Consider the following 113,838-nt stretch of genomic DNA (forward strand, 5'->3'; position numbering starts at 1 on the left):
CTCAGAAGTGAAACCGCTTAGCGCCGATGGTAGTGTGGGGTCTCCCCATGTGAGAGTAGGTCATCGTCAGGCACCTACACCGAACCCCCGGCTCATGCCGGGGGTTCATTCGTTTAGGGGTCTCTCCCTGAAGAGTAGCGGAGCGCCGCCCGGGTCCTAGTCAGGCACCTATACCGAACCCCAGTCTCGTCAGAGACTGGGGTTCACTCGTTTCTGGGTGTTGATATCTTCAGCATTTATCTCCCTTCGCCTGTCTCAGGCGCTTTGACTTATCCCCATCCCCTTTATCGAGCTCCAGGGATGACCGCCTGTGGATAGTTGGCCGATGCTGGCCGAGTCGCAGTTATAGAGGGCTCATCGGCCTCGCAACTGACGCCATTTGCCGACAGTGATCTGCATCTTCTGGCTTATCGCGGAGAAAATGGGGAAGGCGTGCACGAACGCTGGCTGAGGCAAATCTTACCGACTATGTTATGAGGGTCATACACGGAGTCGTATCCAAAGGAGTGTCGATATGCGTTCTGATCTACTGAAGAAGATGGCCATGGCGATGATGCTGGGCATGATGGCGTTCGGCGTCGTAGCCTGCGACAACGACGATGGCCCGGCCGAGAAAGCAGGTGAATCAGTGGACAATGCGGTGGATGATGCTGGGCAGGCCATGGAAAACGCCGGCGACAACATCCAGGACAAGGCGGAAGACGCCAAGAATTGACGCCAGCCTTCAGCGCTGAACGGACAAGCAAGCGAACAACCCGGCTTGTCACGAAGCGCTGATACAGTGGTGAGCAAAAAAGCGGTAAATAAAAAAACCGGGCCCCACACAGGGCCCGGTTTTTTATGTGTGCAGAATTTATCGTGCAAAAAGCGAGTTAGTTGGCGGCGTTCTGCTCGATCCCCTGAACGTACCAGGGGGCGCCGTCGCGTAATGCGCGCTTGAGGTGCCAGGTCTCGTTGAACTCGGTCTCTTCGCCGTTCTCTTCCAGCACGCCATGGAACAGCACTGTGGCTTCGGCTTCGCCCTGGAGCTCCTGCACGCTGCCTAGCTCGACGAACAGGCGCACGATCTCGGTACGGTTGTTGGCCGGCTGCGCCATGCGCTCTGCCTTGAGCAGGTTGTAGAGCTCGGGGGTCACGTACTCCTGAATACGTTCCAGGTCGTTGTTGTCCCAGGCCCGCTGCAGGGTCATGAAGTGCTCCTTGGCGCCGGCCAGGAAGCGCTCGCGGTCGAACCATTCCGGCTCGCTGGCGATACTCGCACCGCCGACCGCACCACCGGTGGAGAACGGCATCGGCTGCGCGGCATGTTCCTCGCGCTGGGCAGCGTGACCGTCACCGGCATTGGCATGGGCGTGCCGTCGCCGTGCCGCCAGGAAGCGGAAGGCGATGAACAGCACCACGGCGATCAATAGCAGGTCGAGCATGCGAATGCCGTCGAAGGCGCCGCCGAAGAACAGCGAGGCGAGCAGGCCGCCGGCGAGCAGGCCGGCCAGCGGGCCTGCGAAGCGCGATAGACCCGGGCTCGGCTGGCGTGGCGGCGTCGTAGCGCTACCGCGGGCGGGCGCCGTGGCCGGCTGCTGAGCCGAGCGCGAATAGGAGCCGAAGCTCTTGGCGCCGCCGAAGCGCTTGGCCTCGGCGTGCTCCACGGCGGCTGTCATGCCGAGCATGCCGACCAGCAGCATGACGAAGAGGTTGCGCATGGCATATCTCCTGAAGGGAAATCGGGTGTCGTCGAAACCGAAGGCGAGAGGCCCGGTCACTGCCCCCATTGTCTCAACATTGCATGAATGGGAGCTGAACGGGGCCTGGGCTCGGCGTAGAGCATCGACTCAATCGCGATCGCGCTCATGACGCAGGAAGACCGGCTGGCCCGGCTTGGATTCCCCGGCCGCGTAGCGATAGCCGGCGACGTCGAAGTCGGTGAGTGCCGCGGGTGACTCGACGCGTTCGCGGATCAGCCAGGCGGCCATCAGACCACGCGCCTTCTTGGCGTAGAAGCTGATGATCTTGAACTGACCGTTCTTCTCGTCCTTGAACACAGGCGAGACGACATCGGCCTTCAGGCGCTTGAGATCGACCGCCTTGCTGTACTCATTGGAGGCGAGATTGACCAGAGTGTTGCTGCCGCTCTCGGCGATCGCCGCGTCGAGATCTCGGGTCAGCCGTTCACGCCAGTAGGCGTAGAGATCCTTGCCGGCTGGGTTCTCGAGCCGGATGCCCATTTCCAGACGATAGGGCTGGATCAGGTCGAGCGGTCGCAGCAGCCCATAGAGCCCGGAGAGGATGCGCAGGTGCGACTGGGCGAAGGCGTTGTCGGCGGCGCTGAAGCTGGTCGCTTCCAGACCCACGTAGACATCGCCCTGGAACGCCTGAGCGGCGGGCTTGGCGTTGTCGGTAGTGAACGGCGTCTGCCATTCGGCGTAGCGTGCCGCGTTGAGCCCGGCCAGCTTGTCGCTGATGCCCATCAGCTCGGAGAGCTGCTGGGGCGAGTAGCCGCGGAGGATCTCGATGAGCTCGCGGCTCTGCTCGAGATAGTCGGGGCGTGTGACCTCGCGGGTGGTCGCCGGGGTCTCGAAATCCAGCGTCTTGGCCGGAGAGATGATGCTGAGCATGGCGTAGGTTCCTTATCGAGCGGCAGGGCTGCGCGGCGATGACGGGGTGACGCGGGCCGCCATGAACGGCATCACCGACCGAGGACGGCCCGCGTCAGCGCCCCGGGGCGTTCAGGGGCAGGGGTTGGAGATGCGACGGTGCACCGCTTCGATCTCCTCCATGACCTCGGCGGAGAGCGTCAACTGATCACTGGCGAGGTTGGACTCCAGCTGGGTCAGCGTGGTGGCGCCGATGATATTGCTGGTGACGAACGGTTGCGCGGTGACGAAGGCCAGCGCCATCTGCGCCGGATCGAGGTCGTGGCGGCGGGCGATCTCGACGTAGGCCCGGGTCGCCTCCTGGGCGATGTCCGAGGTGTAGCGCGAGAAGCGCTCGAACAGCGTCAGGCGGCCATCGGCCGGACGCTGGCCATCCAGGTACTTGCCCGAGAGCACGCCGAAGGCCAGCGGTGAATAGGCCAGCAGGCCGACCGCTTCGCGATGCGCGATTTCGGACAGGCCGACTTCGAAGCTGCGGTTGAGCAGATTGTAGGGGTTCTGCACGCTGGCCACGCGCGGCAGCCCCAGGGTGTCGGCGAGGTGCAGGCAGCGCATCACGCCCCAGGGGGTGTCGTTGGAGAGCCCCACGGCACGAATCTTGCCGGCGTCCAGGGCCTCCTTGAGCGCTCCCAGGGTCTCCTCGAGCGGGGTGGCCTCGCTGTCGTCACCCGGTAGATAGCCGAGCTCTCCGAAGCAGTTGACGTGGCGATCGGGCCAGTGCAACTGATAGAGGTCGAGATAGTCGGTCTGCAGACGTTGCAGGCTGGCATCGAGTGCCTGATGGATCTGCTCGCGGGTGTGGCGCGGGCCGCCGCGCAGATGGGTCATGCCGCGGCCGGCACCGGCGGCCTTGCTGGCGATGATCAGATCGTCGCGACGACCACGCTGCTGGAGCCAGCTGCCGATATAGGCTTCGGTGCGTCCCTGGGTCTCGGCCTTGGGCGGCACCGGATACATCTCTGCGGTATCGATGAAGTTGATTCCGGCGTCGACGGCACGATCGAGCTGCTGGTGGGCCTCCTGCTCGCTGTTCTGCTCGCCGAAGGTCATGGTGCCGAGACACAGGCGCGAGACCTGCATCCCGGTCTTGCCGAGTGGGCGTCGTTGCATGTTGCGCTCCCATCAGGGCCCTCGGGCGAGGGCCGAAAAGACGACTGAAAATCGTATGTTACTGGGGCCTTCCGGGGGCGGCAAATAGCGCCCCTCCGGCGGGGGTTGAGTCGGCCATCGGGGAGGCGTATGCTTGCGGCCTTTCGCCGCCCGGCAGCCCCGGGCGAGCCTGCAGCAAGTCGATTCCGATGCCGTTAACAACCGTGTTGTCGTAGAACAAAGATGCGTCCAGATCGACAGGGTTTCTCGGACCGCCAGCGGTCTTCGTCCTCAAGGTCACTGTCAGTTATGCCACAGACGTTCTCTTTCCTGACGCGCTTCGAGTTTCGTCTCGCCTCCGGACTGTGCCACACGCGCTGGATGACTCGCTCGCCCAGCAAGCAGCGGCTGATGCTCAAGTGGTTCAAGCGCTGTGCCGACGCCGGCCATCTGCCGGCGCGTTCGCTCTACGGCCGCGTACTGCTGGCACGCGGTGTCTCGCATCAGGACAAGTCCACTGGTGCCCGCTACGTGCTCCAGGCCGCACAGGAAGGCGACAGCCACGCCCAGTTCCAGGCCGGCTGTCTCTATGAGCACGGCTGCAACCAGTACCAGCCCAACGAGCACCACGCGGTGACCTGGTATGCCCGGGCCGGCGAGAACGGTCATCGCCAGGCCGCCGAGCGGCTGGCACAGGCCTATCTCGGTGGTGAGCTGGGGCTTGCGCAGGATTCGGCGCGGGCCGAGGCCTGGGCGCAGTATGCCGACCATCTCGCTGGCCAGACCCTGCTCGAAGCGCCGCAGGCCGCACCGCTGACACATTGACCCTCGGCGGTGCCGGCCGGTGCCGCGTGCGGTCGGGGTGAACTCCCGCGCCAACACTGTCATGATGACGCCACACCGGCGTCGCCAGATGCGACGGCATCATGAAGAGGGAGTCCACCCCGTGTCGCTGCCTGTCCTTTTAGACATCGAAGCTTCGGGCTTTGGCCGTGGCAGCTATCCCATCGAGGTTGGCCTGGCCCGGGCCGACGGCACGCGCTGTGCTTTCCTGATCCAACCCGCCGATACCTGGACCCACTGGGACGCCAAGGCCGAACTGCTGCACGGCATCTCGCGGGCGCGGCTGATCCGTGAGGGCTATCCCGCAGTCGAGGTGGCGCGCTGGCTCAATGATGAGCTGGCCGAGATCGGCGTCGCCTACAGTGATAGCTGGGGCTACGACAACACCTGGCTCGCGCTGCTCTTCGATCAGGCCGGCATGCTGCCGCGGTTTCGCCTGGAAGCGCTGCGTCGGCTGCTCTCCGAGGCGCAGGTGACACTGTGGCGCGAGACCAAGGAGCGGGTGGTGCAGGATCATGACATCCGCCGCCATCGCGCCGGAGACGATGCCAGACTGCTGCAGTTGACCTACAGCGAGACCCGCCGGCTCGCCGCCGAGTGAGCCCCGGCGGCGCGGTCACTCAAGCGCTGACCCGCAGCAGCACCTTGCCGATATTGGCATTGTCGTCGAGATGCTGAAGGGCACTCTCCGCTTCCTGGATCGGCCAGGTCTCGGCGATCAGCGGTTTGATCTCTCCGCTCGCTAGCTTGGGCCACACCTGGGCGTGCAGCGCATCCAGAATCGCCCCCTTGGCCTTGGCCGAGCGTGAGCGCAGGGTCGAGCCGATCACGCGCTGGCGCTTCATCAGCATGCGCCCGAGATCGAGCTTGGCTTCCATGCCGCCCATCAGCCCGATCAGCACCAGCCGGCCATCGGCGTTCAGCACCGCCAGATCCTGCTCCACGTAGTCACCGCCGACCGGGTCTAGGATCATGTCGGCGCCGCCCCACGCCTTGACGGCGTCGACGAAGCTACCGTCGTGGCGATTCCAGCCGGCATCGGCACCCAGGCGGGTGCAGGCGTCGAGCTTCTCCTGACTCCCCGCGGTGACGAAACAGGGGTTGCCGAAGGCGCGGCAGAGCTGGATCGCGGCGGTACCGACGCCGCTCGCCGCGGCGTGCAGCAAGATGCGCTGGCCGCTCTGAGCGGCGCCCTCCATGTAGAGATTGAGCCAGGCGGTGGCAAATACCTCGGGCAGTGCCGCTGCCTCGCGCAGACCAAGATTGGCGGGGATCGGCAGCACCTGGGCCTCGTCCACCACCACCTGCTCGGCGTAGCCGCCGCCGGCCAGCAGCGCGCAGACCGCGTCGCCGCGACGGAAGCGCTCGACCCGCTGCCCCACTTCGGCAATGGTACCGCTGACCTCCAGCCCGGGAATGTCCGGCGCGCCCGGCGGCGGCGGGTACTTGCCGGCGCGCTGCATCAGATCGGCGCGATTGACCCCGGCCCAGGCCACCTCGATACGCACCTCCGTGGCCCCTACCGGGCCGGGTGCCTCATGTTCGCGCCACACCAGGCGCTGCGACTCGATGGCGATCGCGTGCATCGATGTACTCTCCTCGCTAAGGGCATCCCCTCACTCTAGCAGCCCGACGATGGCCACGCCGTTGTCATATGTCAGCGCCATGCTGGCAGCTTCCCAAGTGAGAAAGGGGATGGCCCATGATCGATACCGGCGCGCTGCTCGAACGACACCTCGGCGGCTTTCGTCGCCTGCCTGGCTGGCTGCGGCACTGCACCACGGCGCTGATGCGACGCCTGATCCACGAGCGCGAGATCAACGACTTCCTGGCGCGCCACCGCGAGACCCGGGGGCTGGCCTTCGTCGAACAGGTGCTCGACTACTTCCGCCTCGGCTATGCGGTCTCCTCACGGGAGCGGGAGAACATCCCGGTATTCGGACGCGTGCTGATCGTCGCCAACCATCCGCTGGGTGCCCTCGATGGCCTGGCACTGCTGCGCCTGGTGGCCGATGTGCGCAGCGACGTGCGCATCGTGGCGAGCTCGATACTGGCTCAGATCGAGCCGCTCGAGCCCTGCCTGCTGCCGCTGGACAACCTGAACCGGCGCGGCTATCGCCGCAGCCTGGCCGCGATCGAGGCGGCGCTGGACCGTGAGGAGGCGGTGATCGTGTTCCCCGCCGGTGAGGTCTCCCGGGCCGGGCCGCGCGGCATTCGCGATCGTCGCTGGCAGGCGGGTGTGCTGCATCTGGCGCGGCGTACCAATGCGCCGCTGCTGCCGCTGCACGTGGGCGGGCGCAATTCCTGGCTGTTCTACGCCCTGGCGGCGCTGCGTGATGAGATCGGTACGCTGCTGCTGCCGCACGAGATGTTCCGCCAGCGCGATCGCCAGCTACGCGTGCGCATAGGCGATCTGCTGCCACTGGAGCGACTGGCGCGTGGCGGCCTGCGCTCGGAGGCGACGCTCAAGTTGCTGCGCAAGCACGTCTACCGGCTGGGGCAGGGGCGCAAGGGGCTGTTCCGCGGTGAAGCGGCGATCGCCCACCCGGAGAGCCGGCAGGCACTGCGTGAAGCGCTGCGCGAGGCGCGGCGGCTGGGCGAGACCAAGGACGGCAAGCAGATTCTATTGGTCGAGGGGCCGCCCCACGGGGTGGTACTGCGCGAGATCGGCCGGCTGCGCGAGATCGCTTTCCGCCGGGTCGGTGAAGGCACCGGCCGGCGGCGCGATCTCGACACCTTCGACGACTACTACCGCCATCTGCTGGTGTGGGACGACCGTGATCTGGAGATCGCCGGGGCCTACCGCCTGGGCGAAGCGGGGGCGGTCCTCGACGCCCACGGCCCCGATGGCTTCTATGCCGCGACCCTCTTTCATCTCGACACGGCGCCCTGGGATCAGCTGCGCCACGGGCTCGAGCTGGGTCGCAGCTTCGTTCAGCCGCGCTACTGGGGGCGGCGCAGCCTGGACTATCTGTGGCAGGGGCTGGGTGCCTATCTGCGCCATCATCCGCAGGTGCGCTGGCTGTTCGGCCCGGTGTCGCTCTCGGCGGCGCTGCCGCTGCGCGCCCGTGAACTGGTGGTCAGCTACTACCGTCACTACTACGGCGACCCCGAGGAGGGCGTGCGCCCGCGGGCCCCGTTCGTGCTCTCCGATGCCGGGCGACTGGAGGCGGAGCGGCTGTTCGACGGTAGCGATCGCGACGAGGACTTTCGTCGCCTGCGCGAGCAGCTGGAGGCGATGGGGGTGAGCGTACCGGTGCTCTACAAGCAGTACTGCGAAGTCGCCGAACCCGGAGCGGTACGCTTTCTGGGGTTCGGCGTGGACACCGACTTCGGCTTCTGCGTGGATGGCCTGGTGGTGGTCGATGTCACCCGGCTCAAGCCCGACAAGCGCCGCCGCTATGTCGGCGCCGACACGCTGGCGCCGGCGCTGAGTACGGAATGAGCCGGGCGTCAGGCGGCCGGGTCGCGATCCGCCGCCAGCCGGTCCAGCAAGCGTTCGATATCGGTGTCGGCGATCAGCTCGCGGCGGGTGCTGGCATCCAGGAATCCGTGCTCCACGGTGGTATCGAGGAAATTCAGCAGCCCGCTGTAGAAGCCGCCCACATCGAGCACCCCCACCGGTTTGTGGTGCAACTGCAGATAGCGCCAGGTCCAGATCTCGAACAGCTCCTCCAGCGTACCGATGCCGCCGGGCAGGGCGACGAAGGCATCGGCGTGGGCGGCCATGGTCGCCTTGCGCTCGTGCATGTTGGCGACGCGAATCAGCCGCGTCAGGCCCTGGTGCGACACCTCGCGCTGGACCAGATGCTCGGGCATCACCCCGATCACCTCACCGCCGGCGTTGAGGCAGGCGTTAGCCAGGCGCCCCATTAGGCCGTTGCGCGCGCCGCCGTAGACCAGCCCCCAGCCGCGCGCGGCGATGGCCTGGCCGAGCGCCTCGGTGGCGGCGGCGAACTGCGGGTGCTTGCCCTCGCGGGAACCCAGGTAGACACAAATATGCACGTTGTCGCTCCTTCAGCGATCGGATGAGACGGCCGTCAGGGGATGCTGGCGGCGACGTCGTAGGTCTCGTCGAGCCAGCGTCCGATGGCATTGTCGCCGCACAGGTGATGGGCGTACTGGGTATGCAGGCAGCGCACCTGGTCCCAGTTGGTGATCCCGCCAACGCCACGTTCGCGCATCAGCGGCGCGAAGCCGCGGCGCTCGATTTCCGCACGCTGAGCATCGCTCATGTAGGACCAGCGCTGGGCGACATAGTCTTCATGGCTGGCGTGGTAGCTGGCAAGCCACGTCGGCTCCTGCTGCAGGCGTGCTTCCAGCTCCTTGATCACGCCGCTCGCCTCGAGCCGCGAGAGCACGACCTTGAGGCGTTCGCAGGAGAGCCAGTAGAGCGTGGGAAAGGGGGCATCGTCGACGATCGGCGCCATGCGCAGGACCAGCGGGCGACCCTGACTATCGGTGGCGGCGACCGCTTCGAGCCCGCGCGGCGGGCGGCCGAGCTGCTCGGCGATGATCGCCAGCTGGGCCTCGGTCGGTGTCTGATCGGTGCGAATCACCATGCTGGATATTCCGTATGAGCGTGTGGCAACGGTGGCGGCGCGTTATCGCCGGGGCGAGTGCTGGGGTCGCGCATCGCCGCCGGGAGCGCGCATGACCGCCGGGAGGGCGCATGACCGCCGGGAGGGCGCATGATAGTCGTCCCGGATAGGGCCGGGCAATCGGCCGACCCGCGCGGCTGTCTCTCTCAGCGCCGCGCCAGTGCCACCGGCGTCGCCGCCAGCAGCGTGATCAGGTCGCCAGGGGCCAGCGACAGTTCCAGCCCGCGCTTGCCGGCGCTGACGTGGATCTCGTCGAGGGCGAGCGCGCTGTCGTCGATGAAGCTCGCCAGCCGGCGCTTCTGCCCCAGCGGGCTGATGCCGCCGACCAGATAGCCAGTGGCGCGCTCGGCCTCGGCCGGGGTGGCCATCTGCGCCTTGCGCGCGCCGGCGGCCTTGGCCAGCGCCTTGAGGTCGAGTGTGGCGTCGACGGGCACCATGGCGACCACCAGGCTTCCCGTGTCGGTGCGTGCCAGCAGCGTCTTGAAGATCGTCGCCGGCGGCAGCGCCAGGGCGCGGGCGGCGTCCAGGCCGTAGCTCTCGGACGCAGCATCGAGCGAGTAGGCGGTGACGCGGTGGTCGACGCCGCGGGATTCGAGCAGACGCACGGCCGGTGTCATGTCAGCACTCCTTGTCAGAATGGGTACGGCGCGGCGCTCCAGTCTACATGACCGGGACAGGCCAGCGCGCCGCTGGCGCGCCCTGATTGGCGACGCTAGGCTGAAATGACGCCCGCCGGATGCGAGCCGTCGTCTCAAAGACCGCCTTGAAGAGTCGCTTGAACGCCAACCGATGAGCCATGACCGCTGTGGGCTGTGCGGGCGCCGAGCGCCGCTGACCCGCCACCACCTGATTCCCCGCGCGCTGCACCGCAAGCCGCGCTACCGCAAGCGCTACGGGCGCGAGCAGATGCAGACCCGCGTGCTGTGGATCTGTCGCCCTTGCCACTCGCATCTCCATCGCATGCTCAGCGAGCGCGAGCTGGCGGACCACTATGCCAGCCGCGAGGCGCTGATGGCGCATCCCGATATCCGCGCTTTCGTCACCTGGCTGGCGGACAAGCCGGATGGCTTCGTGCCCAAGCGCTGAGTAGCGCGATGGCGGCCACCACGCTCAGATCAGACGCTGGCCGTGGTGATCGTGCCAGGCGTCCTCCAGCACCGCGTGCAGCGGGGTGTGAAGATGCGCCGGCAGCGCCTCGCGGGCCGCCTCCAGCGAGGGGAACTCGCGGTTGCGCAGCCAGCAGTAAGCCCAGGCGCAGGCCTCGTCGGCGTCTCGCGGCGTGGGCCGGGCGGGCATCTGCACCAGCAGGAACAGCGCCGTGCGCGCGGCCCAGCGCGGCGGCGTGGCGTCGCCGCTCCAGGCGGTCAGGGTGGCGCCGTCCGGGGTGCCGTCGGGGTCGCCGAGTTTGGCCAGGCGCGCGGTATCGGCCAGAATCATCGCCAGGCGGTCGGGGTCGGCCTGCCCCAGCAGCAGCCAGTGGCCGACCAGTGCCGAGCTGCCCGCGACCACGCGGCTGTAGAACGGACGTGCGGCACGACCGCGGCAGAGAGTCTCTGTCATTGGCGCTCCTCCACTGCCGGTCGGCGTCTTCCTGGAAAGGCGCCGGCCGGCCGACAATCATCAACCGGATGAGAACGTTACCGTGAGTTTCGATTTTGCCACGTCGATCGATCGACGGCAGTATCCGACCAAGAAATGGCAGCAGTACGCCGAGGACGTGTTGCCACTGTGGGTCGCCGATATGGATTTTCGCTCGCCGCCCGCGGTGATCGAGGCGTTGTACCGGCGCGTCGACCACGGCGTGTTCGGCTATGCCGATGCCACCCCGGCGCTGCGCGACACCCTCTGCCGCTGGAGCGAGCGCCATTACGGCTGGTCCATCGACCCCGCCTGGCAGTGCTGGGTGCCGGGTGTGGTCCCGGCGCTGCACCTGGCGGCGCTGGCGTTCAGCGAACCCGGCGAGGGCGTGCTCACGGCGACCCCGATCTATCCGCCGTTCTTGAGTGTGGCGCGTCACACCGGGCGCGAGGCGCAGACCTTCGAACTGGCACCGCCGACCACCCCCGGCGGCGACTGGCGGCTCGATCTGGAGGCGCTAGAGGCGGCCATCCGGCCCTCTACCCGGGTGCTCCTGTGGTGTCATCCGCACAACCCCACCGGGCGGGTATGGGATGTCGACGAGCTGCGCGGCTTGGCCGAGCTGGCGCAGCGCCATGGGCTGATCGTGGTCTCCGACGAGCTGCACTGCGATCTGATCCTCGACCCAGAACGGCCGCACCAGCCGCTGGGCCTGCTCTGTCCTGAACTCGCCGAGCGCCTGATCACCCTCTGGGCGCCCTCCAAGACGTTCAATATCGCCGGGCTCTCGGCGGCCTGCGCGGTGATCGCCGACGCCGACCTGCGGCAGCGCTTCCAGCGTGCCGCGACGGGGCTGCTGCCGGGCGTCAACGTGCTTGGGCTGCACGCCGCCGAGGCCGCTTACGCCGAGGGAGAAGCCTGGCGCCTGGCGCTGCTCGAGGTGCTGCGCGACAACCTGGCGCGCCTCGAGCGGCATGTCGCCGGCTGGCCTGGGGTGATACTGTCACCGCCGCAGTCGACCTATCTGGCGTGGCTGGATCTGCGCGGAAGCGCCTTCGCCGAGTCACCCCAGCAGCGCCTGCTCGAGGAGGCCCGGGTGGCGCTCTCCGACGGCGCCGACTTCGGCTGGCCGGGATTCGTGCGGCTCAACTTCGGCACTCCGAGTGAGACACTGGAAGCGGCCTTGGGCCGGCTGGATCGTGTTCTGAGCTGACCCGTGTCAGCTCCCAGACGCGCGACACCCGGCCTGGGCCGGGTGTCGCTGGATACAGCATGGGGAGCGCGAGCAGGTTGCCGTGCCAGCGCGGTGGCCCAGCTGGAAGTGGACCAGTTATGAGTGGGCCGGTTACGAGTGACCCACTGGAAATGGCTCAGTAGAGCATGGCGAACAGCCGGCGGCGGTAGGTCACCGTCAGCGGGTGTTCTGCGCCGAGGGCATCGAAGACCCGCAGCAGGGTCTTGCGGGCGGCGTCGTCGGCGTAGGCGCGGTCAGCCTTCATCAGCGCCAGCAGTCCCTCCAGGCCGCGTTCGTAGTCACCGTCGGCGACTGCACGCAGCGCGCGCTGGAACCGCGCCTCGCTATCCTCGCGCTCGCCCAGGGCCTCGATCTCGGCGGCGCTCGGCGCCTCTTCACCGAATTCGATCCGCGCCCGCACGCCACGCGCCTTGGGCGAGTCACGGTGCTCGGGCGGCAGATTGTCGAGGATCTGCTTGGCATCCGCAGTCTGGCCGGCAGCCACCAGCACGCCGGCGAGGTCGACCTGATAGTCGTGGTAATCCGGGTACTGCTGGATCAGCTCCTGGTAGATCGCCTGGGCGGTCTGGGTGTCGCCGCTGGCGAGCGCCGCCTGGGCCATCTCCTCGGGGCTCTCGGCGGCGTCGGCCGGCGCTTCGATATACTTGCCCAGCCACTCGCGTACCTGCTTCTCCGGCAGCGCGCCCTGGAACTGATCGTAGAGCTGGCCCTGGGCGATCAGCTTGACGTCGGGCACCGAGCGCACCCCCAGCTGCGAGGCGATCTGCGGATAGGCCTCGATATCGAGCTTGGCGAGCACGAAGGCGCCGGCGTATTCGCGTGCCAGCTTTTCCAGGATCGGTTTGAGGTTCTTGCACGGCTCGCACCAGTCGGCCCAGCTCTGCAGCAGCACCGGGCGCTGCATCGAGCCTTCCAGTACCACCTGCTGGAAGTTGTCCAGGGTGACGTCGACGATGACGTCCTCCGCCGGGGCTTGCGCTGCGGCGTTGCTGTCCTGGCCGTCGGGGCTGGTGAGCGGTTGGCCTGTGCGGGGATCGACGATTGCCATGAAGAAGTGCCCTTGATGTGCGGTACGGGATTGGCGAGTGTTATGCGGGTCAGCGGCCGGTGATTCAACCCCCGGCGGCCCATTTCGAACGGGGGAGTGTCGCATGTCGAGAGCCATCTGCAGCCTGCGCGTGATCCTCAAACTGCTCGGCGGTGGTCTGCTGCTGCTCCTGTGTCTGCTGCTCGGGCCGGCCTGGCTGCTGCTGTCGCAGCAGGTCGACTGGCGCGGCGACTGGCAGCACGCCTCGCGCAGCGTCAGCGGGTTGGCACCAGATCCCGCGACCACGCCGGCGGCGCTGGTGCAGGTCTATGCCGCGCGCGCCTTCGCCTGGCGCGGGGCCTTCGGCGTGCATACCTGGATCGCGACCAAGGCCGAGAACGCCACGCACTACCGCGTCTATCAGGTAGTGAGCTGGCGTCGCCCCACGGTGCAGGTCACCGTGGCGCAGCCGGACCGGGCCTGGTACGGCAATCCTCCCGAGCTGCTGGCACAGCTGCGCGGGGCGCCGGCGGCGCGGGCCATCGCCACCATCGAGCAGGTGGTGCCGACCTATCCCCAGGCCGGGCGCTATCGCATCTGGCCGGGGCCCAACAGCAACACCTTCGTCGCCTGGTTGGTGCGCCGGGTGCCGGAGCTGACGGTGGATTTTCCGGCCAACGCCATCGGCAAGGATTATCTACTCGACGGCCCGCTGGCCCGGGCGCCGTCGCATACCGGCTATCAGCTCTCGCTGGGCGGGCTTGTGGGCGTGACCGCGGCGTGGGAGGAGGGCATCGAGTTCAACCTGCTGGGGCTCGGCGTCGGTGTCGATGTCGACCCGCCGGCCCTGCGGCTACCCGGCATCGGGCGCCTGGGGATGGCCCAGCCGCCGCGGCGCGATGAGTGAGATGCCGCAAGCGGTTGTCGGCCTCGTGCCGGGCCTGAGCTGAGGGTGTCGCTCAGAGAGGGCGGTTGGAGAATCGGGCCGGGAAGAGGGCGCCGCCGCATAGCCTCGAACTGCATAGTCTTGAACTGCATAGTCTTGAACTGCATAGCCTTGAACTGCATAGCCTTGAACTGCATAGCCCCGGCCTGGGACACGGTCGAGCCGGGGCGCGGAAATAGCACTGGGGCGCAAAACTGTGGCGCAAAAAAAGAGAAGACAAAAAAAGACCGGTGCCTCGAAAGGCACCGGTCTAATAATTTGGTAGCGGGGACCGGATTTGAACCGATGACCTTCGGGTTATGAGCCCGACGAGCTACCAGACTGCTCCACCCCGCATCAACTTGGGGCGAATTATACGTAAGTATTAGCGCGTGTCAACACCTTCGTGACTCGCGCCGCTGAGCCTATCCAGCAGGGCGTCGAACGAGGAGGCGTAGCGTGTCCATAGCTCGGCTTCCAGCGGGGTAATGGTGAACAGTCGCAGCAGCGTCTGCTCGAGCTCCTCCGGCGGCGTCGGCGGGCGCCCCAGGGCATCGTTGAGGCGCGCCACCTGAACCTCCAGGCGTAGCGGCTCCAGCGCCTCGGGGATCGGCTCACCGGCGAGCAGGCTCAGCTGCACCAGGCAGCGTTGCAGTGCCTCTTCGGCGTCGTCCGCGCTGAGCGGCGTCTGCTTTTGCCGCTGCTGCAGGCGCTGGCGCAGCGCGGCGGGCGGCTCGGGATCGAGCGCGGTGCCGGCGATCGTCTGTTCGAGCCAGCGGCGATAGTCGGGCCAGGCACGCGCCTGGGCGACCAGTTCGAGCCGTTCCAGGGTCACTTCGCGGGCGTGCACGATGCCCTGCCAGCGCCGCTCCATGCCCTCACTACGACGGCTGTGCGGCAGCGGCGACAGGCGCTGGGCCTCTTCCAGGGCGGCGTCCAGTACGTCACGCTCGCCGGCGTGGGTCGGCTGCCAGGCATCGAGCTTGTCGATCAGTGCCTGCATGGCGTCGAAGCGCTGCTGCTGGCGCGCCTGCTGCTCGCCGCGCAGGGCATCACGGGCGGCGAAGATGGTGTCGCAGTGGCTGCGAAACTGCCGCCATAGGGGCTGCTCGACGCCCTTGGGCGCGCGTCCCAGTTCGCGCCAGCGCTGCTGCAGCTGCTTGGCCTGATCGGCGCGCTGCTGCGCCGGCCCCTCTTGCTCGGCCAGACGCTGGGCCTCGGCCACCAGTTCGCGCTTGTGGCTGGCGATATCCCCGGCGCGGGCGTCGATCAGCGTCTGCAGGCGCTGGCGCAGCCGGGCGAAGCGCCGGCCCAGGGCAGCAGCGCGGCGCTTGGGCACCGGCCAGTGCTGGTCCCACTGCTCCTGGGCGGCGTCGCGGATACGTCGCAGGGCGTCGGGGTCGGCATCCTCGGCGGGATTGTCGAGCAGCGTCTCCAACTGTTCGCAGAGCGCTTCGCGGCGTTCGAGATTGTCACGCTCGCGGTTGGCGAGTTCGCTCTCCCACGCCGCCAATTGGGTATGCAGGGCGTCGGAGGCGGTGCGAAAGCGCTGCGCCAGCTCGCGGCTGGCGGCGGCATCGCCGAGTTGACGCCACTCGCGGATCAGTTGCTGATGTCGGCGGTGACGCTCGGCATCGCTCTGCTCGCGCGCCTCGGCGAGTGTTTCGATCGCCGTGAGTAGCTCCTCTCGCTTGGGGGCGGCGACGAAGCCGCGCCAGTCGCGCAGCTCGGCGAGCCTGGCGATGAGCTGCTTCCAGCGCTGCTCGAGCGCCGCGGGCAGAGCGGCCGGAGTGGCGTCGAGCTGCTGGCGCAGTTGGCGCTGAATCTGTGCCGCAGGGCGGTAGCGGCCACCGTCGAGCTCGGCTTCGAGCTGGTCGAGCTGGGTGCCGAGCGCCTGGTCGTCCCACACCGGCGCGTCGCTGTCGCGTGCTGCTCGAGTCTCACCGGCCACCGCCGCCTGACGGCGCGCCGCGGCGACCAGTGCGGTCGGCGGGAGCGCCTGCGGCCAGTCGAGGCGGGCCAGAAGCGGTGCGGTGTCGTCACCCTGCTCCAGCGCCTGGCGCAGTTCGGGGTCCAGCTGGGCCAGACGCTCCCACGCCTGCCACAGCGTCTGTACCCGGCGTTCGAGCTCGGCATGGCGCGCGGCGTAGGCGTCACTGACGCCGTAATCATCGGAGACCGACTGCCAGCGCTCGCTCTGCAGTTGCCAGCGTGAGGCCAGCGCGTCCATCGCGTCGGCGGTCAGTGGCTCATTCTCGCTGACCGTATTGAGCGCCTGCTCCAGGGCCTCGAGAATACCCTCGCGGGTGGCTTTGGCAGTGGCCTTCTCGCGCTGGACCCGCTCCAGCTCGCGATGGTGGTGCTCGTGTTCGGCGATGCGCTGGCGGCAGCGCGCGACGGCGATATCGAAACGCTGGTGCTGGGGCTGATCGGCACCGTCGGCGAGAGGTTCCAAGGCCTTGATCCAGTGTTTCAGGCGCGCCTCGTAGAGCGGCTCCCAGGCGCGATGCGCGTGCGCTTCGAGGGCTTCCAGCAGACGCTCGCGCTCGGCGCTGGCGGCGGCCTGCTGCTCGGCGTCGGCGCGCTGGCGCGCCAGGCGCTCGCGGGCCAGCCGCGCCACCTGCTTGTCGCGCTTGGCCTGCTTGACTAGCGTGCTCAGTCCGCCCGGGCTGGAGACACGCTCGGCCGCCGCCAGGCGCACCGCGGCAATCCCGTTGTCGCTGGCGTGATGCACCAGCCGCGCTTCGTCATCGATTCTGGCCAGGGCGGTCAGCCGTAGCGTCTGGTTGTCGCCCTGCTCGACCAGCGCATCGAGCAGTGCCTGATCGCTCAGTTGCTCTACCAGCGCAAGACGCCGGGAGAGGTCGAGCGCGGGCTGCTCGCGGCCGCCGATCACATCGATCAGGCGCGCCAGCGATTCGGGCGAGGCGGCTTCTTGGTGCCACGCGAGCAGCGTGTCGGGATCGCTCAGGCGCGACAGCGCGGCTTGGCGTACGCCGGCATCGCTGTCTCGGGATAGCGTCTCGAGCGCGGCATGGTCGCCGGCATCGAGCTGCAGCGCGGCCTGGGCGCGCACGCTGGGGTCCTGGTGGTCCCAACGCGGGCGCCGCCGACGGGGAGACAGTAGGCGTTGAAAGAGTCCTGGCATGGCAGGTTTGGCATCCTGAAAACGACGGGCTGGCGGTGGCCGATGCGGCGGGCGGCGTGGCATCGGCGGCAGCCGCCTATCTAACCATTTGACGGCCCGCGGTAAAAGAGTGAAGGGCCTCGGGCGTCGGCCCTCGGCGACACCTGACAAAAGGTCTAGCTGGCCTTATGATCGGTTGCAGCGGCAGACGCCCTCGCATAGCGTAACCCCTATTTCCCCGCTGCGGAGTTCGGTCATGAGTCTCAACAGGGATCGGGCAGAGACTGCCTTCACGTTCAAAGGTGGCATGCTGCCCATGACGGTCATGGAGTTGACCAGTGGCGACCCTGAGCGTGTGCGCGCCCAGCTGGCCGGCAAGGTCAGCCAGGCCCCGGCCTTCTTCCAGCACACGCCGGTGGTGCTCAGCGTCGAGCGGCTCGACGAGCCGCATCTGGCGCTGGAGCGTATCTGCGCCGTGTGCCGCGCGCACAAGCTGCTGCCGGTGGCGGTGCGCGGCGGCCCCGACCCCGTCAAGCAGTCCGCCTGGGCCCTGGGCCTGGGCTGGTTCCCGCCGCAGGAGAGTCGCCCCAAGGCGGTCGAAGCCACCCCGGCCGAGCCGGTGGTGGAGGTCGAGACCGAGCTACCGCTGGCCGCCACCGACGGGGCCCATGCCGGCGGGCGCATCCATCGCGGCACGGTGCGCTCGGGCCAGCAGGTGTCGGCGCCGGAGGGCGATCTGGTGGTGATCGGCGCGGTCAATCCCGGTGCCGAAGTGCTCGCCGCCGGCAGCGTACACGTCTACGGGCCACTGCGCGGGCGTGCCCTGGCAGGTATCCATGGTGATCGCGAGGCGGGCATCTTCTGCCATGACCTGCATGCGGAACTGCTCTCGGTGGCGGGTACCTACAAGCGTCTCGAGGACATCGACCCGCGTATGCTGGGGGCGAGCGTCCAGGTGCAGCTCAGGGAAGATCAGCTGCGCATCTCGGCTTTGACCTGAACCGGCAGAGCCGAGCGGCGCCGAGGACGATAAGGTGTCGCCCCGCTGCGGGCGGGTGTGATCAACAATCTATCGGGTAACAGGAAGTTCATCTTGGCCAAGATCATCGTTGTAACCTCCGGTAAGGGTGGCGTCGGCAAGACGACCAGCGCAGCGGCCATTGCCACGGGACTGGCCTTGCGTGGCAACAAGACCGTGGTCATCGACTTCGACGTGGGTCTGCGTAATCTCGATCTGATCATGGGGTGCGAGCGGCGCGTGGTGTATGACCTGGTCAACGTCATCCAGGGCGAGGCGGGGCTCAACCAGGCGTTGATCCGCGACAAGCGCACCGAGAACCTGCATATCCTTCCGGCCTCCCAGACCCGCGACAAGGATGCGCTGACGCTCGAGGGCGTCGAGAAGGTGCTCAACGATCTTTCCGAAGATTTCGACTACATCATCTGCGACTCCCCTGCGGGGATCGAGCGCGGCGCCCAGCTGGCGATGTACTTCGCCGACGAGGCGGTGGTGGTGACCAACCCCGAGGTCTCCTCGGTGCGCGACTCCGACCGTATTCTCGGGCTGCTGTCGTCGAAATCGCGGCGCGCCGAGCAGAACCGCGACCCGGTCAAGGAGCACCTGCTGATCACCCGTTACAACGCCAACCGCGTTGATGACGGCGACATGCTCAATCTGGAAGATATCCGCGAGATCCTGGCGATCGAGCTGATCGGCCTGATCCCCGAGTCGGAGGCGGTGCTGCGCGCCTCCAACCAGGGCGTGCCGGTGGTTCACGACGACAAGAGCGATGCCGGCCAGGCCTATCTGGACACGGTCGCCCGGCTGATGGGTGAGGAAGTGCCGCTGCGTTTCCACGCGGTGCAGAAACGTGGCCTCATCTCGCGCATGTTCGGAGGAGGGGGCCGCCGGTGAGACTACTCGACTTTCTCAAGGGTGAACGCAAGAAGTCCGCATCGGTCGCCAAGGAGCGCTTGCAGATCATCGTCGCGCACCAGCGCGGCCAGCGCGGCCAGCCCGACTACATGCCGATGCTGGAGCAGGAGCTGCTGGAGGTGATCCGGCGCTATGTCCAGGTCGATCAGGATGCGATCAGCATCAGTCTCGACAGCGACAACGACTGCTCGGTGCTCGAACTCAACGTGACCCTGCCCAACCGCGACTGAGCCGCCATCGAATCGCACCCCGGGGGCATGAGTCGCGCCCGGGCGTATGCTAGGCTTGCGCTTTTGCGCAGGCGGAGAGCGGTATGGCCAAGGCCAAGGCGGCACTGACTTTTCTGTGGCACGACTACGAGACCTTCGGCGCCGACCCCCGGCGCCACCGCGCCTCGCAGTTCGCGGCCATTCGCACCGACGCCGACTTCAATCCGATCGGCGAGCCGCTGACCCTCTATGCGCGCCCCGCGGATGACGACCTGCCCCACCCCCAGGCCTGCCTGATCACCGGTATCACGCCCCAGGCGGCGCTGCGCCGCGGCCTGCCCGAGGCGGAGTTCGCCGCGCGCATCCTGGCCGAGATGAGCGTGCCGGGCACCTGCTCGCTGGGCTACAACAGCCTGCGCTTCGACGACGAGGTGAGTCGTCATCTGTTCTACCGCAATCTCTTCGACCCCTATGCTCGCGAGTGGCAGAACGGCAACTCGCGCTGGGACCTGATCGATGCGGTGCGCGCCTTCTACGCGCTGCGCCCGGACGGCATCGAGTGGCCACAGCGCGAGGATGGCGCGCCCAGCTTCAAGCTCGAGCACCTCACCGCCGCCAACGGGATCGAGCACGCCGGGGCCCACGATGCGCTGGCCGACGTGCGCGCGACCATCGCCCTGGCGCGACGGCTGCGTGACGCCAACCCCAAGTTCTTCGAGCATCTGCTGTCGCTGCGCGACAAGCGCCGGGTCGCGGCGCTGCTCGATGTCGAGGCGCGCAAGCCGATGCTGCACGTGTCGCGGCGCTATCCCGCGAGCCGCGGCTGCAGCGCGCTGGTAGTGCCGCTGGCCAAGCATCCCAGCAATCCCAACGGGGTGATCGTCTACGACCTGGCGGTCGATCCGACGCCGCTGGCGTCGCTGTCGCTGGAGGAGATCAAGGCGCGGCTGTTCGTCAGCGAGAGCGAGCTGGCCGAAGGCGAATCGCGCATTCCGCTCAAGGTGGTGCATCTCAACCGCAGCCCGGTGCTGCTGCCGATCGCCGCGGTGGACGCCACGGTGGCCGAGCGCCTGAGTATCGATCGCGCCCTGTGCGAGCGCCACTGGCAGACGCTGCTGCAGAACCCGGAGGCCGCCAGCAAGGCGGCTGCGGCCTTTGCCGAGGGGCCCGCCGAGCCGCCGCGGGACCCCGACCTGATGCTCTACTCCGGCGGCTTCTTCTCGCCGCATGATCGTCAGGCGATGGAGCGGGTCCACGCCACGCCGCCGGAGGCGCTGGGACAGACCGGCTTCGCCTTTCAGGATCCGCGACTGGAGGAGATGCTGTTCCGCATGCGCGCGCGCAGCTATCCCGAGACGCTGGAGAGCGAGGAGAAGGCGCAGTGGGAAGCCTACCGCTGGTCACGCATGAACGACCCGCAGAGCGGCGCTTTTACCCTCAAGGAGTTCGCGCGGGAGATCGAACGGCTCAACCAGACCGCCCTCGACGCGCGCGAGCGTCAGGTGCTCGAAGAGTTGGTGATGTACGTCGAGTCGATCATGCCAGAGCAGGCCTTCGACGCCTACTGACCGGTGGCGGGTGCGGTCATCCCTGGTCGCGGCGACCAATGGCGACGCCCGCGAGCTGTCGCCCCGCGCAAGGGCGATCAGCATCAAACGCTGTACCCTGAAATGATGCAAAGCGCCCCGGCCATGGCCGGGGCGCTGCATTTCTGGGGTGGGTGACGCCGCTCAGGGCGGCAGCGGGGTGAAGCCGCGGGTCAGCGCATCGACGTCGCTGGCCGTGTCGCCCGGGTCGGCGGTGATACACAGCGCCGGGTGCGCTCGCAGCGCCTGCCACGCCTGCTTTAGCGCCTGTGGCGTGACCTCGGCGACCGCCGCGGCGAGGTGACGGCGACGCTCGAAGTCGACCTCCGGATAGGCCAGGTTCTGCCACAGGCGGTCGGCGCGCTCCTCCAGCGACTGGTCGCGGGTCAACAGCTGCTGGCGCACCGCTTCGCGGTAGGGCGCGAGTTCACTGGCGTCGAGGGTGTCGATACGCCGATCGAAGCGGGCCAGGAAGGCATCCATGCGCGCGTCGATCTTGGCGCTGTCGGCGCTCGGCGACTGCACCAGCAGGCTGAGGCCAGGGGCATCCAGCAGCGGCGCGTAGCCGGCGTTGACGATATAGCCGAGCTGCTCGTCGGTGCGCAGTTGGGCGAAGAAGGGCGGGCCGATCAGCTGGCCGAGCACGGCCAGGCGCGCCTGGCTGGCCAGCGAGCGATCGGGGCCCTGGAGATAGCGCAGCACCGCTGAATCGTCGCGGGCGGTATTCGGGTGCAGCACCGGGGCATCGGCCGGCACTTCGAGTGCGCTGAGCGGCGGGATGTCGTCGGCGTGCAGCCGCGGCGCGAGCGCGTTGGCCACCAGCAGGCCTTCGCGTCGCGCGAGCTCGGCGTCCAGGTTGCCCACCGCCATACCCTGCAGGTAGAGCTGGCCGAGGAAGTGCCGGCGGTAGTCACGCACGTCCTGCACGTCGATCTCATCGAGCGCCGCGAGCATGTTGCGGGTGCTGATCTGCGGGCGCATCAGCGCCTCGCCGAGGGTGCGCTGCATCTGCTGGTAGAGCGCATCCTGGGGTGCGTTGCGCCAGCTGCGCGCTAGACCCTGCTTGACCCGGGCGAGGCTATCGGCGCTGATCTCGCCGTACTGGAGCTGTTCGATCACGGTCTGCATCAGGCGCACCTGGTGGTCGCGCCAGCCGGAGAAGGCCAGGGTGATGCCGCGCCCGTGGGCATAGGCGACGAACTCCTGGCCGGCCAGCGAGGCCGGGTAGAAGCGCTCGTTGAGCCCATCGTTGAGCCAGCCTGCCAGTAGCCGCGTGAGCACGGCGTGGCGCGCATCGCTGGCGGCCTGGGGAGACTGCAGGCTGAAACGCCACTCGACCCGGGGCGCGCCGAAATCGCTGTCCGCCTGGTGCCAGAGTTCGACGCTCGGCGTGTCGACGAGGCGCTCGGGCTCGGCGGCAGGGAACGTCTCGACGCTCAGGTCGTCGGCGATATAGGGGTTGGGCGCGGGCAGCCCGAGGCCGTCGAGGGGTTGCGCCTCGGGCCACTGGGACACCCGGGTCAGCGTATAGGGGGCGGCGAAGTAGGGCGTGGTCTGCGCGCCCTCGACCTCGGGGCCGCTGTAGACCCGCAGCAGGTTGTCCGGGGTGAGCCGGTCGAGCAGCGCCTCGATGGCCGCGGGGTCGAAGTGATCCATGCGGTAGGGCGCATACTGCACGTCGGCGAGCGGATAGTAGGCGAGGCTCATGGCCAGGCTGCTCACCGTCTGGATCGGCTCCTGGCGCTGCTGGAAGCGGAACGCCTGCTGGGCCAGGTCGGCCTGTTCGCGGTAGCGCCATGCCTCCACACCCTGGTCACGCAGGCGCTGAATCTGAGCGAACAGGCTGGCCTGGATCTGGTCGAGATGCGCCACGCCTTCGTCAGTGAGACTGATCGAGACGTCGAACAGGGCGTGGCGGCCGTCCGCCTCGCGGGTGCCGGCGGAGAGCCCGTCGGCCCAGCCCTGGCGGCGCAGCGCGGCGAGCAGGCTGCCTTCGCCCTCGTGGCCGAGCAGGTTGGCGACGTAGGCATCGGGCTTGTCGGCATAGTCACCGATGGGGTCGGCGATCGGGAACAGGAACTCGACGCGCTGGCGGCTCTCGTGGGTCTTGACCCGCAGGCGTGCCGGCAGCTGGCCGGGCAGCGCCAGCGGGGTGTCGATCTGCGGCCGCGAGAGGTCGTGGTCGGCGATGGCCGCGAAGCGACTGCGTACCTCTTGCTCCAGCGTGTCCAGCGGCTGCGGCGCGAGCACCACCAGATGCATCACGTTGGCGTCGTAGTGGGCGCGGTAGAAGTCGACCAGCGCCTGACGCAGCGGGCGCTTATCGCTGTTGAGGGTGTCGAGGTTGCCGACCGAGAAGTGGTTGATCGGGTGCTCGGGGTTGAGCGCCTTGCCCAGCGCTTCGGCGATACCGCGGGCGTCGTCGGCGCGGCGTGCCTGGTACTCCGAGTTCACCGCGTGGCGTTCACGGTCGACGTACTCCGGGTTGAACTGGGGCGAGACGAAGAACTGAGCGAAGCGGTCCAGCGCCTCGGGGAAGGCCTGGGGGTCGACATCGAAATAGAAATTGGTGTCCTGGGCCGCGGTGAACGCATTGTGCGAGCCGCCGTTGCGCTGGATGAAGCTCTGGTAGCCGTCCGGATCGGGATAGCCCGCGGTGCCCAGGAACAGCATGTGTTCGAGGAAGTGCGCCAGCCCCGGCATGTCGGCGGGGTCGTTGTCGCTGCCCACCGAGACGTCCATGGCCGCTGCCGCCTTGTCGGCCTCGGGGTCGCTGATCAGCAGCACCTCGAGCCCATTGGCGAGGGTGAGGGCGCGATAGGCGCGGCTGTCGTTGGGGCTCTGGATCGGCGTGTCGCCGGTCGCTGGCGGCGCCTCGGCGGCGGCTGTCTCGGCCGTTGGCGCCAGCGACGCGGCCTGGCAGACGCCGAGCAGGGCCATGAGGCCGAGTCCGGCCAGCCAGGCGCAGGTGGACGATCGCGATATCCGGGGGTGAGGCATGAATGCTCCCTTTATGTCTGAGAAGGTGTTTACAAAATGCCTGCGCTCGGCAATACGGCGTTAAAATCGGCCTCAAAATGCTCATTTACCCCATGTAAACTCCGCTTTTTCGACCGATTTTGCCTTGTCTTGCCTTCGCTCGCCGAATTTGTAAACACCCTCTGAGTAAACGCTGCATCAATCCCTGCGCGGACTCGGCGTCCCCAGCGAATCGCTAAGCTGCGTGGCACGGGTGCGCTAGCCCGGTCGAACACTATGTGCCAGACAACCACGGTGCCAAACAACCACGGTGCCAAACAGCCACGGGGTCCAAACGATCGCGTGTGGGCTAGGCGGACCACACCTGCATCGGGCCGGTGGGGTAGGCGCAGGCCCAATCCTGATGCGCCGGATCGTTGATTCGCTTGGAGACCGGAAACGCCCCCAGAAGTTCCGGTGGCGCCGGGGTCAGCCACTCGCGCGCCTTGACTGCCGGGGTCTCCTCGGCCAGCCAGGTGTCCAGGGCCGCCAGCGGCACGATCGCCGGCAGGCGGTCGGTGAGCGCGCCGAGGAAGGTCGAGGTGGGAACCGTGATCAGCGCGAAGGAGTCGCGCGCGGGGCCGTGGTCCTGACGGTAGCGGGTCCACAGGCCGGCCAGCAGCAGCGGCGCGCGCTCGACCTGGGTCACCAGATAGGGCTGCTTGCCGCGCACGCTCTGCTGCCACACGAAGACCCCGGTCACCGGAACCACGCAGCGCCGGGTGGCGAACGCTTCGCGGAACATCGACCGGCTCTCCAGCGACTCCGCACGGGCGCAGTGCGGGGCATGGTCGAGCACTCCCAGCCAGTCGGGCGTGAGGCCCCAGAACGCCTCGCACAGTCGCGTGCTGCCGGCATCCCGGCGCAGGATCGAGACCCACTGCCGCGGCGCCACGTTGGGGCTCAGGCGGGGTTGCTGGCGCTGGCCCAGCGCCGCCAGCGACGGGTGGCGTGTCCAGTCGTCGATATGTAGGCGACCGGCCATGGTCTCTCCTCAAAAGGGGGATCGAAAGGGCGTGAGTCGAGGGCGTCGACGGCGCTTGCGGGAGTCTAGCACGCCGCCCCTGGCGGGACCTCGCCGCGATGCCGGTATTACGGGCAAAAGCCTCGCGAAATCGATGTGTTAGCCGTATGGACGCTTGCGTTTGCAGAGATTAGCGATATGCTGGGAAACGCTGTTCGATTTTAAATCGACAACAACATTCCCGCATCCGGCGGGGCGTGACAGCGACTGATGATTTTCCGAGCGAGGAATTCGATGGCTCGACCCCGACAGCATGCGCCCGAGGCGCTTCATGCCCAGGTGATGGCGGCATGCGATGCCTGGTTGCAGGGCAATTCGGTGCATACGCTGTCGCTGCGCTCACTGGCGCGAGACGTGGGCTGCGCACCGAGCACGCTGCTCAAGCTCTACGGCAGCTTCAGCAATCTGCTGCAGTACGTCAACATCGAGACCCTCGATCGTATGGGCGCGGCGGTTGCCGGGCTCGAGGAGGCCGAACCCGAGCCGCAGCTCAAGGCGCTGGCCACCGCCTACTGGCAATACGCCCAGCACGAGCCCTATCGCTGGCAGATGCTGTTCGAGTATCCGCTGGCGGAAGAGGGCGAGCTCGACGAGCGGCAGAACCATATCATCGAGGCGCTGTTCGTGCGCGTCGAGGCGGCCCTGCGGCGCCATCAGCCGGGGCTCTCCGCGGTCGAGGCACGGCGCATGGCGCGTACCCTGTGGGGCAGCGTACACGGTCTGGTCCAGCTCGGGCTCAATGACCGTCTCGGCTACTGGCAGGGGCAACCGATGGAGGTCGGCGAGCTGCTCGACCAACTGCTCTCGACCACCCTGCGCGGCCTGCGGCATCTGCCGGACGCGACGTGAGCCGGGCGCTGCTCGCGCGACGTCGCTTCGCGCCCTTCTTCTGGACCCAGGCGCTCGGCGCCTTCAACGACAACCTGTTCAAGAACGTCCTGCTGCTGCTGCTGACCTTCGTCGCCGTGCCGCGCTACGGCTGGGACACGGGGCTGCTCACCAATCTGGCGGCGGGGCTGTTCATCCTCCCGTTCTTCCTGTTCTCCGCCTGGGGCGGCACCCTGGCCGACCATCTCGACAAGCAGCGCCTGGTGCGTCGGCTCAAGCTGCTGGAGCTGGTGACCATGCTCGCCGCGGCCGCGGCGGTATGGTTCGAGCTGTTCGCGCTGCTGCTGGGGCTGCTGTTCATGATGGGCGCCCAGTCGGCGCTGTTCGGGCCGGTCAAGTACGCCATCCTGCCGCAGCACCTGGCGGCGACCGAGCTGGTCAAGGGCAACGCCTGGGTCAACCTGGGTACCTTCGTCTCGATTCTGCTCGGTACGCTGCTGGCCGGGGTGCTGGCCTCACTGGATGGCGCCCTGGGCCGTGCGGCGATCGCGCTGGCGCTGGTGGCGGTGGCGCTGGCCGGGCTGGTCGCCAGTTTCGGCGTGCCGCCGGCGCCGCCCAGTGCCACTGGGCGCGTCGCCTGGCGCCCGCTCTCGGGCACCCTCGAGGTGATGCGCGACGGGCTGCGCCAGCGCCGCCTGCGCCTGGCGCTGATCGGCATCAGCTTCTTCTGGTTCCTGGGCGCCTGCTATCTGACCCAGCTGCCGGCCTGGGTGCGCGATGTGGCCCACGGCGAGGAGGGCGCGGTGAGCTTTCTGCTCGGCGCCTTCGCGCTCGGGGTGGGCGCCGGCGCGCTGCTCTGCGCACGGCTCTCGGCCGGGCGCCTGGAGCTGGGGCTGGTGCCCCTCGGGGTGCTGGTGATCGGCGTCGCGGGGATCGAGCTGGCGGGCACCGCGGTGCCGGCCCAGGCGTCGTTGCCGCTGGTCTCGCTGCTGGGGAGCACCGAGTTCTGGCGCATGAGTACGCTGCTGGCGCTGGTCGGCCTCGGCGGCGGGCTCTACAGCGTACCCCTCTACACCCTGATGCAGCTGGCCAGCCCCGAAGCGCAGCGGGCGCGCATGATCGCCGCCAACAACATCCTCAATGCGCTGTTCATGATCGGCTCGGCGCTGTTCGGGATCGTCGTGCTCAGCCTGCTGTCTCTGTCGCTGGCGACGCTGTTCTACTGCCTGGGCTGGGTCGCGCTGCTGGTGGGGATCGGGCTGCTGATCCGCAACCCGCGCCCGGCGCTGCGACTGCTGATCTTCGTGCTGGTGCGTCTGGTCTATCGGCTGCGCTTTCGCGACCGCCACCACATTCCCGCCACCGGCCCGGCACTGGTGGTGTGCAACCACGTCAGCTTCATGGATGCGCTGGTCCTCGGTGGCGCCTGTCCGCGGCCACTGCGCTTCATGATGGACCGGCCGATCTACGAGTCGCCCTGGCTCAACTGGTTCTTCCGTATCGCCGGGGCCATCCCGGTGGACTCCGACCGGCGCGATCCGGGCGGCGTGCGTCGCGCCCTAGACGAGGTCAGCCGGGCGCTGTGCCACGACGAGGTGGTGATGATCTTCCCCGAGGGGCGGTTGACGCCGGATGGCGAGGTGCATGCCTTCCGCCGCGGTCTGGAGCTGGTGCTGGCGCGCAACCCGGTACCGGTGGTGCCGGCGGCGCTGGGTGGGCTGTGGGGCTCTTGGACCTCCAACTGCGGCGGCAAGGCGCTGACCAAGTGGCCGCGCCGGGTGCGCGCTCGGGTGATCCTGGCCTTCGGCGAGCCTGTCAACGCCCGCGAGGCGACCCGGGGGCTGCTCGAGACCCGGGTGCGCGCGCTCAAGCAGCGTGCCGACGAGGAGCTGGCCCGGCGCCGCGGCGGTCTGATCTGATCCCGGAGACTGCGGGCTGGGCGACGACGCGGGTGGCGCCGTCGGCGGCCCCGAGAGTCACTCGCCGCTGCGCCGCCTGACCCCCAGCTGCCAGCAGCGCACCGAGGTGATCAGGTTCTCCTTGATCTCCAGAATCTCCAGCCGCGTGGTGCCGATCTGCAGGCAGGCCGCGGCATCGGGGAAGGATTCCAGCTGCTCCAGGATCAGCCCGTTGAGGGTCTTGGGGCCGTCGGTAGGCAGTTGCCACCCCAGCGCCTTGTTGAGTTCGCGGATATTGGCGGTGCCTTCGATCACGTAGGCGCCGTCGGTCTGTGGATGGATATCGCGATAGGTTCCGGCTACGTCGGTGGTGAACTCGCCGACGATCTCCTCGAGGATATCCTCCAGCGTCGCCAGCCCCTGCACGTCACCGTATTCGTCCACGACCACGCCGATACGCCGCTTCTGCTGCTGGAAGTTGAGCAGTTGGGTGTGCAGTGGGGTGGATTCGGGAATGAAGTAGGGTTCGCGCGCCTCCTGCACGATCGCCGCCTTGGTGAGGTCGGGCTTGGCCAGAAAGCGCGAGGCGTTGCGCAGGTGCAGGATGCCGACGATGTCGTTGATATCGCCCTTGTAGATCGGCAGGCGGGTGTGCTGGCTCTGGCGGATCTGGGCGAGCAGATCGTCGAGGTCGTCGTCGAGATCGAGCCCGACCACCTCGTGGCGCGGCACCATGATGTCGTTGACGGTGACGTTCTCGAGATCGAGGATCGACAGCAGCATGGCCTGGTGCCGGCTGGGAATCAGCGGTCCTGCCTCGTGGACCACGCTGCGTAGCTCGTCGCGGGTGAGATTGTCCTTGCCCGCCTCGAGCTGCTTGACCCCGAGCAGGCGCAGCAGGTTGTTGGAGATCGCGTTGACCAGCCACACCAGCGGATAGAACACACGCAGCAGCGGTGCCAGCACCAGCGAGGCGGGCAGGGCGATGCGGTCGGGCTTGATCGCGGCATAGGTCTTGGGCGTCACTTCGCCGAAGATCAGTACCACGATGGTCAGCGCCAGGGTGGCGATGGCGGGGCCGGAGACATCGCCGAAGAAGTGAATGGCGACGATGGTGGCGATGGAGGCGGCCAGGTTGTTGACCAGATTGTTGCCGATCAGGATCACCCCGAGCAGGCGATCGGGGCGCTTGAGCAGTTCGACCACGCGCTTGGCTGCGCGGCCGCCGCTGTTGGCCTGGTGGTTCAGGCGATAGCGGTTGATCGACATCATGCCGGTTTCGGAGCTGGAGAAGAATGCCGACAGGCAGACCAGCACGAAGAGCAGGCCCAGCATCAGGCCCAAGGGTATGTCGTCGTTCAAGACGGCGCTTTCCTCTTGTTCGTTGAGACGCCCCCGGCGCCGCCGAGCCGCCGGGAGGTGCGTCGAGACAGGGCCGATATCACGGCCGCGAGCTACTCGCTCGTTCGAGCTTGGCCCGAGAGCGGCGCGCGCGCAACCGCCAAGCGTTCAAGGCCCGGCATGATCCCGGCATCAGGCGTTGTAGTGGAAGATGTACTCGAGCACGAACTTGGTGCCGAAGAAGGCCAGTACCAGCACGCCGACACCGGACAGCGTCCAGCGCACCGCCCTGGGGCCGCGCCAGCCGAGGTAGTGATGGCCGGCGAGCAGGGCGGCGAAGATCAGCCAGGCGAGCAGCGACAGGATGGTCTTGTGCGCCAGGTGCTGGGCGAACAGGTTGTCGACGAACACGAAGCCGCTGACGATGGCTACCGTCAGCAGCAGCATGCCGCACCAGATCAACTCGAACAGCAGTTGCTCCATGCGCGTGAGCGGCGGCAGTACCTGGACGATGCCCAGGGTCTGGCGCTGCTTGAGCGCATGGTGCTGGAACGCCAGCAGCACCGCCTGTACCGCGGCGATGGCGAAGAACGAGAACGCCGCGATCGAACTGAGGATATGAAAGTAGAGGCCGGGGGAGATCCCCGATTCGGTCATGGTGCTGGGCATGCCGATGGCGGCGACGATGGTGATGGCGGCCACCGGGAAGACGCACACGCCGGCATTCAGCACCGGCTTGAACAGGCTGAACAGCAGCAGCAGTGCCACCACCACCCAGCCGATCAGGGTCGCGCTCTGGGTCAGGCCCATGTGCAGTCCGCGCGGGCCGAGCAGGGTCAGGCCGACGATCACGCCATGGCAGAGCAGCGCGATCGTCCCGGCGCTGCGCACCCAGCGCGGGCGTTCGGCGACGCGCCGGGCCAGGCTCAGGCTCTGCCAGAGTCCGGCGGCGAGATAACAGACGATAGCGACCAGGGCGAAGGGAAGCGCCGGCATCGGTGTCAAAGCCTCATGGAGCGGCCGCGAGGCGCCCGCCCGAACGGTGAAGGAGTATCGAAATCAATCCTGTGCATAGCGTCCGCTACTATACCCAATCGGCGTCGCGGCGCCCAGCCGTGACCCCGGTCGCCGGGGGATGGCGCGGCTGTCCTGCATCGGTACGTGGAGAGACGTGGCACTCACGCGTATAATGGTCGGCCACATTCTTTTTCAGCGGCGCCGCGATCCCCTGGTCGAACCCTGCGGTGCCCGGCATCGCCGCCCGGAGCGTTCCATGTTCGAAAGTCTCTCCAATCGCCTGTCGCAGACGCTGAAGTCGATCACCGGCCAGGCGCGCCTGACCGAAGACAACATCAAGGACACCCTGCGCGAGGTGCGTCGCGCCCTGCTCGAGGCCGACGTCGCGCTGCCGGTGGTCAAGGATTTCGTCGATCGCGTGCGCGAGCGCGCGGTGGGCCAGGAGGTCTCCAAGAGCCTCTCCCCGGGTCAGCAGTTCGTCAAGATCGTGCAGCAGGAGCTGGAAGCGATCATGGGCCAGGCCAACGAGGCGCTGAGCCTCAAGGGCACGCCGGCGGTGGTGCTGATGGCGGGTCTGCAGGGGGCGGGCAAGACCACCTCGGTGGCCAAGCTGGCCAAGTACCTGCGCGAACGCGAGAAGAAGAAGGTGCTGGTGGTCTCCGCCGACGTCTATCGTCCGGCCGCCATCGACCAGCTCGAGACCCTGGCGCGGGAGGTCGAGGTCGACTTCTTCCCCTCTACCAGCGCCGAACAGCCGGTGGCGATCGCCGAAGCGGCGATCAAGCACGCCAAGATCCAGTTCCATGACGTGGTGCTGGTCGACACCGCCGGCCGCTTGGCGGTGGACGAGGCGATGATGGCCGAGATCCAGGCGCTGCACCGGGCGATCCAGCCGCAGGAAACCCTGTTCGTGGTCGACGCCATGACCGGTCAGGATGCCGCCAACACCGCCAAGGCGTTCCACGATGCTCTGCCGCTGACCGGGGTCATCCTGACCAAGGCCGATGGTGACGCGCGTGGCGGTGCCGCGCTCTCGGTGCGCCACATCACCGGCAAGCCGATCAAGTTCATGGGCATGGGCGAGAAGGTCGATGCGCTGGAGCCGTTCCACCCCGACCGCGTCGCCTCGCGCATTCTCGGCATGGGTGACGTGCTGTCGCTGATCGAGGAGGCCGAGCGCAACGTCGACAAGGGCAAGGCCGAGCAGCTCGCCAAGAAGGTCAAGAAGGGCCAGGGCTTCGATCTCGAAGACTTCCGCGACCAGCTGCAGCAGCTCAAGAAGATGGGCGGCATGGGCGGTTTGATGTCGAAGCTGCCCGGCATGGGGCAGATGGCCGAGATGGCCCAGAACAAGGGCGCCGAGCAGGAGTTCGGCAAACTCGAGGCGCTGATCAACTCGATGACCCCGCAGGAGCGGCGCAAGCCGGAGATCATCAACGGCTCGCGCAAGCGGCGCATCGCTACCGGTGCCGGTCTCCAGGTGCCCGATCTCAACCGTCTGCTCAAGCAGCACAAGCAGATGCAGAAGATGATGAAAAAGGCCGGCCAGAAAGGCGGCATGCAGAAGATGATGCGCGGCATGTCGGGCATGATGGGCGGCGGTGGCGGCCCGGGTGGCCCCGGCGGTATGGGGGGCATGGGCGGCATGGGCGGCGGCGGTTTCCCCTGGCGCTGAGCCGGCCGCGCGCTCGCCGGGCGGTGGCGAACCTCAACAAAAGGTTTCCAATCGGCGGGCTTTTCCGTAGAATGCTGCGTCTTCGTCTCGGGCCTACGCCCGGGAAGACTCGATTCCGTGGCGTAACGATTCACTTAACCGAAGGATTATCAACGCAATGGTTACCATTCGTCTGGCACGTGGTGGCGCCAAGAAGCGTCCCTTCTATCACCTGACCGTCAGCGACTCTCGCGTTTCCCGCGACGGCCGCTTCATCGAGCGCGTCGGTTTCTTCAACCCGATCGCGCGCGGTCAGGAAGAGCGTCTGCGCGTCGATCTCGACCGCGTCGCTCACTGGGAGTCCCAGGGCGCGCAGGTCTCCGACCGCGTCGCTGAGCTGGTCAAAGAAGCACGCAAGGCCCAGGCCTGAGTTCGAACGTGATGTCGGCAGCGGCGCATGACGACGACCCGCAGCAGGTGCTGCTGGGCCGCCTGACCAGCCCGCACGGCGTCAAGGGTTGGCTCAAGGTCTATTCGTACACCAGCCCGGCCGAGGGCATCTTCGACTACCCCAAGTGGACGTTGACGCTCAACGGCCAGCGCGAGACGCACAAGCTGCTCGACGCGCGCCCGCAGGGCAAGGCACTGGTGGTACGGCTGGAAGGCGTCGACACCCGCGAGCTGGCCGAGCAATGGGCCGGCGCCGACGTGTCGGTGGCCAAGTCGGCGTTGCCGACGCTGGAAGACGGCGAGTTCTACTGGCATCAGCTGGAGGGGCTCGACGTGGTGACCCGTGAGGGCGTCAGGCTGGGCCGGGTCGATCATCTGTTCGAGACCGGTGCCAATGACGTGCTGGTGGTCAAGCCCGGCACCGACAGCGTGGACGATCGTGAACGGCTGCTGCCGTTTCTGCCCGACGACGTGATCGTCGCGGTGGATCTCGCCGCCGGCGAGATGACGGTCGATTGGGACCCGACGTTCTAGCTTCCCGCGCAGGCGGGGGCAAGAGCGCGGCAGGGGAGGAGAAGCGTACCGTGTGGATAGGTGTCGTCTCCCTGTTCCCGGAGATGTTCGAGGCCATTACCCGGCACGGCGTGACCGGTCGGGCCGTGGAGCGAGGCTTGCTCGAGATGGCCTTGTGGAATCCTCGGGACTACGCCACGGACAGACATCGCACGGTCGACGATCGCCCCTACGGTGGAGGTCCCGGCATGCTGATGAAGGTGGCGACACTGCGCGCGGCGCTCGATGACGCCCGCCGCAGTGCCGCCGCCGAGGGCCGGCGCCCGACGGTGATCTACCTCTCGCCGCAGGGTCGGCGGCTGGATCAGGCCGGCGTCAGGGAACTGGCTGCCCGCGAGAGTCTGATCGTGGTCGCCGGGCGCTACGAAGGCATCGACGAGCGTGTGGTCGACGCCGATATCGACGAAGAGTGGTCGATCGGTGACTACGTGCTCAGCGGCGGCGAGCTGCCGGCGATGGTGCTGATCGACGCGCTGTCCCGTGAGGTGCCCGGGGTGCTCGGCCACAGCGACTCGGCGAGCGAGGACTCCTTCGCCAGCGGTCTGCTCGACTGCCCGCACTACACCCGCCCCGAGGTGATCGATGGTCACCGGGTGCCGGAGGTACTGCTCAGCGGCAATCACGCGGCGATCCGGCGCTGGCGCCTGAAGCAATCTCTCGGACGCACCTGGCTCAGGCGTCCGGATCTGTTGGAGAGCCGAACGTTGGACCGCGAGCAGCAGCTGCTGCTCGACGAGTTCATCGAGGAACACGTCGCACGCGACGGCGGTGCATGAGGCAAGGCGCCTGCATGCGTCACTCACAGTCCGATTCCGCGCCGGTTCAGCGAACTCGCGCCGGGATCACGGAGCGCCCCCCGGGGCACTCCTCTCAAACCAGGAGCAAGACATGAGCAGCAAGAACAAGGTGATCCAGGCGCTCGAGAACGAGCAGATGAACAAGGACATCCCGGCCTTCGCCCCCGGCGATACCGTGGTCGTCCAGGTCAAGGTCGTGGAAGGTAACCGCGAGCGTCTGCAGGCCTTCGAAGGCGTGGTCATCGGCAAGCGTAGCCGCGGTCTGAACTCCGCCTTCACCGTGCGCAAGATCTCCCACGGTGTCGGCGTCGAGCGTACCTTCCAGACCTACAGCCCGCTGGTTGCCGGTATCGAAGTCAAGCGTCGCGGCGACGTGCGTCAGGCCAAGCTCTACTACCTCCGCGAGCGCAGCGGCAAATCCGCGCGTATCAAGGAAAAGCTGGGCTGAGTGCGATGACGCCCCGGCACCTGTTGGCCGGGGCGATGGCATCGCCACCCGAGAAGACCCCGTGCGCGTTCGGCGCACGGGGTCTTCTGCGTTATGCTGCGGGGTCGAGCCAATCCTGCCGATGATCATGAGAGGGTGTTTACAAAATGCCTGCGCTCGACGATACAGCGTTGAAATCGACCTCAAAGTACTCATTTACACCGCGTAAACTCCGTCTTTTCGGCCGATTTCGCCTTGTCTCGCCTTCGCTCGTCGAATTTGTAAACACCCTCTGAGCCCATGAGCACATGAACGATCACGACCGCCGCGACGCCTTTCTCGATGCGCTGTGGCTCGAGCGCGGCGTCAGCGAGCACACGCTGAGCGCCTACCGCCATGACCTGTCGACCTGGATCGGCTTTCTCGAGAGCCGTGACGAGCGGCTGCTGGCGCCCGCCGAGAGCAGTGTCAACGCCTTTGTCGATGGCCGTCGCGAGACCTACCATGCGCGCTCGGTGGCGCGGCTGTTGTCGTGTCTACGGCGCTTCTATCGCTGGGCACTAGGCGAGGGGCTGATCGCCCACGACCCGCTGGCCGAGATCGAGCCGCCGAAGATCACCCCCGGGCTGCCGGCGACGCTCGACGAGCGCGACGTCGAGCGGCTGCTGGCGGCACCGGATGTCGACTCGGCGCTGGGCCTGCGCGATCGCGCCATGCTCGAGCTGCTCTACGCCTGCGGTCTGCGCGTCTCCGAACTGGTGGGGCTCAGCGTCGCGGCGGTCAATCTGCGTCAGGGCGTGGTGCTGGTACGCGGCAAGGGAGACAAGGAGCGGCTGGTGCCGCTGGGTGAAGAGGCCCTGAGCTGGCTCGAGCGCTATCTGCGACAGGGGCGCGGCGAGCTGATGCGCGACACCCGTCAGCCGGCGCTGTTTCCCGGGCGCGCGGACGCCTGCATGACACGCCAGACCTTCTGGTACCGGATCAAGCACTACGCCCGCCTGGCGGCGATCGACAAGCCGCTGTCGCCGCACACCCTGCGCCACGCCTTCGCGACCCATTTATTGAATCATGGCGCCAATTTGCGTGTCGTACAGCTACTGCTGGGGCATAGTGATCTATCCACCACGCAGATCTACACGCATGTGGCCCAGGCGCGCCTGGAAGCCCTGCACGCCCAACACCATCCGAGAGGTTGAACATGAGAAGTCGCTCGACCCTGGCCGCGCTGGCGCTGGCCGGACTCTGCCTGACGCCCGCTGCCTTCGCCAAGCCGCCCAGCGATCTGGACGCCAAGCTCAATGCCCACAGCGGCCAGCCGCTGCCGATCGAGTCGATCGACGACTCGCCGTTGCCGGGGCTCTACGAGGTGCGGCTGAAGGGGGGCAATACGCTCTACGCGGATGCCAAGGGCGAATATCTGATCGTCGGCGACCTCTACCAGAACGCCAAGGATGGGATGGTCAACCTGACAGAGCAGGCGGCCAATGCCCGGCGCCAGGCGCTAATCGACAAGGTGCCGGAAGACCAGCGGGTGGTCTACAAGCCGGCGGGCAAGGTCAAGGCCAGGCTCACGGTGTTCACCGATACCACCTGTCCTTACTGCCATAAGCTGCACGCCGAGATGAACCAGCTCAACGCCATGGGCATCGAGGTCGACTATCTCGCCTTCCCGCGCATGGGGCCGGACTCCGACGCCGCGCGCCAGCTGGCCAAGGTGTGGTGTGCCGACAACCGCTCCGAGGCGATGAGTGCCGCCTTCCGCGGCGATGCGGTGGACGCCCCGGCGAGCTGTGATGCACCGATCGCCAAGCAGTACCAGCTGGGGGTCGAGTCCGGCATCCAGGGTACCCCGGCGATCATCTTCCCCGATGGCAAGATGGTGCCTGGCTATCTGCCGGCCAAGCGCCTGGCGGCGATGCTCGGCATCGACCCCAACGCCAAGAGCTGAAAGCGGGCTCTGCCGCCGCTTGACAAGGGTGGCGGGGCTTTCTACCGTGACCGCCCCCGCGGCGTTGCAGCTGGCGCGAGGGGCGCGCTAAAAGGGCGGCCGGAGGGCATGGCCGACCCGGACCCAGGACCTGCGACAGCGGGCCTTCAGACAATCAGGCGACGCGGCAGGCTTGCCGCGCCGCGAGACAGGGGAGTGATATCTTGAAACCGGTGAGAGTGGGTATCTGCGGTTTGGGCACCGTGGGCGGTGGCACCTTCAATGTGCTGACGCGCAACGCCGACGAGATCGCGCGTCGCGCCGGTCGCCCGATCGTGATCGAGCAGGTCGGCGCGCGCCGCGACAACCCCGACTGCGACACCACCGGTATCAAGGTCACCCGCGACATCTTCGAGGTGGCGCGCAACCCCGATGTCAATGTGCTGGTCGAGCTGGTCGGCGGCTATGACGTCGCCCGCGAGCTGGTGATGACCGCCATCGAGCACGGCAAGCACGTGGTCACCGCCAACAAGGCGCTGATCGCGGTCTACGGCAACGAGATCTTCCGCGCCGCCCATGACAAAGGCGTGATCGTCGCCTTCGAGGCCGCGGTGGCCGGCGGTATACCGGTGATCAAGTCACTCCGCGAGGGGCTCGGCGCCAACCGTATCCAGTGGCTCGCCGGCATCATCAACGGCACCGGCAACTATATCCTGACCCATATGCGCGACGAGGGCCGGGCGTTCGAGGACGTGCTCGCCGAGGCCCAGGCGCTGGGTTACGCCGAGGCCGACCCGACCTTCGACGTCGAAGGTATCGACGCTGCCCACAAGCTGACCATTCTTGCCTCGATCGCCTATGGCGTGCCGCTGCAGTTCGATCGCGCCTACACCGAGGGCATCGCGCGGATCACCGCGGAGGACGTCGAGCAGGCCGACAACCTCGGCTACACCATCAAGCACCTGGGCATCACCCGGCGCAGCGACAGCGGCGTCGAGCTGCGCGTGCATCCGACCCTGATCCCCAAGGAGCGGCTGCTGGCCAATGTCCACGGAGTCAAGAACGCCATTGCGGTGATGGGCGACGCCACCGGCCCGACGCTCTACTACGGCGCCGGTGCCGGGGCCGAACCGACCGCCTCGGCGGTGGTCGCGGATCTGCTCGACGTGGCCCGCGACATCACCACCGCGCACCACTACCGGGTGCCCTATCTGGCCTTCAGCGGGGTCAACGACGAGGTCAATGCGCTGCCGATCCTGCCGATGGAGGATATCGTCACCGCCTACTACCTGCGCCTGCTGGCGGTGGATCGTCCCGGGGTGCTGGCGCGGGTCGCCACCATCCTCTCCGAGCACGGCATCTCGATCGAAGCGATCATCCAGAAAGAGGCCACCGAGGGTGAGCTGGTGCCGATCATCCTGATGACTCACCGCACCCGCGAGCAGCACATGAACGAGGCGATCCGCCAGCTCGAGTCGCTGGCCGACATCGCCGGTCCGGTGACGCGGATTCGGGTCGAGTCCCTGGACGAGCAGGAATAAGTCGCGACTGACAGCACGGGCTAGTAGCCCAGGACCGAGTGGAAACCAAGATGCGTTATATCAGTACGCGCGGGCAGGCGCCGGCGCTGAATTTCGAGGAAGTGGTGTTGACCGGTCTGGCCAGCGATGGCGGGCTCTACGTGCCGGAAACGGTGCCCCAGCTGTCGGCGGAGACGCTGGCGGGGATGGCGGGGCTGTCGTATGCCGAGATCGCCTTCCAGGTGATGCAGCCGTTCGTCGGCGGCGAGATCGATGACGACACCTTCCGCGGCCTGGTTCACGATGCCTACGCCACCTTCAGCCATGAGGCGGTGGTGCCGCTCAACCAGCTCGACGCCAATCACTTCCTGCTCGAGCTGTTCCACGGCCCCACGCTGGCGTTCAAGGACGTCGCGCTGCAGCTGCTGGGGCGCATCCTCGATCACTTCCTGGCCAAGCGTGGCGAGCGCGCGGTGATCATGGGCGCCACCTCCGGCGATACCGGCTCGGCGGCGATCGAGGGCTGCCGCCACTGCGACCATCTCGACATCTTCATCCTGCACCCGCACAACCGCGTCTCCGAGGTGCAGCGGCGGCAGATGACCACGGTGCTCGCCGACAACGTCTTCAATATCGCCATAGAGGGCAACTTCGACGATGCCCAGGCGATGGTCAAGGCGAGCTTCGCCGATCAGGCGTTCCTCGACGGCACCCGGCTGGTGGCGGTCAACTCGATCAACTGGGCGCGCATCATGGCCCAGATCGTCTACTACGTGGCCTCGGCGGTCGCCCTCGGTGCCCCGCATCGCGAGGTGAGCTTCTGCGTGCCCTCGGCCAACTTCGGCAACCTCTTCGCCGGTTACATGGCGAGCCAGATGGGGCTGCCGGTGAAGCAGTTCATCATCGCCACCAACGCCAACGACATCCTGCACCGCACCCTCGCCGACAACGACTTCTCCAAGCGCGAACTCGCCGCCACCCTGGCGCCGTCGATGGATATCGTGGTGTCGTCGAACTTCGAACGGCTGCTGTTCGATGCCTACGAGCGCGACGGCAGCGCGGTGCGCGAACTGCTCGAACGCTTCCAGCGCGAGCCGGCGGCACTCGCCGAGGCGCCGCTGGCGCGGCTGCGCGAGAAGTTCTCGAGCTTCAGCGTCGATGACGACACCATCCTCGAGGTGATCCGCGAGGCGCACCAGCGCACCAAGGAGCTGCTCGACCCGCATACCGCCACCGGCTATCGCGCCGTCGAGCGGGTGCGCGCCGACAGCGCTACGCCGATGATCACCCTGGCCACCGCGCATCCGGCCAAGTTCGCCGAGGCGGTGGTCAAGGCGGGTTTCACCGGGGCGCCGCTGCCGCCGCACATGGACGGCCTGCTCGAACGCGAGGAGCGCTACACGGTGCTGCCGGCGGAACTCGCCGCGGTTCAGCGCTTCGTTGCTGACAACCGCCGCTGAGGCGGCGGTTGCTGTGAGTGTCACGATGTCGACGTCGGCCCCAAGCGCCGCGACCTCCCTCGATCCGGCGGCGATCCGTCCGCGCCTGCTGCCGCGCGAGCGCGACGCGGCGCTCTATCGGCGCGCCCAGGCCGAGGGCCTGAGCGAGCTGCAGGCGCGGGTCCTGGCCGGGCGCCTGGCGGGCTATGCGGGGCCGCTGGCGGCGCTGACCGATCCGGCCCTGCGTCATCTCAGCCATCCCGAGCGGCTGGCCGATGCGCGCCGCGGCGCGGAGCGCATCGCGCGGGCGGTGAGCGAGGGCGAGCACATCGGTATCCTCACCGATTACGACGTCGACGGCATCACCTCCCACGTGGTGATCCTGCGCGCGCTGACCGAGCTGTTCGGCGTGCCCGCGACCCGCCTGCACAGCCTGATCGGCCACCGCATCAACGATGGCTACGGTATCAGTCTACCGCTGGTCGAGCGCACCCTGGCGCTCAAGCCACGCCCCAGCCTGGTGGTCACCGCCGACTGCGGCTCTTCCGACGAGCCGCGGATCGCTCGCTTGCGCGAGGCCGGTATCGATGTGGTGGTGACCGATCACCACGCGCTGCCGCTGGCGGGTCCGCCGGCCTCGGCCTACGCCACCATCAACCCTACCCGCGACGACTGCGACTATCCCGACAAGACCATCGCCGGCTGCATGGTGGCGTGGCTGATGATGTCGCTCACCCGGGCGGTGCTGATCGAGCAGGGCGTGCTCTCTGCGTCGACGCCCAAGCTCGCGCCCTGGCTCTCCTACGTCGCCCTGGGCACGGTGGCCGACTGTGTCTCGCTGGGTGGCAGCGCCGCCAACCGCGCCGTGGTGAGCTATGGCCTGCGTCTGATCAACCGCATGCAGGCGCCCTGCTGGCGGGTGATGGCGGAGCGCCTGGGGGCCGACAGCGTGCCGTTCGACGCCGAGACCCTGGCCTTCCAGATGGGACCGCGCATCAACGCGCGCTCGCGCCTCGACGACCCCTACGCTGCGCTGCACTTCATGCTGGCGACGGATGACGCTGTGGCTCGGCGCCACCTGCAGGTGCTCGACGACGACAACCAGGCGCGCAAGGCGCTGGAAGCGGACATGGTCGAGCAGGCCCGGGGGCTGGCGCTGGCACAGCTGGCCGAGGACCCGCCGGCGCTGGTGATCCATCTGCCGCAGGGCCACGCCGGGGTGCAGGGGATCGTCGCCTCGCGCCTGGTCCAGAGCTATGGACGCCCGACCCTGGTGCTGACCCCGGCCACCACGCCAGAGATGCTCACCGGCTCGGGGCGTTCGATCGAGGCGCTGCATCTGCGTGACGCCCTGCAGCGCGCCCATGAGCTGGCTCCGGAGAGTCTGCCGCGCTTCGGCGGGCATCGCGGTGCCGCCGGCGTGGGGGTACCGCTGGGCGAGCTCGAGCGTTTCCGTGGCGCCTTTTTGCAGGCGGTGGGCGAGCAGCTGGGCGGGCGCGAACTCTATCCGGTGGTATGGACCGACGGCGAGCTGGAGGCGGCGCAGCTGTCGCTGGCCACCCTCGACGAGCTGGCGGCGCTGGCACCCTATGGGCGCGAATTCGAGGCGCCGCTGTTCGAGGCCACCTTCCACGTCGAGCAGCTGCGTGCGGTGGGGGCGGATGGCAACCACCTGATGCTGGAACTCTCCCGCGATGCCAGCGTGACCCGCGCCATCTGGTTCCGCGCTCTGGCGCCGGGGGCGTCGCATCCGATCGCCGTGGGCGACCGCGTCCGCTGTGGCTTCAAGCTCTCGCGCAACCGCTGGAAAGGGCGCGAGTCGCTGCAGTTGATGGTCGAGCACGCCGAACGCCTGAGCGGCTGATATCCGCGCGGGTGCAGGCCCGAACCGGCTGCCGCTACGCTATCCACTCCCTTGGCGGAATTGACGCTATCATTGGCTGTCTCGCGCACCGCGAGCGACGCAGCGGCGCCACAAGCGCCGCGCTTTCCGCCAGGCCGGCGGCGCCACCGCGCCACGGCGATGGCCATACCATGCCAAGGGAACTTCGATGGACAGCCCCCAGATCCGTCACCGCACGCACGAAGACGTGCTCGCCATTCTGCTCGGGTCGGCCTGCGCCGCGCTCGGCGTGGTGCTCTATCAGCACGCCGAGATTCTGATCGGCAGTACGGCGGGTATCTCGCTGCTGATCAGCTACGCCACCGGCTGGCCCTTCGGGCCGGTGTTCTTCGTGGTCAACCTGCCATTCTACTGGCTCGCCTGGCAGCGGATCGGGCATCAGTTCACGCTTAAGACCTTCGCCGCCATTGCGCTGCTCTCCTGGCTCAGCTGGCATATCGCCGACTGGATCGAGATTGGAAAGGTGACGCCACTGTTCGCGGCGCTGATGGGCGGGGCGCTGATCGGACTGGGGGTGCTCTCGCTGTTTCGCCATCGCGGCAGCCTGGGCGGCTTCAATATCCTCGCGCTGCACCTGCACGATCGCCACGGCTGGAGCGCGGGCAAGGTGCAGCTGGGGCTCGATGGTCTGGTGATGCTGGCCGCGTTCGCCGTGCTACCGGTGAGCAACGTGCTCTACTCTATCCTGGGGGCGGCGGTGCTCAGCGGCATCCTCACCCTCAACCACCGCCCGGGGCGCTATACCGGGGTCAGCCGCAGCTGAGCGGTACGCGTCAATAGCAGGGCCACAGCCCCGGTGTCACCAGCTCGATCAGATGCCCATCCGGGTCGCGGAAGTAGAGGCTCTCGCTGCCCCGTGGCCAGCGGGTGCGCCCCTCGATGATCACCCCTTCGGCGTCGAGATGCGCCTCCCAGGCGGAGAGCCGGTCGGCGCCGATCGCCAGCGCCACGTGCTGGCGCCCGGCGCCGTCGTGGGGCGGAATCGTGCCCATGCCGTCGGGCAGCGTCACCGTGGTGTCGGTCTCGCCGCGCTGGAACACCAGCAGCATGCTGGCGCCCACCGGGTAGGCGAGAAAGCGCTCGTCGGCGAGGTGTGGCTCCAGGCCCAGGATACGCTCGAAGAATGCCCGGGCGCGGGCCTTGTCGGCGGTGTAGAGCACGCTCTCGACGATCCCGTCGAGCGGCGGCGCGCTAGCGCTGGCAGTAGCGGATGGTTCGGACATGAGACCTCCTGTCTAACGGTGTGGCGCTCAGTTTTTGAGCCAGAACCACCACACGATAAAGACGACGAGCGCCAAGCCCAGCATATTGAGCAGTATCAGCATCAGTGTCGCTCCTCGGCGGAGGGCGTGCCACCGCCCGGGTTGAAGCGGCGCAGGCGGCTGGCGTTGGCGACCACCGTGACCGAGGAGGCCGACATCGCCAGCGCCGCGAGCATCGGCGACAGCAGCATCCCGGTGAACGGATAGAGCACGCCGGCGGCGATGGGGATGCCGAGGGCGTTGTAGCCGAATGCCCCCCACAGATTCTGTTTGATATTGGACAGCGTGGCGCGGCTGATAGCGATGGCATCGGCCACGCCGTGCAGCGAGTCGCGCATCAGCGTGATACCGGCGCTCTCGATGGCGACGTCGGTGCCCTGGCCGATGGCGAAGCCGACATCCGCCTGGGCCAGCGCCGGGGCGTCGTTGATGCCATCGCCGACCATGCCCACGCGTTCGCCGCGCTGCTGCAGCGCCGCCACCGCGGCCTGCTTGTCACCCGGCATCAGCTCGGCGCGGACCTCGTCGATCCCCGCCTCACGGGCGATGGCGTTGGCCGCGGCGGCATTGTCGCCGCTCAGCATCACCACCTTCAGCCCCGCCCGGCGCAGTCGTGCCACCGCGGCACGGCTATCCTCACGCAGGGCGTCGCGCACCGCGAAGAGCGCCGCCAGTTGGCCGTCCAGGGCCAGATAGACCACGCTCGCGGCCTGCTGCTGCCAGGCTTCGGCGGTCTCCGCCGCCTCTGCGATATCGATGGCGTGGTCGTGCATCAGCGCGGCGTTGCCGAGCAGCGCCCGGGTGCCGTCCGCCAGGCTGGCGACCAGCCCGCGACCGGTGACGCTCTCGAAGGCGTCGACCGCCGGGGGCTCGGGCGCCTCGTCCAGGTGCGCCAGCAGGGCGCTCGCCAGCGGGTGCTCCGAACCGCGTTCGAGGGCGACCACGGCGGCTTGGGCGTGCGCCTGCGTCTGCCAGTAGTGGCTGGCGGTCACCTTCGGGCGCCCTTCGGTGAGGGTGCCGGTCTTGTCGACCACCAGGGTGCTCAGGCGACTGGCGGTCTGCAGCGCCTCGCCGTCGCGGATCAGTACACCGTGCTCGGCGGCCTTGCTGATGCCGAGCATGGTCGAGATCGGTGTCGCCAGCCCCAGCGCGCAGGGGCAGGCGATGATCAATACCGTGGTTGCGGCCACCAGCATGTGCACCAGCTGCGGCGCGGGCCCGACATTTAGCCAGGCGAGGGCGGTGAGTACCGCGATGATCATCACGCTGGGCACGAAGATGCCGGCGACGCGATCGGCCAGGGCGCCGATCGGCGGGCGCGACTCCTGCGCCTGGGCGACCTGATCGACGATACGCCCGAGGCGGGTATCGTCACCCACCTGGGTGGCGCGGTAGACCAGGCTGCCGCGGCCATTGACGGTCCCGGCGCTGACGCTGTCGCCGGGGCCCTTGCGCACCGCCTCGGGCTCACCGGTCAGCATCGATTCATCGATATGGCTCTCGCCGCTCTCGACCTCGCCATCCACTGGCAGGCGCTCGCCGGGGCGCACCCGGATGCGTTCGCCCACCTGCACGCTCTCGATCGCGACTTCGTGCTCCTGATCCTGACGAATCACCCGTGCGGTACGGCTCTGCAGATCGAGCAGACGCGACAGCGCCTGGCTGCTGCGTCCCTTGGCGCGCAGCTCCAGCGCCTGGCCGATACCGATCAGCCCCACGATCATCAGCGAGGCCTCGAAGTAGAGATGGCGCGAGGCCGGCGGGATCAGGCCGGGAAACAGCACCACCGTCATCGAGTAGAGCCAGGCCGCGGCGGTACCGAGGGCGATCAGCGTGTCCATGTTGGCCTGATGGTGACGAAACGCCTTCCAGGCGCCGTCGAAAAAGCGCCGCCCGGCAGTGGCGAGCACGCCCAGCGTGGCCAGCCCCAGGGCCAGCCAGAGCCAGCGCTCGCCACCCTCGAGGCGGGGCTGGTGGACGAACATCGCCAGCATCATCGGTATGCCCAGAGCGAGGCTCAGGCTGGCGTCACGCAGATGGCGGCGCCACTGGCGTTGGTTGTCGCGCTGACGCTGGGCGCTGGCCTGGCGCAGATCGGCGATCGGCGTCGCCGTATAGCCGGCGCCGCGCACCGCCGCGATCAGCGCATCGAGTTCGGCGCTGCCGCCGACCTGCGCCGTCTCGCTGGCGAAGTTGACCTGGGCGTGGGTCACCCCCGGGGTAGCCGCGAGCGCCTTCTGTACCGCACTGACGCAGCCGGCGCAGGTCATGCCGCCGATCGCCAGCCGCCGCAGGGCGGGGCTGTCGGTGTGCGCGCCGGTCGCATCATGTGCACCGGCCCCGGGAGTCTGCGCGTCCGTGGCTGCTTGCGTCTGCTGTTCGGGGGCTGGCGGTGTTTCGGCGTTGGTCTCGTCGAGGGGTGCGGCGGGATAGCCGGCGTGGTCGAGCAGCTGACGCAGGCTCGCCTCGTCTAGCTGGGTGGTGACCGCCAGCTCGCGCTGCGCGGGGGCGGCATCGAGGGTGGCCTCGGCGTCGGCGGCAGCGACCGCCGCACGGATGCGTTTGACGCAGCCCTGGCAGTGCATGGCGTCGACGCGATAGCGATAGTGGTTCACGCGGACCTCCCCGGCGCGGCCTGGCAGCCGTGGGCGCCGTCGGACGTGTGTTCGATCAGGCGACAGATGCTGTGCCCGTCGGGGGCCCCGTCGGGCATCTGCGCCCAATCCTCGAGGGCGTGCTCCATGCGTTCGGCCAGCGCCTGCAGCTCGCGGATCTGGGCATGGATACGCGGCAGGCGTGCGGCGAGCAGGTCGCGTACCAGCGGGCACGGCGAATCGCCCTGGTCGGCCTGGTCGAGAATCTCGGCGATCTCCTTGAGGCTGAAGCCCAGGGTGCGTGCACGCTGGATGAAACGTAGCCGCCCCAGGTCGCGCTGGTCGTAGAGCTGATAGCCGTTGTCCGGATCGCGCCGAGGCGTCAGCAGACCCTGGCGCGTGTAGTGGCGTACAGTCTCGGCGGTGACCCCGGCGCTTCTGGCCAGTTCGGTGACTTTCATCGTGAAGCTCCTCCGCACTTTCTAGGTCAGTGTAAAACCTGGGCCTAACACATGGGTCAAGGCGATGCCCTATCACTGAGGCGTGGCGCTGGCAAGGCGGACAGGGCGCTGTCGAGCGCCAATGGCAGCTAAAGCGACATAGCGATTCGTATTACGACTAAAGAGAAGTCAAAAATGCGATTGAAACGACCGTTTGCGCATTGACGCTGTCGCGGCGCTGAGTGACAAAGGGATGGGAAAAATAGTGCTGAAGGGATGCGGGGGCCGCGCCTTCGGCGACGATCGCCAGACGCGCAAGCGCAAGGGCGACCACTGGGAGAGGGGAACGAACCATGTCTTTTCGCTACAACCGTTTGTCGCTGGCCATCGCGCTGGTGAGCGCTGCCGCCTCCAGCCAGGCCATGGCCGGGGCCTTTCAACTCCAGGAACAGAGCGTCAGTGGCCAGGGCACCTCCTGGGCCGGACGCTCCTCCAACGTTCAGGACGGTTCCATCGTCTTCGGTAACCCGGCGGGTATGTCGTTCCTCGACCGCGCCCAGGTCACCGCCGGTACCCACTACATCGACGCCAGCTCGGACATCAGCAACGACAGCGGCACCCAGCCGACACTCGCTGGTGTGGTGGGCACTCAGGGTAGTACCGACGGCGACATGATTCCGCACAAGGCGGTACCGTTCGGCTACTACGTGCAGCCGATCAACGACCGCTGGAGCTTCGGTCTCGGCGTCTATGCGCCGTTCGGGCTGGTCACCGACTACGGCGACGACTTCAAGGGGCGCTATTTCGGCAACTACAGCGACCTGGAGATCATCACCGCCCAGCCCACGCTGTCGTATCGCTTCAACGACAAGTTCGCCATCGGCTTCGGCGTGACCTACAACCACATCAAGGGCGAGCTGGAGAGCAAGACCCCCAATCCGCTCAATCCGGCCGCTTCCAGTGATGGTACCGTCAACGTCAAGGGTAACGACGATGCCTGGGGCTACAACATCGGCCTGATCTACCGTCCGGTGGAGTCCACCACCCTGGGCCTCACCTACCGCTCCAAGGTCGACTACCACCTCACCGGTGACGTCGATGCCTCCAACGTGTTCGGTGGGGTGGGCGCTGGTGGCGCGGTCTTCCTCAACCGCTCCGGCGATGCCTCGCTCGATATCACCCTGCCGGAAACCATCGACTTCTCGGTCACCCACCAGCTCGACGACCGCTGGACGGTGATGGCCGGGGCGACCTATGTCCGCTGGAGTCGTTTCGACCAGCTGGTGGTCGACAACGGCCTGGGGCTGGATATCAACGAGCAGCAGGACTATCGCGACACCTGGCAGTACGCCGCCGGTCTCTCCTACAAGGTCAATCCGGCCTGGACCCTGCGCGGCGGTATCGCCTACGACCAGTCGCCGGTCAAGGACGCCCACCGCAGCCCGCGCGTGCCCACGGCAAACCGTAACCTGGTCTCGATCGGTGCCGGCTGGACCCCGATCCCCGACCTGACCATCGATGCCGCCTACAGCTACATCTGGGAAGATCGCGCCGACGTCGACCAGCAGAAGGCCAACGGCACCTCCTACAAGGCCGAGTACGACAACTCGCTCAACCTGTTCGGGGTGCAGGCGACCTACCGCTTCTAAGCCGCGCCGCTGGTTCGCTGTGCCTCGGGCACTTGGCCCGGGGCCGGCGAACCGGCATACCCACGAGAGTATTCATCCACAGCCTGCCGATTTTCCTCGACGCGCCGCCATCTGCGGCGCGTCGTCGTTTCGGCCTGCGCTTGGTTCAGGGGCTTTCGTCACCCGCTGCGCGGGTCGCCCGCGAGGCCTGCAGTGTGCGCGTGAGCAGGGCGCGCAGGGCGGCCGGACGCACCGGCTTGAGCAGCAGCTGATAGCCGCCACGCTTGATCTCGTCGGCGACCTCCTCGGTGCGGTCGGCGGTGATCACGATCCCCGGCACGCTCTGCTCGCACAGCTCTTCCAGCGCCTCCAGCGCCATCACCCCGGTCACCTCGTTGTCGAGGTGATAGTCGGCGAGGATGGCGTCGGGGTCACCGCCCATGTTGCGGATCGCCGACTTGGCGCCGCCGATGGAGGTGGCAGTAAAGACCTCGCACTCCCAGCCTTCGAGCATCGCCTTCATGCCTTCGAGGATCAGGCGCTCGTTGTCGATGCACAGGATACGCGTACCAACGAGCTTGTTGCCGCTGCGCCGCGGGGCGCTCTCCTCTGGCTTGGGGCTGCCGCGGCGGCCGGCCACCAGCGGTACCGAGACCGAGAACACGGTGCCGGCGGCGACCTTGGAGCGAACCTGGATCGGATGGTCGAGCACCCGGCTCATGCGCTCGGCGATGGAGAGGCCGAGCCCCAGCCCGCGCTCGCTCTCCTTGTGGCGCGAGGCCTGATCGAGGCGCCGGAACTCCTGGAAGATCTCGCTGAGCTTGGAGTCGGGAATCCCCGGCCCGGTGTCCCAGACCTCGATCACCACCCGGTCGTGGCGCCTGCGGCAGCCCAGCAGCACCCGACCCTGCTGGGTATAGCGCAGGGCGTTGGAGAGGAAGTTCTGGACGATGCGCCGCAGCATCTGGGCATCGCTGTCGACCCACAGGCTGGTGGCGACCATGTCCAGGTCGAGGCCGCGGTCGTCGGCCATCACCTCGAACTCGGCGCGCAGCGGACGCAGGATGTCGGCCAGCGGGAACTGGCTCTTGCGCGGGGTCAGCGCCCCGGCATCGAGCTTGGAGATGTCGAGCAGGGTGCCCAGCAGCTCCTCGGCGGCCTGCAGCGAGTTGTCGATATGCCCGATGGTGCGGCGGTGGTCGCCATCCGCCACCTGCTGGCCCAGTGCAGAGGTGAACAGCCGGGCGGCGTTGAGCGGCTGCAGCAGATCGTGGCTGGCGGCGGCGAGGAAGCGGGTCTTGGAGGCGTTGGCATCCTCGGCGGTCTGCTTGGCCTGTCGCAGGGCCTGCTCCGCCTCGGCGCGCACCCGGTTCTCCTGGCGCAGGGCGGCGTTGGCCTTGGACAGCGCCTGGGTGCGCTCGCGCACGCGCTCCTCGAGATTCTCGTTGGTCTCGCGCAGGGCGATCTCGGCCAGGCGGCGCTCGGTGATGTCCTGGTAGAGCGCGAAGAAGCCGAGAATGCGCCCGCCCTCGCCGAAGTGGGGCGTATAGGTCACCAGCATGTAGCGCACGCCGCCGTCGCCGTCGTCCAGCGAGATCTCGAAGTTAACCCGTTCGCCGTCCAGGGCGCGGCGCATCCAGGGGCCGCGCTGGCGCGCCGCGGCCGCCGGCATGACGTTCTGCACGCGCTCGCCGATCACCGCGTTGCGGTCGATACCCATCGCCGCCTCGTAGGCGCGGTTGGTGAAGAGGTAACGGCAGTCGGTATCGAAGTAAGCGATCAGCGCCGGCACGTTGTCGGTGTAGATACGGATGTTGCTCTCGGAGCGGATCAGCGCCTCTTCGGTGCGCTTCTGCTGGGTGATGTCCTGGTAGGTGTAGACGAAGCCGCCGCCCGGCATGGGATTGCCCAGCACCTCGAGCACGCTGCCGTCGGGGCGGTAGCGCTCGTAGCGGTGGGGCTGGCCGCTTCGGATGTTCTCGATCAGCTGCTCGACGTGCTCCTCCGGATCACCGGGGCCGTACTCGCCGTTGTGGGCGTTGTAGCGGAACACCTTCTCCATCGGCGTGCCGACACGGATCAGATTGTCGGGGAAGCGGAAGATCTCCAGGTAGCGCTGATTCCACACCACCAGATTGAGGTTCTGATCGACCACCCCGATGCCCTGGTTGATGTTCTCGATGGTCGCCTGCAGCAGGGCGCGGTTGAACTCCAGCACCTGCGACGCCTCGTCGACGATCGAGATCACGTCCGAGATTCCGATGCCGCGCCCCTGCAGCGCCGAGTTGACCACGATGCGCGCCGACGAGGCGCCGAGCACCGAGGCCAGCAGGCGTTCGGTGAACTGGATCACGTCGATCGAGGCGCGGGCGTTGTTCTCCAGCGGCTTGGCGTTGCGTCGGCCGTAGTCGTCGAAGGCGCGCTCGACCTGCGACTGGCCCAGGAAACGCTCGCATAGCACCTTGAGGTCGCCCACCGTGGTGGCCCCGGTCCAGGGGCGATTGACCGTGGTCTGGCGGGTCTCGATGCTGTCGACGAACAGCGATGCCTGAATGCGCTCGACCACCCGCTGCGGCGTCAGCTGGGAGATGAAGATATAGAAAAAGAGGTTGAAGCCGAGCGACAGCATCACCCCGTGGGCGAAGCTGTCGGTGACGTTGAGCCCAAAAAGATGCAGCGGCGACAGCCAGGCCACGCCCAGTGGACCGCCGGCCAGCCACGCCTCCGGCAGCAGGCCGGCACGAATCAGCGCCGGCATCAGCAGGGTGTAGGCCCAGATCGCAAAGCCCACGTTGAGCCCGGTGACCACACCGAGACGGTTGCCGCGCTTCCAGTAGAGCCCGCCGAGCAGGGCCGGGGCGAACTGGGCGGCGGCGGAGAGCGAGAGCAGGCCGGTGGCGGCCAGCGAGCTGTACTCCGCCACCAACTGATAGAACAGATAGGCCAGCGCCAGGATGGCGACGATGGTGATGCGCCGCGCCAGCAGCACCAGGCGCCCGTAGTCGCGCGATTTCTCCTCGAACCAGCGCAGGCGGAAGAGTGCCGGCAGCACGATCTCGTTGGAGATCATGATCGCATTGGCCACCGCCGCCATGATCACCATGCCGGTGGCCGCCGAGAGCCCGCCGACGAAGGTGAGCATCGCCAGCCACGGCTGATCGGCGACGATCGGCAGCGCCAGCACGTAGCTGTCGGGAGCGAGATCATCGCCGGGGAACAGCGACAGGCCGGCCGCTGCCAGCGGCAGCACGAACAGCCCGATCAGCACCAGATAGAGCGGGAACAACCAGCGTGCGCGCTTGGCGTCGTCGGTGTTGGTGTTCTCGACCACGGTGATATGGAACTGGCGCGGCAGGCAGAACACCGCCAGCATCGCCAGCAGGGTCTGGGTCCAGAAGCTGGTGTCGAAGTTCTGCTCGGTGAGCTGCTGCTGCAGCCGCAGATAGGTGTCGGCGCGGCCGAGCAGGTCGCCGAGGCCGTCGAACATGCCCCAGGTGACATAGGCCCCGAGCACCAGGAACACCACCAGCTTGACCACCGACTCGAAGGCGATCGCCTGGATCAGGCCCTCGTGGTGTTCGGTGGCGTTGGTATCGCGGGTGCCGAACAGAATCGCAAAGGCCGCCATTACGATGGCGATATAGAAGGCGGTGTCGTCGACGATCGGCGCCTTGACCGAGTGGCCATCGCTGGTCATCACGCGGAAGGCGGTGGAGACCGCCTTGAGCTGCAGCGCGATGTAGGGCAGCGTGCCGACCAGCGCGATCAGACTGGCGAAGGCGGCCAGCGACTGCGACTTGCCGTAGCGCGAGGCGATGAAGTCGGCGATCGAGGTGACGTTCTGGCGTTTGGCCACGCGGATCATCTTGGTGATCACCGGCCAGAACAGCAGGAAGGTGAGCACCGGGCCGATGAACACGCTGGCGAACGACCAGCCCGAGGTGGCGGCCTGGCCGACGCTGCCGTAGAAGGTCCAGGAGGTGCAGTAGACCGCCAGCGCCAGGCTGTAGACGATCGGCCGCCGGCTGGCCGGGCCGTGGCGCCGGGCGTGGCGATCGCCGCGCCAGGCAATGGCGAACAGCGTGGCCACGTAGAGCAGTGCCACGACGATCAGTAAGCCGCCTTCGAACATGTGTTTCCCCGCTTGCGCCGAGCGCCTCCGCGCCCGTGAGATTCTTTATTGAGTCGCCCCGCCATGATCGCCTGCCGCGGCGCGTCTAGCCAGCGCAGCGCTGCAGGGCGCCTAGTGTGACAGAGGTGAGCGCCGGCTGCGCCTCGGACGCTCATGCTTTGGCCTGATAGACCAAGGTTCAATGTCTGAACGAACATTCCAAGCGACTGATATTGAAGAAGAAGGCGTGAGGGCGCCGAGCCGCGTGTCAGTCCTCGACTAAAGTCAGCCTGCCCCCGCAAGCCTGCTCTGACATAGGCTGCATTCGTGTCGCCGGACCCGACAAACCGTTGATTTTCGAGCGCTAAGCAGTGCGCCCGAGGATCGGCCCGGTGGGGCGGGCAGGACGCACCCGTGTGCGCCCGGTAGGCGGGGGGCGCTTTCGAGCAGCGAGAGGGGAATCTCATGAAGGGAAAGAGCCGGCAGGACTACTGGAAGGCCAACGTACGCTTGATCGCGACGCTGTTGGTGATCTGGTTCATCGTCTCCTATGGCTTCGGCGTGCTGCTGGTCGAGCCGCTCAATACCATCCAATTCTTCGGCTTCAAGCTCGGCTTCTGGTTCGCCCAGCAGGGCGCGATCTACGCCTTCCTGGTGCTGATCGTGGTCTACGCCTGGACGATGAACCGGCTCGACCGGGAGTACGACGTCGAAGAGCAGTAACTGGACATCTATCGCAACCGACAATAACCAACACACAGGACAGGCCTGATGGATATTCAATTACTGACCTATCTCTTCGTGGGGGGCTCCTTCGTCCTCTACATCGCGATCGCGATCGCCTCGCGGGTGGGCTCCACCAAGGAGTTCTACGTCGCCGGCGGTGGCGTCTCGCCGATCGCCAACGGCGCGGCCACCGCGGCCGACTGGATGTCGGCGGCGTCGTTCATCTCGATGGCGGGGATCATCGCCTACTCGGGCTATGACGCCTCGGTCTACCTGATGGGCTGGACCGGCGGCTACGTGCTGCTGGCGATGCTCCTGGCGCCTTATCTGCGCAAGTTCGGCAAGTTCACGGTGCCGGACTTCATCGGCGACCGCTACTACTCCAACGTGGCGCGCACGGTGGCGGTGATCTGCGTCATCTTCGTCTCGTTCACCTACGTGGCGGGGCAGATGCGCGGCACCGGGATCGTCTTTGCCCGCTTCCTCGAGGTCGACGTCGACATCGGCGTGGCGATCGGCATGGTGATCGTATTCTTCTACGCCGTGCTCGGCGGCATGAAGGGCATCACCTACACCCAGGTCGCGCAGTACTGCGTGCTGATCTTCGCTTTCACCGTGCCGGCGATCTTCCTCTCGATCATGATGACCGGGCATATCCTGCCGCAGACCGGCTTCGGTGCCACGCTGCTCGACGCCGCCGGCAACGACACCGGGGTCTATCTGCTTACGCGGCTCGACCAGCTGGTGACCGAACTCGGCTTCAGCGCTTACACCTCGGGCACCAAGTCGACCATCGACGTCTTCTTCATCACCGCGGCGCTGATGTGCGGCACCGCCGGGCTGCCCCACGTTATCGTGCGCTTCTTCACCGTGCCGCGGGTGCGCGATGCCCGGGTCAGTGCCGGCTGGGCGCTGTTCTTCATCGCCATCCTCTACACCAGCGCGCCGGCGGTGGGGGCCTTCGCCCGGGTCAACCTGATCGATACGGTCGACAACACCGCCTACGAATCGCTGCCCCAGTGGTTCCGCAACTGGGAGAACTCGGGGCTGATCGCGTGGACCGACAAGAACGCCGACGGTGAGGTGCAGATGTCCGCCGGCGACCCGTTCAAGGGCGCTCCGGTCTATACCGGCGAGCGCGGCAGCCACGGCGAGCGGCTGTTGAGCAATGCCCCCACCGACAACCCCGGCGAGGTCTACATCGACCGCGACATCATCGTGCTGGCCAACCCCGAGATCGGCAACCTGCCGGCGTGGGTGGTGGCGCTGGTCGCCGCCGGGGGCGTGGCGGCGGCGCTGTCGACCGCGGCCGGGCTGCTGCTGGTGATCTCGTCGGCGATCTCCCACGACCTGCTCAAGAAACAGCTCAAGCCGGACATCTCCGAGAAGGGTGAGCTGCTGGCGGCACGTATCGCCGCGGCGGTGGCGATCGTGATCGCCGGCTACTTCGGCATCAATCCGCCGGGATTCGTCGCCCAGGTGGTGGCATTCGCCTTCGGGCTGGCGGCGTCGAGCTTCTTCCCGGTGATCCTGATGGGCATCTTCTATAAGCGCATGAACAAGGAAGGGGCGATCGCCGGGATGCTGGTGGGCCTGATCTTCACCTTCAGCTACATCGTCTACTTCAAGTTCGTGGCACCGGAGATGAATACCCCCGAGCACTGGTGGTTCGGCGTCTCGCCGGAGGGGATCGGTACGCTGGGCATGATCTTCAACTTCGTGGTCTCGCTGGTGGTGTGCCGCTTCACCGCACCGCCGCCGGCGGAGATCCAGCAGATCGTCGAGGAGATCCGCGTGCCCCGTGGTGCCGGCGCCGCGGTCGACCACTGAGCCGAGATCGGACCACACACCGCCCCGGCGACCCGGGGCGGTGTCTTGCGTCGAGATGGCCGACGGCGGCGATATTCAACATAGGATGCGAATGACGTGAGGAAACAGTGATGGACTGGATGGAGCATGGCCTGTTGCTGCTCGGGCTGCTGGTCGTGAGTGTGAGCTATCTGCGCTATGTGCGGCGTACCCGTGATCTGCGCGGCGTGCTGCTGTTCTGGCAGCGGCGAATGGTGCTCACGCCGACCGAGTTCAAACTGCAGCGCGTGGGTATCGCGGTGCTGTTCGTGGGGGTGACGGTGCGTTATCTGGGGGTGATGCACGTGATTTGATCACTGCCGCCGTCATGCGCGCCGGTCGCCGGGGATCGACATGCCAGCGCTTCGCCGCTGCCCGGGGCGGTGTTAGCATAGGCGCCCCACGACCCCACGAATGACACCCGCGTCCAGCGGCGACCGGCGGCCCTCGCCGTGTCGCGGGCAGCGGCGCGAAAGAGCGAAGCATGCAACGAGCCAGCGATCCCCTCGATAGCCGGCAGGCAGAGACTGCCGAGGCCGATGCGTCTGCCAAGGCCAGACGCGAATTCAACAAGCTGCAGAAGCGCCTGCGCCGCCAGGTCGGCAATGCGATCATCGACTACGGCATGATCCATGAAGGCGACAAGGTGATGGTGTGCCTTTCCGGCGGCAAGGACTCCTACACCATGCTGGAGATCCTGCTCAACCTGCAGCGCAACGCCCCGGTGGCGTTCGAGCTGGTGGCGGTCAATCTCGACCAGAAGCAGCCTGGTTTTCCCGAGCACGTGCTGCCCGAGTATCTCGCCACCAAGGACGTCGCCTACCATATCCTCGAGCGCGACACCTACTCGGTGGTGAAGGAGAAGACCCCGGAGGGCAAGACCACCTGCGCGCTCTGCTCGCGTCTGCGCCGGGGCTCGCTCTACGGCTTCGCCGAGGAGATCGGCGCGACCAAGATCGCCCTCGGCCATCACCGCGAGGACATCCTTGAGACGCTGTTCCTCAACATGTTCTACGGCGGCACGCTCAAGTCGATGCCGCCCAAGCTGCTCTCCGACGACGGCAAGAACATCGTCATTCGTCCGCTTGCCTACTGCCGCGAGGCGGATATCGCCGAGTATGCGCGGCTGATGGACTTCCCGATCATCCCCTGCAATCTGTGCGGCTCACAGCCCAACCTGCAGCGCCAGGTGGTCAAGGAGATGCTGGCGGAGTGGGAGGCCAAGCATCCGGGGCGCCTGGAGACGATGTTCAAGGCGGTGACCAATGTCGCCCCCTCGCAGCTGGCCGACCGCGAGCTGTTCGACTTCGCCGGGCTCGAGGCGCGTCAGCGCCAGCGTCAGGAGACGCGGATCGACGCGCTCGACCTGCTCTCCCGCGAGGCCTGAGCGCAGTACTCTTCAGAGAGTGCCTATCAGACAGTGCTTAGCCGAACGGCCCGCCGAGGATCGTCCTGCGCATCCCCCCCATGATATGGCGACCGTCCTCGGCGGCGAGTTCGGCATACCAGGCCCGGGTGGCGGCGGGGTCGGCGCCGTGGGTGGTTTCGGCCCGCTGGCGCGCGCGGCTGACGATCTCGCCCACCCGCGACACCCTGGCGGCGTCGTAGCGTTCGAGCGCCTCGGCGATGGCGTGGTCGCTGGCCTCTAGCGCCTCGGCCAGTACCCAGGCGTCCTCCATCGCCTGGCAGCCACCCTGGCCCAGATCCGGGGCCATGCCGTGGGCGGCGTCGCCGAGTATCGCTACGCGAGGGGCGACCAGTGTCTCCAGCGGCTCGATGTCGTGGATCTCCACCCGCGCCATGGCAGCGGGGTCGATACGCGCGATCAGCCGCTGCACCGGCGGCGCCCAGCCGGCGAAGTGGTGCGCCAGCTCGTCGCGGTAGCGGGCGGGGTCGTTGTCGCTGCCGGCGGGCAGCGGCACATCGAAGAAGCAGTAGAATTCCGGGTTCGCCGGGTCGCCGCTCATCGGCATCAGCGAGACCCGCTGGTGATCGCCGACGTACTGTACCCAGTCGTTCAGCGGGGCCAGATCCTCGCTGGCGGGCACGCGCACGTTCCAGTTGACGTAGCCGCAGTAGCGTCGTGGCACCGGCCGGCCCAGCGCCTGTTCGCGCAGGCGCGAATGGGTGCCGTCGGCGATCACCAGCAGGTCCGCGTGGCGCTCGCTGCCGTCGTCGAAGCGGGCGGTGACGCCGGCGTCGTCCTGGCGATAGCCGGTACAGGCCGTGCCCAGGGTGACGGCCTGGGCGCCCACTGCATCGAGCAGCAGCTGCTGCAGCGCGGCGCGTGCCACCGGGCAGGCGCGCTGGCCGACCTCGGCATACAGTGGGGCCAGGCTGAAGTCGGTGAGCCTGGCGCCGTCGCGGGTGTAATAGCTCATACGCTGCATGTCGCCGCTGACCTGCTCCAGCGCCTCGCCCACGCCGAGCGCCTTGAGGATCTTGACCCCGTTGGACCACACCGAGATGGCAGCGCCCACCGGACGCAGCTCGGCGACCCGGTCGACCACGGCCACCCGATGGCCGCGGCGAGCTAGCGCCAGCGCGGCCGTCAGCCCGCCCATGCCGGCACCGATCACCAGAACGTTCAAGCTCATGGGGTATCCTCGCAAGCGTATTGTCGTGGGGATCGCCGGCGAGCGGGGGCATAGCGCCGCCGCTCAAGGTGCCTGACCGATCGAACAGGTTTTTGTCATCCTACGCAGAAACGGGGCCCCAGGGGAATGCCTGGTAGCGTCCACCAGGCCGTTCTGGGACAGCCTCGCCAAGACTCGAGGCGAGCTGCGGCCAGCGCCCAGGGCGCTGCGAAGCGTGCGGCGAAGCACCCCGGGCAAGCGAATGCGGGAAAACGAAGTCGGGCAAGCGAAGTGGGGAAGGGGAAAGTGAGGAAGGGGGGAGGATGAGTATCCAGACAGATGCCGAGCCGGCACTCGACGCCGAAGACCATCAGCGGATCGCCAGCGCGCTGGCGCACGGCGACGACACGCTGCACGAGACCGCGCTCGGCGGCGTGCGCGTGTGCGGGCCGGCACGCGCGCCACGGCTGCTGCTGAGCCACGGCGCCGGGGCAGGGCACGACTCGCCCTTCCTGAGCCGTCTGCGCCACGCCCTGGCCGCGGGCGGCGTACAGGTGATTGCGGTGGAGTTTGCCTACATGGCGCGCATGCGCCGTGAGGACAGGCGACGGCCACCGCCGCGGGTCGAGGGCCTGGTGGCGGAACTGAGCGCCTGGCGCCGGGCCGTCGACGCCGACGGCCAAGCGCCTGCGTGGCTGGGCGGCAAGTCGATGGGCGGGCGGGTGGCCAGTCTGCTGGCAGCGCGCGAGGCGACGCCCGGGCTGGTGCTGTGCGGCTACCCCTTTCATCCGCCGGGCAAGCCGGAGCGTCTGCGCCTCGACCACTGGCCCGATCTCGTCTGTCCGCTGCTGTTGCTGCAGGGGACGCGGGATGCGTTCGGGACCCGCGCCGAGGTCGAAAGCTATACGCTGCCGGCGCAACTCGAGTGCCATTTTCTCGATGGCGGCGACCACGATTGGCAGCCCCCAAAACGTCTCGGTGTGAGCCAGGCTGAACTGATCGACACCGCCGCAGCCCTGATCAGCCGGCGCCTCGCGCCAGTCGATCGACACCGAGGATAAATCGTTGCGGAAAAGCGGTTGACTTTCAACCGGCTACCGGTAGAATGCAGCGCCACGTGACCACGGGTGGTTAGCTCAGCTGGGAGAGCACCAGCCTTACAAGCTGGGGGTCACAGGTTCGAACCCTGTACCACCCACCATCGCGCAAGCGCTGGGCCGTGGATCACGTGATTGGAAACTGGGGACCGGTAGTTCAGTTGGTTAGAATGCCGGCCTGTCACGCCGGAGGTCGCGGGTTCGAGTCCCGTCCGGTCCGCCATTTCCAGCGATGTTCGAGAAGCGCAGGTTTTTCGGATGTCATTTGCAAGTCGCGCAGTGTGTAACAGGTAAGCCGTATCAGGTAGGTGTTTCACGACTCAGACCCGATGCTTCGAGTGGACCGGTAGTTCAGTCGGTTAGAATGCCGGCCTGTCACGCCGGAGGTCGCGGGTTCGAGTCCCGTCCGGTCCGCCACACTTCGTGCCACGCAGCGTCAGACGTTTTGGGTGGTTAGCTCAGCCGGTTAGAGCACCAGCCTCACATGCTGGGGGTCACAGGTTCGAGTCCTGTACCACCCACCATCGTCTCAGGATGATGGTCATCGATATATGCGGACCGGTAGTTCAGTCGGTTAGAATGCCGGCCTGTCACGCCGGAGGTCGCGGGTTCGAGTCCCGTCCGGTCCGCCATCGACGTCTCGACAATGTGTTTAGTCAGTGCCTAGTACCAGCAGCGCCCAAACGGCCGCTGTGAGCGAACCAACCAGCCTTCGAGCTGGTTTTTTCGTTTCTGGCCGTCGGATTTGGGGCCTTCGCGCGCTTTGCTCTTCTCGCTTTCTCTGCTCCTCTCCCTTGCTCTACTCACGCTGCGTTGTTCCCCGCTGACGCTGCCTTGTTTTTCGTCCCCTGCGCATGTCAGAGGCGTCTCTTGCTCGCAGCGGCAGACCCGGGTCCGCCGATATGCCCGCCTGCGACGATGCCGCTTTGGTGGAATGGTCGCCGCCACGGATTGGGTTACACTGGCGTTCATACGTGCGTTTGAAAACAGCCGCATACCGCTGCGTGGAGCCGACCGTGACTGCTTATCCGAATCTCTTTCGCCCGCTGCGCGTGGGCTCGCTGACCCTGCGCAATCGGGTCGTGATGGGCTCGATGCATACCAATCTCGAGGAGGCGCCCGGCGGCTTCGAACGCCTGGCGGCCTTCTACGCCGAGCGGGCGCGCCGCGGGGTCGGGCTGATCGTGACCGGGGGCATCGCGCCCAATGCCGAAGGCGCGGTCTTCGCCCATGCCGCCAAGCTGAGCGAGGAGACCGAGTGCGAGGCGCACCGCCAGGTGGTGGCAGCGGTACACGCCGAGCAGACGCCGATCTGCCTGCAGATCCTGCATGCCGGGCGCTACGCCTACTCGCCGGCGCTGGTTGCGCCTTCTGCCATCGCCGCGCCGATCAATCGCTTCACCCCCCACGCGCTGAGCGATGCCGAGGTGCATCAGCAGATCGCCGATTTCGTGCGCTGCGCCGAGCTGGCCCAGCGCGCCGGCTACGACGGCGTCGAGGTGATGGGCTCGGAAGGCTATCTGATCAACCAGTTCCTGTGCGCGCGCAGCAATCAGCGCGATGACGCCTGGGGCGGCGACGCGACGCGGCGTCAGCGCTTCGCGCTGGAGGTCGTGCGCGGTATTCGCCGCCGCTGCGGGGCGGACTTCGTGCTGATCTTCCGCCTGTCGATGATCGATCTGGTCGAGGAGGGCAGTACCCAGACCGAGATCGTGGCCCTGGCCACGGCGCTGGAAGCGGCCGGGGTGGATGCGCTGGACTGCGGTATCGGCTGGCACGAGGCGCGGGTACCGACCATCGTCACCAGCGTGCCGCGGGCGGCGTTCGTCGGTGTCTCGCAGGCGGTGCGCGCGGCCGTCGGCATCCCCACCCTGGCCACCAACCGCATCAACATGCCGGCGTTGGCCGAGCGTGTGCTGGCCGAGGGGCACGCCGATCTGGTCTCGCTGGCGCGTCCGTTCCTGGCCGATCCCGGCTGGGTCGAGAAGGCCGCCGAGGGGCGTGACGACGAGATCAACACCTGTATCGCCTGCAATCAGGCCTGCCTCGATCACACCTTCCAGGGCAAGCTGACCAGCTGTCTGGTCAATCCGCGCGCCTGTCACGAGACCGAGCTGGTGCTCGCGCCGACCGCCGCGCCCAAGCAGATCGCCGTGGTCGGCGCCGGGCCGGCGGGGCTGGCCACGGCGATCGCCTGCGCCGAGCGTGGCCACCGGGTCACCCTGTTCGAGCGCGAGCCGGAGATCGGCGGCCAGTTCCGCTACGCGCGGCGTATTCCCGGCAAGGAGGAGTTCGCCGAGACGCTGCGCTACTTCGAGCGCCAGCTGGTGCGCTGGGGCGTCGATCTGCGCCTCGACCAGCAGGTCGATGCCCAGCAGCTGCTGGCCTTCGACGAGGTGGTCCTGGCTACCGGGGTCAAACCGCGGGAGCTGGCGCTGGAGGGCGCCGACCACCCCAGCGTGGTGCCCTATCCGCTGGCGATCCTGCACCCTGAACGGGTCGGGCGGCGGGTGGCGATCATCGGTGCCGGCGGGATCGGCTTCGATGTCGCCGAGCTGCTCTCCCACGTCGGGCAGCCGGCGCTGGATCGGGACGCATGGTGCGACGAGTGGGGGGTGGATCTCGAGGTGAGCGCGCCGGGCGGGCTCAAGCCGCGGCAGACGCCGCCGGCCCCGCGCCAGATCACGCTGCTGCAGCGCAAGGCCGGTAAGCCGGGGGCGGGGCTGGGCGCGACGACCGGCTGGGTGCACCGGGCGGCGCTCAAGGCGCGCGGGGTGGAGAGCTGGGCCGAGTGCGACTACGTGCGCATCGACGACGCCGGCCTGCACCTGCGCGTGGCGGGCGAGCCACGGCTGCTGGAGGTCGACAGCGTGGTGGTGTGCGCCGGGCAGGAGTCGGAGCTTGCGCTGCTCGACGATCTCACCCGTGCCGGTATCGCCACCCACCGGATCGGCGGCGCCGATGTGGCCGCCGAGATCGACGCCAAGCGCGCGATCGACCAGGGAACGCGGCTGGCGGCGCAGCTCTGAGCGCGTCGGCCGACGAGCGCGTGCCGCTCGTGGCGGGCGGCTTCCGCCGTCGCCGACAGGTGTTAGACTGCTGAGGTTGAGGAAGCGCAAGCCGCGACGATGGCGATCCTGTCGCCGCGGCTTGCGCTTCGCGTGATTCAGGCGCTCATGCCTGGCCTCCGCACGAGCCTGGCTCGCGGGGGAGGGATCGTACAAGGACCCGCCCAATGACCTCTGATTGTACTCCTCGCTTTCTGGCGAGCGACAACACTTCCGGTATCTGCCCGGAAGCCCTCGACTACCTGATCCAGGCCAACGCCAGTGACGACCTCGCCTACGGCAACGACGTCTGGACCCACCGCGCCGCCGACCGCTTTCGCGAGCTGTTCGACTACGACTGCGACGTCTTCTTCGTATTCAACGGCACCGCCGCCAACTCGCTGACCCTGGCCGCCCTCGGGCAGAGCTATCACAGCGTGATCTGCCACGAGCTGGCGCACATCGAGACCGACGAGTGCGGCGGCCCGGAGTTCTTCTCCAACGGCTCCAAGCTGCTCACCTGCCCGGGCGAAGAGGGCAAGCTCACCCCCGAGGGGATCGAGCGCCTGGTGGTGCGCCGCAGCGATATCCACTACCCCAAGCCGCGGGTGGTCTCGATCACCCAGGCCACCGAGGTGGGCACCGTCTATTCGCGCGAGGAGCTGCTGGCGATCCGCACCATGGCCGACAAGTACGATCTGCGCGTGCATATGGACGGCGCGCGCTTCGCCAACGCCTGCAGTGCCCTGGACGCCACGCCGGCGGAGCTCACCTGGCAGGTCGGGGTGGACGTGCTGTGTTTCTCCGGCACCAAGAACGGGCTGCCGCTGGGCGAGGCGATCCTGTTCTTCAACAAGGGCCTGGCCGAGGATTTCGCCTATCGCTGCAAGCAGGCCGGCCAGCTCGCCTCCAAGATGCGCTTCATCGCCGCCCCCTGGCTGGGCCTGCTGGAAACCGGCGCCTGGCGGCGCAATGCCGATCACGCCAACGCCATGGCGCGCTACCTCGCCGAGGGGCTGGCGGCGCTGCCCGGCGTGCGGCCGATGTTCCCGACCCAGGCCAACAGCGTCTTCGTCAGCCTGCCGGCACCGGTGATCGAGGCGTTACGCGCCAAGGGCTGGACCTTCTACACCTTCATCGGCGCCGGCGGAGCGCGTTTCGTCTGCTCGTGGAACACCACCACCGAGCTGCTCGACGACCTGCTCACCGACGCCCGTGCGGCGCTGGACCACGCCGCGCGCTGACCCGCCGCGGGGCTTCCCGCTATCGCCGCAGGCGCTTTTCGGGCCGCCGACAACGCCTTCCGATCGCGCCAGATGCGTGATTTCTCAGCGCTTTCAAGTGCTTGCCCCGACTTTGGTCGGGGTCTTCATTTTTTCTGCGCAAATTGCCGTGCATCGAACCCTGATCGTGGTAGCGTGTTCTAAAGCGAGCTTGTCGACGCTGCGTCGCTGTGACTCGACCATTGGGTCTACCCGGCGCTCCGTGCATCTGTCTATGCTGATAGTCAGCTAGCCCGGCTGGCAGGGTGAGTGCCCTGAGCGGTTGGGGGTCACGACCAGGAGGCTTCCATGAGTATCTTCGATCACGTCCAGAGCCGTTACGAGCGGGTTCAGAAGGAAGAGATGAGCCTTGAGGAGTATCTCGAACTGTGTCGAAAGGAGCCCAGTGTCTACGCCAGCGCCGCCGAACGCCTGCTCGCCGCCATCGGTGAACCGCAGACCATCGATACGGCCAAGGACCCCCGCCTGTCGCGGATCTTCTCCAACAAGGTGATCCGCCGCTATCCCGCCTTCGCCGAGTTCTACGGCATGGAGGAGGCGATCGAGCAGATCGTCGCCTACTTCCGCCATGCCGCCCAGGGGCTCGAGGAGCGCAAGCAGATCCTCTACCTGCTGGGCCCGGTGGGCGGCGGCAAGTCGTCGCTGGCCGAGCGCCTGAAGCTTTTGATGGAGCGCGTGCCGTTCTACGCGATCAAGGACTCGCCGGTCTACGAATCGCCGCTGGGGCTATTCTCGCCGGAGGAGGACGGCGAGCTGCTCTCCCAGGAGTACGGTATCCCCACGCGCCACCTGCACGGGCCGATGTCGCCGTGGGCGGCCAAGCGGCTCAAGGAGTTCGGTGGTGATTTGTCGAAGTTCCGCGTGGTCAAGCTCTACCCGTCGCGGCTCAACCAGATCGCGCTGTCCAAGACCGAGCCCGGCGACGAGAACAACCAGGACATCTCCTCGCTGGTGGGCAAGGTCGATATCCGCCAGCTTGAGCTCTACTCCCAGGACGACCCCGACGCCTACAGCTTCTCCGGCGGCCTGTGCCGGGCCAACCAGGGGCTGATGGAGTTCGTCGAGATGTTCAAGGCGCCGATCAAGGTGCTGCACCCGCTGCTGACCGCGACCCAGGAGGGCAACTACAACCCCACCGAGGGCATGGGGGCGATTCCCTTCGACGGCATCATCATGGCCCACTCCAACGAGAGCGAGTGGCAGCAGTTCCGTAACAACCGCAACAACGAGGCGTTCCTCGACCGCGTCTATATCGTCAAGGTGCCTTACTGCCTGCGGGTCTCCGAAGAGATCAAGATCTACCAGAAGCTGCTCGAGCACTCTTCGCTCGACGCCGCGCCCTGCGCCCCCGACACTCTGCGCATGCTGGCGCAGTTCTCGGTGCTCTCTAGGCTCAAGGAGCCGGAGAACTCGAGCATCTACTCCAAGATGCGCATCTACGACGGCGAGAATCTCAAGGACACCGACCCCAAGGCCAAGTCGATCCAGGAGTACCGCGACGCCGCCGGGGTCGACGAGGGCATGACCGGGCTCTCCACCCGCTTCGCCTTCAAGATCCTGTCCAAGGTGTTCAACTTCGACACCCAGGAGATCGCCGCCAACCCGGTGCACCTGCTCTACGTGCTGGAGCAGGCGCTGGAGCGCGAGCAGCTGCCCAAGGAGACCCACGAGCGCTATCTGCGCTTCATCAAGGAGTACCTGGCGCCGCGCTACGTCGACTTCATCGGCAAGGAGATCCAGACCGCCTATCTGGAGTCCTACACCGAGTACGGCCAGAACATCTTCGACCGCTACGTCACCTACGCCGACTTCTGGATTCAGGATCAGGAGTACCGCGATCCGGAGACCGGCGAGCTGTTCGATCGTCAGGCGCTCAACGAGGACCTGGAGAAGATCGAGAAGCCGGCGGGGATCTCCAATCCCAAGGATTTCCGCCACGAGGTGGTCAACTTCGTGCTGCGGGCGCGGGCCCACAACAACGGCATGAACCCCAACTGGCAGTCCTACGAGAAGCTCAAGGGGGTGATCGAGCACAAGATGTTCGCCAACACCGAGGAGCTCTTGCCGGTGATCTCGTTCAACGCCAAGGCCTCGGCCTCCGACCAGCGCAAGCACGAGGATTTCGTCGACCGCATGGTCACGCGTGGCTATACCGAGAAGCAGGTGCGGCTGCTCTCCGAGTGGTATCTGCGCGTGCGCAAGTCGCAGTAGGTCGACCGCGGCAGACGCCGAGGTCAGCGGGCGCGCGGGGCGGGTCGCCGCGCGCCTTACGGGCGGCGGCCGGCCACCGCGGGCCGCCGCCGCAGCCAGTCTGCGGGAGGTGCCATGAGCTATTTCATCGACCGGCGGCCCAATGCGCGCAACAAGAGCGCGGTCAACCGCCAGCGGTTTCTCAAGCGCTACCGCGCGCACATCAAGCGCGCGGTGGAGGAGTCGGTCAATCGGCGTTCGATCACCGACATGGAGCGTGGCGAGAAGGTCTCGATCCCCTCCCGCGACATTTCCGAGCCCTCGTTCCAGCACGGCCCCGGCGGCCGGCGCACCATCGTCAGCCCCGGCAACAAGCAGTTCGCCGAGGGCGATCGCCTGCGTCGACCGAGCGGCGGTGCTGGCGGTGGCGGCAGCGGCGAGGGGCAGGCCTCGAACCAGGGCGAGGGGGTCGACGAGTTCGTGTTCACCCTGTCGCGGGAGGAGTTTCTCGACTTCGTCTTCGACGGTCTGGCACTGCCACATCTCGAGCGCAAGCAGCTACGCGTGCTCGAGGAGACGCGCCCGGTGCGCGCGGGTATCTCGCGGGAGGGGGTGCCGGCGCGAATCAATATCGTACGTTCGATGCGCGAGGCCCAGGCCCGGCGCATCGGCATGCGCGCACCGCTGAAACGCGCCCTGCGCGAGGCCCAGGAGGCGCTGGCGGCGGAGGAGCGTCAGGACCCGGTGCTGCGCAATCCGGCCCGCATCGACGAGCTCAAGTCGGAGATCGAGCGGCTCGAGAAGCGCATCGCCTCGATCCCTTTTCTCGATACCTATGATCTGCGCTACAACCACCTCACCCGCCAGCCGATGCCCTCCAATCAGGCGGTGATGTTCTGCGTGATGGACGTCTCCGGCTCGATGACCCAGGCGCACAAGGACATCGGCAAGCGTTTCTTCCTGCTGCTCTATCTGTTCCTCGAGCGCAACTACGAGAAGGTCGAGCTGGTCTTCGTGCGCCACCACACCGTGGCCAAGGAGGTCGACGAGGAGGAGTTCTTCTACTCGCGCGAGACCGGCGGCACCATCGTCTCCAGCGCCCTGACCCTGGTCGATCGCATCATCGAGGCGCGCTACTCGCCGGAGCAGTGGAACCTCTATGTCGCCCAGGCCAGCGACGGCGACAACTGGGACGACGACTCTTCGACCTGCCTCAAGCTGCTCGACGAGTCGCTGATGGCCAAGCTGCAGTACTTCACCTACGTCGAGATCACCCCCCACGCCCATCAGGCGCTGTGGGACGCCTACGCCACGATCAAGACAGCCTATCCCGAGCGCTTCGCGATGGAGCAGATCGTGCAGGCGGAGGACATCTATCCGGTCTTCCGCGAGCTCTTCCGTCAGCGTGCCGAAAGCTGAGGTCGGTATGGCCACCGAGGAGACATCGATGACGCGACGCAAGCCCATTGCCACCGGTTCGGACTGGAACTTCGAGACCCTCGAGCGCTACGAGCAGGCGATCGCCGAGCTGGCGCGGGAGTACCGCCTCGACACCTACCCCAATCAGATCGAGATCATCACCTCCGAGCAGATGATGGACGCCTACGCCAGCGTGGGCATGCCCGTGGGCTATCACCACTGGTCGTTCGGCAAGCAGTTCCTGTCGGTGGAGCAGGCCTATCGGCGCGGTCAGATGGGGCTGGCCTACGAGCTGGTGATCAACTCCGACCCCTGCATCGCCTACCTGATGGAGGAGAATTCGCTGATGATGCAGGTGCTGGTGATCGCCCACGCCTGCTACGGCCACAACTCCTTCTTCAAGGGCAACTACCTGTTCCAGACCTGGACCGATGCCTCGGCGATCGTCGACTATCTGGTGTTCGCGCGCAAATACGTGGCCCAGTGCGAGGAGCGCCACGGGGTCGAGGCGGTGGAGCAGCTGCTCGACGCCTGCCACGCGCTGCAGAACTACGGGGTCGACCGCTACAAGCGCCCGTCGCCGATCTCCGCCGAGGCCGAGGCGCGGCGTCAGGAGGAGCGCGAGGCTTACCTGCAGACCCAGGTCAACACCCTGTGGAGCACCATTCCGGAGCGCGCCGCGCCGCTCGCCGACCACCTCTTGCCGGACAGCGAGAACGATCCGCTCGGCCTGCATCGCCATGGCCGCTACCCCAGCGAGCCGCAGGAGAACCTGCTCTACTTCCTGGAAAAGAATGCGCCGCTGCTCGAACCGTGGCAGCGCGAGATCGTGCGCATCGTGCGCAAGCTCGCCCAGTACTTCTATCCCCAGCGCCAGACCCAGGTGATGAACGAGGGCTGGGCCACCTTCTGGCACTACACGCTGATGAACCGGCTCTACGACGACGGCCTGATCGACGAGGGGCTGATGCTCGAGTTCTTGCAGTCGCACACCTCGGTGGTCAGCCAGCCGGACTACGACAGCCCCTATTTCGGCGGGATCAACCCCTACGCCCTGGGCTTCGCCATGTTCAGCGACATCCAGCGCATCTGTCAGGCGCCGACCGACGAGGATCGCGAGTGGTTCCCCGAGATCGCCGGCAGCGATTGGCTCGACACGCTGCACTTCGCCATGCACAACTTCAAGGACGAGTCGTTCATCCAGCAGTTCCTGTCGCCCAAGGTGATCCGCGATCTCAAGCTGTTCAGCCTGGTCGACGACGACCGCGACGACAGCCTGCAGATCGAGGCGATCCACGACGATCGCGGCTATCGCCGGATTCGCGAAGCGCTCAGCGTGCAGTACGCGCTTTCGGCTCGGGAGCCCAATATCCAGGTGTGGGAGGCGGATATCCGCGGTGATCGCTCGCTGACCCTGCGTCACGTGCAGGACCGGCGCCGGCCGCTGGGGCAGAGCCTGTTCCCGGTGCTGCGCCATCTGCATCAGCTATGGGGCTTTCCGGTCAAGCTGGAGTCGATCGAGAACGGCGATACGGTGCGCCGCTACCAGTGGCCGATCCCCGAGACCGGGCGCGAGTCGGCGTGAAGCCCCTGGCGCCATCATCAGAGAGCTTGGAAATAAGCGCTTGGGGTTATTCCGAGGTCCAGCTCATACACCAGCCGTCGGGAGAGACGCGGTGCTCGGGAAACAGCGCGCAGCGCTGGCCGGCGCCGAAGAAATCACAGTTGGCGCAGTGCCGTCCGGCGCGGTAGGCGGGGTCGTCCTGAGCGGCGCTGGCCTGCTCGACATAGCGCACTGCCCGCGCCTGCCTGGCGGCGGGGTCGAGCAGCGGGGCTGACTGCGCCCAGGCGCGCCAGCCGGGCACCAGCAGCAGGCCGGCGGAGAGCGCGGCGCCACGGCACAGAAAACGGCGGCGATCGATGGACATGCGAGGGCTCCTCGGTGTGGGCGCTGGAGACGGGCGGCGCGGCGTGCTACCGCGAGGCTTCAGTCAGTGCTTGAGTCAGGACTCGAGTATGGCGGCCCGTGCTGGCGGCGTTCAAGCGCAGCCGCCGGGCGAGAGCTGATATACTCGCGCCCGAGCCTTCATTCTTGATTGTCGTGGCCCCGCCCGGGGCCACCCGCCGGTGGGAGAGAGAGATGCAGAACGCGGTCATTCTGATCAACGTCGAAAAGGGCCGGATTCGCGGTGTCGCCGAACGTCTCGCCGATCTCGAGGGGATCAGCGAAGTCTACTCGACCTGCGGCCGCTACGATCTCATCGCCATCGCGCGCACGCCGGACTTCGAGTCCCTCGCGACCCTGGTCACCGAGCGTCTGATGAGCGTCGAGGGCATCCGCGACACCGAAACCCTCAACGCCATGCAGGTGCATTCGCGCCACGATCTCGACGCCATGTTCTCGGTCGGCCTCTGAGCGCGGGGTGGGGCGCCGTCGATCCGCCGGAGCGCTGACGCGGCTCTGGCGCACGTCCAAGATATCCATCGTTTTCGTCGTTGTCGTCAGCGGGCTCTGGTACTACCACGAAAGCGGGGTGCGCGATCAGCTCAGCTGGATGGGCGTGCCCGAGTGGCAGTGGAGCGACTGGCGCAGCTGGAACCGGGTGCTGCGCAACGACGGCTTCCTGCTCGGCTGGTCGGATCTGCGTGCCGGGCCGCTGTGGGTAGGCTATGCGCTGACCCGGGTGGACAACCCCCACAGCCTGCCGCGGCCCGACCACTTCTCGCCCGACTGGCGCAGCCTGTGGCCGATCACCAGCAGCGATTACACCGGCAGCGGCTATGACCGCGGCCATATGGCGCCCAACTACGCCATGGCGGCGGCCCATGGGCGCAGCGCCCAGCTCGACAGCTTCCTGATGACCAACGTCACGCCGCAGCGGCCGCACCTCAATCGCCAGCTCTGGCAGCGCCTGGAAGAGGCGGTGATGGATGACTTCGTGCCACGCTTCGGTAGCGTCTGGGTGTTGACCGGGCCGGTCTACGACGACCAGTGGCTGCATCGGGTCGGTTTTTCGCAGGTGCCGCAGGCGTTCTACAAGATCATCGTGGTGCCGGGAACCAACCCGCGGGCGATCGCCTTCCTGATGCCGCAGACGGTCAGCGGCAAGGAGCCGCTAGACCGTTTCCTGGTGACCATCGACGAGATCGAGGCGCGTACCGGTCTCGACTTCTTTCCGCTGCTCAGCGAGCAGGTCCAGCAACGCCTCGAAGGGCATGTCGATACCGCCGGCTGGGGCCTCGCGGCGATCTCCCGGCGTCCCGGCCGTTATCAGTGAGCGGGGCGATTCGCTGCTCATTCCTCGCAGCTGAGCCAGCGTTGCCAAGCTGAACCAGCATTGCCAACCGACCCGGTCGGCTCCGTCGCTGGCGCGTGATGTCGCTCTCTCGGTTCACGCCAGCCGCTGGCGCAAAAATGCTGCGGCCTGATCGAGGACGCTGACGGCGGCGGAGACGGCACCGGCCATCTCGATGAAGCCGTGGATCATGCGCGGCACCTCCACGTAGGTCACCGCCACACCCGCCGCCTGCAGCTTGTCACGGTAGATCCGCCCCTCGTCGAGCAGGGCGTCGAACTCGGCGGTCACGATCAGCGCTGGCGGCAGCGCCAGCAGATCGCTTGCCAGCAGCGGCGAGACGCGCAGGTCGCGGGTGTCGAAGTCGCCGATGAAGGGCTCGGCCATGGCCTGCATCAGCTCGGTGGTGAGTGGCGGTACCTGACCGTTGCGCTGCCGTGACGGCAGGGCGTCGGACTCGGGGGTGAGATCGAGCCCAGGATAGAACAGCACCTGGGCGCGCAGTGCCACGCTGCTCTCTCGCAGCTGCTGGCAGGCCATGGCGGCGAGGCCGCCGCCGGCGCTGTCGCCGGCCACCGCCAGGCGCGCGGGGTCCAGACCCAGCGATTTGGCATTGGCGGCGATCCAGCGAATCGCGGCGAGCACGTCCTCGGGCCCGTCCGGCGCCGGATGCTCCGGGGCCAGGCGGTAGTCCACCGCGATCAGGACTTCGCCGGAGGCGTGGGCGAGGCGCCGGCAGATCTTGTCGTGGCTATCGAGGTCACCAATGATCCAGCCGCCGCCATGCAGATATATCGTCGCGGCTGCCGCTGATGCGTCCGCCGGGCGGGGGCGGTAGAGGCGCAGCGGAATCGGCCCCAGCGGCCCCTCGGCGGCGAGATCGGTGACCTCGTGCATGGGCGGTGCCTCGCCGCCGAGGCGATCCAGCAGCAGACGGTAGACCTCGCGCATCTGGGCTATCGGCAGGGTCTCCAGCGGCGGCAGCGACTGCGCCGCCATCTTGCCCAGGACCGTCTGGACCTCGGGGTCGAGACGGGAAAGATCGAACGGTTCCGGCATGGCGTTCTCCAGTGTGTCAGGGGGAAGAAGGGGCGATCAGCATCAGGGCGTCCAGGGCGAGCACACCCTGGCCCTCCGGGTAGACCATGACCGGGTTGAGATCGATCTCGACCAGCCGCGGTTCGGCCTGCATCAGCGCGCCCAGCGCGGCCACCAGCTCGGCCAGGGCAGCCACGTCGCAGGCCGGCTGGCCGCGGTGGCCGTGGAGCAGCGCTGCACCTTTTAGCTTGTCCAGCTCGCGGCGCACCGCCGCCGCGGTCAGGTCCGCCGGCAGCAGGCGCACGTCGCGCAGCACCTCGGCACTGACACCGCCGAAACCGACCAGCACCACCGGCCCCCACTGAGGGTCTTGGCGGGCGCCGACGATCATCTCGCAGCCGGCGGTGCCCATACGCTCGACCAGTACGCCATCCAGCGGGGTGTCCGGGGCCAGGCGCGCCAGATCCCGATGCAGCTGTTCCCAGGCCCGGGCCAGCGCCGTTTCGCCCTCGATACCCAGGATGACCCCGCCGACATCGCTCTTGTGGCTCAGCGCCGCCGCCTGGGCCTTGAGCGCGACCGCGCCGCCCAGGTCGGCGGCGATACGCTGGGCCTCGTCCAGCGAGGTCGCCAGCGCTCCCGCGCCGAAGGGCACGCCGAGTGGCGCCAGCAGCTGCTTGGCGCGGTACTCGGGGATCACGCCGCCCTGCGTGGGCAGCGCCAGGCCGTGGGCTGCCGGCGGCACGCGCTCGCTGTCGCGGGTGGCCAGCGGGCGCAGGCGGGCGATGGCGCGCAGCGCGCGCTCGTGGCTGGGGAAGTAGGGCACGCCCAGCGCGCGCAGCTCGCTGACATAGTCCGCGGGAATCTCGGCACCTTCATCCAGGCCGGCGCAGATGACGGGTAACTGCGGTTGCTGTTCGCGCACTGCCTGTAGCACCGGCGGCAGCTTGATCCGGCAGGTGACCGGGTCGGTCTGGATCAGGCCGACCAGGACCGTGCCGAAACGGGAGTCCGCGAACAGTGCCTCCAGCGTGCGCCGGTAGAGCTGCGGGTCGACCAGACCCTGGGCGGTGAGATCGAGCGGGTTGCTCACCTCGACGAACGGCGGCAACGCCTCGCGCAGTGCCGGCGAGTCGGCGCTGCCGATCGTCGGCAAGGGCAGCTCGAGCGCTTCGCAGAGATCGAGACAGAGCGCCTTGAAGGCGCCGGACTCCCCGACGATGGCGGTGCCGGCCGCGGGCAGGGTCGGGCAGCGCAGAGCGATCTCGGCGATATCGCCGAGCTCTTCCAGGGTCTCGGCCAGCACCACTCCGGCGCGCTCGACCAGGGTGCGCATCACCGCATGATCGCCGGCCAGGGCGCCGGTGTGAGTCGCGGTGGCGGCACGGGCCGCGCTGCTCCTGCCCGGATGCAGCAGAATCAGACGCTTGCCGCTGGTCTCGGCGCGCTGGGCCAGGGCCAGCAGGCGCCGGGGCTGGCGGAACTGCTCGGCGATCATCGCGATCACCGCCGTACCCGGATCGTCGAGCAGGTAGTCGAGGTAATCCTCCAGATGGCTGGCCGCCTCGTTGCCGGTGGAGATGGCGCAGGAGAGTGGTAGTCCGCGGCTTGCCAGGGTGGTGTTGAGCACCGTCATCATGGCGCCGCTCTGGGAGAGAATACCGATCGCCGGCTGGCTGCGGTGGCGCTCGGCCTCGTCCTCGCTGATCGCCACTTCGATGAAGGTCAGCGGCAGGCGCTGGCGGTAGTCGATGCTGCCCAGACAGTTGGGGCCCTGCACCAGCATGCCGGCGTCGGCGGCGATACGTTCGATCTCGCGCTGCTGGGCCAGACCCGCCTCGCCAGCTTCGGCGAAGCCGGCGGAGAAGATCACCACCGCGCCGACTCGGCGCGCGGCGAGTTCGCGCACTGCCTCCAGCACCCCGGCCTGGGGGATCGCCAGCAGCGCCACGTCGACCCCTTCGGGCAGCGCGGCGATGCGCTCCAGGCACGGGCGGCCGGCGATCTCCGCACGTTTGGGATTGATCAGGTGAATCTCGCCGGCATAGCCGTTGCGGGTCAGGTTGCCGAGCACTGAGGCGCCGAGCGCCCCCGGGGTGGCTGAGGCGCCGACGATGGCGATCGAATGCGGTGTCAGCAGGCGCCTTACCGCGTCCTCGGGCAGGCGTCTCGACGCCTGCTGCGATGAGTCCGACATGATGCTGCCTCCTCTGGGTAGACCTCAGGCGTCGCCGGAGTGCGCGCGGTCGTAGGCGCCCAGGCCGGGCTTGTAGCGTTTCTCGTCGAGGAACTGACGCAGACCTTCGTGGCGGCCGCTGTCGTCGCGGCTGTTGGCCGCTTCCTGGGCGCGCACCAGATAGTCCTCGGCGTTGTCGTAGGTCATCTCGCGGACCCGGCGCAGGGCATCCTTGGTCGCCTTGAGGGCGATCGGGTTCTTTTCCAGCAGCATTGCGGCGACCGCGGCAACCCGCGTCTGCAGTTGCGCCAGAGGGACTGCCTCGTTGACCAGCCCCCACTCGGCGGCGGTGGCGCCGTCGATCGGCTCACCGGTCATGGCGTGGTACATCGCACGGCGGAACGAGAGCAGCTCCACCGCCACCTTGGAGGCGCCGCCGCCCGGCAGGATGCCCCAGTTGATCTCGGAGAGGCCGAACTTGGCCTCCTCGGCGGCGAACGCCAGATCGCAGGCGAACAGCGGGCCGTAGCCGCCGCCGAAGCACCAGCCGTTGACCATGGCGATGGTCGGCTTCTCGTACCAGCGCAGGCGGCGCCACCAGCCGTAGCTCTCGCGCTGGGCCTGGCGGGTGCCGGCGAGGCCGTGGGCTTCGGTATCGCGGAAGTACTGCTGCAGGTCCATGCCGGCGGTCCAGGCGCTGCCTTCGCCGCTGAGCACCAGCACGCCGACTTCGGGATGGAACTCGAGGGCATCGAGCACTTCCAGCATGCGGCGGTTGAGGGCCGGACTCATGGCGTTGCGCTTTTCCGGGCGGTTGAACTTCACCCAAGCGACGCCGGACTCGATGGTGTAGGTGACGGTCTCTTCTTCGCTATGTGACGTTGACATGACAAAACCTCTTGAGTGGGGCGGTGGGCTGCGGCGTGGCGCCAGCAGGGCGCGGCGGGGGCAGCGGAAACGTGACGGATGCGGTGCGGTCTGCGTTGCTGCGGGCCGCGTTCAGAACGGGTAGCTCGGTGGCGTCTGCTTGAGCGTGACCCACTGCCAGTGGGTGTACTGCTCCCAGTCGGCAGGGCCGCCGACGCTGGTGCCGTTGCCCGAGCTGCCGGTGCCGCCGAAGGGATTGACCACCTCGTCGGCGACGGTCTGGTCGTTGATGTGCAAAAGCCCGGTATGGAGCTTGTCGCCCAGTGCCATGGCGCGTCCCACCGAGGCCGAGAGGATCCCCGCGGAGAGGCCGTAGTCGGTGGCATTGGCCAGCGCCGCCGCCTCGTCGTCGTCGTCGAACACGATCACGTTGGCCACCGGGCCGAAGATCTCCTCGTCGAAGGCGCGCATGCCCGGGCTTACGTTGGAGAGCACGGTGGCGGCGTAGAACAGCCCCTGGTGGGTGCCGCCGGCTTCGAGCACCGCACCGGCAGCGACGCTGTCATCGACGATCGCCTTGACGTGGTCGAGCTGGCGCTGGTCGATGATCGGCCCCAGCGCTACCTGTTCCCTGGCCGGGTCGCCCACCGGCAGCTGGCGCGCTTTCTCTGCCAGACGCTGGGTCAGCGCCGCGGCCAGGCGGCGCTGGACCAGCACGCGGCCGGTGGCCATGCAGATCTGGCCCTGGTGGAAGTAGGCGCCGAAGGCGATCGCCGACACCGCCTGGTCGAGGTCGGCATCATCGAGCACGATCAGCGAGTTCTTGCCGCCCAGCTCCAGCGATACCTTCTTGAGATGGCGCCCCGCCAGCTCGCCGATACGGCGCCCGGCGGCGGTGGAACCGGTGAAGGCGATCATCGGCACGCCCGGCGCCTCGACCAGCGCCTGGCCGGCCTCGGCATTCCCCGGCAGCACGTGCAAGAGCCCTTTGGGCAGGCCGGCGGCGCTGAGGACCTCGGCGATCACGAAGCCGCCGGCGTAAGGCGTGCGCGGGTCGGGCTTGACCACCACCGCGTTGCCCACGGCGAGTGCCGGGGCCACCGAGCGCAGCGACAGCACCAGCGGGAAGTTGAACGGCGAGATCACGCCGACCACGCCGAGCGGCCGGCGCCGGGCCAGGCTCATGCGCCCGGGTTCGCTCGGCAGCACCTGGCCGGTGGCCTGCAGCGGCATGGCGGCGGCACGCTGCAACAGCACGATCGCCTCGCGCACCTCGTGCTCGCCCTTGGGCAGAATCGCCCCCGTCTCGCGGGCGATCAGGCTCGCTATGGCGGGCGCCTGCGCTTCGAGCAGCGCGGCGGCGCGATGGAACACCGCGGCGCGTTCGCGGGGCGGGGTCGCGGCCCAGGCGCGCTGCGCCTCCTTGGCCCGAGTGACGGCCCGGGTGACGGCATCGGCATCGGCCTTGCCCACGGTATGTAGCGGTGCGCCGGAGCCGGGCTCGATCACCTCGAGGGTGGCGTCGGTTTCGATCCAGTCACCGTCGAACAGCTTGGCGTGCCAGCGCGCGGGGTCGGGAAATCGGGTCGGGGTATCGCTCATGGGGTCTCTCCAGGAGTATGAGGGATCACAGGGCGGTGGCTGCCAGGCCGCCGTCGATGGGTAGATTGGCACCGTTGATCCAGCGCGCGGCGTCGGAGAGCAGGAACACGATCCCCTCGGCCACTTCGTCGGCGAACGCCGGGCGCTTCATCTTTTCGGCATCCGCAGCGACGCGCTCGGGCCCGAGCATGGTGACGAAGTCGTCGAGGATGGGGGTGAACACCGGGCCGGGGGCGACGCAGTTGACGCGCACGTCGTGGCTCGCGAACCAGGGCCGCGAGGCGCGTGCGCTCCACACGATCAGCGCCTCCTTGAAGTACTGATAGCAGCTTTCGGCGGGCACCGGATGCGCTGCCAGCCACTGTTCACCGGCGGCAAAGTCGGGGGTGTCGGCGAGGGCGCGGTGAGACTCCAGGCGCTCGGCCCAGGCGGCGCCGAGGATCGAGGCGACGTTGACCACGCTGCCGCCGCTGAGCCGCGGCAGCAGCGCCTGGCTCAGGTGGCGCAGACCCAGATAGTTGACCCGAGCCACCAGCGCCGGGTCGGCGGTGCCGGGTACCCCGGCGATATTGGCCAGGCCGTCGAGGCGTGCGGGCAGTGCCGCGACGAGTGCGTCGATCGCCTGCGGATCGCTCAGATCGGCCTGGTGAAAGGCGTCCAGTGTCATGTCGACCGGATGGCGGTCGACGCCGATGACCCGGGCGCCGTGAAAGCGCGCCAGTCGGGCGACTTCATTGCCGATACCCGAGGCGACGCCGGTAACCAGCAGTGTCTTGCCGTAGAGTTGCATGTCTCGACTCCTGCGCGATGGCGTGATCGCGTCTTAGAAACTGTGGACGAACTGCAGGTTGAGGCTGTTGCCGGCGGCGGCGTTCTCGATCTTGAGCGGAAAGTAGAGATTGACGTTGAGCAGGTTGTCGGCATCGAAGCGGTAGGCGCCGCCCGGCCCCAGATAGAGCAAGGTCTGGCGTGAATCGGCCACGCGCTCGCCATTGGTGCGGTTGTCGCTCAGCTGGCGCAGATAGAAACCGTTGATGCCCAGGCGCAGCTTGTCGTTGACGGCGTAGGAGCTGGCGAGGTTGACCCAGGCGGCATCCCCGGCTTGGCCGTTGTCGAACTCGAAGCCGGGGATGGCCGGCGGAGCCCCGGCGCGGTCGGTCTCGAAGTTATACAGATAGTTGAAGCGAGCGCTGATCTCCCACGCCGGGGTGGGCAGCACGGTGATCGCCCAGTTGGGAAGAATCGACCAGTAGCCATCGCCGGGGTTGAGCGCGCGGTCACGATCGAACTTTCCCACCGGCGCGATCACGTCGAATTCGAAACGCTGTGAAAAGACCGGTCGCCCCTGACGGATGATCGGTGCCATCTGCAGATAGGGGCCGAAGGTGATATCGCCCAGCCCGAAGCCGTTGTCGCGCAGGGTGGCAGGGCTGTCGTCGGCAAAGGAAGCATGCAGATTGACCAGCGGCACCAAGGTGTTGAAGCCGAGCCAGCCGCCCCACAGACGGTAGGGCGAGGTGTAGGCGAACTGGGTGATCAGTGCGGTGGAGTCGATCTTCGGGTCACGAAAAGCGGGTGAGTCGTCGCCGTTGGCATCCTTGATCGCATCGAGGTGGGACAGGCGCGCGTATTGAATATAGGTCCAGCCCTGGCCGAGGCGGCCGAAGCCGTCCATGAAGCTGGTGCCGCCAGTGTTCATGCCGGCGCGTAGCTGCACCGTCTGCGGCATCGACTGGGCCTCGGCCTGCGGGATGAGTGCCTGCGGAACGAGCACCAGACCCGCGGTGAGGCTCAGCGCCAGACCCAGCAGCGACCGGGCGACGCGGCTCAGTCCAGATGATCGAGCCGCGCCAGCGCTGCCAGCAGCGCGTCCCCTTGTGTCGGGCCGATCCTGTCCAGCACCCGCGTCTCCATCTCTTGCACTGCGAGCTCGGTCTCGTCGAGCAACTGCTTGCCCGTGGTCGTCAGGTGCAGGTGCTGCATGCGCCGATCCTGCTTGCCGCGAACCTGGCGCAGCAACTCGCGCTTCATCAGTCGCGCCACCACGATGGCCAGATTGGGCGGCGAGACGTCCAGCGCTTCGGCCAGCTGGCGCTGATTGACCCCCGGGTTGGCGTCCACCAGGACCAGCAATGAATAGTCCACCGGCTTGAGTTCGAAGCGCGCCATGCACTCCAGGAACAGGCGGCGTATGCGCAGCTCGGCGCGGGTGATGCGAAACCCGAGCAGGCGCGTCAGGCGCGACTGGTCGAGTGTGTCTGGAGAAGCTGGGGCGTCGGAAGTCATGCGCGCGGGATCGGGCCTGGCATAGAGAGAGCAGTACAGTACCGGCCCCAGGCCGTGCGCCCCGCCCGGAGCACGGGAGCGGGGCGCGACACGCCACGGGGGCCGAAGCGTTCTCCCCATGATAGCGGCTGATGGATCGTTGGGAGCGCAGCGCGGCAGTTTTTTGCCTCGTCGCTTTTTGATTGACTGTTTTTTGACTGACTGTTTTTTGACTGATGGTTCTTGGCTTCGTTGTTTTTTGACTTGTCGTGTTTTGACTTGTTGTTTTGTTCATGGTCGTTCTCCGGCAAGGGCGAGGATGATGGGTCGAGGCCGGTTGTGGCGTGGTCCGGTCGTATTCGCCGCCGCGATCATCTCCCGCCAGCGCAGCAGCGACTTGCGAGGCGAGTATCCGCAAGAAAATAGTTATGATCTATAATCATTACGTCTAATAACCAGTAGGCGGAGGCGTAAGGGCGGTGGGGTCGCTGGCGTAGATGCGCCGGCAGATGCGTGAGATGGACGAGTGAGGTGTGGGCCGAGCGAGTGGGTGGCGAAGCGCGATCTCGTGCTTTGCTGGACCCGGTCGCGTAAGGGAATACAAGCGCCCCGAAGCGCGCGATCCGGGGAGACGCGGCAAGACAGAGCGCAGTCAGCCGAGCGCGGGTAGCGAAGGGAGGGGGGTAAACGAACAGAACGGATAGACGAAGCGGGCGGGCAGGCCATGAGCCAATACCAGTGCCCAAGAAGACAACTAGGCAGCCTGCAAGAGCCTACGACGACATGCAGAAACGCCTATACCAAGCCTGATTCAGACAAACCAAGCCTGATTCAGACAGTTCTCGGTACGAGATTTACGGAGGCACGAATAGAGGGTATTGCAGCGCGGACGGGGGGTGTCCGGCAGGAACAGCACATCGTATGGAGCATGACAGCGTGGTGCCCAGGAGAGGACTTGAACCTCCACGTCCGTAAGGACACTAGCACCTGAAGCTAGCGCGTCTACCAATTCCGCCACCTGGGCTTGTCATGCTTGCTGCGCGGGATCGAGATTGGTGCCCGGAAGAGGACTTGAACCTCCACGTCCGTAAGGACACTAGCACCTGAAGCTAGCGCGTCTACCAATTCCGCCATCCGGGCTCGATCCTGGCCCTGTCTACCTCGATGATCGTCATGTCGACGACCTCGATGGTGCCCAGAAGAGGACTTGAACCTCCACGTCCGTAAGGACACTAGCACCTGAAGCTAGCGCGTCTACCAATTCCGCCATCTGGGCCAAGGCGCGATGTATAATACCGGCTCTGCGATCGAATGCAAGCCCTTGTCGATAAACCTTTCACGATCTCTTTCCGGCACCTTTCAGTAGCGTAAACCGCTATCGCCATGGACTTTCTCGGGCTGTACTCGCGGCGGCGGCTGGATGCCGTCTGCGGTTCCACACGCTGGCAACGCCGCCGGTGGTTGGGTCGGAGAGGCGTGACCGCTATACTTGACGCATGACCCATAAAGTAAATAACGGCAATTGCCGCCCGCCGCGTGACTCCCACCCTGAAGCAAGGACGATGGCTGCATGACTCATTGGACGTTGGACGACGATCCGCACGCGGCTCGTGAAGCGGAAAAATATGACAATCCCGTACCCAGCCGCGAGTACCTGCTCGCCCGGCTCGAGGAGTACGGCAAGCCGATTACCCATGAGAACATGAGCGCCATGCTCGGGCTCGAGGACGACAACCAGCTGGAAGCGGTACGTCGTCGTCTTTCCGCGATGGAGCGCGACGGACAGATTCTGCGCGATCGCAAGGGCGCCTATGCGCTGATCGACAAGCTCGACCTGATCAAGGGGCGCGTTCAGGGCCACCGCGACGGCATGGGCTTTCTGATCCGCCACGATGGCGTGAAACCCGACCTGGTGCTGCCGCCGCGTCAGATGCGCCGGGTGTTCGACGGCGACGTGGTGCTGGCGCGGGTCAGCGGCCGCGACCGCCGCGGGCGCGACGAGGCCACCATCGTCGAGGTGCTGGCGCGCAACACCCAGACCCTGGTCGGTGTCTTCCGTCAGAACTCCCCCGAGTTCGCAGTGCTGATCCCGGAGAATTCGCGCATCAGCCAGGAAGTGATCATCCCTCACAGCGCCAGCCAGGGCGCCAAGGATGGTCAGATCGTCTCGGTCAACATCACCCGCCAGCCGGAGACCCGCCAGCAGCCGGTGGGCGAAGTGGTCGAGGTGCTGGGTGAGCGCATGGACCCGGGGCTCGAGATCGACATCGCCATCCGCACCCACGATATCCCGGCAGAGTTCCCGCCCGAAGTGGATCAGCAGATCGCCGGTATCTCCGCCGAGGTTCTGGAAGAGGACAAGCGTGCGCGCATCGATCTGCGCGATACGCCGCTGGTCACCATCGACGGCGAGGACGCCAAGGATTTCGACGACGCGGTGTGTGCGTGGAAGACCAAGTCCGGCAGCTGGAAGCTGATCGTCGCCATCGCCGACGTCTCCCACTATGTGCGCGGCGGTAGCGCGCTCGACAACGAAGCCTACGTGCGCGGCAACTCGGTCTACTTCCCCGGCCAGGTGGTGCCGATGCTGCCGGAGCTGCTCTCCAACGGCCTCTGCTCGCTCAACCCGCACGTCGATCGCCTGACCATGGTGTGCGAGATGAACATCTCGCAGAGCGGCAATATCAGCCGTTACAAGTTCTACGAAGCGGTGATCCGCTCCCATGCTCGCCTCACCTACACCGATGTCGGCACCATGCTGCACGAGGGTGACAGCGAGGAAGGGCAGGCGCTGCGCGAGCGCTACCGCGAGCTGGTGCCGTCGCTGGAGAACCTGCATGCGCTCTACAAGGTGCTGCGTCAGGCCCGCGAGGCGCGCGGGGCGATCGATTTCGAGACCACCGAGACGCAGATCGTCTTCAACGACGAGCGCAAGATCGAGAAGATCGTGCCGCGTACTCGCAACGACGCCCACAAGCTGATCGAGGAGTGCATGCTGGCGGCCAACGTGGCCACCGCGCGCTTCCTCGACAAGCACGATCTGCCGGCGCTCTACCGCGTGCACCAGCCGCCGGCCAGCGAGCGCCTGGAGAATCTGCGGGTGTTCCTCGGCGAGCTGGGCCTCACCCTGGGCGGCGGTGACGACCCCTCGCCCAAGGATTATCAGGCGCTGCGGGAGGCGATCAAGGATCGTCCCGACGCCGACATCATTCAGACGGTGATGCTGCGTTCGATGAGCCAGGCGGTCTATTCGCCGCACAACGAGGGCCACTTCGGTCTCGCCTATCAGGCCTACGCGCACTTCACCTCGCCGATCCGCCGCTACCCCGACCTGCTGGTGCACCGTGCCATCCGCTCGGTGATCCGCGGCCCGCGCCAAACCCAGACGGTGATGCGCGCCGAGGGCGCGCCGGTGGAGAAGCCGACTACCTGGTGTCCCTACACCTTCGAGCAGATGGTGGAGCTGGGCGAGCACTGCTCGATGACCGAGCGGCGTGCCGACGACGCCACCCGCGACGTCACCGACTGGCTCAAGTGCGAGTTCCTCTCCGACAAGGTGGGCGAGACCTACGAGGGCACCATCGCCTCGGTGACCCAATTCGGGATCTTCGTGCGCCTCGATGACGTCTACGTCGAGGGGCTGGTGCACGTCACCTCGCTGCCCTCCGACTATTACCACTACGAGGCCGAGAAGCACCGCCTCAAGGGCGAGCGCAGCGGCGTTGCCTACCGTCTGGGCGATGGCGTCACCGTGCGCGTGGCGCGGGTCGATCTCGATGACCGCAAAATCGATTTCGATCTCGCCGATGCCGCGCCGCGCCACCGCAAGACGCCGCGCACGCGCAAACCCGATGGCGGCGGTGCCAGCGAGGCGTCCAGCGAGCAGGCGCCGCGCAAGCGCAAGCAGCGCCCGGGCAAGCGTGAGCGCCAGGGCGGCGGTGACGACAGCGGCGGCGGTCAGCGCCGCTCGCGCGGTCCGCGGCGCGGTAAGCGCTGATGGCGCGGGGGCCTCAGCGCGAGCGGGCGCGCAAGTCGCGGCCAGCGGTCGAGCGCCCGCGCACCCCCGACGGCCTGGAGCCGGTCTACGGCGTGCACGCAGTGCGTGCGCTGTTCGCGCGTGAGCAGCCGCCGCGGGTGCTGTGGGTCCAGCAGGGGCACGCCGAGCAGCGTCTCGACGATCTGCTGGCCGAGGCGCATGCCGCCGGCTGCGAGCTGAAGCGGGTCACCCGCGAGGTGCTCGATGCGCTATCGGGGCCAGCGGCGCATCAGGGGGTGGTCGGTTTCTGCCCGCCGCTGGTGGCCGAGAACGAGACCGCGCTGTGGTGGCGGCTGGAGCAGTGGCAGGGGGAGACCCCGCCGCTGCTGCTGATCCTCGATGGCATCACCGATCCGCACAATCTCGGCGCCTGTCTGCGCAGTGCCGATGCCGCCGGGGTGCACGGAGTGATCGTGCCCAAGGACAAGTCGGCGCCGCTCAACGCCACGGTGCGCAAGGTCGCCTGCGGCGCGGCGGAGAGCGTGCCGGTGTTCCAGGTGACCAATCTGGCGCGCTGTCTGGAGAAGCTCAAGCAGCAGGGGGTGTGGATCACCGGCACTGCCGGCGAGGCCGACACGCTGCTGTTCGAGGCCGACTTCAGCGGCCCCTGTGCGCTGGTGATGGGCGCCGAGGGTAAGGGCATGCGGCGTCTCACCCGGGAAGCGTGCGATGCGCTGGTCAAGCTGCCGATGCAGGGGCAGGTGACCAGTCTCAACGTCTCCGTCGCCGCCGGCGTGTGCCTGTTCGAGGTGGTGCGCCAGCGCCACGCCGCGCGCGGCTGAGGGCGCCTCTCGCGGCATCACTTCGTCGCGGCGCCATCTCTGCGCCGCCCGATCCCCGGCCCGCATTCGTGGCTGCCGTCACGGCATCGGCGGTTGCGCATGGCCGCCTCGATCTCTACAATTACGCGGTTCTGTGGGCAGGCTCTGCTCGCAGAGCCGCGCTCGCGCGTTCCGGCAACGGGGCGGCGAGGCGTTCACAGGTCCGAATATCCGGCGCGTGGCGGGCTTGCGCGATCCGGAATCGACTCCTTGCTTCTCGCGGTGCGCGTAACCGCGATCACCCCGCAGAAGCTGCCAAACCGAAAGGAGCTAACATGCGTCACTACGAAATCGTGTTCATGGTCCACCCGGACCAGAGCGAGCAGGTTCCGGCCATGGTCGAGCGCTACACCAGCCTCGTCACCGAAAACGGCGGCACCGTGCATCGTCTCGAAGATTGGGGTCGTCGCCACCTGGCCTACCCGATCAACAAGATCCACAAGGCGCACTACGTGCTGATGAACGTCGAGTGCAGCGGCGAGACCCTCGATGAGATCGAGAACATCTTCCGCTTCAACGACGCCATCATCCGCAGCATGATCGTGCGCAACAAGGAAGCCGTCACCGAAGCATCGCCGATGATGAAGCCGGCCGACGACAAGGGCAGCCGTCGTCGTGACGACAAGTCCTCCGAGCGTGGCGACCGTGAGCGTTCCGAGCGTTCCGAAACCGCTACCGAAGACAACTGATCACTGCTCGAGGAGAGACTCACATGGCACGTTTTTTCCGTCGTCGTAAGTTCTGCCGCTTCACCGCCGAAGGCGTGAAGTACATCGACTACAAAGACATCGATACGCTGAAAGCCTACGTCACCGAAACCGGCAAGATCGTTCCCAGCCGTATTACCGGTACCCAGGCGCGTTACCAGCGTCAGCTGTCTACCGCCATCAAGCGCGCGCGCTACCTGGCACTGCTGCCGTACTCCGACAGCCACCAGTAATCCGGCCCGGACAACCATAGCGAGGCGTCATGCTGGGACTGGCCCGTTGGATCATGCGCGGTACGCCGCAGGCGGTAGGGGTGGCAGCGCTGACGGCGCTGGTGCCCTGGCTGTTCTGGTTCAGCGCCGCGGTCGCCGGGCTGGTCACGCTGCGGCGCGGCCTCACCAGCGCCGCGCCGGTGCTGATCGCTGCCGCCATCCCCGCCGGCTGGTGGTGGATGGAGGGCGATTCGGTGCCGCTGGCGAGCATTCTGCTGGTGGCGCTGATGGCCACCGTGCTGCGGGCCCGGATGCGCTGGACCGATACGCTGCTCGCCGGCACTGCGGTATGTATGGTGCTGGTCCATCTGGGCATCTTCGTGCCCGCCGGCGGTGCCGGTCCGCTGCTCGACGAGCTGCGGCGCAGCTCGACCGAAGTCTCCAGCATGCTGGACCGGCTCTCGGCCCAGGGCGTGGATACCCAGCAGATGGCCGCGCTGGTCATCGGCGGGGTCACCGGTCTGGTGGTACTGATGGTGAGCATTGGCTGTCTGGCCCTGGCCCGCAGCTGGCAGGCGGGGCTTTATAACCCCGGCGGTTTCCGCACGGAGTTTCACGCCTTGAAACTCACGCGCGGTCAGCTAGCGCTGCTGCTCGGGGCCACTGCGCTGGGCATGCTGCTGGCGGTGCCTGCCGCCAGCCTGCTGGCCTGGGTGCCGCTGCTGGTGGCCGGCGTGGCGCTGGTTCATGGTTTGATCGGTGTGAAGGGAATGAGCGGGTTCTGGCTGGTCGGCTTCTATGCGCTGCTGCTGACTACCTGGCCCACGATTTTGATTGTACTGCTGTTGGCACTGGTGGATACCTTTGCGGATTTTCGCGGTCGCCTGACACGCAGTGATTGACGAGAGGTTCACGAGAATGGAAGTCATTCTGCTCGATAACATCGGCAAGCTTGGCGAACTGGGTGACAAGGTCACCGTCAAGCCCGGCTACGGCCGCAACTACCTGGTGCCTTACGGCCTCGCCGTGCCGGCCACCAAGGACAACGTCGCTGCGTTCGAATCCCAGCGTGCCGAGCTCGAAGCTCAGGCCGCTGCACGCAAGGCAGAAGCCGAAAGCCGTGCCGAACAGCTGTCCGAGATCGAACTGTCGCTGGTCGCCAAAGCGGGCGACGAAGGCAAGCTGTTCGGTTCCATCGGGCCGCGCGACCTGGCCGAAGCGCTGGTCCAGGCCGGTCTCGACGTCGCCAAGAGCGAAGTGCGCATGCCGGAAGGTCCGATTCGCCAGACCGGCGAATACGACATCGCGCTGCAGCTGCACGCCGAAGTCAGCACCAGCGTTCGCGTCGTGGTGGTTGCCGAGTAATCGGTCTCCCCGCGCAGCGACGCTCAAGGCACGTGGGGCCCAGGCCCCACGTGCCTTTTTTCATGGGCGCGTGTCTCCCATGAGCGCGTGTCGCGAGGGGCCGGCACGGCCACGAGGCAGCGCTGGGCGTGGCGAGCCGCTGCGCCGGCTGGGTAGAATGTGCGGCAAATCGTGTGGGGCAAATCGTGTGCGCCAAATAATGTGCGGCAAGCTCCGCCAGCGGATTGTCGAGGGTGATGGCCAGGCATGAACGAACGCGTCGATAACGATCAAGAGACGGCCAAGCTCAAGCTGCCGCCGCACTCGCTGGAGGCGGAACAGTCGGTGCTGGGCGGGCTGATGCTCGACAACTCCAGCTGGGACACGGTCTCCGAGCGACTGGTGGCGGACGACTTCTACCGTCAGGAGCACCGGCTCACCTACAACGCCATGGCCGAGCTGGCCGAGGCGACCCAGCCGCTCGACGTGGTCACCCTGTCGGAAGCGCTGGAGCGGCGCGATCAGCTCGAGAGCGTGGGCGGGTTGGCCTACCTGGCGGAGCTGGCGCGCAACACGCCCTCGGCGGGCAACATTCGTGCCTATGCCGATATCGTGCGCGAGCGGGCCACCCTGCGTAAGCTGATCCAGGCCTCGCGTCAGATCGCCGACAGCGCCTACTCCCCGGATGGGCGCGCCTCCGACGAGCTGGTCAACGAGGCCGAGCGGCTGGTGTTCCAGATCAGCGAGTCGCGGCCCAAGTTCGGCGGCCCCCAGGGCATGAGTCAGCTGTTGACCAAGGCGGTCGATCGCATCGACGAGCTGTTCAACATGAAGGGCCAGATGACCGGTATCTCGACCGGCTTCCGCGATCTCGACGAGATGACTTCGGGGCTGCAGCCGTCGGATCTGGTGATCATTGCCGGGCGCCCGTCGATGGGTAAGACCACCTTCGCCATGAACCTGGTCGAGCATGCGGTGGTCGCCGGCGACAAGCCGGTGATCGTGTTCTCGATGGAGATGCCGGCAGAGTCGCTGATGCTGCGTATGCTGTCGTCGCTGGGGCGGATCGACCAGACCCGAGTGAGGACCGGCCAGCTCGAGGACGAGGACTGGCCGCGGCTGACCTCGGCGGTCAACCTGCTCAAGGACAAGCAGCTGTTCATCGACGATACCCCGGCGCTGTCGCCCAACGAGCTGCGCTCGCGGGTACGGCGTATCGCCCGCGAGCACGGCAACATCGGGCTGGTGATGATCGACTACCTGCAGCTGATGCAGGTGCCGGGACTATCCGAGAACCGCACCGCGGAGATCTCCGAGATCTCGCGCTCGCTCAAGGGCGTGGCCAAGGAGTTCAACTGCCCGGTGGTGTCGCTGTCGCAGCTCAACCGCTCGCTCGAGCAGCGCCCCAACAAGCGCCCGGTGATGTCGGACCTGCGCGAGTCCGGCGCCATCGAGCAGGACGCCGACGTCATCGCCTTCGTCTACCGTGACGAGGTCTACAATAGCGATAACCCCGACAACAAGGGGCTGGCCGAGCTGATCATCGGCAAGCAGCGTAACGGCCCCATCGGCACCGTACACATGGCGTTCATCGGCAAGTACACCCGATTCGAGGACCTGGCCCCGGACAGCTATGGCCAGCATTACGAGTAACGCATCAACGGTTTGAGGAGTCACACCTATGGCAGGCGGTTTTCAGCGTGGGCGACGCCAGCGCGTCCCCAAGATCGAGGTTCGCGGGCAACTGGAAAAGCTCGAACGCGAGGGGCCGTTCAAGGAGTGGCTGGGCATGCCGGATCTCTATCGGCACTGGCTGACCGTGGACGGTGAACTCTACAGCTACCAGACCGAAGACGCGGAGTTGCCGGTGGTGGTGGGTGACCGTGTGGTATTCCGCTACAAGGAAGCCAAGGCGGGGCGCTGGATCGACCGCAACTCCCTGGGCAAGGCGATCGACCCCTCCGCGTACCAGTAAGTTCCGACCCGCCGCCCGGCAGAGTTCATGCCGGGCGCGCCGAACGGCGGCGAGGCCTGTTGGCGGGCCTGCTGTCATCTTTCTGTCATGTGCTGCTGCGACGCTGGCAGACATGAACTCCGCCCCCAATGTGCCCGCCGTTCCCGCGCTTCAGCGTCTGCTCGACGCGCGCGATCTGCGCATGCACTTCCAGCCCATCGTCAGCGTGCCGACTGCTCGCGTGCTGGGCTATGAAGCGCTGGCACGCGGCCCCCAGGGGTCGCCTTACGCCTCGCCGTTGCCGCTGTTCTGTGCCGCCCGCGAGGCCGGCCAACTGGCACCGCTGGAGCGGCTCTGTCGCGAGCGAGCTGTCGAGAGCTGGGTCGCCACCGGGCTCAGCGAGCTGCTGTTTCTCAATGTCACGCCCGAAGTGCTGATCGATCCTGCGCATATCGGCGGCCAGACCGTGGCGCTGCTGGCAGCGCACGGTCTGAGCCCGCAGCAGATCGTGATCGAGATCACCGAGCAGTCGCCGGGCATCGAGCCGCGGCTGATGGCGGAAGCGGCCCAGCACTACCAGGCGATGGGTTTCGCCATCGCCCTGGACGACCTCGGCGACGGCTATGCTGGACTGCGCCTGTGGTCGCAGCTCAATCCCGATTACGTCAAGCTCGACCGTCACTTCGTCAGCGGCCTGGACCACGACAGGGTCAAGCGCCGTTTCGTGCGTTCGATCATCGATATCGCCCACAGTCTGGGTAGCCGCGTGGTCGCTGAAGGGGTCGAGCGCGAGGGCGAGCTGCAGGCGCTGGTGGAGCTGGGGGCCGACTTCTATCAGGGCTGGCTGTTCGCGCGGCCCAGCCCAGCACCGCAGGATCAGCGCGCCGAGCTGGAGGCGCAACTGACCGCGCTGGCCGCGGCGCGGCGCCAAAGTGCCGCGGCGACCGAAATCCGTCGCCTCTGCGTGGCGCTGCCGACACTTGGCGCCGGAACGAGCATAGCCGAGGCGGCGGAGTGTTTCAGCCGCCTGCCGAATGCCAGTGCGCTGGCGGTGGTCGACCAGCGTCGTCAGCCGCTCGGTCTACTCGGGCGTCAGCAGTTGATGGCGCTGCTGGGCAAGCGCTACGGCTTCGATCTGCACGGCCGTCAGCCGGTCGAAACGGTGATGCAGCGGCGTGCACTCTGTGTGGAGGCGGGTGAGCCCCTGGAGCAGGTCTCGCGCAAGGTGACCGGCCGTGACGAGTCGATGCGCGATGAGGATTTCATCATCACCGACGCTGGCCGCTATCTGGGCATCGGGCATGTCATCAACCTGCTGCAGCTTTTCACCGAGCAGCAGGTGCAGTTGGCGCGGCAGGCCAATCCGTTGACGCAACTACCGGGGAACCGGCCGATCCGCGCCGCGCTCGAGCACTATCAGCGTCAGAACAAGCCCTTCGTCGCCTGCTATCTCGATCTCGATCACTTCAAGCCATTCAACGACCGCTTCGGCTATGCCCTGGGCGATCAGATGATCCTGACCCTGGCGCGGGTGTTGAGCGAAAGCGTAGAGCGTGAGGATTTTCTCGGCCATCTTGGCGGTGACGACTTCATCATGCTGCTCGATAGCGCCGCCGGCCTGCACCGGCGGCTGGCCAGGCTGCAGCACAATTTCGCCGCCGAGAGCCTCGAGCTGCTGCCGGAGACCGAGCGCCTCGCCGGCGGTTTCGAGGCCAAGGATCGCTTCGACCAGCTGCGCTTCTTCCCGCATACGCGGCTGTCGATCACCGCGCTGCAGGTGCCGGCTGATGCCCACGTCGACAGCTTCGGTGACCTCTGGAGCCGCTTCAAGAGCGCGGCCAAGCGGGCCCCCCACGGGCGCGTGGTGGTGCGCCTGCGCGGCGAGCAACGCTACCCGCAGCGTTGATCCTGGGGTGACGTTTTTGTGCTGCAAATGTCGCCGCTGACATATAGTCTTAACAAGAATCCGACCTAATGGTCAGGATGCGCGAGGCCAGCCAGGCCACGCCAGTCGGGTGTCCAGCAGGGATGGCTGGACACCGTATTCGCACATGCAACCCGAACAGGAGGGAACCATGGACCTCAAGGAGCTCACACGCTTTTCCCGCGATCACGACAACTTCGAGATTCGCGTCATCGCCCACGCCGGTAGCCGCTACTACCAAGTGATGGTGGAGCCGGAAGATGGCTCGACGCAGGTACTGACACGGCGCGGCAAGCCGATGCTGTTCCGCGCACTCGACGATGTCTACGGGGAACTCAAGCAGGCCGGTATCCACCGTGCCTATCTCGTCCAGCAGGTCGCCAACGACGAGATCGTCGGCCACGAGCCGCACTATCACGATCCGTTGCTGTCACGCATGCCGCTGGTCTTCTGAGCGCTTCTCTGAGCGCCTACTCGCGCCGCCTCCGGCGCTGAATCCGCGCCTCGATCCCAATCGATCCAACGCTTCACACACTCACCGCGGCAAGTCGACGAGGACTTGCCCGATAGCGGTGGCGTGCGCGCGTGTCAGCGGCGCCGATAACCCTCGGCATGCTCGCCGCGGCCATACGGCGGCTCGGTATCCAGGCGGTCGAGGAAGGCGTTCGCCTGCGTCAGGATCGCCTCGCGGCGCGACTGCGCCATCTTGTCCCAGCTGCCATAGATCAGCTTCATGCGCTGATTGCCCTTGAGCCGCTCGCGATGGCGCTCCAGAAAGTGCCAGTAGAGACTGTTGAACGGGCAGGCGTCGTCGCCGGTCACCTGCTTGACGTCGTAGCGGCAGTGGCGGCAGTGATCCGACATGCGGTCGATGTACTTTCCCGAGGCACAGTAGGGCTTGGAGCCGAGATAGCCGCCGTCGGCATAGAGGGTCATGCCGAGGGTGTTGGGCAGCTCGACCCACTCGAAGGCGTCGGCATAGACCGCCAGGTACCAGTCGCACAGGGCGGCGGGAGAGACGCCGCACAGCAGAGCGAAATTGCCGGTCACCATCAGCCGCTGGATATGGTGCGCATAGGCGTTGTCGCGGGTCATCTCGATCGCCCGCTGCAGGCAGCGCAGGTCGGTGTCGCCGCTCCAGTAGAAGGCCGGCAGGCCGCGACGAGCGTTGAGCCGGTTCTCCTGCTTGTAGCCGGGCATGCGCTGCCAGTAGATGCCGCGCACGTACTCGCGCCAGCCGAGGATTTGACGAATGAAGCCCTCGGCGGCGTTGATCGGCGCGCGCCCTTCCTGCCAGGCCGTCTCCACCGCCTCGCACACCTCCTGTGGCGAGAGCAGGCCGATGTTCATCGCCGCGGCGAGACGCGAGTGGTAGAGCAGCGGTTCGCGGTCGCTGATGGCGTCCTGGTAGGTGCCGAAGTCGGCCAGCGCGTGCGCGAGGAAATGGCGCAGATCACCCAGCGCCTGGCGCCGGGTCACCGCCCAGTTGAAGCCCTCGAGGGTACCGAAATGCTCACCGAAGTGCGTCGCTACCAGCTCGGCCACCGCCTGGGTGGTGGCGTCCATGCGGTGACGCGGTGGGGTGGGGAAGTCGAGACCCTGATCGATCGGCGCGCGGTTGTCATGATCGAAGTTCCACTGGCCGCCGGCTGGCTCGTCTGCCTGCATCAAGAGCCCGGTCTGCTTGCGCATGTGACGGTAGAAATCTTCCATGCGAAAGCGCTTGCGCCCTGCCATCCACTCGCCGAAGGCATCGATCGAACAGTAGAAGCGGTTGTCCGGGTAGAGCCGCCAGCGGGTGCCGCGGCGCTGGATGCGTTCGAACAGCCGCCACTCGCCGGGATGGGTGACGCGGATCTCGTCGCAGGCATAGGCCTCGGCCAGGCGCTCCGCCTCTTCGAGCAGGTCGTGGCGGTTGTCGTCGTCGTCGAGCGCGCTGTAGTGCACCTGATACCCTTTGTCGCGCAGGGTGTCGGCGAAGTGGCGCATCGCCGATAATAGCATCACGATTTTCTGCGGGTGGTGCGGCACGTACTCGCCCTCGGCGTGGACCTCGCACAGCGCGATGAGGGCATCGTCCGGCGCCTGGGTGAGAACGTCGAGCGTCTCGCTGAGCTGGTCGCCGAGTATCAGGATCAGAGGGCGCGACATGATCTTATCCATGACTTATACACATGGTATTCATCGTATAAGTTAATCGCGGTTAAGCAAGGCGGGAGTGGTAGACTGTCGCCAGGTGATGGTATCGGCAGACAAGGAGAGGATATGGCGGCCCGTTACGGAGTCATGCTGGTCAATCTGGGAACGCCAGCGGCGCCCACGGCCAAGGCGGTAAGAGAGTATCTGGCGGAGTTTCTGGGCGACCCGCGGGTGATCGACGCGCCGCGCTGGCTGTGGTGGCCGATTCTGCACGGGGTGATTCTGCGCATTCGCCCACCCAAGGTGGCCAAGGCCTACGCCTCGGTCTGGCAGGAAGAAGGCTCACCGCTGCTGGCGATCGGGCGGCGCCAGCAGCGCGCGCTGGCCTCGGCGCTGGCCGAGCGCACCGGCGAGGTGATCCCGGTGGAGCTGGCGATGACCTACGGTCAGCCGAGCATGGAGCAGGCCGGGCTGGCGCTGCGCGATGCCGGAGTCGACAAGATCCTGGTCTTGCCGCTCTATCCGCAGTTCTCGCGCACCACCACCGGTGCCGTTTTCCAGCGTCTGGCCAAGGCGCTGGCCCCTTGCCCGCACCTGCCGCAGCTGCGCTTCGTCAATCACTACCACGACCACCCGGACTATATCGCCGCACTCGCCGCCAGCGTGCGTGAGCACTGGGAGACCCAGGGCGATCGCGGGCGCCTGCTGATGTCCTACCACGGCATCCCCAAGCGCTACGTCGACAACGGCGACCCCTACGGGCGCCACTGCCAGCGCACCAGCGCACTGCTCGCCGAGGCGCTGGAGCTCGAGGAGGGCAGCTGGTTCCAGAGCTATCAGTCGCGCTTCGGCCGCGAAGAGTGGCTCAAACCCTACACCGACGAGACGCTCAAGCAGTGGGGGGCCGACAAGACCGAGTGTGTCGACGTGATCAGCCCGGCGTTCGCCGCCGACTGTCTCGAGACCCTGGAAGAGATCGACGCCGAGAACCGCGAGTACTTCCAGGAGGCCGGAGGCGGGCGCTATCGCTATATCCCCGCGCTCAACGATCGCCCCGAGCACATCCATCTGCTCAGCCAGCTGGTGGCGGAGAACACCGCGGGCTGGTGATCCCAAGCAAGCCGTGACCCAGCAAAAGGGGCGCCCAGCGGCGCCCCTTTTTTGTTCTCTTGTTGGCTCTCTCGCCGGGTGTCGCCTTGGGTTTCGGTCGCGTCAGGTTCTGGTCGCGTGTCTTCGTCTGTGCGACCCCGGCGGCTTTCGCACCCTGCGTGTCAGGGCAGCGGCGAGTTGCCCTGGGGCGCTTCTTCCACCGTATGCTTGGGCCGGTCGCTCTCCAGCTCCTGCGGATTGCCGCGGGTCCGCGGGTCCGGCTTGAGCTTGTGGTGCAGCGCGCTCTTGGCCAGCATGTGCGCCGATACCGGTGCGGTGATGAAGGCGAAGATGGTGATCAAAAGCTCCTGGATCACCGGGCCGTTCTCCTGACTGAAGAAGATCAGTGACCCGATCAGGGTACAGCCCACCCCCAGGGTGGTGGTCTTCGACGGCCCGTGCAGGCGCATGTAGAAGTCCTTGAGGTGGGTCAGCCCCAGCGAGCCGATGAAGGCGAAGATCCCGCCGGCGATCAGCATGAAGGCGATCGCTCCCTCGAGCAGCGTGTCCAGCATGATTGGCTCTCCTAGTCGATGGTGCCGGCCATTCGGTGGCGCTGGCTATTCGATGATGTCGCCGCGCAGCAGGTACTTGCACACGGCGATGGTGCTGACGAAGCCGAGCATGGCGATCAGCAGTGCCGCCTCGAAGTAGTCCTTGTTGTTGACCCAGATGCCGAACAGCACGATCAGCGCGATCGAGTTCATGTACATGGTGTCGACCGCCAGTACCCGATCCGGCAGGCTGGGGCCGATCACGGCGCGATAGAAGTTGAGCGCGATAGCGGCGCTGAACAGCGCCAGGGCGATCCACAGCGCGGTAGCGATCATGATTCGAAGATCTCCATGAGCGGGCGTTCGTAACGCTGGTGAATCTCGGCGATCAGGCCGTCGATGTCGGCCACGTCGAGGGCATGGATCAGCAGCGTGCGATTGTCCAGGCGCAGGTGGGCCGATACGGTACCCGGGGTCATCGTGATGGTGCTGGCGAGGATGGTGATGGGGAAATTCTCGGTCAGCGTCAGCGGATACTCGACGAATGCCGGGCGCATGCGCCCGCGCGGGTCGAGAATCAGCTTGGAGACCTCGAGGTTGGCCACCACGATGTCCTTGAGCACCCGGCCCACGTAGTGCAACAGCTTGAGCGGATGCTTGATGCGTGGCTGGCGCTCCCAGAACGGGCGGCACAGCAGCGGGATGACCACGGCCAGCACGCCGCCCAGCAGCCACTGGCCGAGGGCCACGCTCTGCTGCAGCAGCAGCCATACCAGCAGCAGCAGCAGCGACAACACCGGCATCGGCAGCCAGCGTACGGGAGGAATCATGAGCCACCTCCAGAAGTCGGGGCGAGGATCGCCTGGGTATAGGCGCTGGGGTCGAGCAGCTGTGCGGCGCTCGCCTGGGTGAATTCGGTGATCGGGCCGGCGAAGATCGCCAGCAGCGGCGAGGCGCCCAGCAGCAGGGCGAGCCCCGCTAGCATGCTCGGCTTGAGCCGCGACCCCTCGGGGTCGGCCTTGCCCGCCTTCCAGAACACGGTGGAGCCGCTGCGGCCCATCGCTACCAGCCCGGCGAGGCTCGACAGCAGCAGCAGCGACCACAGCCACGGCTGCTCGCTCGGCTGTGCCGCGTCGAGCAGCAGCGCCTTGCCGATCGCCCCGGACAGCGGCGGCAGGCCGACCACGGTGATCGCGCCGACGAAGTAGGCCAGCCCCAGCAGCGCCGGCTGGGTGACGCCGCGGCCGGGCACGATACGCGCGCCAGCCTTGCCGCGCTGGTCGGCGATGGCGTCGGCGAGCAGGAACAGACCGCCGCTGACCAGGGTGGTATGCAGCATGTAGTAGAGCAGCGCCGAGAGCGACGCCACGCGGTCCATGCTCACGCCGGCCAGCAGGGTGCCCACCGAGATCAGGATCAGATAGGCCACCTGGGTGCGCAGGTCGCGTGCCGAGAGCACGCCGATCCCGCCCAGGGCGATCGTTGCCAGGGCGAACCACCACAGCCACGGTTGCACGAAGTTGGCCAGATCGCCGGCGCTATCGCCGAAGATCAGGGTGTAGACGCGCAGAATGGCGTAGATCCCCACCTTGGTCATGATCGCGAACAGCGCCGCCACCGGCGCCGGCGCGCTGGCATAGGCCCGCGGCAGCCAGAAGTAGAGCGGCAGGATCGCCGACTTCAGCCCGAACACCACCAGCAGCAGGAAGGCCCCGGCCTTGAGCAGCCCCAGGCGCTCGGGGTCGAGCTGGGCGACCCGCTGGCCCATGTCTGCCATGTTGAGCGTGCCGGTGGTGCCGTAGAGTACGCCGAGCGCGATCAGAAACATCGCCGAACCGGCCAGGTTGAGCGCCACGTAGTGGAAGCCCGCCTGGGTGCGGTCCTTGCCGCCACCGTGCATCAGCAGCGAGTAGGAGGCGATCAGCAACACTTCGAAGAACACGAACAGGTTGAACATGTCGCCGGTGAGGAAGGCGCCGTTGATCCCCATCAGTTGCAGCTGGAACAGCCCGTGGAAGTTGCTGCCCTTCTTGTCGTCGCCGGCGCAGGCGTAGGCCAGGCTGCCGAGGGCGAGCACGCTGGTCAGGCACACCATCAGCGCCGAGAGGCGATCGAGCACCAGGATGATACCGAACGGCGGCTGCCAATCGCCCAGGGCGTAGTAGCTGATCTGGCCGTTGCTGCTCTCGACCACCAGGGCCACGCTGATCACCACCAGCAGGGCGGTACTCACCAGGCCTATGGTGCGCCTTGGCTGCATGGTGGCGTCGCGCTTGATCAGCATCGCGAGCCCGGTGAACAGCGGCAGCAGGATGGGGAGGATGATCAGATGCTGCATCACGACTTCTCCTCCCTGGCGTCATCGCCGCGCTGGTCGTTGACCTGATCGCTGCCCTGGTCGCCGCGCACGCGCATGGCCAGGATCACCGAGAACGCGGTCATGGCGAAGCCGATCACGATGGCGGTGAGCACCAGCGCCTGGGGCAGCGGGTCGGCATAGTGGGTCTTGCCATCCTGGATCACCGCGGCGCCGTCGGTGGTGAGGCCGCCGGTGGAGAACAGGAACAGGTTGACCGCGTAGGAGAGCAGCGTCAGCCCCACGACCACGGGGAAGGTGCGTCCACGCAGGGCCAGGTAGAGACCGCTGGCCGCCAGAAAGCCGGTTACGGTGGCGAAGAGCGCTTCCATCAGACGGTCTCCTTCTCGTTCTCTTTGCTGGGCCGGTGACGCGTGGTCAATTTGCCCAGGTTGGCCAGGATCATCAGCGTCGCGCCGACTACGGTGAGATAGACGCCGAGATCGAACAGCATGGCGGTGGCCAGCTCCACTTCGCCGATATAGGGAATCGCGAAGTGACCGAACGCCGAGGTCAGGAAGTTGTGGCCGAACAGCCAGCTGCCGAGGCCGGTGAGGGCGGCGATCACCACCCCGACCACCGCGATCGGCTGGTACTGGAAGGTCAGGCGCTGCTGCGCCCAGTCGACGCCGCGGGCGATGTACAGAAGGATCAGCGCCACCGCGGTGACCAGGCCGGCGATGAAGCCGCCACCGGGCTCGTTGTGGCCGCGCAGGAAAATGAACACCGACACCAGCAGCGCCAGCGGCAGCAGGCTCTGCGAGACCGTGGCCAGCAGCATCGGGTGCAGATCCTTCGACCACGGCCGGCCCTCGCTATCGCTCGACGGCATGAACAGACGCAGGCGGTTGAGCAGCTTGTAGATACCGATGGCGGCGATGCACAGCACGGTGATCTCGCCCAGAGTATCGAAGCCGCGGAAGTCGACCAGGATGACGTTGACCACGTTGTGGCCGCCGCCGCCGCTGACGCTATTGGCCAGGAAGTAGCCCGAGATACTGTCGAGCGAGCGTGTCAGCAGGGCGTAGTTGAGGCTGGCGACGATGCCGCCGAAGCTGGCTGCCAGCAGCACGTCGCGCACGATGCGTCCGCCGCTCGACTCCTTGGGCGTGCGCTGGGGCAGGAAGAACAGCGCCAGCATCAGCAGGATCACCGTGACCACCTCGACCGCCAGCTGGGTCAGCGCCAGGTCCGGTGCCGAGAAGCGCGCGAACGCCAGCGACACCATCAGCCCCACCACCGAAAGCATCATCAGCGAGACCAGGCGGCGGCGATGCAGCACGGCAGTGCCGAGGCCAGCGAGGATGGTGATCGCCGCGCCTACCACCAACAGGCCATCCAGCGGCTTGAGCGGCAGCTCGCCCTTCAACTGGGTGAGATCGAGCAGCCCGCTGCCGGTGAGGAACAGTACCACCACGATCAGCCACAGCATGTAGCGCTGCAGCGAGCCGTTCTCCAGGCGGTCGATGCCGCGCTGGGTGGCGCCGAGCAGCTGGCGCACGGCGTATTCGAACAGCATCAGCGCGTTGCGCTGGGGGAACTGGCGCTGGAAGCTGAACAGGGTGCGGCGCACGCTGTAGATGGCGACCCCGCCGGCCAGGGCGATGGCGCTCATCAACAGCGGCAGGTTGAAGCCGTGCCAGATCGCCAGATGCAGTTCCGGGCGCGGCGCGAGAATCGTCGCCTGGCCCGCGGCCTCGAGAATACCGGTCACCATCAGTGCCGGCAGCAGACCGATGAGCACGCACAGCGCCACCAGCAGCAGCATCGGCAGGCGCATCATGAAGGGCGCCTCGTGCGGCGTCTTGGGCAGATCCGTGGCCGCCGGGCCGAAGAAGACGTTACGCACGTAGCGCAGCGAGTAGGCCACCGAGAGCACGCTGCCGAGGGTCGCCAGCACCGGAATCAGCCACGCCAGACCGCCGAGGATACCGCTGCCGAGGGCCTCGGTAAGCATCATCTCCTTGGACAGGAAGCCGTTGAGCAGCGGCACGCCGGCCATCGATGCCGCCGCCAGCCCGGCCAGTGCCGCGGTCATCGGCATGCTGTGACGCAGCCCGCTCAGCTTGCGGATGTCACGGGTGCCGGTCTCGTGATCGATGATCCCCGAGGACATGAACAGCGACGCCTTGAAGGTGGCGTGGTTGATGATGTGGAACAGCCCCGCGATCACCGCCAGCTTGCTATCGAGCCCGAACAGCATGGTGATCATGCCCAGATGGCTGACGGTGGAGAACGCCAGCACGCCCTTGAGATCGTACTTGAGCAGGGCGAAGTAGGCGGCGTAGATCATCGTCACCAGGCCGGTCAGGGTGACGATGTAGAGCCACAGCTGGGAGCCGGCCAGAGCCGGATGCAGACGCGCAAGCAGAAACACGCCGGCCTTGACCATGGTCGCCGAGTGCAGGAAGGCGGAGACCGGCGTGGGCGCCGACATCGCGTGCGGCAGCCAGAAGTGGAACGGGAACTGAGCCGACTTGGTGAAGGCGCCGAGCAGGATCAGCAGCAGCGCTGGCAGGTAGCGCGGGTCGGCCTGGATCAGCTGGCGGCTGTCGAGCACCGTCTGCATATCGAAGGTGCCGACGATATGGCCGATCAGCAGGAAACCGGCAAGCATCGCCAACCCGCCCATGCCGGTCACCGTCAGCGCCATGCGCGCGCCGCGGCGCGCCTCGCTCTGCTTGTACCAGTAGCCGATCAACAGGAACGAGGAGAGGCTGGTCAGCTCCCAGAACACCCACAGCAGCAGCAGGTTGTCGGCCATCACGATGCCCAGCATCGAGGTCATGAACAGCATCAGGTAGGCGTAGAAGCGCGGCATGCTGTCCTCGGGCGCCAGGTAGTAGCGCGAGTAGAGGATGATCAGCAGGCCGATGCCGAGGATCAGCATCACGAACAGCAGTGACAGCCCGTCGAGCCGGAAGGCCAGGTCGAGCCCCAGCTGTGGCACCCAACTGAGGCTGAAGCGGGGGATCTCCCCGGCGAGCACGCTGGGCGCGTGGTAGAGCGCGATGGCCAGCGCCACGGCGGGCAGAATCGCGGTCGACCCCGCATTGAGATTGCGCTGTCGATTGGAGCTCAACAGCGGTATGAGGCTGCCCAATAGGGGCAGCAGCACGATCAGCGGCAATGACATGAAGTTGTCGCTCTTCTCAAGGACCCGAACGGACAGCCGACGAGACCAGGTGGCTCGGGCTGACTCTCTGCGTACGTCGAGGGGCCGGTGTGACGGCGCCCGGCGGTCCTAGTGTAGGCGATCTCGCCCACTCCCAGGGACTCGTCCACGCCTCGGCGCTGGCGCTTCGCACCTCGAGATACACGTTGGTCGGATGAACTGGGCCGCCGCAGCGGCACGCTTTCCGCCGATGGCCGGCGGCGACTGGCGCACGCGATCCGCCACGAGGTGACGGGCCGCAAGCGGTCTCAGATCAGGCGGGGCGGATCGGTCAGATAGGGACGGCGTGCACCACGGGGTGCCAGCATCCACGCCGGGGTGCGGCCCTCCAGGGCAAGTATGCCTGCGTGGGACGACGGAGTCTGGGCACCGATACGGCAGGTCGCGCATGTCAGCGACAGCTGGCTAGGCATGTGGCCCGGCATGGTGTCTCTCCTCTCTATGAGCGCTTTTCTGCTCGCACTTCTATGGGCGTGTCGCGAAAAGCGCTGTTCGTGCAGGGGCGCCCGGCGTCGCCGGGGCTGCGGCGTTCTCTCGTGGAACGCGGGTCAAGCTCGTTGTGTGTCGTGCCAGGGAAGTGTTCTGCTCGAATACGCGGCGCGAGTCAAAACATTTCCCGAGTACGACACACGCGCACGGTCTGGGCTCGGTCATGAACGTCCCGGGGCCGCGCAATTCTGCGCATTGGGCTCCGAAACGCTTGAAAGTATTGGATATTCGCTTGATTTAGCCGGAACTCGTTAACGACTGTATCACGCCGCCCGAGGGGGAGCCATAGGCGGCTTGCGGCAGTTTCGTTGTACATATTGCCTGCCTGGTGATAGTTTTTGTACAAATATTGAGGGCTGGCGCTATCTACCAGAAGGGGAGCGCCAGTAGCGGAAATCGAGCACCGAGGCAGCGGCAGGCGGGCGCCTCGATGGCCGCGCGGACGGCCCGCGAGTCTGGAGGCTGCGGCATGGAATCTTCCTGCGATCTGATCTGGTTTCGGCGCGATCTGCGCCTGAGCGACAACGATCTGCTGGCGGTCGAGCCGCACGCGGAAGCAATGCTGTGTGTCTTCGTGCTCGAACCCTGCTGGCTGGACGGCACGGCGTCTGCGCAGACCGTGCCTCAGTGGTCACTCCTGTGGCAGAGCCTGATCGATCTGCGCGGCACGTTGCTGACTCGAGGCAGCGACCTGCTGGTGTGTGTCGGCGAGCCCGCGCAGCTATTGCCGCGGCTGGCACAGCGGATCGGCGCCCAGCGGGTGATCACCCACGCCATGGAGGGTGCCAATGAGTGTGCCACCACCCGGCGGGTGCAGGCGGCGCTGGCGCCGGATCAGCTCTGCGTGCTGCCAGATTCGCCGCTGTTTCCCGCCCATCATGACGACACCGAGATACGTGAGCTCTCCTTCGGCGAGTTCGTCGACCGCTCGCGGGGCAGGAGCGCCCTGGCGCCGAGGAGCCCAGGGCAGCCGTTCACGCTGCCGCCCTGGCCGCAGGATGGCCCACGCGGGTTGCCGCCCCTAGGCAGCCTGCTCGGCGACGTCGAGCCGCTGGCGGCGACGATGTCGGGGGGCGAGCCGGCGGCCCAGGCACGCCTGCGCCAGCTGCGTGACGCGCCGGGCGAATGGGATTCCGAGGATGTGCGCGAGCTGCTGCGCTGGCGCGCGCTGGGCTGCGTCTCGGCGCGTCAGCTTTACGCGCTGTGCGAGCGGATGGAGGTCACGGCCGGGGCCGAGCATCCTCAGCGCGATCTGCGCCACGAGCTTTTGTGGCATGAGTATCTGCGCCGCCAGCAGGTCTATGGCGCCGACGTCAGCCGTTTCCAGCCCGCGTGCATCGACCCTTCCGGTGGCAGCGAGCCCGGTCTCTTGCGCGCCGAAGGCGCGCCCCATGTGCAGTCGGCCGGGTCCGTGACCGTGCTGCGCCAAGAGACACTGCGCGAGGAAACACCGCGCCACCGGGAGCCGACGCCCGCGGCGGCGCCGCGGCATGGTTCAGGGTCGTGGTTCGATCGCTACTAGTTATTGGGGGATCCTGTCTGCACTCGCCGCCCCCGGCGCGCGACGCCGGGGGGCACGCGGGGAACGCGCGGGATGCGCTACACTGGGCTGACGCCAACGCCTGCCAGGCGGGGCGCGAGGATTCCCAGCATAAAGGAAGTGCATCGTGACGCGTTCTGCTCCCCTCAAAGGGTCCCTGACCCTCTCTCTTTGCCTCTCTTTGGCCCTGGTCGGCTGTCAGAGCGTGGCCGCCACCCCGGCGTCGAGCCAGGCGCCCGACACTGCCGCCCAGGTGTCCGAGCCGACGTCAGAGGCCAACGACAAGGCCGGCGTCGCGGCGAGTGCCAGCACCACGCCCCGCGCCGACACCGGTGCCGAGCAGGTCACGCCGCAGGCGCGTGCCGGCTTCGATACCTGGGTCACCGACTTCCGCCGTCAGGCCGCCAGCGAGGGCATCGATCAGGCGACCCTTGCCGAGGCCTTCGACCACGCCACCTATCAGCCGCGGGTGATCGAGCTCGACCGCTCCCAGCCCGAGTTCACCCGCCAGGTGTGGAGCTATCTGGATAGCGCGGTCTCGGATCAGCGTGTCGCCAACGGGCGCGCGCAGTTGGCGGCCCATCAGGCGCTGGCCGAGCGCATCGAGCAGCGCTACGGCGTACCCGGCAGCATCGTGGTCGCGATCTGGGGCGTGGAGAGCAACTACGGCAGCAATTTCGGCAGCTTCGAAACCATCGACGCGCTCTCGACGCTGGGCTACGAAGGGCGCCGTCAGGCGTTCGCCCGGGGCGAGCTGATGGCCGCGCTCAAGATCCTGCAGAACGGCGATATCGATCGCGACCACATGCGCGGCTCCTGGGCCGGCGCCATGGGCCATACCCAGTTCATCCCCTCGAGCTTCCTCGCCTACGCCGTGGATGGCGACGGTGACGGTCGGCGCGATATCTGGGGCAGCATTCCCGACGTCATGGCCTCCACCGCCAACTATCTGGCCAAGTCCGGCTGGCAGCGCGGCCAGCCCTGGGGTGCGGAGGTGACCCTGCCGGCCGGATTCGACTACGCCCAGACCGAACTCTCGGTGCGCCACTCGAGCCAGGCATGGGCGGCCCAGGGGGTGGCGCGCGTCGGTGGCGGGGCGCTACCCGATTTCGCCGAGGCCTCGGTCATCGCCCCGGCCGGGGCAGAGGGGCCGGCGTTTCTGGTCGGGCCCAATTTCCGCGTGATCATGCGCTACAACGCCTCCACCAGCTATGCCCTGGCGGTCGCCACGCTTGCCGATCGCATCGCCGGCCGTCCCGGCATCCAGGGGCAGTGGCCGCGTTCGGAGCCGGCGCTGTCACGGACCCAGGTGCGCGAGATGCAGCAGGCGCTCAACGCGCGTGGCTTCGACGTCGGCACGCCGGACGGGCGGGTCGGCCCCAATACCCGGGCCGGGCTGCGTGCCTACCAGCGCTCGATCGGTGTCACCCCGGACGGCTATCCCACCCAGGCGCTGATCCAGCGCCTCGAGACGCCCTGACGGCGGCCGTTCCGTCGGCGACGGCACCTGCCACCTCGACCCGCGTGGTCGGCGTGGCGGGTGCTGAATGGATCGCGATTCGGCGTCTTTTCCACTGTTTGCCACCCGCCACCCCGTGTCACACTCGGCGCTTTCATCGGTTTTGAGAGCGCCGTGGCGCGATGCCATCATGCATCGCTCGTCGCGGGGCCGTGAGGCGAGTCATGGGAGTGCAGCGATTCACCGGTGCCAACACCCGGGAGACCATGCGTCAGATACGCCAGGCTCTGGGTGAGGACGTTCTGATCCTATCCAACCGCGTCGTCGACGGTGGCGTCGAGATCGTCGCCATGTCCGAGCAGGCCCATGCCCAGGCGCTGGCCAGGCCCGCGGGCGAAGGCGAGAGCGACGGCACGCCGGCGAGCGAGAGCGCCGCGGCCGAGTCGCCGGCAGCCTGGGAAGCCTTCAACCGGCGCATGCTCGAGGACATGCGGGCGTTGCTGCGCGAGAGCGCGGCGCCTGCGCCTGCCCCGGGCCAGGCGGTACGCGATGCCATCCTGCGTCAGCTGAGCCAGGCCGGTTTCAGCCACGTGCTGTGCGAAACCTTGCTCGAGACGCTGCCGGCGTCGCTGCTCGACGAGTCCGCCGAGGAGGCCGAGACGCCTGCCTGGCAGGCGTGGCTCGAACGCCAGCTCGCGGCGCGACTCGAGGTGCTGGACAGCGAAGAAGCGCTGTTCGAGGCCGGCGGGCTGTTCGCCCTGGTCGGCCCCACCGGTGCCGGCAAGACCACCACCACGGCCAAGCTGGCGGCGCGCTACGTGATGCGTCACGGCCCGCGGGAGGCCGCGCTGGTGACCACCGACAGCTACCGTATCGGCGCCGCCGAGCAGCTGCGTATCTATGCGCGCCTGCTCGGTGTGGAAGTGCATGCGCTCGACGAACAGGGCGACCTGGGGGCACTGCTGGGGCGTCTGGCCCAGCCCCGCCGCGGGCTGATGGGACGCTCCGGCGGCAAGCGCATGATGGTGATCGACACCGTCGGCATGAGCCAGCGCGACCAGCGCCTGATGGGCGAGATCGCCCGCCTCGGCGCCGCACCGGTCAGCGTGCGCCGGCTGCTGGTGCTCGATGCCGCGCGTCACGGCGATACCCTGGAACAGGTGGTCGAGGCGTGGCAGCGCGCCTCGCAGGAGGCTGGCGAGCCGCTGTGGGGCTGCATTCTGACCAAGCTCGACGAGGCCGCGCGTCTGGGGCCGGTGCTGGACGTGCTGATGCGCCACGGGCTCAAGCTCTGCTATCTCTCGCGCGGGCAGCGGGTGCCGGAAGATCTGGAGCCGGTGGATCGCGAAGCGCTGTTGCGTGAAGCGCTCGACCATGGCGGCGAGTCGCCGTTCTCGCGTGCCGCGGGCAGTGCTCCGGCGGCGCCGGCCCAGGCGCGTCAGCAGGCGCTCTCCCAGGGCGTGCTGCGCCAGGGCGAGGCCTTGGAGACCATGCTCGCCACGCTGCGTCGGCAGGTCCAGGGGATGCCCTGGCTGGAGCACGCCTGGCCGCGCAACCACGGCACCGACAGCGCCTTTGCGGCGCGCTTGATGAGCGCGAGCCGTCAGGCCGGGCTACGCGGGGAGGGCGCCCCGCGCGCGCTGTGGTGGTCCAAGCCAGCCCCGGTGCGCGGTCAGGGGCAGGCCATGCCGCTGGTGGCGCTGGATGCCCACGGCATGCCGCAGCCGTTGGTATGGCCGCGCCACGAGCTGCCGGCGGGGGACGAAGCGCGCTTTGCCTGGGCCGACTCGCTGGGTGCCGAGTGGCACCTGCTGAACCAGTTGCCGGATGTCGAGCTGCTTGCCGGGCTCGATGTGCAGCGACGCAGCTGGCTCGCCGCCACCAGCGCCAGCCGCCGGGTGCGCCACAGCGGCGAATGGCTGCGCCTGGACGAGGCGCTGGCGCTGGGTGAAGCGCAGCCGGGGATCACCCTGTTTCATCGCGGGCGTCAGGCGCGCCTCGATCTCAAGCGTCTCGAGACCACCCTGGCCAAGCGCCGTGGCGATGGCGAGGGGCTGCCGGTGATCGCCTGGGAAGGCACCTGGCACGACGAAGCGGATGGCCGCCAGCTGGGACGGCGTTTCTGGATCGGCAGCGCCCGCACCGGCTTCGACAGCGGTTCGCGGCTGGCCGCGGCGCTGGCGCTGGAAGGCTTGCCCAGCCTGACCCAGCAGGCCGAACGGCTGCTCAAGACGCGCCGCCCGGAGCTCGAGGAGCGCGCCCACCGCTGGCAGCTCGCGGCCGCGCTGGCGGCGCTGGCCCTGCATCTGGCCCAGGCGGAAGCCGGCTGGGCCACGGACGTGCGCGCGCGCCTGTCGGACATTGCTCAGCGCCGCTGCGGGCGGCGGCCCAAGGCGCTGCTCGAAGGCCTGATGGATGCGCTGAGCGCCCACCAAACCCTGCGCCGCGCCAAGGGCGCAGGCGGGGCGACGACGGCCGCCGAGCGGTGAGCGATCAGGCCGCCGGGCTGCGCGCCTGGCAGCGCCAGCGTGATCGCTGGCCGCTGTTGGTGCTGGGTGAGCCGCGACGCGGCGCGCTGGAGAGTCTGCTGAGCTCGCTCAACGAGTGCAGCGGGCGGCGCTGGGCGCCAGTGACTCTGGCCGAGGCGCCGCGCGCGGCACCTGGGCATGCGCTGCTGTGGGTGGAGAGCCGGCCGGTGGACGCGACCCTCGACTACCGCTGGCTCAAGCGCATGGCGGTGGATGTCGGCCCGCTGCCGACGCTGTTGCATCTGGAGTCGGCAGCGATCAGCCAGGCGCGGCTGGACAACCTGAGCGTCGCCGCGCGGCGCTTTCTGGGGGTCGAACTCAGCCAGGACCCGGCAAGCTGGCTGATGCCCTGAACTCTCGTCGCCGCGCCGGAGGTGGCCGTGCCAGTCACTGTAGGCAGGCGGCGGGTCATCGTCCGCTCAGGCGGGTCACTCCCACTCAGCCGGGGCGCCGCCGGTATCAGAACAGCCGCGCCAGCAGCGCGGTCACCGCGGTCTCCACGCGCAGAATGCGCTCACCCAGATGGACCCCCTCGCACCCGGCTTCCTCGAAGCGGGCCACCTCGTAATCGACGAAGCCGCCCTCGGGGCCGATCGCCAGCAGCGTCGGCTCATCGATCCCGCGGGGGCAGGCCCGCGGCATGCCGGGATGGGCGATCAGCCCGCGTCGGCCGGTCAATAGCGCCGGTAGTCGATCCTCGACGAACGGTTTGAAGCGGGTCTCCAGGGTCACTTCGGGCAGGCGGGTATCGCGTGCTTGCTCCAGCCCCAGCACCAGATGCTGATGGATCTTCTCCGGGCGCAGCTCCGGCGATTGCCAGTAGCTCTTCTCGACCCGGCGCGTGTGCAGCAGTGTCAGCTGCTTCACGCCCAGCGCCGCGATATGTTCGAGGCTGCGCGCCAGCATGCGCGGGCGTGGCAGCGCCAGCAGCAGATGCACCGGCAGCGGCGCTGGCGGTTCGCGGTCGAGCGCGGGCACGTGGAACAGTGCCTCGCTGGCGCTCAGCGTTTGCAGCTCGCCGCGGCCGATGGCGCCGTCGAGTGCGCCCACGGTGAGGCTGTCGCCGGGGGCGGCGCGATGCACCTCGCGCAGATGGGTCAGACGACGCGGATCGCAGACGCGCGCGTGGGTGGCGTCGATCCAGTCGGCGGGTTCGAGCAGAATCAGGTTCATGCAGGCAGCGGGGCACTCGGCATTGAGAAAAGGGGCGCCCATTGTGCCTCAGGCGCGGGCACCGCGGCCAACCGCGCACCCGCCGCGAGACGGCCGGCAGCCGGCACGATGCGTTCGGGGGCTTTCTGGCCCGGGCCTTTCTGACATAATGCCTCTTCCATATTCGGTGACAGCGCAACGAAAGGCGAGTGATGAAGGTTCTGATCCTAGGAGGCGGCGGGCGCGAGCACGCCCTGGCGTGGAAGGCGGCGCAGTCGCCGCAGGTCGACACGGTGTTCGTGGCTCCCGGCAACGCCGGTACCGCCCGTGAGGCTGGGCTGACCAACGTGGCGATCGACGCCATGGACTTCGACGCGCTGATCGCCTTCGCCCGCGACAACGATGTCGAACTCACCATCGTCGGCCCCGAGGCGCCGCTGGTGGCCGGCGTGGTCGACCGCTTCCAGCAGGCGGGCCTTTCGATCTTCGGCCCCTCGGCCGGCGCGGCCCAGCTCGAGGGGTCCAAGGCCTTCACCAAGGATTTTCTGGCGCGCCATGCGATCCCCTCGGCGGCCTACCAGACCTTCAGCGAAGTCGCCCCGGCGCTCGACTATCTCGACCGCCATGGCGCACCGATCGTGATCAAGGCCGATGGCCTCGCCGCCGGCAAGGGCGTGGTCGTGGCGATGACCCGTGACGAGGCGGCCGCGGCGATCCGCGACATGCTCGAGGACAATGCCTTCGGCGATGCCGGCGCGCGGGTGGTGATCGAAGAGTTCCTCGACGGCGAGGAGGCGAGCTTCATCGTCATGGTCGACGGCGAGCACGTCTGGCCGATGGCCACCAGCCAGGATCACAAGCGCGCCTACGATGGCGATGCCGGCCCCAACACCGGCGGCATGGGCGCCTACTCGCCGGCGCCGGTGGTCACCGAGGCGGTCTACCAGCGCATCATGGACGAGGTGATCACCCCGACCGTCGCCGGCATGGCCGCGGAAGGGCACCCCTACACCGGATTCCTGTATGCCGGGCTGATGATCGATGCCACCGGCGCGCCCAAGGTGATCGAGTACAACTGCCGCTTCGGTGACCCCGAGACTCAGCCGATCCTGATGCGCCTGAACGGCGATCTGGTGGGACTGTGTCAGGCTGCCCTGGCGCAGCGTCTGGATCGCGCCGAAGGGAGCTGGGACCCGCGCGCAGCGGTCGGCGTGGTGATGGCGGCCGGCGGCTATCCCGGCAGCTACGCCAAGGGTGATGCGATCGACGGCCTCGAAGCCGCCGAGCAGCGCGGCTGCAAGGTGTTCCATGCCGGCACGACGCAGCGCGACGATGGTCGCGTCGTCACCAGCGGCGGGCGCGTGCTATGTGTGACCGCGCTGGGCGACAGCGTGGCCGCCGCCGCCGAGCAGGCCTACGCGGGTGTCGCCGAGATCACCTGGGCGGGGGCCGAGTATCGCCGCGACATCGCTCATAGAGCGATCGCGCGTGAGCGCGAGGACGTCGCGTCACGCAGCTAATCAACCCAGTGTGCAGGCACGACCTGCACCGGGATCGGGGAACCAGCGCCATGCCGCAGCTACAGCCATATCGCGACGCCATCGCGGCGACCTGCCGCCCCGCGGCGGCCCGGGTCGTGTCGAGGGCCATCGTGCTCGGCAGGGGGGCGCGGCATGTCGCGTGAGTTTCCGATCATCGCCGTCACCGGCTCCTCCGGCGCCGGCACCACCACGGTCAAGCGCACCTTCGAGCGCATGTTCGCGCGGGAGGACGTCCACGCCGCCTTCATCGACGGCGATGCCTTCCACCGCTACTCGCGGGCGGAGCTGGCCGAGATCCTGCAGACCGAGCCGGAACGCAAGGCGGAGCTGTCGCACTTCTCGGTCAATGCCAACCTGCTGGACCGGCTGGATGCGTTGTTCCAGGAGTACGGCGACAGCGGCAAGGGCACCTACCGCCACTACATCCATGCCGAAGACAAGCGCATGATCGAGGCCGGCTGGCAGGTCGGCACCTTCACCGACTGGCAGCCGATCCCCAGCGGCACCGATCTGATGCTCTACGAAGGGCTGCACGGCGGGCTGGTGACCCATGAGGTTGACATCGCGCGGCACGTCGACATGCTGATCGGGGTGGCACCGACCATCAATCTGGAGTGGTTGCAGAAGATCGACCGCGACACCAAGCTGCGCGGCTATTCGCAGGAAGCGGTGATCGAGACCATTCTCGGGCGCATGCACGACTATGTGCGCTATATCCAGCCCCAGCTCTCGCGCACCCACATCAACTTCCAGCGCGTGCCGACGGTTGATACCTCCAACCCGTTCGAGCTGCAGGACGTGCCCAACGACGGCGAGTCGTTCGTGGTGATCCGCTTCCGCGATCCGGAAGCGGTGGATTTTCCCTATCTGGTGACCATGATCCATGACGCCTTCATGAGCCGCCCCAACACCCTGGTGGTGCCGGGGGCGCGGCTGTCGCTGGCGATGGATCTGATCCTGGCGCCCAAGGTGCGCCAGCTGCTGGCGCAGCGCCGTTTTCGTTGATGTGCCTAGGCGTCAGCCGCTGGCGCCGGATCCTTTCATGTTCGAGCAGGAGACCCCATGGAGCCCACGCTGTTCAGCAAGATCATCGACCGCGAGATTCCGGCCGATATCGTCTACGAGGACGAGCACGTACTCGCCTTCCGTGACATCAATCCCCAGGCACCCACCCATGTGCTGATCATCCCCAAGAAGCCGATCGCTACCTTGAACGATATCGATGAGGCGGATCTGGCCCTGATCGGGCGGCTGCAGTACACCGCGGCCAAGCTGGCCAAGCAGTTCGGCTTCGCCGAAGACGGCTACCGCGTGGTGATGAACTGCAACGAAGATGGCGGGCAGTCGGTCTATCATATCCACATGCACCTGCTGGGTGGGCGCAAGCTGACCTGGCCGCCGGGCTGACAGGTCCGGGACATTGCTGCACACGGGCATCCGTTCGCGGATGATCCACACACGGGTAAGGAGACTCACATGGCGCGCCAGCTGTCGCGTAGCGACAATCTGATCCATCAGTTCGACAGCGTGCTGCGCACGCTGGTGCCGGGGGCGGCACAGCCGCGCCGGCCCTCGCCGGCGCACGCCCAGCCCGAGGGCGCGCTCGATGACGAGCAGCGCCGCCATGTGGCCGGGCTGATGCGCATCAATCACACCGGTGAGGTGTGCGCCCAGGCGCTCTATCAAGGCCAGGGGCTGACCGCCAAGCTGGGTGATACCCGTGAGCGGATGGAAGAGGCAGCGGCGGAGGAGATCGACCATCTGGCCTGGTGCGATCAGCGCCTGCAGGAGCTGGATGGCCGTACCAGCTATCTCAACCCCGCCTTCTACGCCGCCTCCTTCGGCCTCGGCGCCCTGGCCGGGGCGGTCGGCGATCGCGTCAGCCTGGGCTTCGTCGCCGCCACCGAGGAGCAGGTCGGGCGCCATCTGGAGGCGCATCTGCGCAAGCTGCCGATCGACGACAAGCGCTCGCGGGCGGTACTCGAACAGATGCGTATCGATGAGGCGCAGCACGAGCGCATGGCGCTGGAGTCCGGCGGCAGCCGCTTCCCGCTGCCGGTGAAGTGGGGCATGCGGCTGGTGTCGAAGGTGATGACCAAAAGCGTCTATCGCCTTTGAGCATTGAGCAGGGCGTCGTCGAGGGCGGTGGGTAGCCGCCGAGCAGGCAAACGAAAACCGCGACCGGAGTCGCGGTTTTTGCGTCTTGTGCTGTTGGCTAGAGGGGCTCGTCGGACGAGCCGGCGCTCAGGCCTCGACGATCTCGTAGTCGTGGGTAATCTCCACGCCGCCCTTGGCCAGCATCAGCGAGGCGCTGCAGTACTTCTCGGCGGAGAGGTCGACCGCGCGCTTGACCTGAGCCTCCTTGAGGCCGCGGCCGGTGACCACGAAGTGCACATGGATCTTGGTGAACACGCTGGGGGTGCCGTCGAAGCGTTCGGCTTCCAGGGTCGCGACGCAGTCGGTGACGTCGGCGCGGGCCTTCTCCAGGATCTGGATCACGTCGAACGAGCTGCAGCCGCCGAGCCCCATCAGTACCAGCTCCATCGGCCGCGGCCCGGTGTTGCGCCCACCGTGGTCGGGGTTGCCGTCGATCACGACGCTGTGGCCGCTGCCGGATTCGGTGACGAACTGGCGGCCGTCGGTCCACTTGACTGTGGCTTTCATGCAATCGATTCCTTCACTCGGATAACGTGGCGGCAGCATAACACTCCCGCCTGGCTGAAGTTACGCCCGGCGCAGTCGGCTCTCGAGGTCGGCCAGGCGCTGCGGCGTGCCGACATCGACCCAGTCGCCGCGGTGGTGCCAGCCAGCGACGCGCCCGGCGCGCATGGCCGCGACCAGCAGCGGCGCCAGCTTGGCCGCCTCGCCGTCGGGGAGATCGGCGACGAGCTGCGGGTGGATCACGCCGACCCCGGCATACACCAGGCGCGGCTCGCCCTCGGCGTGCAGGCGTCCGTCGGGGTCGAGATGGAAGTCGCCACCGCGGTGGAAGTCGGTGGTGTCGACCATCGCCAGGTTGGCCAGATCCGCCGCAGCCAGCGCCGGCTGGGCCAGATCGATATCACTCCAGACATCGCCGTTGAGCAGCAGAAAAGGGGCGTCGCCCAGCAGCCCCAGGGCGTGACGCAGACCGCCGGCGGTCTCCAGCGGCGTGGGCTCGTGGCTGAAGACGAGACGCAGACCGAAACGCTGGCCGTCGCCGAGGGCGGCGACAATCTGCTCGCCGCGGTAGCTCACGTTGATCACCACCTCGCGGAAGCCGGCCGCCGCGAGGCGCATCAGGTGGTGCTCGATCAGCGGCTTGCCGGCTACCGGCAGCAGCGGTTTGGGGCAGTGGTCGGTGAGCGGGCGCATGCGGCTGCCGAGTCCGGCGGCCAGGATCATCGCTTTCATGTCGAGGCTCCCTTCGACTGCGCCTGCTCGGCGTGGTGGCGGGCAAGGCGCGCCTGCATCGCCGGGTGGTAGGTTTCGCGTAGCCAGGCGTGGAACTCGGCCAGCTCGGGCAGCGCTTCGAGGCCGGCGTCGAGCTGGGCATAGAAGTGCGGCAGCCAGTCGAGATAGCGCGGCTTGCCGTCGCGTAGGCAGAGGCGGCAGAACTGGCCCAGGATCTTGAGCTGACGCTGGGCGCCGATCGCCTCGACCGCGGCGCGAAAGGCGGCGGCATCCGGCAGGCGCGTGCCGAAATCGGCCTGGCTGCGGCGATGGAAGTCAGCGATCCAGCGATCCATCACGGTCCGCGACCAGCGCTGATAGCGCCCGCGCAGCAGCGAGATCAGGTCGTAGCCGAGCGGCCCCGCCAGGGCGCCCTGGAAATCGATCAGCGCCAGTTCGCCGTCGACGATCATCAGGTTCATGGCATCGAAGTCGCGGTGCACCGCGACTTCGGGCAGCGTCGCGATACGCGCCAGCAGATGACGCTTGGTGTCGGCCCAGCAGGCGGGTGTCTCCAATTCCAGCCAGCGCCCCAGGCCCCAGTCGGGGAAGCGCTCCATCTCCTCTTCCATGAAGGCGGCGGAGTAGGTCGGAAGCTCGGCCGGTGAGGCCAGCCGCTGCAGGCGCAGCAGCAGCTCGATGGCCTGGTCCGTACCGCGCCGCGCGCTATCGGCATCGCCGAAATGGTGGTGCAGACTGTCGTCGCCGAGATCGTCGAGTTCGAGGAAGCCCAGGTCGAGGTCGACGGCGTGGATCGCCGGCACCGGCAGGCCCACCGCGCGCCAGTGGCGGCCGATGGCGACGAAGGCGTGGCTATCTTCGAGCTCGGGTGGCGCGTCCATCAGCATGCGCGTGCTGCCGTCGGGCAGATGCACCCGGCAGTAGCCGCGCAGGCTGGCATCGCCGGCGACGGGCTCGAAGCGGCAGGTATCGGCGGCGACGGCGTGCTGCCGGGCTATCCAGGTGCGCAGCTGGGCAAGGCGCAGACTCATCGAAACTCCCAGGATGGATCGAGTTGACGGGGTGCGGATGGCACCGCATGCTGAAGCCGCTCGTGGGCTTGGCCGATGGCGTGGTCGATAACGTCGGGACGCGGACCTGCCGGCGGCGAGGGCGCTAGACCCCCTTGGCGGCGCCAGTTTGCCGCCTTTGGTCGAGTCCGCCAACTCATCGCGCTGCGAGCGCCACGCCTCTTCATGGCTCGCCAGGCGGGCGTAGTCAGTCTGGCGTAGTCAGGCGAGCATAGTCAGGTAGGCATAGTCAGGCGAGCGCGACAGAAGACAGACAGGGAACGACCCCGCGGCAAGCGCCGTCGAGGTCTGTATAATACCGGCTCCACACGGCAAGGACACAGAGGACATGGGCAAGCGACTGGTCTGGACTGCCCTCACCGGCGTGATTTCATCGACCGCCCAGGCGGCCCCACCGGCACCGCTTCCGGCGGACCAGCTGGACTGGGTACCCTGGGGCGATCAGGCGCCGGCCGGCGCGCTGTGCGGCGGACGCTATGTCCAGCCCGGCTATCTGCTGCCCGAAGGGCGCACGCCGGAAGAGGTCCTCTCCAACTCCGCCACCGCGGAGTACGGTGACAACGGCGAGACGATCCTCGGCGGCGAAGTGGTGCTGCGGCGCGGCGACAGTCAGCTGCAGGCGCCGCAGGTGCGGGTCAACGCCGCCCGCGATACCGCCTTCGCCGACGGCCCGTTGACCATCCGCTACCCCGGTCTGCTGGTGCGCGGCGACGATGGCCAGGTCTCGCTCGACAGCGACGCGGCGCGGATCGACGACGCCCACTACGTGATCCACGACCAGCGCGTGCGCGGTGACGCCCAGGCGCTGCAGCGCCTCGACGACGGCCGCTATCGCATGCGCGAAGCCAGCTTCACCACCTGTGCGCCGGACAGCCGGCTGTGGCGGATCGTCGGCAGCGACGTCACCATCGACCGCGCCCAGGGCTACGGCACCGCCACCAATGCGCGTCTGGAGATGGGCGACGTGCCGGTATTCTACTGGCCCTGGGTACGCTTCCCGGTGGACGATCGGCGCCAGAGCGGCTTTCTGTGGCCGACCCTGGGGCTCTCCAGCGATGGCCTCGATTACAGCCAGCCCTACTATCTGAACCTGGCCCCCAACTACGACGCCACTATCACGCCCCGGGTCATCACCGACCATGGCCTGCTGATGGGCGGCGAGTTCCGCTATCTCTTCGGCAGCGATCGCGGCACGATCGATGGCGCCTATCTGGCCAACGATAATGGCGGCAACAACGATAATCCCAACGATCCCAAGGACGCCTTCGACGGCAAGGACCGCTGGTTCGTCGACTACCAGCACTACGGCTACTTCACCGATCGCCTGGACTATGCGCTGCGCTACGGCGCCGCCAGCGATGGCCGCTACTTCGACGACTTCGGCAGCAATTTCGCCGAGCAGGACACCGAATACCTCGAGCGTCTGGCGCGGCTCTCCTATCAGGGTACTACCTGGTATCTGGATGCCCGTGCCCAGGGCTACCAGCGCATGCAGTATCCGATCGACGAGAACGATCGCCCCTATTACCGCCTGCCCAGCCTGACCGCCAATGCGCGCTGGCAGCAGGAGAGCGGCTTCTATCAGGAGTGGAACTCCAACGCGACCTACTTCTGGCGTGACCTGCACGGCGTCGATGCCCAGGGCAACTGGTTCGACGAGGACGAGAACCGCACCCGCAACATTCCGCTGCGTGAATCGGCCAACGGCTCGCGCCTCAATCTGACCCCGGCCATCGGCTGGCGCGCCCAGCCGAGCTGGGGCTTCCTCGAACCGCGCTTCCAGCTGTGGCAGACCAACTACGAGCTCGACTACGGCAATCGTGACACTTCGCGTGACGAGACCCTGTCCCGCACGGTGCCGGTCTACTCGCTGGACTCGGGGCTGATCTTCCAGCGTGACGTGACCGCGTTCGACCAGGGCTTCAAGCAGACCTTCGAGCCGCGGCTCTACTACGCCTACGTTCCCGAGCGCGATCAATCCGAGTATCCAGTGTTCGACACCGACGAGCAGGCGATCTCATGGAGCCAGCTTTGGTCGCCCTACCGCTTCACCGGCGCCGATCGCGTGGGTGACGTCAACAAGCTCTCCTACGGCGCCTCGACCCGCTTTCTCGAGGATGACACCGGGCGCGAGCGTCTGGCGCTGTCGGTCGGTCAGAGCGCGTACTTCGAAGATCGCAACGTCACCCTGCTCGACGACAGCGACAATCTCACGCCCGCGCAGCGGCGCTATGACGACTATCGGCGCACCCGCGACCGCTCGCCGGTGATCACCCAGCTCGACTGGCGCATCAACGATCAGTGGCGCTCGCGCTACGAGTGGTTCTACGACGATCAGCGTTCGCAGACCGAAAAGGCCTCCGCCTACCTGCAATATCTGAGTCCGGCCGGCCATGTATTGAACCTTGGCTACCGTTGGCAGCTCCAAGGTTTCGATCCGGCCAGCGATGCCGATGACCAGCTGAGCTACAACCGCGAGGATTTCGACGTTTCGTTCGCCTACAAGGCGACCTCGTCGCTCGATCTGATCGGCCGCTATCTCTACGACAACACCAACAAGCGTGATCTGGAGACGCTGGCCGGGGTGCAGTTCAACAGCTGCTGCAGCGCGGTGCAGGTGGTCTGGCGCGAATGGGTCGACGACAACGACACCGCTTACACTATCGACGATGACTACACCGATCGCGGCCTGTTCCTGCGCTTCGTGTTCAAGGGACTCGGCGGTGTGGGGCAGAACGCCGATAGCTACTTCGCCAGCGCGGTGCCGGGCTACGAGCCCACCACGTTCTGAGCCGGGCCCGGCGGATGCCGGGCCTGCCGATCGAGATCGAGCAAGACCCGTGATTCCCAAGAGTCGTTCTTCATCAAGCAAGAGAGGTAGGCATGCGTCCTAGAGTGTGGATTCCCCTGGCGCTGGTCATGCTGCTGTCGCCGCTGTCGGCGATGGCCGAAGTGGTGCCGCTGGACCGTATCGTCGCCGTGGTCAACGACGACGCCATCATGCAGAGTCAGCTCGAGCAGCGGGTCTCCCAGGTCAAGAGCCAGCTCGCGTCCAGCAACATCCCCGCGCCGCCGGAGAAGACGCTCGAGCATCAGGTGCTCGACCGCATGATCACCGAGCAGATCGAGCTGCAGATGGCCGAGAAGGGCAAGCTGAACGTCGACGAGACCCAGCTCAACGCCACCATGCGCGGTATCGCCCAGAACAACGGCATGACCCTGGATCAGTTCGCCGATCGCCTGGAGAAAGAGGGGCAGTCGCTGGCCGAGGTGCGCGAGCAGGTGCGCCGCGAGCTGCTGATTCGTCAGGTCCAGCAGCGCGAGGTCGCCAACAAGGTGACGGTGTCGGATCGTGAGATCGACCGCTTCCTGGAGCAGGCCGGCCAGAACAGCAACGTCTCCTATCATCTGGCCCAGATTCTGGTCGCGGTGCCGCAGTCGCCGACGCCGGATCAGGTGCGCCAGGCCCAGGCCAAGGCCGAGAAGCTCTATCAGGAGCTCAAGAGCGGCGCCGACTTCCGCAAGCTGGCGGTCTCCGAGTCCGACGATGCCCAGGCGCTCGAGGGCGGCGATCTCGGTTGGCGTCCGGCGGCGCAGATCCCGACCATCTTCGCCGACGTCATTCCCGATCTCGCCAAGGGCGAGGTGAGCCAGCCGATCCGCAGCCCCAGCGGCTTCCACTTGGTCAAGCTGATCGATACCCGCGGCGGCGACGGCAAGCAGATCTCCCGCGAGCAGGCGAGCCAGGCGATCTTCCAGCGCAAGGTCAACGACGAGCTCGAAGCGTGGACGCAGGAGATTCGTGCCAGCGCCTACGTCGACAACCGTCTCGACAAGCAGTGATGGGGTATTGATGGCACCGAACCAGGCCGCGGCACCGCTGCTGGCGCTGACCAGCGGTGAGCCCGCGGGTATCGGCCCCGAGCTGACGCTGGCCCTGGCGCGGCGGTGGCCGGCGCTGGCCGCGCGGGTGGTGGTCATCGGCGACCCGCAGCTGCTGGCGGCGCGTGCCGCCGCGCTGGGCTGGGCGGTGGAGATCGAGCCGCTCGAGCCCGGTGCCCCTGTGCCGCCCGCGCGGGATGGGCATCTGCCGGTGTGGCCGGTGGCGCTGCGGCGGCCGTCGCTGCCCGGCGTGCTCGACCCGGGCAACGCCGACTACGTGCTCGAGACCCTGGATGTCGCCATCGCCGCCTGTCGCGACGGACGCGCCGCGGCCATGGTCACCGCGCCGCTGCACAAGGGGGCGA

The 113,838-nt window shown here is 67.3% G+C and carries 98 protein-coding genes and 9 tRNA genes (1 of these 107 only partly in view); 64 read left to right on the forward strand and 43 right to left on the reverse strand.

Going from position 1 to position 113,838, the window contains the following annotated elements; genetic code table 11:
- Positions 1–514 precede the first annotated feature (514 nt).
- On the forward strand, positions 515–715 hold the full coding sequence (locus tag J0A90_RS14130) for a hypothetical protein (RefSeq protein ID WP_207031759.1): 201 nt from the start codon (positions 515–517) through the stop codon (positions 713–715).
- A gap of 157 nt (positions 716–872) precedes the next feature.
- On the opposite strand, the gene J0A90_RS14135 is transcribed toward J0A90_RS14130, so the two are convergent.
- From J0A90_RS14135 to J0A90_RS14145, 3 genes are all read right to left on the reverse strand, one after another.
- Complete coding sequence (locus J0A90_RS14135; protein ID WP_207031757.1) at positions 873–1,700, reverse strand: Tim44 domain-containing protein; 828 nt, start codon at positions 1,698–1,700, stop codon at positions 873–875.
- Positions 1,701–1,829: 129 nt separating this feature from the next.
- A complete protein-coding gene (gene yaaA, locus J0A90_RS14140; protein WP_207031755.1) occupies positions 1,830–2,612 on the reverse strand; it encodes a peroxide stress protein YaaA in 783 nt (260 codons plus the stop codon).
- A gap of 111 nt (positions 2,613–2,723) precedes the next feature.
- Positions 2,724–3,761 (reverse strand): NADP(H)-dependent aldo-keto reductase, encoded by a 1,038-nt coding sequence (locus tag J0A90_RS14145; protein ID WP_207031753.1) that lies wholly within the window; start codon positions 3,759–3,761, stop codon positions 2,724–2,726.
- A gap of 288 nt (positions 3,762–4,049) precedes the next feature.
- On the opposite strand from J0A90_RS14145, the gene J0A90_RS14150 reads away from it, so the two are divergent.
- The gene (locus tag J0A90_RS14150) at positions 4,050–4,565 is read left to right on the forward strand and encodes a tetratricopeptide repeat protein (RefSeq protein WP_035475400.1); all 516 of its coding nucleotides are present in this window, start codon (positions 4,050–4,052) and stop codon (positions 4,563–4,565) included.
- Positions 4,566–4,686: 121 nt separating this feature from the next.
- Positions 4,687–5,184: a hypothetical protein gene (locus tag J0A90_RS14155; RefSeq protein ID WP_035475403.1), complete on the forward strand. Its 498-nt coding sequence runs from the start codon at positions 4,687–4,689 to the stop codon at positions 5,182–5,184.
- A 19-nt stretch (positions 5,185–5,203) separates the two neighbouring features.
- Here J0A90_RS14155 and J0A90_RS14160 read toward each other — a convergent pair whose 3' ends face one another.
- On the reverse strand, positions 5,204–6,169 hold the full coding sequence (locus tag J0A90_RS14160; protein ID WP_207031744.1) for an NAD(P)H-quinone oxidoreductase: 966 nt from the start codon (positions 6,167–6,169) through the stop codon (positions 5,204–5,206).
- A 116-nt stretch (positions 6,170–6,285) separates the two neighbouring features.
- On the opposite strand from J0A90_RS14160, the gene J0A90_RS14165 reads away from it, so the two are divergent.
- Positions 6,286–8,028, forward strand: coding sequence for a lysophospholipid acyltransferase family protein (locus J0A90_RS14165; RefSeq protein WP_207031736.1), 1,743 nt, complete (start codon positions 6,286–6,288; stop codon positions 8,026–8,028).
- 8 nt (positions 8,029–8,036) lie between these two features.
- On the opposite strand, the gene J0A90_RS14170 is transcribed toward J0A90_RS14165, so the two are convergent.
- From J0A90_RS14170 to ybaK, 3 genes are all read right to left on the reverse strand, one after another.
- On the reverse strand, positions 8,037–8,588 hold the full coding sequence (locus J0A90_RS14170; RefSeq protein ID WP_035475408.1) for a TIGR00730 family Rossman fold protein: 552 nt from the start codon (positions 8,586–8,588) through the stop codon (positions 8,037–8,039).
- A gap of 35 nt (positions 8,589–8,623) precedes the next feature.
- A complete protein-coding gene (locus J0A90_RS14175; protein WP_035475410.1) occupies positions 8,624–9,145 on the reverse strand; it encodes a DUF501 domain-containing protein in 522 nt (173 codons plus the stop codon).
- A 185-nt stretch (positions 9,146–9,330) separates the two neighbouring features.
- Positions 9,331–9,801, reverse strand: coding sequence for a Cys-tRNA(Pro) deacylase (gene ybaK, locus J0A90_RS14180; protein ID WP_207031734.1), 471 nt, complete (start codon positions 9,799–9,801; stop codon positions 9,331–9,333).
- 172 nt (positions 9,802–9,973) lie between these two features.
- Between ybaK and J0A90_RS14185 the strand changes: the two genes are divergently transcribed.
- Positions 9,974–10,270 (forward strand): hypothetical protein, encoded by a 297-nt coding sequence (locus J0A90_RS14185; protein WP_035475414.1) that lies wholly within the window; start codon positions 9,974–9,976, stop codon positions 10,268–10,270.
- Between the two features lie 24 nt (positions 10,271–10,294).
- Here the strand turns inward: J0A90_RS14185 and J0A90_RS14190 are convergent, their stop codons facing one another.
- Positions 10,295–10,744: a hypothetical protein gene (locus tag J0A90_RS14190; protein WP_207031724.1), complete on the reverse strand. Its 450-nt coding sequence runs from the start codon at positions 10,742–10,744 to the stop codon at positions 10,295–10,297.
- A gap of 82 nt (positions 10,745–10,826) precedes the next feature.
- Between J0A90_RS14190 and J0A90_RS14195 the strand changes: the two genes are divergently transcribed.
- Positions 10,827–11,975 carry a PatB family C-S lyase gene (locus J0A90_RS14195; protein ID WP_207031722.1) on the forward strand — a complete coding sequence of 383 codons (1,149 nt, stop codon included), beginning with the start codon at positions 10,827–10,829 and terminating at the stop codon, positions 11,973–11,975.
- Between the two features lie 157 nt (positions 11,976–12,132).
- On the opposite strand, the gene J0A90_RS14200 is transcribed toward J0A90_RS14195, so the two are convergent.
- Positions 12,133–13,065 (reverse strand): tetratricopeptide repeat protein, encoded by a 933-nt coding sequence (locus tag J0A90_RS14200; RefSeq protein WP_207031713.1) that lies wholly within the window; start codon positions 13,063–13,065, stop codon positions 12,133–12,135.
- Positions 13,066–13,168: 103 nt separating this feature from the next.
- Between J0A90_RS14200 and J0A90_RS14205 the strand changes: the two genes are divergently transcribed.
- The gene (locus J0A90_RS14205; RefSeq protein ID WP_207031711.1) at positions 13,169–13,951 is read left to right on the forward strand and encodes a DUF3750 domain-containing protein; all 783 of its coding nucleotides are present in this window, start codon (positions 13,169–13,171) and stop codon (positions 13,949–13,951) included.
- A gap of 298 nt (positions 13,952–14,249) precedes the next feature.
- Here J0A90_RS14205 and J0A90_RS14210 read toward each other — a convergent pair.
- Both J0A90_RS14210 and J0A90_RS14215 read right to left on the reverse strand, forming a co-directional pair.
- A tRNA-Met gene (locus J0A90_RS14210) sits at positions 14,250–14,326 on the reverse strand.
- Between the two features lie 28 nt (positions 14,327–14,354).
- Positions 14,355–17,117 carry a DUF349 domain-containing protein gene (locus tag J0A90_RS14215; RefSeq protein ID WP_207031709.1) on the reverse strand — a complete coding sequence of 921 codons (2,763 nt, stop codon included), beginning with the start codon at positions 17,115–17,117 and terminating at the stop codon, positions 14,355–14,357.
- A gap of 235 nt (positions 17,118–17,352) precedes the next feature.
- Between J0A90_RS14215 and minC the strand changes: the two genes are divergently transcribed.
- The 4 genes from minC to sbcB all read left to right on the forward strand — a co-directional run bounded on the left by minC (position 17,353) and on the right by sbcB (position 20,809).
- Positions 17,353–18,096, forward strand: coding sequence for a septum site-determining protein MinC (gene minC, locus J0A90_RS14220; protein WP_207031707.1), 744 nt, complete (start codon positions 17,353–17,355; stop codon positions 18,094–18,096).
- A 93-nt stretch (positions 18,097–18,189) separates the two neighbouring features.
- Positions 18,190–19,011, forward strand: coding sequence for a septum site-determining protein MinD (gene minD, locus J0A90_RS14225; RefSeq protein ID WP_207031698.1), 822 nt, complete (start codon positions 18,190–18,192; stop codon positions 19,009–19,011).
- The gene (gene minE / locus J0A90_RS14230) at positions 19,008–19,262 is read left to right on the forward strand and encodes a cell division topological specificity factor MinE (RefSeq protein ID WP_035475350.1); all 255 of its coding nucleotides are present in this window, start codon (positions 19,008–19,010) and stop codon (positions 19,260–19,262) included. The genes minD and minE overlap by 4 nt, the downstream gene beginning before the upstream one ends.
- A gap of 83 nt (positions 19,263–19,345) precedes the next feature.
- Positions 19,346–20,809, forward strand: a complete 1,464-nt coding sequence (gene sbcB, locus J0A90_RS14235) for an exodeoxyribonuclease I (protein WP_207031696.1) — start codon at positions 19,346–19,348, stop codon at positions 20,807–20,809.
- A gap of 162 nt (positions 20,810–20,971) precedes the next feature.
- Here sbcB and J0A90_RS14240 read toward each other — a convergent pair whose 3' ends face one another.
- Together J0A90_RS14240 and J0A90_RS14245 are read right to left on the reverse strand one after the other, a co-directional pair.
- Complete coding sequence (locus tag J0A90_RS14240) at positions 20,972–23,767, reverse strand: insulinase family protein (protein WP_233076807.1); 2,796 nt, start codon at positions 23,765–23,767, stop codon at positions 20,972–20,974.
- A gap of 388 nt (positions 23,768–24,155) precedes the next feature.
- A complete protein-coding gene (locus J0A90_RS14245; protein WP_207031692.1) occupies positions 24,156–24,830 on the reverse strand; it encodes an SOS response-associated peptidase in 675 nt (224 codons plus the stop codon).
- 273 nt (positions 24,831–25,103) lie between these two features.
- On the opposite strand from J0A90_RS14245, the gene J0A90_RS14250 reads away from it, so the two are divergent.
- On the forward strand, positions 25,104–25,718 hold the full coding sequence (locus J0A90_RS14250) for a TetR/AcrR family transcriptional regulator (protein WP_207031690.1): 615 nt from the start codon (positions 25,104–25,106) through the stop codon (positions 25,716–25,718).
- Positions 25,715–27,616 (forward strand): MFS transporter, encoded by a 1,902-nt coding sequence (locus J0A90_RS14255; RefSeq protein WP_233076808.1) that lies wholly within the window; start codon positions 25,715–25,717, stop codon positions 27,614–27,616. The genes J0A90_RS14250 and J0A90_RS14255 overlap by 4 nt, the downstream gene beginning before the upstream one ends.
- A gap of 57 nt (positions 27,617–27,673) precedes the next feature.
- On the opposite strand, the gene J0A90_RS14260 is transcribed toward J0A90_RS14255, so the two are convergent.
- Both J0A90_RS14260 and J0A90_RS14265 read right to left on the reverse strand, forming a co-directional pair.
- Positions 27,674–28,957: an HlyC/CorC family transporter gene (locus tag J0A90_RS14260; protein WP_207031681.1), complete on the reverse strand. Its 1,284-nt coding sequence runs from the start codon at positions 28,955–28,957 to the stop codon at positions 27,674–27,676.
- Between the two features lie 171 nt (positions 28,958–29,128).
- Complete coding sequence (locus J0A90_RS14265; protein WP_207031679.1) at positions 29,129–29,932, reverse strand: inner membrane protein YpjD; 804 nt, start codon at positions 29,930–29,932, stop codon at positions 29,129–29,131.
- Positions 29,933–30,209: 277 nt separating this feature from the next.
- On the opposite strand from J0A90_RS14265, the gene ffh reads away from it, so the two are divergent.
- The 11 genes from ffh (at position 30,210) to J0A90_RS14320 (ending at position 41,406) form a co-directional block, all read left to right on the forward strand.
- Complete coding sequence (gene ffh, locus J0A90_RS14270) at positions 30,210–31,628, forward strand: signal recognition particle protein (RefSeq protein ID WP_207031668.1); 1,419 nt, start codon at positions 30,210–30,212, stop codon at positions 31,626–31,628.
- 157 nt (positions 31,629–31,785) lie between these two features.
- Positions 31,786–32,037 (forward strand): 30S ribosomal protein S16, encoded by a 252-nt coding sequence (gene rpsP, locus J0A90_RS14275; protein WP_110674742.1) that lies wholly within the window; start codon positions 31,786–31,788, stop codon positions 32,035–32,037.
- A gap of 11 nt (positions 32,038–32,048) precedes the next feature.
- Entirely contained in the window at positions 32,049–32,591 is a 543-nt protein-coding gene (rimM, locus tag J0A90_RS14280; protein ID WP_207031806.1) for a ribosome maturation factor RimM, read from the forward strand.
- A gap of 50 nt (positions 32,592–32,641) precedes the next feature.
- A complete protein-coding gene (gene trmD, locus J0A90_RS14285; RefSeq protein ID WP_207031666.1) occupies positions 32,642–33,406 on the forward strand; it encodes a tRNA (guanosine(37)-N1)-methyltransferase TrmD in 765 nt (254 codons plus the stop codon).
- A gap of 112 nt (positions 33,407–33,518) precedes the next feature.
- Positions 33,519–33,875 (forward strand): 50S ribosomal protein L19, encoded by a 357-nt coding sequence (gene rplS, locus J0A90_RS14290; protein WP_035475366.1) that lies wholly within the window; start codon positions 33,519–33,521, stop codon positions 33,873–33,875.
- Positions 33,876–34,162: 287 nt separating this feature from the next.
- Positions 34,163–35,050 (forward strand): site-specific tyrosine recombinase XerD, encoded by an 888-nt coding sequence (gene xerD, locus J0A90_RS14295; RefSeq protein ID WP_207031661.1) that lies wholly within the window; start codon positions 34,163–34,165, stop codon positions 35,048–35,050.
- A 2-nt stretch (positions 35,051–35,052) separates the two neighbouring features.
- Entirely contained in the window at positions 35,053–35,802 is a 750-nt protein-coding gene (locus tag J0A90_RS14300; RefSeq protein ID WP_207031660.1) for a DsbC family protein, read from the forward strand.
- Between the two features lie 203 nt (positions 35,803–36,005).
- Positions 36,006–37,322 (forward strand): homoserine dehydrogenase, encoded by a 1,317-nt coding sequence (locus J0A90_RS14305; RefSeq protein WP_207031659.1) that lies wholly within the window; start codon positions 36,006–36,008, stop codon positions 37,320–37,322.
- Positions 37,323–37,372: 50 nt separating this feature from the next.
- Complete coding sequence (gene thrC, locus J0A90_RS14310) at positions 37,373–38,761, forward strand: threonine synthase (RefSeq protein ID WP_207031658.1); 1,389 nt, start codon at positions 37,373–37,375, stop codon at positions 38,759–38,761.
- Between the two features lie 25 nt (positions 38,762–38,786).
- The gene (locus J0A90_RS14315) at positions 38,787–40,604 is read left to right on the forward strand and encodes a DHH family phosphoesterase (RefSeq protein ID WP_207031655.1); all 1,818 of its coding nucleotides are present in this window, start codon (positions 38,787–38,789) and stop codon (positions 40,602–40,604) included.
- Between the two features lie 187 nt (positions 40,605–40,791).
- On the forward strand, positions 40,792–41,406 hold the full coding sequence (locus J0A90_RS14320) for a YitT family protein (protein ID WP_207031646.1): 615 nt from the start codon (positions 40,792–40,794) through the stop codon (positions 41,404–41,406).
- Positions 41,407–41,416: 10 nt separating this feature from the next.
- Here J0A90_RS14320 and J0A90_RS14325 read toward each other — a convergent pair whose 3' ends face one another.
- From J0A90_RS14325 to J0A90_RS14335, 3 genes are all read right to left on the reverse strand, one after another.
- A complete protein-coding gene (locus J0A90_RS14325; RefSeq protein ID WP_207031644.1) occupies positions 41,417–41,866 on the reverse strand; it encodes a VOC family protein in 450 nt (149 codons plus the stop codon).
- Between the two features lie 101 nt (positions 41,867–41,967).
- On the reverse strand, positions 41,968–44,520 hold the full coding sequence (locus J0A90_RS14330; protein WP_370635794.1) for a heavy metal translocating P-type ATPase: 2,553 nt from the start codon (positions 44,518–44,520) through the stop codon (positions 41,968–41,970).
- Positions 44,517–44,960, reverse strand: a complete 444-nt coding sequence (locus J0A90_RS14335; RefSeq protein WP_207031642.1) for a MerR family transcriptional regulator — start codon at positions 44,958–44,960, stop codon at positions 44,517–44,519. The genes J0A90_RS14330 and J0A90_RS14335 overlap by 4 nt, the downstream gene beginning before the upstream one ends.
- 332 nt (positions 44,961–45,292) lie before the next feature.
- On the opposite strand from J0A90_RS14335, the gene J0A90_RS14340 reads away from it, so the two are divergent.
- Positions 45,293–46,588, forward strand: coding sequence for an OmpP1/FadL family transporter (locus J0A90_RS14340; RefSeq protein ID WP_207031640.1), 1,296 nt, complete (start codon positions 45,293–45,295; stop codon positions 46,586–46,588).
- A 145-nt stretch (positions 46,589–46,733) separates the two neighbouring features.
- Here J0A90_RS14340 and J0A90_RS14345 read toward each other — a convergent pair whose 3' ends face one another.
- On the reverse strand, positions 46,734–50,699 hold the full coding sequence (locus tag J0A90_RS14345; protein ID WP_233076810.1) for a NahK/ErcS family hybrid sensor histidine kinase/response regulator: 3,966 nt from the start codon (positions 50,697–50,699) through the stop codon (positions 46,734–46,736).
- Positions 50,700–51,143: 444 nt separating this feature from the next.
- Here J0A90_RS14345 and J0A90_RS14350 point away from each other — a divergent pair, with 444 nt between their 5' ends.
- The 4 genes from J0A90_RS14350 to ttcA all read left to right on the forward strand — a co-directional run bounded on the left by J0A90_RS14350 (position 51,144) and on the right by ttcA (position 54,639).
- Positions 51,144–51,401 (forward strand): DUF4212 domain-containing protein, encoded by a 258-nt coding sequence (locus J0A90_RS14350; RefSeq protein ID WP_207031630.1) that lies wholly within the window; start codon positions 51,144–51,146, stop codon positions 51,399–51,401.
- A gap of 48 nt (positions 51,402–51,449) precedes the next feature.
- On the forward strand, positions 51,450–53,234 hold the full coding sequence (locus J0A90_RS14355; protein ID WP_207031627.1) for a sodium:solute symporter family protein: 1,785 nt from the start codon (positions 51,450–51,452) through the stop codon (positions 53,232–53,234).
- Between the two features lie 110 nt (positions 53,235–53,344).
- On the forward strand, positions 53,345–53,566 hold the full coding sequence (locus J0A90_RS14360) for a hypothetical protein (RefSeq protein ID WP_207031625.1): 222 nt from the start codon (positions 53,345–53,347) through the stop codon (positions 53,564–53,566).
- A gap of 170 nt (positions 53,567–53,736) precedes the next feature.
- A complete protein-coding gene (gene ttcA, locus J0A90_RS14365; RefSeq protein WP_035475387.1) occupies positions 53,737–54,639 on the forward strand; it encodes a tRNA 2-thiocytidine(32) synthetase TtcA in 903 nt (300 codons plus the stop codon).
- A gap of 37 nt (positions 54,640–54,676) precedes the next feature.
- On the opposite strand, the gene hpxO is transcribed toward ttcA, so the two are convergent.
- Positions 54,677–55,849 carry an FAD-dependent urate hydroxylase HpxO gene (gene hpxO / locus J0A90_RS14370; RefSeq protein ID WP_207031623.1) on the reverse strand — a complete coding sequence of 391 codons (1,173 nt, stop codon included), beginning with the start codon at positions 55,847–55,849 and terminating at the stop codon, positions 54,677–54,679.
- Positions 55,850–56,151: 302 nt separating this feature from the next.
- Here hpxO and J0A90_RS14375 point away from each other — a divergent pair, with 302 nt between their 5' ends.
- The 11 genes from J0A90_RS14375 to J0A90_RS14425 all read left to right on the forward strand — a co-directional run bounded on the left by J0A90_RS14375 (position 56,152) and on the right by J0A90_RS14425 (position 66,449).
- Entirely contained in the window at positions 56,152–56,889 is a 738-nt protein-coding gene (locus J0A90_RS14375; protein ID WP_233076811.1) for an alpha/beta family hydrolase, read from the forward strand.
- Positions 56,890–56,953: 64 nt separating this feature from the next.
- Positions 56,954–57,029: transfer RNA gene (locus tag J0A90_RS14380), tRNA-Val, on the forward strand.
- 42 nt (positions 57,030–57,071) lie between these two features.
- Positions 57,072–57,148 (forward strand) — tRNA-Asp (locus J0A90_RS14385).
- A 117-nt stretch (positions 57,149–57,265) separates the two neighbouring features.
- Positions 57,266–57,342, forward strand: a tRNA-Asp gene (locus tag J0A90_RS14390).
- A 30-nt stretch (positions 57,343–57,372) separates the two neighbouring features.
- A tRNA-Val gene (locus J0A90_RS14395) sits at positions 57,373–57,449 on the forward strand.
- 31 nt (positions 57,450–57,480) lie between these two features.
- Positions 57,481–57,557: transfer RNA gene (locus tag J0A90_RS14400), tRNA-Asp, on the forward strand.
- A 384-nt stretch (positions 57,558–57,941) separates the two neighbouring features.
- The gene (locus J0A90_RS14405; protein WP_233076812.1) at positions 57,942–59,954 is read left to right on the forward strand and encodes an NADPH-dependent 2,4-dienoyl-CoA reductase; all 2,013 of its coding nucleotides are present in this window, start codon (positions 57,942–57,944) and stop codon (positions 59,952–59,954) included.
- A gap of 206 nt (positions 59,955–60,160) precedes the next feature.
- A complete protein-coding gene (locus J0A90_RS14410) occupies positions 60,161–61,216 on the forward strand; it encodes a low specificity L-threonine aldolase (RefSeq protein WP_207031610.1) in 1,056 nt (351 codons plus the stop codon).
- Between the two features lie 327 nt (positions 61,217–61,543).
- Entirely contained in the window at positions 61,544–63,466 is a 1,923-nt protein-coding gene (locus tag J0A90_RS14415; RefSeq protein WP_035474281.1) for a PrkA family serine protein kinase, read from the forward strand.
- 114 nt (positions 63,467–63,580) lie between these two features.
- Positions 63,581–64,864: a YeaH/YhbH family protein gene (locus J0A90_RS14420; RefSeq protein WP_035474282.1), complete on the forward strand. Its 1,284-nt coding sequence runs from the start codon at positions 63,581–63,583 to the stop codon at positions 64,862–64,864.
- A 28-nt stretch (positions 64,865–64,892) separates the two neighbouring features.
- Positions 64,893–66,449: a SpoVR family protein gene (locus tag J0A90_RS14425; protein ID WP_207031608.1), complete on the forward strand. Its 1,557-nt coding sequence runs from the start codon at positions 64,893–64,895 to the stop codon at positions 66,447–66,449.
- Positions 66,450–66,495: 46 nt separating this feature from the next.
- Here J0A90_RS14425 and J0A90_RS14430 read toward each other — a convergent pair whose 3' ends face one another.
- Positions 66,496–66,792: a high-potential iron-sulfur protein gene (locus J0A90_RS14430; protein ID WP_207031606.1), complete on the reverse strand. Its 297-nt coding sequence runs from the start codon at positions 66,790–66,792 to the stop codon at positions 66,496–66,498.
- 212 nt (positions 66,793–67,004) lie between these two features.
- On the opposite strand from J0A90_RS14430, the gene J0A90_RS14435 reads away from it, so the two are divergent.
- Entirely contained in the window at positions 67,005–67,280 is a 276-nt protein-coding gene (locus J0A90_RS14435) for an Lrp/AsnC family transcriptional regulator (protein ID WP_035474285.1), read from the forward strand.
- A gap of 118 nt (positions 67,281–67,398) precedes the next feature.
- Positions 67,399–68,142 (forward strand): DNA/RNA non-specific endonuclease, encoded by a 744-nt coding sequence (locus J0A90_RS14440; protein WP_233076813.1) that lies wholly within the window; start codon positions 67,399–67,401, stop codon positions 68,140–68,142.
- A 114-nt stretch (positions 68,143–68,256) separates the two neighbouring features.
- On the opposite strand, the gene J0A90_RS14445 is transcribed toward J0A90_RS14440, so the two are convergent.
- The 10 genes from J0A90_RS14445 to J0A90_RS14490 form a co-directional block, all read right to left on the reverse strand.
- The gene (locus J0A90_RS14445; RefSeq protein WP_207031603.1) at positions 68,257–69,219 is read right to left on the reverse strand and encodes an alpha/beta hydrolase; all 963 of its coding nucleotides are present in this window, start codon (positions 69,217–69,219) and stop codon (positions 68,257–68,259) included.
- A gap of 16 nt (positions 69,220–69,235) precedes the next feature.
- On the reverse strand, positions 69,236–71,395 hold the full coding sequence (locus tag J0A90_RS14450) for an acetate--CoA ligase family protein (RefSeq protein WP_207031601.1): 2,160 nt from the start codon (positions 71,393–71,395) through the stop codon (positions 69,236–69,238).
- Positions 71,396–71,419: 24 nt separating this feature from the next.
- Entirely contained in the window at positions 71,420–72,262 is an 843-nt protein-coding gene (locus J0A90_RS14455; RefSeq protein WP_207031598.1) for a p-hydroxycinnamoyl CoA hydratase/lyase, read from the reverse strand.
- 111 nt (positions 72,263–72,373) lie between these two features.
- A complete protein-coding gene (locus tag J0A90_RS14460; RefSeq protein ID WP_207031596.1) occupies positions 72,374–73,843 on the reverse strand; it encodes a benzaldehyde dehydrogenase in 1,470 nt (489 codons plus the stop codon).
- Positions 73,844–73,868: 25 nt separating this feature from the next.
- Positions 73,869–74,633: a coniferyl-alcohol dehydrogenase gene (locus J0A90_RS14465; protein ID WP_207031594.1), complete on the reverse strand. Its 765-nt coding sequence runs from the start codon at positions 74,631–74,633 to the stop codon at positions 73,869–73,871.
- Between the two features lie 33 nt (positions 74,634–74,666).
- A complete protein-coding gene (locus J0A90_RS14470) occupies positions 74,667–75,617 on the reverse strand; it encodes a transporter (RefSeq protein WP_207031593.1) in 951 nt (316 codons plus the stop codon).
- Positions 75,618–75,670: 53 nt separating this feature from the next.
- On the reverse strand, positions 75,671–76,129 hold the full coding sequence (locus J0A90_RS14475) for a MarR family winged helix-turn-helix transcriptional regulator (RefSeq protein WP_207031591.1): 459 nt from the start codon (positions 76,127–76,129) through the stop codon (positions 75,671–75,673).
- Positions 76,130–77,045: 916 nt separating this feature from the next.
- Positions 77,046–77,132, reverse strand: a tRNA-Leu gene (locus J0A90_RS14480).
- Between the two features lie 29 nt (positions 77,133–77,161).
- A tRNA-Leu gene (locus J0A90_RS14485) sits at positions 77,162–77,248 on the reverse strand.
- Positions 77,249–77,297: 49 nt separating this feature from the next.
- Positions 77,298–77,384: transfer RNA gene (locus J0A90_RS14490), tRNA-Leu, on the reverse strand.
- A gap of 294 nt (positions 77,385–77,678) precedes the next feature.
- Here J0A90_RS14490 and rnr point away from each other — a divergent pair.
- From rnr to J0A90_RS14540, 10 genes are all read left to right on the forward strand, one after another.
- On the forward strand, positions 77,679–80,105 hold the full coding sequence (gene rnr / locus J0A90_RS14495; RefSeq protein ID WP_207031589.1) for a ribonuclease R: 2,427 nt from the start codon (positions 77,679–77,681) through the stop codon (positions 80,103–80,105).
- Positions 80,105–80,926, forward strand: a complete 822-nt coding sequence (rlmB, locus tag J0A90_RS14500; RefSeq protein ID WP_207031587.1) for a 23S rRNA (guanosine(2251)-2'-O)-methyltransferase RlmB — start codon at positions 80,105–80,107, stop codon at positions 80,924–80,926. The genes rnr and rlmB overlap by 1 nt, the downstream gene beginning before the upstream one ends.
- Before the next feature lie 314 nt (positions 80,927–81,240).
- The gene (gene rpsF, locus J0A90_RS14505; protein WP_035472388.1) at positions 81,241–81,654 is read left to right on the forward strand and encodes a 30S ribosomal protein S6; all 414 of its coding nucleotides are present in this window, start codon (positions 81,241–81,243) and stop codon (positions 81,652–81,654) included.
- 23 nt (positions 81,655–81,677) lie between these two features.
- The gene (rpsR, locus tag J0A90_RS14510) at positions 81,678–81,905 is read left to right on the forward strand and encodes a 30S ribosomal protein S18 (protein ID WP_035472385.1); all 228 of its coding nucleotides are present in this window, start codon (positions 81,678–81,680) and stop codon (positions 81,903–81,905) included.
- 29 nt (positions 81,906–81,934) lie between these two features.
- On the forward strand, positions 81,935–82,786 hold the full coding sequence (locus J0A90_RS14515) for a hypothetical protein (protein WP_207031585.1): 852 nt from the start codon (positions 81,935–81,937) through the stop codon (positions 82,784–82,786).
- 16 nt (positions 82,787–82,802) lie between these two features.
- Positions 82,803–83,249: a 50S ribosomal protein L9 gene (gene rplI / locus J0A90_RS14520; RefSeq protein WP_035472378.1), complete on the forward strand. Its 447-nt coding sequence runs from the start codon at positions 82,803–82,805 to the stop codon at positions 83,247–83,249.
- Between the two features lie 246 nt (positions 83,250–83,495).
- Positions 83,496–84,881: a replicative DNA helicase gene (gene dnaB / locus J0A90_RS14525; protein WP_035472375.1), complete on the forward strand. Its 1,386-nt coding sequence runs from the start codon at positions 83,496–83,498 to the stop codon at positions 84,879–84,881.
- A 28-nt stretch (positions 84,882–84,909) separates the two neighbouring features.
- The gene (locus J0A90_RS14530; protein WP_035472372.1) at positions 84,910–85,203 is read left to right on the forward strand and encodes a hypothetical protein; all 294 of its coding nucleotides are present in this window, start codon (positions 84,910–84,912) and stop codon (positions 85,201–85,203) included.
- 112 nt (positions 85,204–85,315) lie between these two features.
- The gene (locus tag J0A90_RS14535) at positions 85,316–87,088 is read left to right on the forward strand and encodes a bifunctional diguanylate cyclase/phosphodiesterase (protein ID WP_207031583.1); all 1,773 of its coding nucleotides are present in this window, start codon (positions 85,316–85,318) and stop codon (positions 87,086–87,088) included.
- A gap of 169 nt (positions 87,089–87,257) precedes the next feature.
- Positions 87,258–87,560: a DUF6482 family protein gene (locus tag J0A90_RS14540; protein ID WP_035472366.1), complete on the forward strand. Its 303-nt coding sequence runs from the start codon at positions 87,258–87,260 to the stop codon at positions 87,558–87,560.
- Between the two features lie 134 nt (positions 87,561–87,694).
- Here J0A90_RS14540 and J0A90_RS14545 read toward each other — a convergent pair whose 3' ends face one another.
- Positions 87,695–89,257: a cryptochrome/photolyase family protein gene (locus J0A90_RS14545; protein WP_207031581.1), complete on the reverse strand. Its 1,563-nt coding sequence runs from the start codon at positions 89,255–89,257 to the stop codon at positions 87,695–87,697.
- 114 nt (positions 89,258–89,371) lie between these two features.
- On the opposite strand from J0A90_RS14545, the gene hemH reads away from it, so the two are divergent.
- Positions 89,372–90,355 carry a ferrochelatase gene (gene hemH / locus J0A90_RS14550; protein WP_207031579.1) on the forward strand — a complete coding sequence of 328 codons (984 nt, stop codon included), beginning with the start codon at positions 89,372–89,374 and terminating at the stop codon, positions 90,353–90,355.
- Positions 90,356–90,516: 161 nt separating this feature from the next.
- On the opposite strand, the gene J0A90_RS14555 is transcribed toward hemH, so the two are convergent.
- The 7 genes from J0A90_RS14555 to J0A90_RS14585 form a co-directional block, all read right to left on the reverse strand.
- Positions 90,517–90,909: a Na+/H+ antiporter subunit G gene (locus tag J0A90_RS14555; RefSeq protein WP_207031577.1), complete on the reverse strand. Its 393-nt coding sequence runs from the start codon at positions 90,907–90,909 to the stop codon at positions 90,517–90,519.
- A gap of 45 nt (positions 90,910–90,954) precedes the next feature.
- Entirely contained in the window at positions 90,955–91,224 is a 270-nt protein-coding gene (locus J0A90_RS14560) for a K+/H+ antiporter subunit F (RefSeq protein ID WP_035472357.1), read from the reverse strand.
- Positions 91,221–91,718 carry a Na+/H+ antiporter subunit E gene (locus J0A90_RS14565; RefSeq protein ID WP_207031575.1) on the reverse strand — a complete coding sequence of 166 codons (498 nt, stop codon included), beginning with the start codon at positions 91,716–91,718 and terminating at the stop codon, positions 91,221–91,223. The genes J0A90_RS14560 and J0A90_RS14565 overlap by 4 nt, the downstream gene beginning before the upstream one ends.
- Positions 91,715–93,229 (reverse strand): monovalent cation/H+ antiporter subunit D, encoded by a 1,515-nt coding sequence (locus tag J0A90_RS14570; protein ID WP_207031573.1) that lies wholly within the window; start codon positions 93,227–93,229, stop codon positions 91,715–91,717. Before J0A90_RS14570 ends, J0A90_RS14565 begins: the two co-directional genes overlap by 4 nt.
- Complete coding sequence (locus J0A90_RS14575) at positions 93,226–93,576, reverse strand: Na+/H+ antiporter subunit C (protein WP_035472348.1); 351 nt, start codon at positions 93,574–93,576, stop codon at positions 93,226–93,228. The genes J0A90_RS14570 and J0A90_RS14575 overlap by 4 nt, the downstream gene beginning before the upstream one ends.
- Positions 93,576–96,380 (reverse strand): monovalent cation/H+ antiporter subunit A, encoded by a 2,805-nt coding sequence (locus tag J0A90_RS14580; protein ID WP_233076814.1) that lies wholly within the window; start codon positions 96,378–96,380, stop codon positions 93,576–93,578. The genes J0A90_RS14575 and J0A90_RS14580 overlap by 1 nt, the downstream gene beginning before the upstream one ends.
- Positions 96,381–96,667: 287 nt before the next feature.
- Complete coding sequence (locus J0A90_RS14585) at positions 96,668–96,844, reverse strand: hypothetical protein (protein WP_164673545.1); 177 nt, start codon at positions 96,842–96,844, stop codon at positions 96,668–96,670.
- A 533-nt stretch (positions 96,845–97,377) separates the two neighbouring features.
- On the opposite strand from J0A90_RS14585, the gene J0A90_RS14590 reads away from it, so the two are divergent.
- From J0A90_RS14590 to J0A90_RS14605, 4 genes are all read left to right on the forward strand, one after another.
- The gene (locus J0A90_RS14590) at positions 97,378–98,430 is read left to right on the forward strand and encodes a deoxyribodipyrimidine photo-lyase (protein ID WP_207031571.1); all 1,053 of its coding nucleotides are present in this window, start codon (positions 97,378–97,380) and stop codon (positions 98,428–98,430) included.
- A gap of 145 nt (positions 98,431–98,575) precedes the next feature.
- Positions 98,576–99,928 (forward strand): lytic murein transglycosylase, encoded by a 1,353-nt coding sequence (locus J0A90_RS14595; protein ID WP_233076815.1) that lies wholly within the window; start codon positions 98,576–98,578, stop codon positions 99,926–99,928.
- Positions 99,929–100,131: 203 nt separating this feature from the next.
- On the forward strand, positions 100,132–102,396 hold the full coding sequence (flhF, locus tag J0A90_RS14600; RefSeq protein ID WP_207031570.1) for a flagellar biosynthesis protein FlhF: 2,265 nt from the start codon (positions 100,132–100,134) through the stop codon (positions 102,394–102,396).
- Positions 102,393–102,788, forward strand: coding sequence for a hypothetical protein (locus J0A90_RS14605; protein ID WP_207031567.1), 396 nt, complete (start codon positions 102,393–102,395; stop codon positions 102,786–102,788). The genes flhF and J0A90_RS14605 overlap by 4 nt, the downstream gene beginning before the upstream one ends.
- 106 nt (positions 102,789–102,894) lie before the next feature.
- On the opposite strand, the gene J0A90_RS14610 is transcribed toward J0A90_RS14605, so the two are convergent.
- On the reverse strand, positions 102,895–103,608 hold the full coding sequence (locus tag J0A90_RS14610; protein ID WP_207031796.1) for a 16S rRNA (uracil(1498)-N(3))-methyltransferase: 714 nt from the start codon (positions 103,606–103,608) through the stop codon (positions 102,895–102,897).
- 191 nt (positions 103,609–103,799) lie between these two features.
- On the opposite strand from J0A90_RS14610, the gene purD reads away from it, so the two are divergent.
- From purD to coq7, 4 genes are all read left to right on the forward strand, one after another.
- Positions 103,800–105,107, forward strand: coding sequence for a phosphoribosylamine--glycine ligase (gene purD, locus J0A90_RS14615; protein ID WP_207031565.1), 1,308 nt, complete (start codon positions 103,800–103,802; stop codon positions 105,105–105,107).
- Between the two features lie 153 nt (positions 105,108–105,260).
- A complete protein-coding gene (locus J0A90_RS14620; protein WP_207031563.1) occupies positions 105,261–106,133 on the forward strand; it encodes a phosphoribulokinase in 873 nt (290 codons plus the stop codon).
- Between the two features lie 57 nt (positions 106,134–106,190).
- Positions 106,191–106,535 carry a histidine triad nucleotide-binding protein gene (locus J0A90_RS14625; protein ID WP_207031561.1) on the forward strand — a complete coding sequence of 115 codons (345 nt, stop codon included), beginning with the start codon at positions 106,191–106,193 and terminating at the stop codon, positions 106,533–106,535.
- A gap of 69 nt (positions 106,536–106,604) precedes the next feature.
- The gene (gene coq7 / locus J0A90_RS14630; RefSeq protein WP_035472329.1) at positions 106,605–107,246 is read left to right on the forward strand and encodes a 2-polyprenyl-3-methyl-6-methoxy-1,4-benzoquinone monooxygenase; all 642 of its coding nucleotides are present in this window, start codon (positions 106,605–106,607) and stop codon (positions 107,244–107,246) included.
- 126 nt (positions 107,247–107,372) lie between these two features.
- Here coq7 and J0A90_RS14635 read toward each other — a convergent pair whose 3' ends face one another.
- From J0A90_RS14635 to J0A90_RS14645, 3 genes are read right to left on the reverse strand one after another with little or no spacing between them, the layout of a single operon-like run.
- The gene (locus J0A90_RS14635) at positions 107,373–107,792 is read right to left on the reverse strand and encodes an OsmC family protein (protein ID WP_207031558.1); all 420 of its coding nucleotides are present in this window, start codon (positions 107,790–107,792) and stop codon (positions 107,373–107,375) included.
- Between the two features lie 60 nt (positions 107,793–107,852).
- Positions 107,853–108,521, reverse strand: a complete 669-nt coding sequence (gene murU / locus J0A90_RS14640; RefSeq protein ID WP_207031557.1) for an N-acetylmuramate alpha-1-phosphate uridylyltransferase MurU — start codon at positions 108,519–108,521, stop codon at positions 107,853–107,855.
- Positions 108,518–109,552 (reverse strand): aminoglycoside phosphotransferase family protein, encoded by a 1,035-nt coding sequence (locus J0A90_RS14645; RefSeq protein WP_207031556.1) that lies wholly within the window; start codon positions 109,550–109,552, stop codon positions 108,518–108,520. Before J0A90_RS14645 ends, murU begins: the two co-directional genes overlap by 4 nt.
- 367 nt (positions 109,553–109,919) lie before the next feature.
- Here J0A90_RS14645 and J0A90_RS14650 point away from each other — a divergent pair, with 367 nt between their 5' ends.
- The 3 genes from J0A90_RS14650 to pdxA all read left to right on the forward strand — a co-directional run.
- Positions 109,920–112,382: an LPS-assembly protein LptD gene (locus tag J0A90_RS14650; RefSeq protein WP_035472317.1), complete on the forward strand. Its 2,463-nt coding sequence runs from the start codon at positions 109,920–109,922 to the stop codon at positions 112,380–112,382.
- 92 nt (positions 112,383–112,474) lie between these two features.
- The gene (locus J0A90_RS14655; protein WP_207031554.1) at positions 112,475–113,434 is read left to right on the forward strand and encodes a peptidylprolyl isomerase; all 960 of its coding nucleotides are present in this window, start codon (positions 112,475–112,477) and stop codon (positions 113,432–113,434) included.
- A gap of 10 nt (positions 113,435–113,444) precedes the next feature.
- Positions 113,445–113,838 carry the 5' end (the start) of a 4-hydroxythreonine-4-phosphate dehydrogenase PdxA gene (gene pdxA, locus J0A90_RS14660; RefSeq protein WP_207031552.1) on the forward strand. 680 nt of this gene lie beyond the right edge of the window, so 394 of the gene's 1,074 nt are visible here — the first part of the coding sequence; its start codon is at positions 113,445–113,447; its stop codon lies off the right edge, out of view.

This window comes from Salinicola sp. DM10 (assembly GCF_017306975.2).
GTDB lineage: Bacteria > Pseudomonadota > Gammaproteobacteria > Pseudomonadales > Halomonadaceae > Salinicola.

Coding starts and splice junctions, on each gene's coding strand:
- J0A90_RS14455 (WP_207031598.1), bottom strand. CDS start 72,262: ATGTCAACGTCACATAGCGAAGAAGAGACCGTCACCTACACCATCGAG.
- J0A90_RS14415 (WP_035474281.1), top strand. CDS start 61,544: ATGAGTATCTTCGATCACGTCCAGAGCCGTTACGAGCGGGTTCAGAAG.
- rpsF (WP_035472388.1), top strand. CDS start 81,241: ATGCGTCACTACGAAATCGTGTTCATGGTCCACCCGGACCAGAGCGAG.
- J0A90_RS14240 (WP_233076807.1), bottom strand. CDS start 23,767: ATGGCCCTGCTCGGCGTCTGCCAGGCCGCGTCGCTGGCGCCAACGGCC.
- rimM (WP_207031806.1), top strand. CDS start 32,049: ATGTCGGCAGCGGCGCATGACGACGACCCGCAGCAGGTGCTGCTGGGC.
- J0A90_RS14265 (WP_207031679.1), bottom strand. CDS start 29,932: ATGCCGGCGCTTCCCTTCGCCCTGGTCGCTATCGTCTGTTATCTCGCC.
- J0A90_RS14130 (WP_207031759.1), top strand. CDS start 515: ATGCGTTCTGATCTACTGAAGAAGATGGCCATGGCGATGATGCTGGGC.
- coq7 (WP_035472329.1), top strand. CDS start 106,605: ATGGCGCGCCAGCTGTCGCGTAGCGACAATCTGATCCATCAGTTCGAC.
- J0A90_RS14590 (WP_207031571.1), top strand. CDS start 97,378: ATGGAATCTTCCTGCGATCTGATCTGGTTTCGGCGCGATCTGCGCCTG.
- J0A90_RS14135 (WP_207031757.1), bottom strand. CDS start 1,700: ATGCGCAACCTCTTCGTCATGCTGCTGGTCGGCATGCTCGGCATGACA.
- J0A90_RS14545 (WP_207031581.1), bottom strand. CDS start 89,257: ATGTCGCGCCCTCTGATCCTGATACTCGGCGACCAGCTCAGCGAGACG.
- J0A90_RS14580 (WP_233076814.1), bottom strand. CDS start 96,380: ATGTCATTGCCGCTGATCGTGCTGCTGCCCCTATTGGGCAGCCTCATA.
- hemH (WP_207031579.1), top strand. CDS start 89,372: ATGGCGGCCCGTTACGGAGTCATGCTGGTCAATCTGGGAACGCCAGCG.
- J0A90_RS14355 (WP_207031627.1), top strand. CDS start 51,450: ATGGATATTCAATTACTGACCTATCTCTTCGTGGGGGGCTCCTTCGTC.
- J0A90_RS14515 (WP_207031585.1), top strand. CDS start 81,935: ATGCTGGGACTGGCCCGTTGGATCATGCGCGGTACGCCGCAGGCGGTA.
- J0A90_RS14650 (WP_035472317.1), top strand. CDS start 109,920: ATGGGCAAGCGACTGGTCTGGACTGCCCTCACCGGCGTGATTTCATCG.
- J0A90_RS14460 (WP_207031596.1), bottom strand. CDS start 73,843: ATGAGCGATACCCCGACCCGATTTCCCGACCCCGCGCGCTGGCACGCC.
- J0A90_RS14320 (WP_207031646.1), top strand. CDS start 40,792: ATGGACAGCCCCCAGATCCGTCACCGCACGCACGAAGACGTGCTCGCC.
- J0A90_RS14560 (WP_035472357.1), bottom strand. CDS start 91,224: ATGATCGCTACCGCGCTGTGGATCGCCCTGGCGCTGTTCAGCGCCGCT.
- ffh (WP_207031668.1), top strand. CDS start 30,210: ATGTTCGAAAGTCTCTCCAATCGCCTGTCGCAGACGCTGAAGTCGATC.
- J0A90_RS14325 (WP_207031644.1), bottom strand. CDS start 41,866: ATGTCCGAACCATCCGCTACTGCCAGCGCTAGCGCGCCGCCGCTCGAC.
- J0A90_RS14625 (WP_207031561.1), top strand. CDS start 106,191: ATGGAGCCCACGCTGTTCAGCAAGATCATCGACCGCGAGATTCCGGCC.
- J0A90_RS14450 (WP_207031601.1), bottom strand. CDS start 71,395: ATGTCGGACTCATCGCAGCAGGCGTCGAGACGCCTGCCCGAGGACGCG.
- J0A90_RS14165 (WP_207031736.1), top strand. CDS start 6,286: ATGATCGATACCGGCGCGCTGCTCGAACGACACCTCGGCGGCTTTCGT.
- J0A90_RS14575 (WP_035472348.1), bottom strand. CDS start 93,576: ATGGAAGCGCTCTTCGCCACCGTAACCGGCTTTCTGGCGGCCAGCGGT.
- hpxO (WP_207031623.1), bottom strand. CDS start 55,849: ATGAGCTTGAACGTTCTGGTGATCGGTGCCGGCATGGGCGGGCTGACG.
- rplI (WP_035472378.1), top strand. CDS start 82,803: ATGGAAGTCATTCTGCTCGATAACATCGGCAAGCTTGGCGAACTGGGT.
- J0A90_RS14245 (WP_207031692.1), bottom strand. CDS start 24,830: ATGGCCGGTCGCCTACATATCGACGACTGGACACGCCACCCGTCGCTG.
- yaaA (WP_207031755.1), bottom strand. CDS start 2,612: ATGCTCAGCATCATCTCTCCGGCCAAGACGCTGGATTTCGAGACCCCG.
- rlmB (WP_207031587.1), top strand. CDS start 80,105: ATGGCGCGGGGGCCTCAGCGCGAGCGGGCGCGCAAGTCGCGGCCAGCG.
- J0A90_RS14215 (WP_207031709.1), bottom strand. CDS start 17,117: ATGCCAGGACTCTTTCAACGCCTACTGTCTCCCCGTCGGCGGCGCCCG.
- minC (WP_207031707.1), top strand. CDS start 17,353: ATGAGTCTCAACAGGGATCGGGCAGAGACTGCCTTCACGTTCAAAGGT.
- xerD (WP_207031661.1), top strand. CDS start 34,163: ATGAACGATCACGACCGCCGCGACGCCTTTCTCGATGCGCTGTGGCTC.
- rplS (WP_035475366.1), top strand. CDS start 33,519: ATGAGCAGCAAGAACAAGGTGATCCAGGCGCTCGAGAACGAGCAGATG.
- J0A90_RS14530 (WP_035472372.1), top strand. CDS start 84,910: ATGGCAGGCGGTTTTCAGCGTGGGCGACGCCAGCGCGTCCCCAAGATC.
- thrC (WP_207031658.1), top strand. CDS start 37,373: ATGCGTTATATCAGTACGCGCGGGCAGGCGCCGGCGCTGAATTTCGAG.
- rnr (WP_207031589.1), top strand. CDS start 77,679: ATGACTCATTGGACGTTGGACGACGATCCGCACGCGGCTCGTGAAGCG.
- J0A90_RS14645 (WP_207031556.1), bottom strand. CDS start 109,552: ATGAGTCTGCGCCTTGCCCAGCTGCGCACCTGGATAGCCCGGCAGCAC.
- J0A90_RS14555 (WP_207031577.1), bottom strand. CDS start 90,909: ATGCTGGACACGCTGCTCGAGGGAGCGATCGCCTTCATGCTGATCGCC.
- J0A90_RS14185 (WP_035475414.1), top strand. CDS start 9,974: ATGAGCCATGACCGCTGTGGGCTGTGCGGGCGCCGAGCGCCGCTGACC.
- J0A90_RS14150 (WP_035475400.1), top strand. CDS start 4,050: ATGCCACAGACGTTCTCTTTCCTGACGCGCTTCGAGTTTCGTCTCGCC.
- J0A90_RS14145 (WP_207031753.1), bottom strand. CDS start 3,761: ATGCAACGACGCCCACTCGGCAAGACCGGGATGCAGGTCTCGCGCCTG.
- J0A90_RS14445 (WP_207031603.1), bottom strand. CDS start 69,219: ATGCCGGAACCGTTCGATCTTTCCCGTCTCGACCCCGAGGTCCAGACG.
- J0A90_RS14200 (WP_207031713.1), bottom strand. CDS start 13,065: ATGGCAATCGTCGATCCCCGCACAGGCCAACCGCTCACCAGCCCCGAC.
- J0A90_RS14465 (WP_207031594.1), bottom strand. CDS start 74,633: ATGCAACTCTACGGCAAGACACTGCTGGTTACCGGCGTCGCCTCGGGT.
- J0A90_RS14635 (WP_207031558.1), bottom strand. CDS start 107,792: ATGAAAGCCACAGTCAAGTGGACCGACGGCCGCCAGTTCGTCACCGAA.
- ttcA (WP_035475387.1), top strand. CDS start 53,737: ATGCAACGAGCCAGCGATCCCCTCGATAGCCGGCAGGCAGAGACTGCC.
- dnaB (WP_035472375.1), top strand. CDS start 83,496: ATGAACGAACGCGTCGATAACGATCAAGAGACGGCCAAGCTCAAGCTG.
- J0A90_RS14340 (WP_207031640.1), top strand. CDS start 45,293: ATGTCTTTTCGCTACAACCGTTTGTCGCTGGCCATCGCGCTGGTGAGC.
- J0A90_RS14535 (WP_207031583.1), top strand. CDS start 85,316: ATGAACTCCGCCCCCAATGTGCCCGCCGTTCCCGCGCTTCAGCGTCTG.
- J0A90_RS14250 (WP_207031690.1), top strand. CDS start 25,104: ATGGCTCGACCCCGACAGCATGCGCCCGAGGCGCTTCATGCCCAGGTG.
- J0A90_RS14430 (WP_207031606.1), bottom strand. CDS start 66,792: ATGTCCATCGATCGCCGCCGTTTTCTGTGCCGTGGCGCCGCGCTCTCC.
- J0A90_RS14160 (WP_207031744.1), bottom strand. CDS start 6,169: ATGCACGCGATCGCCATCGAGTCGCAGCGCCTGGTGTGGCGCGAACAT.
- rpsP (WP_110674742.1), top strand. CDS start 31,786: ATGGTTACCATTCGTCTGGCACGTGGTGGCGCCAAGAAGCGTCCCTTC.
- murU (WP_207031557.1), bottom strand. CDS start 108,521: ATGAAAGCGATGATCCTGGCCGCCGGACTCGGCAGCCGCATGCGCCCG.
- J0A90_RS14360 (WP_207031625.1), top strand. CDS start 53,345: ATGGACTGGATGGAGCATGGCCTGTTGCTGCTCGGGCTGCTGGTCGTG.
- J0A90_RS14585 (WP_164673545.1), bottom strand. CDS start 96,844: ATGCCGGGCCACATGCCTAGCCAGCTGTCGCTGACATGCGCGACCTGC.
- flhF (WP_207031570.1), top strand. CDS start 100,132: ATGGGAGTGCAGCGATTCACCGGTGCCAACACCCGGGAGACCATGCGT.
- ybaK (WP_207031734.1), bottom strand. CDS start 9,801: ATGACACCGGCCGTGCGTCTGCTCGAATCCCGCGGCGTCGACCACCGC.
- J0A90_RS14350 (WP_207031630.1), top strand. CDS start 51,144: ATGAAGGGAAAGAGCCGGCAGGACTACTGGAAGGCCAACGTACGCTTG.
- rpsR (WP_035472385.1), top strand. CDS start 81,678: ATGGCACGTTTTTTCCGTCGTCGTAAGTTCTGCCGCTTCACCGCCGAA.
- J0A90_RS14475 (WP_207031591.1), bottom strand. CDS start 76,129: ATGACTTCCGACGCCCCAGCTTCTCCAGACACACTCGACCAGTCGCGC.
- J0A90_RS14610 (WP_207031796.1), bottom strand. CDS start 103,608: ATGAACCTGATTCTGCTCGAACCCGCCGACTGGATCGACGCCACCCAC.
- J0A90_RS14540 (WP_035472366.1), top strand. CDS start 87,258: ATGGACCTCAAGGAGCTCACACGCTTTTCCCGCGATCACGACAACTTC.
- J0A90_RS14425 (WP_207031608.1), top strand. CDS start 64,893: ATGACGCGACGCAAGCCCATTGCCACCGGTTCGGACTGGAACTTCGAG.
- J0A90_RS14315 (WP_207031655.1), top strand. CDS start 38,787: ATGTCGACGTCGGCCCCAAGCGCCGCGACCTCCCTCGATCCGGCGGCG.
- J0A90_RS14205 (WP_207031711.1), top strand. CDS start 13,169: ATGTCGAGAGCCATCTGCAGCCTGCGCGTGATCCTCAAACTGCTCGGC.
- purD (WP_207031565.1), top strand. CDS start 103,800: ATGAAGGTTCTGATCCTAGGAGGCGGCGGGCGCGAGCACGCCCTGGCG.
- J0A90_RS14375 (WP_233076811.1), top strand. CDS start 56,152: ATGAGTATCCAGACAGATGCCGAGCCGGCACTCGACGCCGAAGACCAT.
- J0A90_RS14565 (WP_207031575.1), bottom strand. CDS start 91,718: ATGATTCCTCCCGTACGCTGGCTGCCGATGCCGGTGTTGTCGCTGCTG.
- J0A90_RS14655 (WP_207031554.1), top strand. CDS start 112,475: ATGCGTCCTAGAGTGTGGATTCCCCTGGCGCTGGTCATGCTGCTGTCG.
- J0A90_RS14335 (WP_207031642.1), bottom strand. CDS start 44,960: ATGAAAGTCACCGAACTGGCCAGAAGCGCCGGGGTCACCGCCGAGACT.
- J0A90_RS14175 (WP_035475410.1), bottom strand. CDS start 9,145: ATGGTGATTCGCACCGATCAGACACCGACCGAGGCCCAGCTGGCGATC.
- J0A90_RS14420 (WP_035474282.1), top strand. CDS start 63,581: ATGAGCTATTTCATCGACCGGCGGCCCAATGCGCGCAACAAGAGCGCG.
- J0A90_RS14620 (WP_207031563.1), top strand. CDS start 105,261: ATGTCGCGTGAGTTTCCGATCATCGCCGTCACCGGCTCCTCCGGCGCC.
- sbcB (WP_207031696.1), top strand. CDS start 19,346: ATGGCCAAGGCCAAGGCGGCACTGACTTTTCTGTGGCACGACTACGAG.
- J0A90_RS14190 (WP_207031724.1), bottom strand. CDS start 10,744: ATGACAGAGACTCTCTGCCGCGGTCGTGCCGCACGTCCGTTCTACAGC.
- J0A90_RS14435 (WP_035474285.1), top strand. CDS start 67,005: ATGCAGAACGCGGTCATTCTGATCAACGTCGAAAAGGGCCGGATTCGC.
- J0A90_RS14345 (WP_233076810.1), bottom strand. CDS start 50,699: ATGTTCGAAGGCGGCTTACTGATCGTCGTGGCACTGCTCTACGTGGCC.
- J0A90_RS14410 (WP_207031610.1), top strand. CDS start 60,161: ATGACCTCTGATTGTACTCCTCGCTTTCTGGCGAGCGACAACACTTCC.
- J0A90_RS14300 (WP_207031660.1), top strand. CDS start 35,053: ATGAGAAGTCGCTCGACCCTGGCCGCGCTGGCGCTGGCCGGACTCTGC.